Here is a 115,343-nt window from a genome sequence, read left to right as displayed (position 1 = left end):
AATATATGAAGAATATACCGCTAACCTTGAAGGGCAGCAAAACGTAGAAATTCGCCCAAAAGTAGATGGATTTATCCAAAAAATTTATGTTACTGAGGGGCAACAAGTAAAAAAAGGGCAACTGCTATTTAAAATAGAAACCCAAAGCCTTGGGCAAGAAGCTGCCGCTGCAAAAGCTAATGTAAATGCTGCACAAGTAGAAGTAGATAGACTACAACCACTAGTAAAACGAAACATAATAAGTAATGTACAGCTAGAAACTGCCAAGGCAAAACTAGCACAAGCAAAAGCAGCATACAGCAGTGTAGCTACTAATGCGGGCTATGGTACCATAACATCGCCTGTAAATGGGGTTGTAGGAAGCCTACCTTATAGAGAAGGAAGTCTTGTAAGTGCTACTAACACAATGCCACTTACAACAGTGTCTGACAGTAAAGTAATGCACGCTTATTTTTCTATGAACGAAAAACAAATGCTAAACTTTACACGCAACTTTAGCGGTAGTACGCTAGAGGCTAAACTAAAAAATACTCCTGAAGTATCATTAGTACTAGTAGACGGTAGCGAGTATGCCGAGAAAGGTAAACTAATAACGGTAAGCGGATTAGTAAACTCATCTACAGGTACATCAGAGTTTAAAGCAGCATTCCCTAACCCCGATGCCGTACTAAGAAGTGGCGGTAGCGGTATAGTGCGCATCCCTGTACAAAAAGGTGGAGCTCTACTAGTACCACAAAATGCTGTAATAGATATGCAAGGCAAAAAAATGCTGTATGTAGTAGATAAAGAAAACAAAGTTGCACCCCGCATTATAGAAACAAGCACTACCGCTGGTAAAGACTATATAGTGAGTGGCGGACTTGAAGCTGGCGAAGTAATAGTAACCGCAGGAGCTACAAAACTAAAAGAAGGACAACAAATAGTACCACAAGATAGCAGTAAGCAAAGTACACCTGCTAAAGAAGAAGTAGCTACCGAAGAAACAACCAATTCATCACAAAAAAAATAAACCAGAAAGATGTTAAAAACTTTTATAGAAAGACCGGTACTCTCTACCGTTATTTCGATACTAATAACCATACTAGGGATATTAGGGCTTATGTCTCTGCCTATAGAGCAGTATCCTGAAATTGCACCGCCAACGGTACAGGTTACCTCTACCTATACTGGTGCTAATGCTGGTACAGTACTAAACAGTGTAATAGTTCCGCTAGAAGAAGAAATAAACGGGGTAGAAGGAATGACCTACATGACCTCTACCGCATCTAATGATGGTGTAGGTACTATAAACGTATTTTTCGAGCTAGGTGTAGACCCAGATATCGCTGCCGTAAACGTACAAAACAGGGTAGCACGTGCTACAAGCAAGCTACCAGAAGCTGTAGTACAAACGGGGGTAACAACTGCAAAAACCCAAACAAGTGCCTTAATGTTCCTTTCGCTATACTCTACTAATAAAGAGTTTGACGGAACATTTGTACAAAACTTTGCCAATATAAACCTTGTACCAAAACTAAAACGTGTAAAAGGTGTAGGGCAGGTAACCGTATTTGGTGGTAAAGACTACTCAATGCGTATATGGATAGACCCAGAGAAAATGGCAGCATACAACCTAACTCCTGCCGATATACAGAATGCGCTACGAGAACAAAACGTAGAAGCAGCACCAGGTAAATTTGGAGAAAATGCCGATGGTATTTACGAATATGTAATAAAATATAAAGGACGTCTTAACCAAGTAGAAGAATATGAAAACATTGTAATAAAAGCTACAGGAAACGGTAACTTTTTACACCTAAAAGATGTTGCTAATATAGAACTTGGTGCTTTTAACTACGGGCAAAAAAACTATGGTATGGGCAACGAAGGGGTTGCAATGGGTATATTCCAAACCTCTGGCTCTAACGCTAATGATATTATTGACGAAGTATTAAGCATACTAGAAGAAGAAAAAGCATCATTCCCAAAAGGTATAGAATATGTAATACCATTTAACACTAAAACCTTCTTAGATGCCTCTATAGAAAAAGTAATACACACACTTATAGAAGCCTTTATCTTGGTGTTTATTGTAGTATATCTTTTCCTTCAAGACTTCCGTTCTACATTAATACCTGCTATTGCAGTACCCGTAGCCATTATAGGTACATTCTTTTTCCTTAACCTGTTTGGCTTCTCTATCAACCTGCTAACGCTGTTTGCGGTAGTACTAGCCATTGGTATTGTGGTCGATGATGCTATTGTCGTCGTCGAGGCAGTACATGCCAAACTAGACGAGGGCGAAAAATCGGCTAAGAAAGCAACCCTTTCGGCAATGAACGAGATAACAGGTGCTATTGTATCTATTACCTTAGTAATGTCGGCAGTATTTATACCAGTATCGTTCCTACAAGGACCATCGGGAGTATTCTATCAGCAGTTTGCCATAACCCTTGCTATAGCAATTCTTATCTCGGCACTTAATGCACTTACATTAAGTCCTGCGCTATGTGCATTGCTATTAAAACCACACGATGACGATCATAGTAAAAAGAAAAATATAAAAGACCGTTTCTTTGATGCCTTTAATGTTGGCTTTAATGCCATGAACCAAAAATATACAGGTTCACTTAGAGTATTAGCAAAAAGAAAATGGATAACTGTTGTTGCTCTTGTAGTATTCTCTGGTATTACATACTACCTGTTTACTACTACCCCATCTGGGTTTATACCTAATGAAGATAGAGGTATTATAATGGCAGATATAACATTGCCACCAGGAACTACTTTAGAGAAAACAGAAGAATCGGTTAAACAACTTGACTCGATACTACAATCGATGCCAATGGTAGAAGCCCGTATGAACATTGTTGGTTTCAGTTTACTAAACCGTATTAACGGAGGCTCGTATGCCTTTACCGTTATTAGATTAAAAGACTGGTCAGAGCGTACAGAGCCAAACCAAACAGTAGATGCAATAGTAGGCGAACTTTTTGCCAAAACTGCAGGCTTTAAAGATGCCCGAATGCTATTCTTTACTCCGCCAAGTGTACAAGGTTTTGGTAACGCCGATGGTTTTGAGTTTAAAATTGAAGATAAAGGTGACGATGATTGGGCTACAGTAAGTAAAGTGTCAAACGAGTTTCTTGCTGCACTATCACAACGTCCAGAGGTACAATATGCTATTACCAACTTTAACCCTAACTTCCCACAATATCAAATGGATATTAATGTAGAAAGGGCAAAAGATGCAAGCGTATCAGTAAGCGATATCTTTAACACCATGCAAGGTTACTATGGTGGTTTATATACTACAGATTTTAACCGCTTTGGTAAACAGTTCCGTGTAATGATACAGGCTAAACCTGAAAACAGAGCCGACGAACGCTCTATAAACGATGTTTATGTGCGTAACGCTAGCGGAGAAATGGTAGCAATAAGCCAGTTTGTAGATTTCAAAAAAATATATGGTCCAGAGGCAGTATCGCGTTTTAACCTGCTAAAAGCAGTTAACGTAAACGGTAAAGCAAACCCAGGCTATAGTAGTGGCGATGCTATTAAAGCCATACAAGAAGTGGCAGCCGAACATTTACCTAGCAGTTATACCTACGAGTTTAGTGGTATGACACGAGAGGAGATACTTGCAGGTAACCAAGCAGCAGGCGTATTCCTGTTGAGTTTAATATTTGTATACTTCCTGCTTAGTGCGCAATACGAAAGTTACGTATTACCACTATCTGTACTACTATCATTACCTGTAGGTATAGCAGGAGCCATTGGCTTTGTAAAACTTGCTGGGCTAGAAAACAACATCTACTTCCAAGTAGCATTAATAATGCTTATCGGGCTACTCGCCAAGAATGCCATACTTATAGTAGAGTTTGCCGTACAGCGAAGGCGACACGGCATGAGCCTTACACAGTCGGCTATAGAGGGTGCCAAGGCACGTTTACGACCTATTCTTATGACATCGTTTGCCTTTATACTCGGTCTATTGCCACTAGCACTAGCAACAGGTGTAGGTGCTGTAGGTAACCGCTCTATTGGTATGGGTGCTGTAGGTGGTATGCTTGTGGGTACTGTATTCGGGGTATTTGTAATACCTATCCTGTTTGTTATATTCCAAGGACTACAGGAAAGAATATCAGGAAAACCCGAAGAAAAAGAAGAAACTGAAAACACGGTAGCATAAAAAATATAGATATGAAATTTATAAAAACATATAGAATAATAGCGGTTACCGGTATCGCACTGCTAATGCAATCGTGCTTTAGCGCAAAAACTTACGAAAGACCGGATGTACAGGCAGAAAACCTGTACCGCACCGAAGTAGTGGCAAAAGACAGTACCTCGATGGCAAACATATCGTGGGAAAAAATGTTTACCGACCCTGTGTTGCAAAAACACATAAACAAAGGGTTACAAAACAACTTTGATATTCGCATAGCAATGCAAAATATTACCGCTGCTAATGCTTACCTAAAGCAAGCCAAAACGGGTTACTTCCCTACCCTTTCTGGAACAGGGCAATGGACACACCAAGAGTTTGCCAAAAATAGCCAGTTTGGTAGTCTATTTAGTAACTTAGACCAATATGAGCTAAGTGGTAGCCTGTCATGGGAAGCCGATATTTGGGGCAAAATCCGTAGCAACAAGCGTGCTGCGGGTGCCTCTTACCTGCAAACCATTGCTGCAAATCAAGCAGTAAAAACACAGGTAATAACAAATATAGCTGCTACCTATTATCAATTGCTTTCGCTTGATGCACAGCTTGAAGTAGCCCAAAAAACACTTGATAATAGAAATGAAAGTGTCGAAACAATACTGGCATTAAAAGAAGCTGGTAGTGTTAACGAAGTAGGTGTAAAACAAACCGAGGCACAAAAATACAGCACAGAGCTTATTATAGAAGACCTAAAAAACAACATTGTTTTAATGGAAAACTATATGAGTTTATTGCTAGGAGAAGCCCCTACCAAAGTTGAGCGCACTACCCTTGTAGAACAAGAGCTTAATCCCGAAATAAAACTAGGTTACTCAGCATCATTATTACGTAACCGTCCTGATGTGGTAGCTGCCGAATATGGATTAGTAAACGCTTTTGAGCTTACTAATGTAGCACGTAGCAATTTTTATCCATCGCTTACTGTTACCGCTAGCGGAGGTTTACAAAGTATAGATCTTAAAGAATGGTTTAGTGCCAACTCTATTTTTGCCAACGTTATTACAGGACTTACACAACCCATATTCAATGGCAGAAAAATACGCACGCAATATGAGGTGAGCAAAACACAACAAGAGCAGGCTTACATTCAGTTTGAGCAAACACTCGTAACAGCAGGTAAAGAAGTTAGTGATGCATTAGCTAATTATACTAACGAAACCAAAAAACTAACCATTCGCGAAAAACAAGTAGATGCACTAGTTAAAGCTGCCGACTATTCTGATGAGTTACTAGATTATGGTTTAGTAAACTACCTAGAGGTACTTACTGCAAAAGACAACGCATTAAATAGCGAGCTAAGTCTTATAGATAATAAATACCAACAATATCAAGCCATCATCAATTTATATAAAGCCCTTGGTGGCGGATGGCAATAACAATAATTAATAAGGTTAATTGTTTTGTTTTATGTTTGAAACCCCGATGCAGGAAACTGTATCGGGGTTTTTGTTATTACTAGCCTTACAACCAAAACAATACTATTTAGATTAGTTTTACTTAATATTCCTGATTTTTAAAATACTCAACACGTTTTTTGTAACTTTCGCTTTCTTATTAATATCTATTTCTACCATGAATAACAAGGATGTTGATGTAAACGCTGTACAACTGCCACAACATGACAAACCATTGGTTATCGAACCCTTGGATTACAGTAACCCTTATGATTATCATAAACCGCATCGGCATGATTATTTTGAAATAATATTAGTAAAAAATGGCAAAGGCAGGCAGTTTATAGACTTCCAAGAGTACAACATGCTAGGAGAGCAATTATATGCCATATACCCAGGGCAAATACACCTAATGTACCGCAATACAGCAACAGGTTTACTAATACAGTTTAGGAAAGATATCTTTAAATTTTTACAACCCCTAAAGCATTACCAACTGTACTTTCCAGAGCAGGTATTTAACCTCGATACAGAAAATTTTAACCACCTGTATGATGTAACCGAACGAATGATGCGCCTATTAGAAAACAAAGAGCTTACACCCTTTGCACATCATAAAATATATAGCTACCTACAAATTATACTCATATCGTTACCAGAACTTCATGACGCCAAATCGGCTATGCTTAAAACCAATATTGTAACCGAGTTCTTATCGTTATTGCCACAACATATTAAAACACAAAGAAAAGTTTCTGATTACTGTAACCTCATGGAGTGTAGTACCGAAAAACTAAATGATGCTTGCAAGGCAAGCCTTGGCAAAACCCCACTTAAACTCATTCATGAAGAGCTTATACTCGAAATACGCAGGCTTATGCTGCTAAATAAGCTTTCGCTAAAAGAAATAGCCTTCGAACTTAACTTTGACAGCCAAGCAAACTTTAGCAACTTTATAAAATCTCAAAGTAAACTCACACCATCAGAGTTACAGGCAACTACACTTGAAATTTACAAGTAATTCCAGTTTTTTCATAAAAAATTAAACCTAAACAGGATGTACTTTTACATTAGTATTAATTTAAAAAATTGTTTTATGAAAAATCTTACTTTACTATTTAGCGCATTCTTAGCATTTAGCTATAGTGCGTTTTCACAATGCGAAGGAGTTGCTCTCCCGTATTTCGAAAATGCTGAGTCGGCAACCGCACCTCAGCTTCCTGACTGTATGGTTAGTGGCTATTTTACTTTTGCCTCTACCGAAATTTTTGAAACAACAGCAACCCCCATCGAAGGGTTCTCTGGTAACGCATTACTATACAACACAGAAATTGTAGCCGAGGGAATACCCGAAGATGCGGGTACAGGCGTTACACTTGGCATTCCATCAATTGCTTTTAGTGCAGGAACATCTTACACGGTGTCATATAAATACGGAATGAGCAACCCCGATGGTGTAATGGGGCTGGTTCGCATTATGTTGGTTCGCGGAGGCGAATACACCTATTTACCCGAACAAAACAACGTTGCAGCAGGTAACCCTTCAACTTTTATCTCAGCGCCTTTTACTGTAGCAGAAAGCGACTCTTACTACTTCGCTATAGAAATACATCTAGCAGGAGGGCAAGGCTACCTTTATTTAGATGATATAACTATAGAAGAAACTGCCACCGCAGCAGTAAAAGAAAACACTTTTAGCCGCTTAACGGTGTATCCTAACCCAGTAAAAAATGAAATTAATCTAGCTAATGCTAATGATGTAGATAACCTTGAACTCTATACCGTAACTGGGCAAAAAGTACTTTCGCAACAAGTTACAAGCAGCGATGTAAAAATAAATACCGAAGCATTTAGCGCAGGCATTTACTTTTTAAAAGTTACCGCAGGTGCAGCCCAAAAAACAATAAAAATTATTAAAGAATAAATACTAACTCACTTTAAAAGAAGCTCCACATTGTTTGTGGAGTTTTTTTATATTATCCTACAAGAAACTGTAATAAAAGCACTAAAATAAGAGTACCTACTAACAATGCGAGCATACTTTGCCCTTCAGTTTTCTCTTCTATAAGTTTTCCGTTTTTACGCAGCTGTACCTTAACGCCAATAGTTTGCCAGCACTGCATGGCAGTAATAACTTCATAAGTATCATCTTCAAAAGTAAACTCGTGACGTGTACCAAAAAAAGAATGTTTCTCTGAAACAGTTTTACCGTTTACTGTAATTGTCTCTTTGCCCGCTATGCTATTATAAAGAGTTACATGAGTATCATCTACAGCAAAATCTATCGTTGTCATAGGTTGTAATTTTTAGTGTCTCAAATATAAACAAAACTTAATGGTAATATTTTCTAAACAATGCTAAGAAAATAATCATATAGTTATTATCTTGCGCCTGTAAAGGAGCAGGATTATGAAAAAGGAAACCATAAAAGGACAGGGAGCTGTTAGCAATGTACACAACCATTTCGAGAAAAACCGTTATGAACAAAGCATTTATCAGGACGACTATGAAGAAGATATAGCCAAAACACAGGTAATACCTATATTCCCAAAAACGATTGTAAACAAGGTAAAAAGCCCCGACTTACACATGGCATATTCCATGAACCCCTACCAAGGGTGCGAACACGGTTGTGCCTACTGCTATGCGCGTCCCACACACGAATACTGGGGCTACAGCGCAGGAGTCGATTTTGAACGGGTAATACTCGCCAAGAAAAATGCCCCCGAATTACTAGAACAATTCTTTAAAAAAAGAGGCTACGTTCCCGAATCTATTTTACTATCTGGTAATACCGATTGTTACCAACCCGTAGAGCGCAAAATGCAAATAACCCGTAGGCTGTTGCAGGTATTTCTAGACTACCGTCACCCTGTAAACATACTCACCAAAAATGCACTCGTAACCCGCGACATAGATATACTAAGCCAACTTGCCGAAAAAAACTTAGTAACTGTATCACTCAGCATACCCACTATAAACGAAGACCTAAGACGAAAACTCGAACCGCGAACCTCATCAGTAAACACAAAACTAAAGGCAATAGAAACCCTAACGCAAAACGGCATACCCGTACACATTATGGTAGCCCCCATGATACCGGGGCTAAACACTATGGAGATACTACCCATAGTAAAAACCATTGCCGAAAAAGGAGCATTAGCCTGCGGTTATACCTTAGTGCGACTTAACGATACGGTAGAACCTGTTTTTAAAGAATGGCTTGCCGAGCATTATCCCGACAGGCAAGATAAAGTATTACACCAAATAAGCACGTTACACGGCGGTAAACTGGGCGAAAAAAGTGTTGCAAAACGCCGAAAAGGCGAAGGTAATATTGCCGATATGATACATACCAGCTTTAAAGTAGCGAAACAAAAATATTTTGCCAATAAAGAAATGCCTAAACTTACCACCGATTTATTTGATGGTACAAAAGGAGAGCAATTGCGGTTGTTTTAGTTTTATTAGTCTCAGTTTACAGTGGGTGGATGGACTCTAAAACTGAGTACTGCGACTGCGACTGTAAACTAACTATTTTCCGATAATACTGTTCACAATCATATCGGCATGAACACGTGAGTTCTCTATAAACCATTTGTGTGTTTCTAGTCCGCCACATACTACACCGGCAAGGTAAAGCCCCTTTACGTTGGTTTCCATAGTATCAGGGTTATATTGCGGAGTACAGTTAATACCCGACGAAATATTTACCCCTGCTTTTCGCAGAAAATCTAAATCAGGACGATAACCCGTTAAGGCAAGTACAAAGTCATTCTCAACAGTAATATCCCCATCAGGTGTTGTAATAGCAACCGAATTTTCGTGTATTGCCGTCACTTCCGAGTAGAAATAAGCCTTAATACTCCCCTCTTTTATACGGTTTTCAATATCAGGTTTAATCCAATATTTCACGCGGTCGTTAATCTCTCCTTTTCTTATAACCATGGTTACCTCGGCACCTTTATGCCAGCACTCCAGCGCAGCATCTACCGATGAATTATTTGCCCCGATAACCAGCACCTTCCTAAAAGCATATTCATGGGCTTCGCGGTAGTAATGGCGTACTTTTGGCAGGTTTTCACCTGGTACATCTATATACATAGGTATATCATAAAAACCTGTGGCAATAACCACATTTTTAGCGGTATAATTTTGCTTATCGGATTTTATAGCAAACTCTCCCTTTTCTTGCTTTTGCACACCGTTTACCTTTTCATAAAAATGAATATTCAGTGCAAAATGCTTTTGTATGTTACGGTAGTACTCCAATGCCTCCTGCCTACCCGGTTTGGGCGCAATACAGCTAAACGGTACATTGCCAATCTCCAACTTTTTGGCAGTAGAGAAAAACGTCATATACAACGGATAATTATAAAGGCTGTTTACCAATGCCCCTTTTTCGAGCACCAAATAGTTAAGTCCTTTTTGCTGTACCGCTATAGCGCATGCCATACCTATAGGGCCACTCCCTATTATAATCAAGTCATACGGTTCATTCATCATTTCCATGTAGTGTAGGGTTTATGGCTTAGGTAGGCATTATAGTAGCGTTCGTCGCCCGTTACCTCCTGCCCTAGCCATACGGGTTTCACGAAAGTTTCATTTTCATCATCAAGCTCTACTTCAGCTATAACCAAACCTTCGTTATCGCCATAAAATTCATCTACTTCAAAAGTGTGCTTGCCTGCCTTTACTTCATAGCGTGTTTTGTCTATCACGCCTGTTTCGCAAATAGCCAGTAACTGCTCGGCTTCAGCAAGGGTGATTTCGGTCTCCCATTCCATGCGGGTAGTACCGCTTTCGTTGCTTTTGCCTTTTACAGTAAGATAGCCTTTATCGCCTTTGGTACGCACCCGAACGGTACGCTCTGGCACACTGCTCAAGTAACCTTGTGTAATACGCTTTTGCGAAAAAGCCTCGGTTTTATAATCGTTATTTAGTACTAAAAACTTGCGCTCTATTTCGTTCATTTTGTCTTGTAGAATTGTATAGGCAAGGTACAATTTTATAAGGAGAGGTTTATATTAGATTAAATGAATATTAACACAAACAAAGAGTGTAATAACCAATAAAATTTATTGTCAATATTATTTTGTATTTTTATAATTAAAAATTAGTTTATGTCTGAACAAGAACAATTCCTAAACACAATAGCAGAGGTTTTAAAACCTATTGAATCTACAATAGGCCCTCAAAGCGGGATAAGTATGCAAGCAATGCGTAATAAGTTATCTAATTTCACAGAGGTTTTAGAGGCAAAAAGAACAAAAGTTAATGAAATGGCAAATGGTTATATAAATACACGAAATCCATCAGCCGAACAAGTAGAGGATATTAAAGAGCAAGTTAATATTCTTTTCAATAACTATATGAAGTCATTTAACAACTAAAATCTAACAGTTTAAACTTGTACATACTTATCTTAAAAAACCCTAGTTTTGAGTGAGATGCAAAAATACTCTCATCGTCACTCCGCTCGCAATGACCTGTGGAGCTGAACTTCACTCGCAAAGACAAAAAAACACCTGCAAAGTTTTAAAAACCTTACAGGTGCTATACTAATGCCTATTCACTATTGGCTAATGCCTTATTTAAGGCTATTTTTTCGCTAAAAAAGCTTTCAGCAATGCCGTAGTACTACTATCGTGCTGTTTTACATCGCCCGAGTTGATTTCTCCTAAAATAGAGTTGGCAAGCTGTTTACCAAGCTCTACACCCCACTGGTCATAACTGAATATATTCCAGATAACACCCTGCACAAATATTTTGTGTTCGTATAGTGCTACTAATGAACCCAACGTTTCTGGCGTTAATTTATCTATTAATAACGTATTGGTAGGTTTGTTCCCTCTAAACACTTTAAACGGAAGCAGGAAATCGGCTTCTTCGCCTGTTACCCCTTTTACATCAAACTCTGCTTTTACCTGTGCTTCGGTTTTACCATTTAGCAATGCTTCGGTTTGTGCAAAAAAGTTCGACATCAGTTTATCGTGGTGGTCATGATTGCCATGTAGTGGCTTAATGAAACCTATAAAATCAGTAGGGATTAACTTTGTCCCTTGGTGTATCAACTGGAAAAACGCGTGCTGCGAGTTAGTACCTGGCTCTCCCCAAATAATAGTACCCGTTTGGTAATTTACAGGGTTACCATCGCGCCCTACACTCTTACCGTTACTCTCCATAATACCCTGTTGCAGGTAAGGTGCTAGTTTTTGCAGGTATTGTGTATAAGGTATTAACGCTTCGCTCTCGGCACCAAAAAAGTTGTTGTACCAAATACTTAGTAAAGCCAGTACAACGGGTATATTTTCTTCATGCGGAGCAGTACGGAAATGCTCGTCCATTTCGTGTGCACCTTGCAGTAATTTGTCGAAATTATCATAACCTACCGCTAATGCTACAGATAATCCAACGGCGCTCCACAGTGAGAAACGACCACCAACCCAGTCCCACATCGGGAAAACATTATCGGGGTTAATACCAAACTCAGTTACATTTTTCAGGTTGGTGCTTACCGCTACAAAGTGTTTCGCTACATCATCTTGCGTGGCCTGCTCCAAAAACCATGCTCTTGCTGTATTAGCATTGCTAAGTGTTTCTTGAGTAGTAAATGTTTTAGACACAATTACAAAAAGCGTTGTTTCGGGGTTTAGTCCTTTTAGCTTTTCCATAACATGGTCGCCATCCACATTAGATATAAATCGTACTTCAAGCTGGTTTTGGTAGTATGCCAAAGCTTCTACTACCATAGCAGGACCCAAGTCGCTACCACCTATACCTATGTTTACTACATGCGTAAAAGCTCTACCTGTATAACCTTTTCGGCTACCACTTATTACCTCATCAGTAAATTGTTTTATTTTATTTTTTGCTGCATACACTTCGGGCATTACATTTTGCCCATCAACCTTAATATCTGCCGATTGTGGTGCGCGTAGTGCTGTATGCAATACTGCCCTGCCTTCGGTGCGGTTTATTGCTTCACCTGCAAAATAGCTTTCCATAGCGCCTGCAAGGTTTACCTCTTTGGCAAGGTCTTGCAACAAGTCTAGCGTTTTTTGGTTTACAATATTTTTAGAATAGTCTACTAAAAAATCATTCCACTTAATGTGGAATTTTTCGCTTCTGCTGCCATCAGCAGTAAACATATCTTGCATAGATGCTTGTTGCATATCGGCAAAATGTGCTCTTAATTCCTGCCATGCAGCAGTACCAGAAGGGTTGGTGTTTTCGAGTGCCATAATTACTTGTTAAATGTGATGTTATAGATGCTGTCTAATTCTTTTTTTAATGGCTTCATTTGTTTCATAAAGTCTGGCTTATACTTCGCATCCATAGGTTGCGAGGCGGGTAGTTTTTGCCTTAAAGCATCTACCTGTACGCCATTTTTCCAAAAACGATAACACACGTGCGGTCCTGTGGCAAGCCCTGTACTTCCTACCAGCCCTATAATATCGCCTTGGTTTACATGCTGTCCTTTACGCACTTTTATTTTACTCATGTGCAAGTACTGGGTAGTATAAGTATTATTGTGTTTTACTTTTACATAATTACCATTACCTGCGGTGTAGCCTGCTGCTATAACAGTACCTGTTGCGGTTGACATAATAGGTGTGCCTGTAGGCGCAGCATAATCAGTACCCTTGTGGGCTTTCCAACGTTTTTGTACGGGGTGAAAACGCCTTGGTGAGAAACGCGAACTAATACGACTAAACTTTAAAGGTGCTTTTAAAAACATACTCTTTAGCACCTTACCCTCTTCATCATAATAATTACTAAACCTTGCCGAAGGATCTTGCTTGTACGGGAATGCATAGCGCTTGTCGTCTTTTGTTTCAAAAACGGCAGCTTCTATACTTTCAAGTCCTGCATATATAGTATCGCTTATATAGCGCTCATTTATAATAACTGAAAATTTATCGCCTTTTTGTAATCTAAAAAAGTCGATAGACCAAGCATATATCTCTGATAGCTCTTGGGTTAATGCAGCGCTTGCTCCTAGTTTTTGTACCGTTGCCGATAGCGAACCTTCTATCTCGGCAGCAATTACCCTACGCTTTATAGTAAGCGGACGGGTTTTTTTATAGGCTTTTGCAATAGAGTCGCGCAAGTCTACCACATAATAACTCAAGCGATTAGCTTGGTATATAAAAACCTCTAAACTGTCGGGGTTCTTTTTATTTTTAAGTAGTGTATAAGGCTTACCTACACGAATATCTCTTAGGTTAAAAGTATCGCGTATGGCTTCGGTTATATTATATACATCAGTAACCGAATAGCCTTGTTTTTGCAATAATCCGCCAAAGGTATCGCCGTTTTGTATGGTATCATGTTCTACTTCATAATTATCCAAAACAAAACCAAACTGTTTTTTTACAGCTTCTTTTTTTGCTACAGCTTGTTGTTCTTTATCTTTCTTTTCCTCGTCATTACAGGCTATTAAAGTAAATAGCAGTAGTATGATGGTAAAATATCTCAATTTCGGCATTTTAAAAAATCAATTATACATTTTCGCCCCACGTGCGCAACTCCTCCTCTGTCCATAATTCGGGGAAAAATATTCTTCGCTGATATTTTGGGTGCATATATTTTTTCCAGTCGCTACCACCTGTAGCCTCTTGTGGTCCTGATGCGCTTTCTATGTACTTAGCAGCAGCATTATAATGCCCCATTACCCAAGTAACATTTACGGTATAATCATAATGACGCATAGCTTTTACAAGCATTGTATTTTTTTGGTCAGCCTCTGGTAGTTGCTGGAATTTCTTCCAAATATTTATGGTGTTATACTCTTCCATATAACGCAAGAACTCGGCTTTATATTTCTTTTCGAATGCTTTTATCAAATAGCTTTTTTCGCCTGTTTTATGGTCTTTACCTGCCGCTTGCCAATACAGGTGCTCAAAAGCGTGTTCGTAGGGCGTGTCGCGATCTATAGTAGCCCTAAAGCGATAATCTATAAGGTTTATCAAATCGGTACTAGCAAACTCTATAAGCCTGTACTGCGCACTCTGAAAACCACTTGCAGGAGTTAACGTATTTCTAAACTTCATGTACTGCTCTACTTGCATACCATCGCCCATAATATCAAATGATGTGGTAAGCATATCAAAGTAGCGACTTATGCGCATTAACTTCTCCGTAAATATTTCGGTAGTAGGCGCATCATCATGACACAATTGTTCTGTCTCCCAAAGTATCATTTTAAACAATAGCTCATTTACCTGATGATACATAATAAATATCATCTCATCGGGCAGTGTAGTGCGTTGCGTTTGTAGGTTAAGTAATGCGTCAGTTTGTATATAATCCCAATAAGTAATTGGTTTAGACCAAAGTAAACCCTCTAAGTGAGTTTCGGTTTTTTGGTTTATCGCTTTAAATTTTTCTTCAAGAGCACTTAGCTTATCTTGCATAGAAGGTGTTAACTCCATTTGTGTGTGTTTTATTTAGCTTTAAAAGGGTATTTTAATCCCTTATATTCTATAAGATCTGCCTTTAACGAACCCACAGCAAGGCTTGCCTTTATTCGCAAAGGTATCTTATTATCATCATCTGATATCCAGACTGTTAAACTTTCTTCTTCCTTAAATACACGTCCTGCTTGTACATAGGGTCTAAATATCATTGCAGGAACATCGCCAAATTTAGTTGATATATTCTCTCTGCCAATAAATTTGAGCTTAAATTTTGTGGTTTCGTCGTCAAAAAACATATTTACAGCTATGTACTCACCCACCTTCATAGTGCTCACATCGGGGTGATTTCTTAAGTAGTAAAATGTAGATACCATATCCTGCACACCTGCTGGAACCGAAATGGTTTTCTCAGTATCGTGCTTATAGTCTTTTACCACTACAGTATTGTTCTTCTGATTAAAGAAACCTTCTTGGTCTTTAGTATAACCGCCTTCGTTTATTTTTCGCACATATTGGTACGGAAACACTGTATTTTTATCAAAGTAGCTTTCATAGTTATCTTCTACTTTAAAGAAAAATCGTGTCATACCCGTAGTATGCCCTTTACCTACAACATGATATACTTTTTTACCGTTCTTCACGGCATCTTTTACCTCAAGGGTGGCATAGCCCGCATTTACTATCCCGTAGTGAATTCTGAATTTAAAAAATTCGCCTGTAGTAAAAGCACCTTGCGAAAAAGCGTTACCCAGTGTGAAAAGCAAAAGTATTGCTAACATTTTTTTCATAATACTATTTTTTTTGATTGATGTTACTAGGGGTGAACGCAATTTCTGTTCCAAAAGTAAGAAAACAAAAAAACCCAGTCAAACGAATGACCGGGTTTTTATGCTATTAACCAACCAAAAAACTATAAATTATGAAAAATTTACAACAAAAATTGAATTATGTTACTACCTCTCTTTTTGCGAGTGCAAATGTACTCACACTATTGAAGATTTTTTTATGAAAAATCAACTTTAACACATTATCCTCAAAAAAATAGCTTTTTGATATGTCAAAATTACACATAATGTAATTTTGAGGTTATTTTATAACGTTCCTCGCAACTGTTGTTCGCGTTCTATACTCTCAAACAGCGCTTTAAAGTTACCCGCACCAAAACCACGAGCACCCATACGCTGTATTATTTCATAAAAAAGTGTTGGTCTATCTTCAACAGGCTTAGTAAATATTTGTAATAAATACCCTTCTTCATCAGCATCTATCATAATAGCCAAATCTTCTAACACCGAGATATCTTCTTTCATCATATCCATGTGCGCACCCAGTCTTTCAGGTATTGCTTCATAATAAGCATGTGGCGGAGCCGAAAGGAATTCTACACCTCTTGCTCTAAGCTCACCTACTGTTTTAATAATATCATCAGTAGCAATAGCGATGTGCTGTACACCAGGACCGCCATAAAAATCTAAATACTCTTCTATCTGCGATCTTTTCTTTCCTTCGGCAGGCTCGTTAATTGGGAATTTTATACGACCGTTACCGTTACTCATTACCTTACTCATTAATGCAGAGTACTCTGTAGTAATTTGTTTATCGTCAAACGAAAGGAAGTTAACAAAGCCCATAACTTCTTCATACCACTTTACCCAAGTGTTCATTTCGTTCCAACCTACGTTACCTACCATGTGGTCTACATACTTAAGTCCTGTTGGTGCTGGGTTATAGTCACTTTTCCACTCTCTAAAACCTGGTAAGAAAACACCATTGTAGTTTTTACGCTCTACAAACATGTGTACTGTTTCGCCATAGGTATAAATACCTGCACGCACTACTTCGCCATGCTCATCAGTTTCAACAGTTGGCTCCATATATACTCTAGCACCACGCTTAGTAGTCTCTTCAAACGATTTACGAGCATCTTCTACCCATAGCGCTACCACCTTAACACCATCACCATGTTTAACGATATGATCGTTTAGCGGAGACTCAGCAGTTAATGGCGTAGTTAATACAATTCTAATTTTATCTTGCTTTAACACATAACTAGTACGGTCTTTCATTCCTGTTTCTAGTCCTGCATAGGCTAACGACTGGTAACCAAAAGCTGTTTTATAGTAGTGTGCAGCTTGCTTAGCATTACCTACAATAAACTCTATATAATCTGTTCCCATAAGGGGAAGAAAATCTTGTGCGCCCTCAAATATTTTTTCGAGTCCGTATTCTACATTTTTTACTTCTTTACTCATAATCTTATATTTTTTACTGCGTTTTTATCCGCAGTTTTTACTTTTAAACTTGTTTATGTACTTTTCGTACTCTATTGCCTGAATTTTTGGTTCTTTTGTTTTAAGACAAAAGAACAATTACTCTTTACTCTACCCAGCTTTTATAATACTTACCATCGTCTATACCCATCGCAGCTTTTGTTACCATAAGCGGACGGAAGGTATCTACCATTACAGCAAGCTCCTCAGTAACCGTTTGCCCTATGCTACGCTCTGTAGCACCAGGTGCTGGTCCGTGTGGTATTCCTTTTGGGTGTAGCGTTATGTGTCCTTGTTCTATATTGTTACGGCTCATAAAATCGCCATCTACATAGTACAACACCTCATCACTATCTATATTACTATGATTGTATGGTGCAGGTATCGATTTTGGGTGATAGTCATACAACCTCGGGCAGAAAGAGCATACTACAAACGTAGACGTTTCAAACGTTTGGTGTATTGGTGGTGGTAAATGTACCCTACCTGTTATAGGCTCAAAATTATGAATACTAAAAGCATACGGATAGTTGTAACCATCCCACCCAACAACGTCAAACGGGTGCGTGGCATATACTATCTCGTGCATCATGCCTTGTTTTTTCACCTTGATTAAAAAATCGCCTTTCTCATCATAGGTTTCAAGCTCTTGCGGTAGTTTAAAATCGCGCTCACAAAATGGCGAATGCTCTAGTAACTGACCACTCTCGTTTTTATAACGCTTTGGTGTATATATCGGTGCAACCGACTCTGTATAAAACAAGCGGTTCTCTTCGGTATCAAAATCTATTTGGTAAATCATTCCGCGCGGAATGATAAGGTAATCTCCATACTCAAACGGAATGTTACCCATAAAGGTACGCAGTGTTCCTGTCCCTTTATGTATAAATATCATCTCGTCGGCATCGGCATTTTTATAAAAGTAATCGCGAAGCGATTTTCTTGGCGCAGCAAGCCCTATAGTACAATCGCTATTTACTAGCATATCTACACGGCTCTCTAAAAAGTCGTCGGCAGGCTGTACCTCAAACCCTTTTAGTAATAATGATTTTATATTACTCTCAATAGCAATTTCTGGCTTAACAGAGTAGGACCTCAAAATTTCTTTTACTTGCGTAGGGCGATGTACCTGATACAGTAACGACGAGTGACCATTAAACCCCTCTGTACCAAAAAGCTGCTCATAATAGATGCCACCCTCTGGTTTCTCGAACTGTGTGTGCCTTTTTTGCGGAAACTTCCCTAATTTGTGGTATATAGGCATAATTAAAATGTATTTAGTTATTAAACAGTAAAATTGAAAAACAGTTATAACAACAACTGCCTCACTCAGGATTTCTCTTGATGAGGAATTTTAAATAGCTTAATAAACCGAGCCATTGCGAATTCATGTAACAAATATCGGAAAAATTTAATTTTAGGCTGTGGTTTTTGAGAAAAAATGAGGAAGATTTAATTTTTATTAAAAAAACTGTTTTAGGGTTATAAGCTACGAGCTGTCATTCTGAATGCAGCGAAGCGTAATAAAGAATCTCATTCATATCAAAAAGATGCTTCGTACCTCAGCATGACAAAACTAATATTTCGCTACTCATAACCTGCGATCATCTGCACAATCCGCTTCATCTGCGTTAAAAGAACACAAAATCACAGTAAAACAAGACCCAAAACCCACAACAAGCAACCACTATCGTTATCAACTTTATCGCAAATCTGTTAAAACCTTTTACGGATATTTATTTTTAAGCACCAAAGTTTCCGCTTTTTGTTGTTTTTTGGTTTGTTTTCCTATCTTTGAAGCCTATAATTAACCAAAAAACATTCTTTTATGTCAGGAAAAGCAGAATCGTGGGGTTCCAGGGTAGGCTTAATTCTCGCTATGGCTGGTAATGCTGTTGGGCTTGGTAACTTTTTAAGGTTTCCCGTACAAGCAGTAGAAAACGGCGGAGGCGCATTTATCATTCCTTATCTTGTTTGCTTTGTAGTAATGGGAATACCATTACTATTTATAGAGTGGTCTACAGGGCGTTATGGCGGTCGCTATGGCAACCACAGTACACCATATATATTAGACACTATGGCAAAAGGACGTATCTGGAAATACATAGGTGTTTTCGGGATATTCACTAATATTGCCGTAGCCTCTTACTACTGTTATATCGAATCGTGGACAATGAGCTACGTGTACCACTCCGTTAGAGGTACATTTAGCACCATGAACCAAGCCGAAATAGCAGGTTTCTTTAACGACTACACCACCATAGGAAAATCGACAACAGGCATCCCTTATGAGGCCATTGTCTTTTATATATTATGTTTATTACTAAACACCTTTATACTCTCTAAAGGACTAAAAGGAATAGAGCGCGTAGCCAAAATAGGTATTCCGCTACTATTAGTATTCGGAGCTATACTAGCCATAAGAGGTTTAACATTGGGTACTGATGGAGCTTCAGACCTTTTCCCTGATGCTAACGCATGGGATGGTCTTAACTTCTTGTGGACACCACAATATGACTCACTTGCCAACCCTAAAGTGTGGCTTGCCGCAGCAGGACAAATATTCTTTACCCTATCTGTAGGTATGGGTACAATTCACTGCTATGCAGCCTACCTAAAATCTAAAGACGATGTAGCACTAAATGCTGTATCGGCAGGTTTTATGAACGAGTTTGTAGAAGTAGTACTAGGTAGCCTTATCGTAATCCCTATTGCTGCTGGTTACCTTGGTCTTGACTGGGTATTGCAAAATGCAGGCTTTGGTATGGCGTTCCAAACTATGCCATATCTCTTCCAGCAATGGGGCGAAACACTCGCAATATTTGCAGGTATCTTTTGGTTCGGGCTATTGTTCTTTGCCGGTATTACCTCATCGCTCGCAATGGGTACACCTTGGATGGGCTTTATGCGCGACGAGTTTAACTGGAGTGGCAAAAAAGGCGCATGGTCTTTCGGGCTTATTGCACTTATTATGGGTTTACCTACAGTGTTTTTCTTCCAGCAAGGCGTTTTCGACGAGTATGACTACTGGGCAGGAACCGTTAGCCTTGTAGTATTTGCATTCTTAGAAACAGTACTATTCTCTTGGATATTTGGTATCAAGAAAGGATGGGCAGAGATAAATATGGGTGCCGACATTAAAGTACCTATATTCTTTAAATATTTAATTCTTGTGGTTACCCCACTACTATTAGGATGGGTATTAGTAGCCAGTTTACCAGATATGGCTGCAAAAATAGCTAACGATGACACTAATAATAAAGAGTGGTTTGCCGATGCTTATTATGCCGAAAAATTTGATTCAGAAGGTTTAAAAACTGGCGTAGTAGACTCGGTTACAACCGATTTTATTAAACTATCGTTCCAAAACGAGAAAAAAGTATACAACAAGAAACTTGATAAACTAGAAGCACTAACTTTTACTGATTATAAAACATACAGCTTTAAAAAAGGACAAAATCCTGTGGTAACAGTAGGGCAAACAATAGCGCCTAATGATACAATTGCCGAAGGTAAATTTACCAACAACGTGTTCTATAAAACCATAGGCAGGCTGTTACTGGTAGCATTATTATTATTTATTAGCCTAGTAGTATATAGAGCATTTATTAAACGTAGAAAAGAAGGAAGGGTACACTCATGAAAACAGAAGCACTAATTACAATGGTAACGGCGCAAGGCATAGTAATTGCCGCAGCAGTATATTTTTTCTATAAAGTATTAACTACTAAGCCAAAACAAGAACCAGACTCTTACTCTGAAAACGACGACGAAACCGACAGGCAAGAAGCATAGCCTTTAGTTTTCAGTTTATAATATAAATAAAACATCCTGCAAGGTTTACAAACCCTGCAGGATGTTTATGTTTTTAAGAAGCATCCAGCTTATAGCCAATCATACTGCAAACTGACACTGGTTATTTATTGTTCTGTCAATTTCATGGTAATATGAAAAATAGCATCGCCCTGATATACAATAGGCGCATCATTACTATTAATAATATATCCCCTATGTGGTGCTTTTACCACATGTTCAAAATCGCCAAAAGGATCTGTAATAAGTGCTATAGCCTCGCCTTTTTCTACTAGTTTACCTGTAGGCGTACGATTTTGAAATAACCCCGAATAGGTAGCCCGCACCCATGCCGAGCGTTCTATATATACCGATGGCGTAGGAGCTGGTTTAAATTTTTTCTTCGGGTTAAGCATATCCAAATGATTTAAAAAACGCTTAGTACCACGCACCGCAGCTTGAGTAACATCTCGGTTCAAGTCGAGGGACTTACCACCTTCATACAACAATATTTTTACACCCAGCCTGCCACACGCATTACGAAAAGACCCCGAAATATTTTTAGAATATAACGTAAACGGCGCATTAAACACATCGGCAAGTGCTTTAAGGTCTGGATTATTCGGCACAATACGAATTTGTGGCGCATTAAAACGGCTCGCACCCCCTGCATGATAGTCAATACAATAATCTACATTCGGGATAATCTCCCTAAACAAATGCCATGCAAAACGCCCGGCAAGCGAACCCCGCTGACTACCCGGAAAAACCCGATTAAGGTCGCGCCCATCAGGAAACTCCCTACTCTTGTTTACAAAACCAAAAATATTAACCACAGGAATACAAATAATAGTACCGCGCTTCGGCTTGTTTATTTTCCTTACAATCAGTTGGCGCACTATCTCTGTGCCATTTATCTCATCACCGTGAATAGATGCCGTAAACAGCACCACAGGACCATCTTCTTCGGCACGTTCTATAATTATAGGCACTTTTAGTTTAGTCATAGTGTGCAAGCGTGCAATTTCCATATTAATGGTTTTGCTTTCGCCAGGCAAAATAGTTTCGCCAAGTATCGTTATATTTTTGTACGACATAAATTTACAGTTGCGTTAACTGTGTAAAGGTAGTGTATTTCGGGTTTTGTGTTGCGGGTTGGCTGTCCTTTTGTCTTGACACAAAAGAACGAAAAAGTCAAGGCTGGAACGCCTTAAGCTAAAAATTACTGCAAGTGGCTAAACCATTCGAACTCGCTGTGCTCAAACACCGAATGCTTCTTAACACCGCTTTTGTAATTTTCTATACACCACAGCGTTCTATGCCGTTGGGTTTTGGTTGTGGCTGGCGAGTTACAAGTTATGAGTTATGCGTCATTGCGAGGAGGTACGACGTGGCAATCTTTTTGTTTTCTCTTTTATTATTTCTTTCGTTACTTCTTTTTGTTCCTCTTTTATTGTTTCTTTCGTTACTTCTTTTTGTTTTCTCTTTTATTGTTTCTTTCGTTACTTCTTTTTGTTCCTCTTTTATTGTTTCTTTCGTTACTTCTTTTTATATTTGTACTATAAATAAAAAACCACCTGCGTCAACAGGTGGCTGTTAGAAACTAAATTAACACTTATAGTAAAGTGGTCAACTCTTTTAATAAGAGTGTTAAGCTTCTGATTAATAAAGTTAAATTTTTAATAAAGGACGTTAAGCCCTTAGTTTTAATTTTATTCATTTTTTTAAAATTAAGTTATCCTTTCATAGGAACTCACCTCTATGATGGGCAATAAGAGTACGGTTAAACCGTAACAGAAATATTACAGCAAATGCTGTTTAAAAATTAGCCATGAGTTGCAGCTCTTGGCTTTTTTGTTTACTACAAATATAATTAAAATATAGACACCCTTATTTTTTAGTTCTTGACATCTATACGTCGTTAATTGATGATAAAATTATTTGGGCTTAAAAAGCCTTTTTGTAAGGAAGTTTCTTATTTTACTGCAAATTTATAACTCGCCATTTGTTTTTCCAAAAGTGTAAATTTATATATAACCTTTTTAAAGATTGCCACGTCGTACCTCCTCGCACCCGAGGGCAAAGCCCGAACAGACGAAGTAATGACGCGTAACCCGCAACTGTAAACTAATGCCTTTTTCCTGACAACTAATAAAACTTTATAAACTTTCAACTTTAGGACTTTACAAACTTTAGGACTTTAATACTAACTTTGTAGTATGCAAACGCCGTTGGAACTCCAAATACAAACCCTACCCGATAGCCCGGGCGTATATCAATATTTTGATAAAGACGACAAGCTGCTTTATGTAGGCAAGGCAAAAAACCTAAAAAAGCGCGTAATGTCTTACTTCAACAAGACAAACGACTCGGGTCGCATACGCGTTATGGTGCGCAAAATAGTCAGAGTAAAGCACATCGTAGTCCCTACAGAGAGCGAGGCACTACTACTAGAAAACAACCTGATAAAAAACCTGCAACCACGCTATAACGTACTCTTAAAAGACGACAAAAGCTACCCGTGGATATGCATCAAGAAAGAACCTTTTTCGCGCGTGTTTGCTACCCGCAACGTTATAAAAGACGGCTCAGAATATTTTGGCCCTTATACCTCCTTTAAAACCGTGCAAACCCTACTGGGGCTTATTAAAGAACTATACCCCTTGCGCACTTGCAATTACGACCTTAGTAAAAGCAATATACAATCAGGCAAATACAAAGTGTGTTTAGAATACCACATAGGCAACTGTAAAGGTCCTTGCGAGGGCTACGAACCACTCGAAGAATACCAACGTCATGTAGCCGCCATTCGCGAAATACTAAAAGGTAATTTTAAAGAAAGCCTAAAAGCATTTCACAGCCATATGCACAATTTGGCTGCCGATATGAAGTTTGAAGAAGCACAAGAGATAAAAGAGAAGATAGAAGCCCTCGAAAACTACCAAGCCCGCAGCACCGTGTTTAATCCGCGGATTAATAACCTCGATGTATTTAGCATTATAAGTGATGAGGCTATGGCATACATCAACTTTATACAGGTATCGCATGGGGCTATCATCCGCTCGCACACCATGGAAATAAAAAAGAAACTAGAAGAATCTGACGAAGAGCTGTTGCAAATTGCAGCCGTAGAGCTTCGCGAGCGTTTCCAGTTACTTTCCAGAGAAGTATTAGCCACCCACCCTATCAACTTAGGCGAAAATGTAAAAGTAACCGTACCCAAACTAGGCGATAAAAAGCAGATTTTAGATTTAAGCGAGCGCAATGCCCGTTTTTACCGTATGGATCAGCTAAAACAAATAAAAATAGTAGACCCCGAACGGCACACCAACCGCATTATGGCACAAATGAAAAAAGACCTGCGCCTACCTGCAGAGCCTCGCCATATAGAATGTTTTGATAATAGTAATATTCAGGGTACAAACCCCGTTGCGGCTTGCGTGGTGTTTAAAGACGGTAAACCTAGCAAAAAAGACTACCGCCATTTTAATATAAAAACCGTAGAAGGGCCTAACGATTTTGCGAGTATGGAAGAGGTCGTTTTCCGTAGATATCGCCGCCTGCTCGAAGAAGACCAACCCCTACCCCAACTCATTATTATAGACGGAGGTAAGGGACAATTATCTTCGGCATTAAAAAGCTTAGATATCTTGGGGCTACGTGGTAAAATCACTATCTTAGGCATCGCAAAAAGGCTTGAAGAAATATTCTATCCAGGCGACTCGATACCGATGTATTTAGACAAAAAATCGGAAACCTTAAAGGTTATCCAACACCTGCGCAACGAGGCACACCGATTTGGCATTACACACCATCGCGATAAGCGAAGTAAGAATGCGCTACAAACATCAGTAGAAAGCATCCCTGGTATTGGCGAAAAAACAATGGTGGCATTGCTAAAACAGTTTAAATCGGTAAAACGATTAAAAGAAGCACCCGAAGCAGACATTGCCAAAGTAATAGGTCCTGCCAAAGCAAAAAAAATTACTGAATTCTATCATTCAAAACCGAACTGATGAAAAAAATACTTCCCCTGTTACTATGCTTACTACTTATAGGCACGGTTACTGCACAGGAGGAAAACAGCGCTAACACCAATACTAAAAGACCCAAAATAGGCGTAGTACTAAGCGGTGGCGGAGCTAAAGGGTTAGCCCACATTGGCGTACTAAAAGTACTAGAAGAAGCAGGCATAAAGGTAGACTATATAGGCGGTACCAGCATGGGCGCTATTGTAGGCGGGCTGTATGCTGCAGGCTATTCGGCACAAGAGCTAGACTCTATTTTTAACTCGCTCGATGCCGATGCACTAATACAAGACTACACCCCTCGTGGCTCTAAAAACTTTTTCGAAAGGCGTAATGACGAGCTCTACGCACTATCATTACCCTTTAAAGGCTTTAAAATCAGTTTCCCTACTGCCCTATCAAAGGGGTTATACAACTACACCACCGTTAACCGCCTTACAGATAATGTGCGACACCAGCGCGATTTTAATAAACTACCCATACCCTTTGTTTGTGTAGCTACCGATATAGAAACAGGCGAAGAAATAATATTACATAAAGGAGTATTGCCCGATGCTATACTTGCCAGTGGGGCTTTCCCATCGTTATACTACCCTGTAGAGATAGACGGACGACTATTAATAGATGGCGGAGTTACTAACAACTACCCTGTAGAGGAGGTTAAAAAAATGGGTGCCGATATTATTATTGGGGTAGATGTACAAGACGGGCTTAAAGACAGAACACAAATAAAAGGAGCTACAGGCGTACTGGTACAAATAAACAACTACCAGATGATCAGGAAAATGGATGCTAAGCGCGAAGCTACAGACATTTATATAAAACCAGACATCTCGGGTTACACCGTTATCTCGTTTGACGATGGCAGACAAATAATTGATAAAGGAGAAGAGGCAGCACACGCCATAATAGATAAGCTAAAAGCACTAGGGAGCAACACCCCTATTGTAAAAAAAGCCATGCAGGTAAACGACTCTATAGCTGTAGCAGAAATAGAAATATCGGGACTTAAAAATTACAGTAGAGCCTATGTTATTGGTAAACTTAACTTTAAACCAGGTACAAAAATTTCGTACGAAAAGTTCAATCGTGGCATTAGCAACCTCAACGCTACACAAAACTTCAATGCCATATCTTACAATTTCGAAAAGACTGGTAAAGGCGACAGACTAAACCTTACTATTATAGAAAACCCTATAAACCGTTACCTAAAATTTGGGTTGCATTATGACGGACTTTATAAAAGTGGGGTACTAGTAAACTTTACTCAAAAAAACCTCTTTAGGCGTGGCGACGTAGCTGCGCTAGACGTTGTGCTAGGCGACAACTTTAGATACATGTTTAACTACTACATGGATAACGGCTTTTATACCAGCTATGGGGTACGTTCTACTCTAAATAGTTTTAACCGTAATGTGCCAGGCAATATTATATCTGACATCGATGTAAACTCTGCTAATGTAGATTATACTGATATTAACAACCAAATATATATACAAACTATATTTGCACAAAAATTCTTGTTAGGCGGTGGCGCAGAACTTAAACATTTAAAAATAAAATCGGAAACCTTAAGCACAGATAGAAAAAAAGTGTTTGACGATAGCGATTATTTCTCAGTATATGGCTACTTAAATTACGACTCCTATAACAAGCGCTATTTTCCTAGTAAAGGTTGGTATTTTCAGGGCGAAGCAAAATCGTTTTTATACTCTAGCGACTATAACAAAGACTTCGAACGTTTTACCATTTTAAAAGCCGAGATAGCTACAGCCAAAAAAATATACCGCAACTTTACTATAGAAATGCAAACAGAAGCAGGAATTACTGTAGGCGAAGACACAGCAAACTTTTTCGATTTTATATTAGGTGGCTATGGCTATAACACGATTAATAACTTCCGCCATTTTTATGGATACGATTTTATAAGCCTATCGGGCAACAGCTATATAAAAAGCACCTTTACACTAGACTGGGAGTTCATCAGGAAACACCACCTTAACGCTACAGCAAACTATGCCAATGTGGGGCATAATTTATTAAACGAAGGTAATATCATCTCACTACCAGAGTATACAGGATATGCCATGGGCTATGGCATGGAAAGCATTATAGGTCCTCTGGAAATAAAACACAGTTGGTCGCCAGACACTAATAAGCACTACACATGGATAAGCGTAGGGTTTTGGTTTTAAACCATTAGCATAAAAAATCTCAACATCTAAAAACTTTTATCTTTGCTATTATGACAAAGCAAGAAATAAGAGCCAAATATCGCGCCTTGCGCAAAGGCTTAACTACAGCCGAAGTAGAAACACAAAGCCTTGCCATAGCTAACAAGCTGTTGCAATTGCCCGTTTGGGATAAAACCTACTACCACCTATTCTTGAGTATTGAAGAACAAAAAGAAGTACAAACCGAATTTGTGCTGCACATACTATCGGGGAAAGATAAAGAGATTGTAGTCGCAAAATCTGACTTTGAAAACTTTGGCATGACACACTACCTACTTACTGATAACACAAAACTGGCAAAAAACCAGTACGGAATACCCGAACCTATAGACGGGTTAGAAGTACCCTCCATAAAACTAGACGTGGTGTTTATACCCCTACTCGCTTTTGATAATAATGGTAACAGGCTTGGGTATGGCAAAGGTTTTTATGATAGATTCTTAGCCGAATGTCGCTCCGATGTGGTAAAAATAGGGCTTAGTTTTTTTGAGTCTGAAACAGAAACACTACCCAATAGTGACACAGATATAGCCCTAGACTATTGTGTAACACCACAAAAGGTGTATCAGTTTAATAAACAACATTAATACCAACAGTTAGTATATATTTGTGCTATGGAAAAGCACCTACTACTTAGTGACGAAGAATTTATAAAAGAGTTTGAAAACTGCTCGCTAAACCCCGAGGTTTTTAGCCATGAGGCTCACCTAAGGCTAGCATGGATATACCTGTGCAAGTATAACGAAGCTATGGCATATCGTAAAACAGTAGTAAATCTAAAGGCTTATATAAAACATTTGGGTGCCGAAGGCAAGTTTAACCATACCCTTACCATTGCTTCGGTAAAAGCAGTATATCATTTTATGCAACGCTCTCAATATGCAAACTTTACCGATTTTATAAATGAGTTTCCTGAACTGAAATACAACTTAAAAGAATTGCTGGCAACACATTACTCCATTGATATCTTTAATCTCCCTGAAGCCAAAACCCATTGGCTCGAGCCTGATTTATCAGCATTCTAAAAACCCCACCACCCAATATTACTACACATATAGCGTTATAACATTATATAGCACCACAAAAAAACATACAGTTTTACAAGGTAAAAGCATCGAAACATGCTTTTCATCGAAAAAAATAACTTAACATCGAATTATAGTTTTTATGTTAATTTTAACATTAAATTTGTAATTATATGCATATAAAATAACATTTGACACAAATAAAGTATTAATTTTGCCGCTGCAAAAAGAATAAAAACTATTTAATACAATATAGCTGTTTGCCTATGTACCCCCTTACAAGGCAAATCCTATTGCTAGTAACTAAAGGCTATTATGAGATAAATTATCTTACAATAGCCTTAGTTTATTCATACCGCCATCTACAGCAAGCACCTGCCCTGTTACCCAAGCAGCATTTGCGCCCAGCAAAAAAGTTATAGCTTGAGCCAAATCATTAGGAGTACCTATCTTCTTTAACGGATTACGGTTTTTAGCAGCCTCCATTTTATCTTCAGAGGCTAGCAGTCGCCCAGCAAGTGGTGTATCGGTTAGCGAGGGCGCTACACAGTTTACACGCACTTTAGGCGCATACTCAGCAGCAAGCGATCGGGTTAAACCCTCTACCGCACCCTTTGCCATTGCTACCGATGCATGAAACGGCATACCCGTACCCACAGCCACTGTACTAATAAATACTATTGATGCAATAGCGCTCTTTTTAAGCTGAGGCAAATATGCCTGCACAAAAGCTGCTGCACCCAGTGCGCTAATCGTAAAATCGGTAGTAAAATCGTTTTCATTAATTCTATGAAAAGGTTTCAGGTTTATAGTCCCTGGGAAATAAACTAGCCCGTCTATTTCGGCATCAATAGCAGGAAATGCACCAAAGCCATACTCTTGTACCTTGTACCACTGATTATAATTACCCGTATCCTCTTTAGTAGAGACACCTATAACCTTGTGTCCTTGTTCCTGTAGTAGTGTTGCAGCCTGCATTGCCATTCCCGACGATGCTCCTGCAAATATATAAGTAGCCATAACATTGTTGTTTACACAAAGTTAAATACTATATATAGTTTTGCTCGTTCAACAACTCTTAAACTATTCCAAAAGTTAGTCTACTAGCAGTAAGCTGTTTACCGTTTAGCAATTTTATTGCTAGATATAGCACGTTGTCGGCTACATTTAAAACGGTCTATAGCATCGCTACGTTTTTTAGCATGCTTAGTTTTACAACTTTCTACACGCTTGCGCCACAAGCGGTAACTGCTAAACTTTAGCTCGCGTTTCATGAGTTCCTTTACCTTATCTTCGGTAAGGCTAAACTGATATTCTATGGCGTCAAATGGGGTACGGTCTTCCCATGCCATTTCTATAATACGGTCTATATCTCTTTCCGTTAAGTCAGATGTTTCTTTAATTGCTATGCTTCTTGTAGCCATAAGTCACGATATGTTTTTTTAGCATCATAATCGTCGGCTTGCTTTTGTGGGTCAAAGTGTCGTTCTACCCGTGGGTCGTTACCCACACCAGCTATATAAGCCCAGTTGCCCCAATTGCTCGACGGGTCATAATCTATTAATATTTCTTCAAAATAAGCAGCACCATACCGCCAGTCTGTATCCAGTTCGTGGCACAAGTAGCTTGCCACATTTTGCCTGCCTCTATTGCTCATAAAACCCGTAAGTTTTAGCTCGCGCATATTGGCATCTATAAAATCTTGTCCCGTTTCGCCATTTATCCAGCGTTGTAGTACTTCGGCGTTAGGCTTTGATAATTTAGGCGCTATATTTTTTATACCTCCAGAAAGGAAAAGCTTATTGCGGTGTTTTTTCATCATAAACCTAAAGTAGTCGCGCCACAATAACTCAAATATCATCCAGTAGGTACTCTTGTTTGCACCATTTTTGGCTTCATACTTTTTCACTTCGTGATACACCTCGCGAGGCGAAAGGCACCCCATAGCCAGCCACGGTGAAAATTTAGACGAATAATTTTTACCTAACAAACCATTACGGGTTTCCTTATAAGTCGCAATAGCTTCGGTTTTAAAAATATAATCGTTAAGGCGTTTTAGCCCTTCCGTTTCACCACCTTTAAATGTTATTGCTGCCCTACTGTCAAGAGCTATCTCCTCCAGTCCAAGCTCTTCAAGCGAAGGCAATTCCATTAGCGGAATAATAGGCGAAGGAATACTATCAGGTTTATGAAAAACAGGACGTATGCCTGCTTCTTTTTCTATCTTTTTTCGAAAAGTGGTAAACACATCAGGAATACCACGCAACGGGAACGGCAAATCCTCTGCATGGTACAAAGTACTGGTACTAAAGGTTTCTACCATACAGCCTTGCTTCCATAGGGCTGCCACTACACGTTCTTCCTGTTTTTTCTCGTCGGTAGTTACCTCTTTTTTGGCATATACCTTTTTGGCATTATACAGCCGTGCTACACGAGGCAATTCTTCTTCGGGAATACCGCGTACTATTACCAGCCCCGATTTTAATTTGCGTAACTGTGTGTCGAGGTCGGCAAGCGATTCCAGCAGGAATTGCGCCCTAAAGCTGCCTGTTTTCTCGAAACCAAATTTTGTTTTCCCAAACTGGTCATCGTCTATACAAAACACAGGTACTACGCTGTTGTTTTGCTGTATAGCTTTTACCAAAGCTTCGTTATCATGCAGCCTTAAATCTGTTTTAAACCAAACTATAGATGTAGGCATTCTTGTATGTAGTTGTTGTTATTTAAAAGTAATCTAAATAAATTCGCCTTACAAATATAATATAATCAAACCGTAAATAATAAAACATTTTAAGATTTAATACCTGTTTAAGAATTGTTTGATATACCAAAAATTTCTCGTAATAACAGATAAAGTTACCCATGGGTAACTTTATCTGTTATTACATTAAATGATGTAGTATTATTTTTTAGTGTTCTCGTATATGCAAGTAAAAATACGCTGAATCTTTTCAGGATCTTTAAGCTTATGTACCATTACATAAAGCTCTGTACTCACTATCTTATTCTCTACAAGCATTTTGGCTTCTTCTTAAGTAAGGGGAACAAAAGCTTTATATTCAAATTCTGCTTTATCATTAACATCAACCTTTATCTCAACATCGGGCTTACTAATGATATTACCATTTTGAAGATTAATTTTAGTTCCTTTTTTTCTTACTACAGGCTTATCACCACCTACATATGTTAGAGAAGCATAGTAGCTTATTTCATCAGTACCAATAGTTCCTGCTATAAAAGAAATATTGTCATCAGTAACAGCAATGTAGCGTATTTCTCCATTTTTTTTTACCGCATAACTAACATTACCGTCACAAATCATTTCTTCTGATGCTTGGGCATAAATAAGCGTTGTAAATAGCGTAGCAAGAATAATCGTAATTTTTTTCATTTTTTAGTTTGTTAAAATTTTATAGGATAATTATAACAAAAAAGAATAAATCTAAAATCAAACCATAATGACATCAACTATTTATTAACAAGAAAAAACACTTATTGAAAAGTTGTAACTAACCTTTTTACTCACACTACGGCTTACATCTATAACATAAAATTAGTGTTTATACATCGTTAAGCAAATGACGGGCAACCTAACTGTTTTATCAGCTATCATATCAGTAATAAATGAACATACAAAAAAAATTATTTCCCAATCCTTTAAACCTTTAACAAATTAAAAAGTCCTATAATTTAAAACAATTATAATTTTGTCAGCAATACTATTCTTTAAACAAAAAATAAGACATCTATTATGTCTCGGCTTACTGTTTTCTTTTTGTATAAGTTGCAAAAACAAAGAAGCAAAAGTAATTACAGAGGTCAAAAATGTTTCTGAAATCAATAACAACATTCCTGTTTACGATTTTAACACCCTAGAACCTCTTTTTTATACTAAAACAGACAAGACCTATATTATTAATTTTTGGGCTATGTGGTGCGGACCATGTGTTGAAGAGCTACCCTATATAGAAGAATATGCAGCCAAAAACCCCGATGTAGAAGTATTACTTATAAGTCTTGATTTCCCAAAGGATATCGAGACGAAGCTTAAACCCTTTTTAAAGAAAAAAAACATAACATCTAAAGTCATCCTATTAGATGATCCAGACGCTAATGCTTGGATAGATAAAATAGACCCACACTGGTCTGGATCTATCCCTTTTACTATAATTTTTAATAGTAAAAAAAGAGCCTTTTTTGAGCATGCCTTCACTAGTACAAAAGAGCTAGAAAACACCGTAACAGAAACCTTAAAACAATAAAGAAGTTAATTATGAAAAAGTTAATTTTATGCATCGCCGCAGTCGGTTTATTATCAACCGTAGCCATCTCATGTAAAGATAAGGCAGAACAAAAAACAGATGTTACTGCCGAGAATAACAACAATCCCGAAAGAGAAGAACACCCAGAAGGCGACCATAAAAGACCTCCGCATGACGGAGATAGAAAAGGACCTCCAGGTGGTCATGGACCAGAACAAACAAAAACCTTAGAAGAAATTGGAGGTTATAAAATAGGAGAAGTAGCTACCGATTTCAGTCTTAAAAATATAGATGGTTCTATGTTTTCTTTAGCAGATATAGACAATGCAAAAGGATACATTGTAACCTTTACTTGCAACGAATGTCCTTTTGCAAAAATGTATGAAGACCGTCTAATAGAACTACACAACACCTATGCTCCTAAAGGATACTCTGTAATTGCTATTAACCCTAACAGCCCAGAAAACGAAAAAGAAGGTTACAAAGCAATGCAAAAAAGAGCCAAAGAAAAAGGATTCCCATTCCCTTACTTAGTTGACCAAGGACAAAAAATTTACCCTCAATATGGAGCCGTTAGAACTCCACACGTATTTTTATTAGACAAAGATCGTAAAGTACAATACATAGGTACAATAGATGATAATGCTAAATCTACCGAAGACGTGAAGGTTAAATATCTTGAAAATGCAATAAAAGCATTAGAAAACGGAGAAAAACCTAGCCCAAACCTAACAAAAGCAATCGGATGCCCAGTTAAAGCTAGTAAAGCCTAATTTCGCTTAACACTAAGATTAAAAGCTATAGCTTTAAAAGAATAAAGAACAAAAAAGAGGTCTGTTTATACTATAAACAGACCTCTTTTTATTACAAACACATCATCTATAAACTAAAAAAAAATTAGTTATTGTATCTTTAACTGCCGCTATTTTAGCTTACATTATTGCTAATATAAGTACATTAATAACTAATCTTTTTACTCACACTACGGCTTACATCAATAACATAAAACAGTGCCTGTATATCATTAAGATGCAGTTTAAAATCAGTAAATTCTGGGCTATCATTTAACGAATGGCAGGTAATATATCCCTCTTCGGTATTATGCTCCACAATCTCTTTTAATAGCGGCATCTTGCTCTGCGTAGTATAAATAACCCAATACGGGAAATCGCGAAATCGTAACTTATCTACCCAATGGTGACGTTGCAGCTCGCGAGTACTCACTATACTGTCGCGAATAATAGCATTATTACTACCATCGTCCATACTATCGCCATTTACACGAAACGCCACATAACGCCCCTGCAAAGGCTTATCTACTAAAATACCATGTTGTGCTAAATCCATCAAAAAATCAGTATCCTGATAACTACTAAGAAATCCTGCCTGTATTTTAAACTCTGCCAAAGGCATAAGCATATAATACTGACCATTTGGTAACTCGATAAACTTATTACCATTTTTATTTTCAAAATCTTCACTAAGCGGTTTCATACCATTATGAACCACCGAAAGATAATCTACAGCTTTGGGCTCTAACACCTTGTGCAATATTTCGCTTTTAGATTTTGGTATAGGTCGTCCTTTCTCATAATTAATGATAGTCTCCCTACTTGAACCAATAAGTTCTGCAAGCTCCTTTTGAGTAAGACCTAATCGCTCACGACCCTGTCTTATTTCTAAACCATTAATAACCATAACTTTATATAACTTTAACCATTAAACCTCAACAAAAGTTTAAAATTTAACTTGATTTAATTTTGAAATGTGCAATATTACACTTAATTTTGTCCTGTATTTGAACAAAGATACTTATAAATGTGCAAAAAACAACATGTAAGAGAAAAAATAAATGAGTTAGAAAAAATAAAATGGGCATATACGCGTTGTTTAACTAAATATAGTGCAGCAAACGATGTGGAAAACACCACAAAAGCGCAGTATAAAAAAGAGAAAACAAAACAATTATTACGCATATTATACGCCGAACTATATCAATTAGATGAAAATGTGGAAAATAAACCACCAAAAACAATCGTTAGTGTAAAAATAAATTACACTAACGAAGAACTAAGCGCAATATTACACTTTAACAATGATAAAAAATTTACTATAACAGAATAACCACCCCTTACCCCAACTAAAAAAGAACTATCATGAAAAAAATTTACAGTAAGCTGCAAGCAATTAACAGCCGCATTACCGACTGTGAAAAAGAAATAAAGGCAGTAAAACAACTTCCGTTTTACAGCATCTTTAACCGCGAAGCAAAACGCGAAAAAGACCTTGAAGCACTACAAGAATTACTAAATAGCCTTTTACACCAAAAAGTAGAAACGCTCCATGCGTTAACGTTACAAATTTCTCAAGAAAAGTTAGCTGTCACATCATTACTACAGCACCATTAGGCACTCTGCCCACATAGTTATCAATAATCCAATACTTCAACATTTTTTTTAATTATTAAACTTTTCATCATGAAAATTTCAGGAAACATTGAGAGCATTGAGTACCGTAACACAGCCGGACACGAAAAAAAAGTAGTAACCATAGCACCAGGATTTAGGCAAAAAGCCTTTGTAGAATTTCGCGGTAGGCGCATGGCAGATCTTGACGCCTTTAAAGAAAACGACGAGATAGAAGTAACCGTAACACTAGAAGGAAAAACCTCTAAAAATAGCGGTATACAGTATAACAACCTTGTAGCACAAGAGGTAACCCAAACAGGGAGTGCCCTTATGCAATAACCATGAGGTAAAACCCCTCAAAACCAAACAAACATTAACATTTAAAACAGCCCACCCAAAAAACATGGGGCAGAGCACTGAAAAACAATGGAATCAAAACAACAAGAATATACCGTAAAAATACTCGAACAGTTACAACAACTTTTCGAAACAGAATGTGAAAACCACATCGATATAAAAGAACTGGAAGACAACAGCAATGCTGCCGATTTTTTTCATGCACTTGGCAATCTTGCACCAGCAGTAGTATATAACAAACTAACTAAAAACAGTGCTGGTACACTCGATTTTAACCAAATAGCCAATAGGCTCTGTTTTCAAAATGTAAAAATAAAAGAAACAGATAGTCAAAAGTCATAAAGACGAAAGTTGTAAAGACGCAGGTTGCAGTCACAGAAAAACAGCTAACGTCATTGCGAGCGAAGAGCCACGGAGCGTGGCAATCTAAATCATATAGTCAAAAATAACATCCTCTTTTGGCTATTGGCTTATGCCTAATTACTAATATCTATTAAAAAACCCAACGTTAACCCAAATAATAGCCTCCATACTATTACAGCAAAAACCAACCTAATATTTAAACCAACAAATTATTAACACTATGCAATTTAAAGCAAAAGGAATCATTACCGCAGTAGGAGAAGTAAAAACTACAAAACTAGGCACAGCCGTACAACAAGTTCACTTTGAGCAAGAAACAGGCAGGATAATATACCCCAGCGCACTCGGCACAAAAATAGAATTGTTAAACGACCTTTTTCCTGGCGATGTAGCCGAGATAGAATTTCATATCTCAGGCTCAAAAGGCACCTATAACAATGTAATAATAGACAACTTGGCACGCGTATAATGAAAGATCCCGCATTTCCATTCTATGCCCAAGACTTCTTGGTAGGCACACTCCACATGACGTGCGAAGAAACAGGAGCTTACATAAAGCTCCTAGCTTACCAGTGGGTAAACCTTGGCATACCCAAAAAAAGAATTAGCATAATTATAGGCGCAGGTTGGGAAAACGTGTGGCTATCCATTCGCGAAAAGTTTGTCGAGAAAAACGATGTGTATTATAACGAAAGGTTAGAGTTTGAACGCGAAAAAAGAGCACGGTTTAAACAAAAACAATCAGAAAATGGTAAAAAAGGTGGTCGTCCCAAAAAAGACAATGCCCCCCAAGGTCAAGACGGGGCGACTACCAATACCATTACTAACAACAATACAAATCAGGACGAAACCAATAACCCAACCCTAACCCAAAAAAAGCCTTTAGAAAATGAAAGTGAATATGAAATAGAAAATAATAATGAAAATAGAAAAGAGGGTACGGGAGAAAAACAAAACATAACCTACCCCTACCCTACCGAAGCATTTGCACAACAATGGCAAGCATGGAAAAACTACCGCGCTACAGAACATAATTTTCATTACCGCAGCCCGCAAAGCGAGCAAGCAGCCCTTGCCGAACTCGGCACCCTGTCTCTTGATAGCGAAGCCGATGCCATAGCCATAATGCACCAAAGCATGAGCAAAGGTTGGAAAGGATTTTTTGAACTGAAAAGCAATGAGCAAACAAGAGCACCTTCCCGAAAAGGCAAAACACAGTATAGCAACGATTTCAAACGAAAAATTGCTGAAGGTTTACAGTCCCGTTAACTGTATGCGACATTCAGGAAAGTTGAGCACCGTAGCACAGGCAATAAACGCCCCCGCCCCCACACTAGGCAGCATTCAGCGCGAAAAAAACACTGCCTTTGCCAATGCACTCGTAATGGGCTGGCTAGTATACTTAAACGATATACTCAACCTAAACAAACCCATGACAGAAGAACAGATAGAGCTATGCGCCCAAGAGGTAAACAACAACTATTACAGCCTAAAAATGAGCGACCTAACCTATTTGTTCAAGAAAATCATCTCGGGGCAATATGGCGAGTTTTACGAAAGCCTTACCATAGCCAAAGTACTATCATTCTTTCGTGATTATTTTGAAGAGCGTTGCCAAGTAGCCGAAGAAGAAAGCCACCGCACCCATGCCGATTTTAGCAGTATCGACGAGTTTAACTACTCGCAAAACCTAAAACGGATATGGCATGGCAAAAGCAGCAAGAGTTAACACCTCATCATTACCAATAGTTCTTTGATATACTGATTTTTAACCAAAAATAAATACCATTTGCACACGCGTGCAAATGGTACAATTATTGTAATTTTATTAACACAACAATTAAAATAAAATTTGTTACTTTTGTAATACCAACTAAAAACCATCCGTTTAAATGCAAAAACCTATGTATAACCCAGTTACTATTGTAAACTACTTTATAAAAAAGTATGCTAACGACGATCAGTTAACGCCAATGAAGTTAATAAAACTAACTTACATTGCCTACGGGTGGTACTTAGCATTGAGCGATGGCGACAAGCTAGTAACCGAAGAACCACAAGCTTGGGATCTAGGTCCTGTACTGCCCACACTATACCATACCCTAAAAAAGTATGGCGGCAATAAAGTTAACGAGCCTATTTTCTTAAAAGAAGCCAACAAAGACGCTATTTCTGATGAAGACGCTGAGTTTTTAGACTTTATATGGGATAAATACGGGCAATATTCTGGCAAAGAGCTAAGTGCCATAACACACACCAAAGGCACGCCTTGGTCAGAAATATACCCAAAAGGGTACAATCTTACACTCCCAAAAGAGTTAGTACAAAAATACTACGAGACCAAAATGCACGAAGTATTAGACCACGCATCATAAGTCATAGAAATCAAGTAGTATCCATCAACTATGAGCGACAAAGGCAACTTCAACGTTAAAGAACTAAAAAAACTACGACAAATATCGTTTAGGGATACCAAAATAGAGGTAAACCCCGAAGACGAAATTAAAGCCGAAGAACAAGAAATAAGTTTTGAAGAGCGCGAACGTCAAGCCGAACTAGAACGCTATGAAGCCGACTCCATACACCGCAAGAAACTTATACTCTGGGCAACCACATTAGTAAGCATTTGGCTTGGTGCTGTTATCATTATCCTACTCTCCGTAGGTTTCAATATAATTAAACTTTCAGATACCGTTATGGCTACCCTACTGGGCACAACCACACTTAATGTACTGGGTTTAATGGCTATTGTACTAAAAGACTTGTTTAAAGGGAGGGATAAATAGCTATGAAAGATTTACTTAAAGACTTTTTAGAAACATCTCGCGACAGGATTAAAACCCCTATCACAGGTTCGTTTGCATTAGCCTTTCTACTTTGGAACTGGCGCCCTATCCTCGTCTTGCTTTTATCTGACAGCTCCATTGAAAATAAAATTAAACACATCGATAAAAACTATTGTGGCTATTGGGCATTATTAGCACCTTTATTGATTGCCATATTTTATACTTTGCTTGTACCTTATCTTACAATGATTATTGAGCGAATGACCTTAGGAGCTATAAAGGGGCAGAGGTATAACAAAAAGGTATTAGATAAGCTAGAGGAGGAACAAAATAGAATTTCTCAAGAGTATGAGTTGATGAAAGCTTCTCGTGAGTTTGAAATCGAGCAAATAAAAAGTGGACAAAGATCCATTAATGAATTAAGTGAAAGAATAGCTTCTTTAGAAGCTAAATTACAAGCCTCTAAAAATTAAAAATAATCCTTCCTTATTATTAAAAATACCCAATATTTCACAAACCCCAACTAAATGAAAGAAGCACAATCTACTGTAGCTTCCACCAAAATACGCAAACCCCGTTATAAAAAAGAATATCCGCATCAGGCATACAAGCTATGCTTACTAGGCGCAACCGATAAAGAACTCGAAACCTTTTTCGGCGTGTCCTCTAGTACGTTAACACGTTGGAAAAAAACCCACGACGAGTTTAACATCCAAATCATAAAAGGAAAAAAAGCCGCCGATATGGAGGTAGCACTATCGTTATACAATGCCGCTATAGATAGGGTTATAACCACCAAGCAGGCAATAAAGTGCAAAGAAATTTATTATGACGATAACGGCAAGCGCGTAGAAAAAGAGCGTATAGAAGTGGTTGAAGTAGAAAAACACATCCCTGCCGACTTCCGTAGTCAGCAATTTTGGCTCAAAAATCGCAACCCCCAGCAGTGGAGCGATAAGCACGACGAAGCCGACGAACCGCAAAAAGACATACTGCTTAATTTGGGCTCTGGTCAAAACCCCGAAGCAGATGAAGCTGTTGGTTAAACAAGAACACGCCATTTACTACCTAAAAGACAACCTAACTGAAGAGGTACTCTACGGCGGAGCAGCAGGCGGCGGCAAGAGCGCACTCGGGTGTCTTTGGCTCATGGAAATGTGCCAAAAATACCCAGGTACACGGTGGCTCATGGGGCGTAGCAAGCTCAAGAACCTGAAAGAAACCACCCTCAACACCTTTTTTGAACTCGCTACTATATTACAAATCAGTAAGCAATTTCATTACCGCGCTCAGGAGAATATAATCAGGTGGAACAACGGTAGCGAAATACTGCTAAAAGACTTGTTTCATTATCCCAGCGACCCGAATTTTGACAGTTTAGGTTCGCTCGAAGTTACAGGCGCATTTATAGACGAATGCAACCAAGTAGTCTATCATGCTTGGCAAATCGTAAAAAGTAGAATCCGCTACAAACTATCAGAACACGGGCTTATCCCGAAAATGTTAGGCAGTTGCAACCCCTCTAAAAACTGGGCATATAAAGAATTTTTCAAGCCCTACCGAGAGAACACATTGCCACAATACCGCAAGTTTATACAAAGCCTACCCACAGATAACCCATACCTGCATCCAAGTTACCTGCAATCGTTATTACGATTAGATAAAAACAGTCGCGAACGCCTCTATTTTGGCAACTGGGAGTACGACAACGACCCTGCCACATTAATAGACTACGATGCTATTGCCGACTATTTTAACCCCATACATATAACCCCCGAAGGGCTCAAATACCTAACTATAGATGTAGCCCGAAAAGGGCGCGACAATACCATTTTCAGGGTGTGGCACGGTTGGCTGTGCATCCATCGGGAGGCTATAGCCAAATCAGGACTTGACGAGGTAGTAGCACGAGCGCGCCAGTTACAAGCAAAGTTTGGCATTGCACTCAGCAACACCATAGCCGATGAAGATGGTGTGGGTGGCGGTGTAGTCGATTTCCTGAAATGCAAAGGATTCATTAATAATGCTTCGCCACTCGAAATGAAAGAGAACGGCACCTATGTAAAGCCAAATTATGACAACCTCAAGAGTCAATGCAGTATTAAAATGGCAGAAATGATAACCGCTCGCATGGCAGGTGAAATCTGCGATAACGACACCGTGCAGCAAACCACCATTGAGGAGATGGAACAAGTAAAACTAAAAGATATAGACAAAGATGGCAAACAGGGCATTATACCCAAAGACCGCGTAAAAGCCCTCATAGGGCGCAGCCCCGACGAATGGGACAGCATCATGATGCGTTACTGGTTTGCTTTACGCAAAAGTTATAACGCGCGCGTTCGGGTGGGGTAGTCATTGCGAGCAAAGCGCGGCAATCCACAACCCATAACACTAAACTAAAAAACAAAAAATGAGAAACATCACACTAAAAAAATATTCCCAGTTAGGCGACACCCTCCTGTATGATGCCGTTCTAGAACACCTTAACCCAAAAAACAGCTTTGCCAAAAAGCAAATGAGCATCAACAGTATGCCGTATGCTAACGTAAAATATGCTATTAGGCTATTGCCAAAAATAAAAGACTGGGCAGGTATATATCAGCTGTTTAATATCTGTTATGATGTAACCGAAAAAGAATTTTGGAGAGCAAGCATTACCGAATATTTCAGTGCCAGAAAATTTATCTTAAAAGAACTGGAACGTGTAGTATTTACAGAGAACAAAGTAATGTCGTCACAAAGCACCGATAGTCACCTCTGGAAGTTGGCTGGTGCCGAAAAACTAAACACCTATAACGACACCCTGCCCCTTGTGCAACTCGGTAAGCTGCTGGGGCAATACCCTTTCGACTTGGGGCGCAAACCCTATGGTGAAATTTTTAGCCTACTAGCACAAACCAAGCTACAAAATGAAGTAGAAGCCGATTATAGAAAACTAAGTGTACAGTAGTAATTAATAAACAATCGCAGTTGATAGTTTAAAGTCGCAGTCATTGCGAGGAGGGACGACGTGGCAATCTTTAAAGAGTTTTATTCGAGCATTATATATTCTTCGCCATTGTATACGCCTATACCGTTAGCGGCTGTAAGAAACAATAAGCGATTATCGTTAGTAAAAGCAACTTGCTTTACAGGCATTTGCATACCTATAGCAAGATTTTCACGCTTGGCAGTCAATACAGGCGAAAATAATTTCTCAACATCAATAAGTTTATTTTTTGTTGATATAGCAGCTCTATAAAAGCCATCTGAGCTTGCAAAATAAAGTTTTTTCTCTGCTTTATTCCATGCACCGGCACCTATAAATAAACCGTTTTCAAGCACTATTTTTTCGCCTTCAAAATCAAAGTCAGAATCATAAGAATCATAAAGCTTTATAGCTTTAAGACTAGGACTAACTTTGTATATTTCGCCATGCCTGCCACGGTGCTCTATACCCTCGGTAACATAAACGTTCCCTAAGGTATCTTCTGTGAAAGACTGTATATAATTCAGTTCTGTCACCTCATCTAATATCTTATTATTATTAGCATCAAAAGTATTTCTGGTACAGCCAAACTCGCCCATACAATCACTCATCCATATACGGTCATTACTATCAATAAAGGCTACTGTTGGAACATCAAAATATATATCTGGATCTGAATTTGCACCATTGAAGGAAACTCTTTGCATAGCGCTAAAACCTGTATTTTTAAATTGATTATATAACTTATCTTCTTTTACACAATATAACCCGTCATTTAAAACAAAATACATTTCATTTTTAGAATTAAAAAAAATAAAATAGATTTCAGTCGCTGTTTTCTTAGGTCTATAAATCAACTCAGCACTATAGTAATGCTTTAACCGATAAACAAAACCCTTACTGCTTCCCAAATAAACAACATCGTTTTTATTTTTTGCAAGAGCAGTATATTTTGGTAAAGTATCGTTTTGCTTATATATTTTTTTAAGCGTTTTTAAATCCCATACAGTCAATTGTCCTTTATCGTTCAACGCATAAAGGTTACTATCATCATTAAGCATTGTTGTATAGATTTTTTCCGATGGTTCTGTACTCTCGCTTTGAGAATAGGAAACAAAACTGCACAATAATGAAAAAGCTATATATAAATATTTCATCCTTATCTGAATATGTTTTCGCATCATATATTTATCAGTTGAATTATGTAAACCTACAAAATTTTTGACTATTTAAGATTGCCACGTCGTTCCTCCTCGCAATGACAGAACGCAACAGTATTGTCATCTCTTTATGAGTGCAACTGAAAACCGCGACTGCGACTGAAAACTAAAGCTAAGAACTTCAAACAAACAAAACTATTACCTATTGGCTAATGCCCAACATCTAAAATAAAAAGCTTTCCTCAAACACTTTTAATGAAAGACATTGTACGCATACTAGAAGACCTTGCTATAGAAAAAGGGCTAGAATACCACTATGGCAAAAAAGCAGCCCTCAACCTGCTCGATGGCTCGGCAGCGGTAGGTACAACCTACCTATTACATGAATTTACCAATCGAAAAAGCGAATACAACAGCAGCGGTACTAAAATAACCACTACTGAATATGAAGGGAAGTTTTTCCTTGTAAAACACTCCGATTACGACCAGCAGTATTTTGCCGAAAGAGGCACACAAGCCACCTCAAAATATGTAGTAAATATAGAGCCACTACTACAAGTATTTACCCAAATGGGCGACCGCCTTGCCTGCCTTGGTACAGTAGTTACCCAATGGGACAATATAGACGTTACCGATGCCCTCGATGCTAATATGGATGGGCTACTATGCAGTTACAAGATTCGCATTCCGCATAATTATGAGTAGTATAAAAACACTCCTAGCTGCCGAGTTCGAAGCTCTAAAAGCCGACATTATTGCAAAGTATGAGGCTTCGGGATTAAAAGCTTCTGGCAACTGGGCTACTACGCTAGCGGTACAAACAACAGATAGTAGTGCTACACTAATGGGTGCTGCCTATGCCGATGGTCGCCCACCAGGCAAACAACCACCTAGCGAAGCCATATTACAATGGATAAAAGTAAAAGGCATAGCAGCACAGGCAGAAAATAATATAAGCCTTAGTAGTCTTGCTTACCTCATAGCCCGAAAAATAGCCCGCGAAGGCTGGACACCCCAGCAAAGCGGTAGCGATATAGCAGCAAGTGTAGCCACCCCCCAGCGAATGCAACAAATTATAGACCGCATAAGCGATGTATATATAACACAATTTAGCAACGATATCATCAACTTCTTAAAACAAAACAAAGCATGATAAATTTCTTACAGCCTATTGAAGCGAACAAACTTCGTATGGCGTATAATAATGATATTATTCGGTTTCAAACCAGTAGTAACGCTAACCCTATTTCGTGTAATATACACGACAGTTTTAACACCATAAACGCTACACTATACCCCAACCCAGAAGGGGAGTTTTATTTTAATTTTCGCCCCTATGTATCAGCACTAATCAATACCCAAAATTTTGATGATACTATGGAGCCCAACATACAAGGTGGTGATGCAAACAGCTATGTCTATAACTTTACTAATGGTACTTATACACAGCGCAATATTACCTTTACAGTAACCTATGATGATACTACTACAGAGAGTATTAGTTATTTACTATCATGGCTTGCGGGTGTACAGCAACCAACAAATATAAATAAGTTCTATACAGACGATTTACTATTGCTTTCACCTTATAAAAACGATTCGGCAAATAGTCATTACCTTAAGTACTGGCAAGGGTATCCGTTCGATATTCCTTTTTATAACACCTCTTCTCATGTTAATCCATTAACAGGAACAAGATCATTACTTATAACTAACGAAACCAACTTATTATCCTATAACTTCAGTACTATTGGCTCTTGTTATCGATTAGTAATTTCAGATGGACGAACCAATGTAACCCTCGAAGATTTATTACCTCTTGCAGAAGGCTATAACGAGCTGGTGTGTTTAACATCAACACTTACTTTTGTAACCAAAACAAAATATCTAACCCTAGAAAAAGCCCCATATACTTGCGGTGTTTACTTAAAATGGCTCAATGCCATGGGAGGTTACAGTTATTGGCTGTTCGAGAACACCTATAGCATAGATAGAAAAACAAAACATATGGGCGAAATAGACCGAGACAACAGCAACCTCGAAGATACCTTTGCCCGTGTGGCAACACTGGGTAAAGAAAGCCAAGACACTATAAGAGTTATTGCCGAATTGCTCAATGAAGATGAAAGAGGCATTGTAGAAGGTATTCTAGACAGCCCAAAAATATACCTATTTACAGGCAAACCTTATGCACAAAATAGTCATCGCGACTGGATAGAGGTTAGCCTAAAAACAAGTAGCGCACGCCTTAAAAACCCACGACAACCCCTTACCAATTTTACGTTTGATTTAGAACTACCAGAAAGGTACACACAAACGCTTTAATACAGTCATAAGGTTGAAAGTCGTAAAGAGGAAAGAATACTTTACGAACTTTAAGACTTTAAGACATTCTACTTTAGGCTTTATGACTAAATACCTTTAAGATTTTTACAAACCCTCTAAAATTGTCTCTACTCCTATACATAAACGGGCAGCTAGTCGACTTAGACCCGAAGCAGATTATTGCCCAAACAAAACAGATAAATGACCTGAGCAACCTGCAAAACCGACAAACAAATTATACTAACAAGTTTAAGCTGCCAAAAACAGCAACAAATCTTAAAATACTGGATTTTCTTACCGTTCCTGGTAACAACTCTAATGTCCCCTATCAAAAAAACGAGTGCAGTCTGTATAGCGATACCGGCGAATGTTTTGTATATAAAGGCTGGGCAGTAGTAACCGATGGCGGCAAGTACTTTAATGTAGTTGTTTATGATGGTATTATCGATTTATATAAGGCTATAGAGGGTAAATCTCTTGCCGATTTAGACCTTAGCGATTTACAGCACCAAAAAAATGTTGATACAATAGAGCTTAGCTGGACAGATACCCTGCCTTATAAATACATCCTTACAGATTATAATGGCGGTACACGACTACGTTCAGGAATTCTCAATATAGGTCCTCCAACTATAAATGCAGATTATCTAGTACCTTCTATTAGTGTTGCTTGGTTATGGCACAAAATTTTTAGCGAACATAACATTGCCTATAGTGGTTCTATATTTGACATGCAAGAATTTAAAAACCTATGGATAACCTATCCTAAGGGTTTAAGTACAGGCGATAATCCAGAAGAGCTATTTGAGAGTTCTGACTGTGGTTACGAAAGCTCAGGCGGAAATGTAAAAACAATCTATATAGGTTATAACAGTAGTACTACTAACGAAATTGTTGCAGCCATAGATAACAGGCATTTAAAAGTAGCCGAAGCAGGCTACTATCGTATAGAAGTATCAGGAAATATTGACACTAGGGCTTTCCTTGGATACCCTAAACCGTTTAAACTATTTTTAGGAAAAAACGCCCCATATGTAGCAGCACATGAGGTGCAAGAAATAGCCCTAGTAGGCGATAACATGACCTCTAATGAAGGTTTTGAAAAAAGTAAACTCATTTATCTTAACGATTACGACTCTGTATGCTTACTCATTGGTAAAGCCTCAAATGCGAGCAGCACTAATGGTTTTCATCTAAACTCAGCAACAGATGTTAATGTAAAGTTGACAAAGGTAAACGTAAATGAATATGATTTTATTGAAGATTTTTCTGGTTTTTCTATGCGCGATTTCCTTACAGAAGTAATACAACGTTTTGGGCTCACGCTATATAAAGACAAGTATAGTAATAGTTATGAATTTCTTACGCTTCAAGAACAATTACAAACTGCCGAAACACAAGACTGGAGCAGTAAATTTATTTCAAAAACATCAGAGAAATATGCTTACGGTAACTATTCTCGGCGTAACTGGTTTAAATACAATTACAACGATAAAGATGCTGGGTATAACGATAGTTATATTGATATAGACAATGAGCTGCTCGCAGAAAGTAAAGATCTATTTAAATCTAAAATATACAGCCCAGAGAAAATAAAAACAACCTATTTGGGAAGGCAACATCATGTATATAAATTATGGGAAAAAGAAACCGAAGATGTTACTGATGAAGATACAGATATAGTAACTACAACCACAAGCTATAAACCTCTAGACAAAAGGTTTTATCTACTAAGAGCCGAGAATGAGAATAGAAGTATTAAACTAAAATCGCCACAACTAGGGCAAAGTACATATGTAAGCAATATATGGGTAGAAAACTACTGGAAATTACCCTTTCATGACACCATACAAAGCTACTATACCCCATTAAGGTTATTGCTGCAAAATGCAATGATAACAACTGCCGAACTCTACCTAACAGATATTGATATTGCTAATTTCGACTTTAAAAAACTCTATTATATAGAGCAACTCGCAGGATACTTTATTATCAATAAAATAACCAATTATATACAAGGCAAAACTGTAAAATGCGAACTTATTAAAATAAACTTCGGGCTACAAGAAACAGCATTACCACCTGCCATTAAAATAAACAAAGTACTAGTAGACTCACATAATGTACTTATCTATTTTGACCTTAATATTGATGTTAATAGCGTTACCCTACAAATATCAGATGATAACCAACAAACATGGGACAACTCACCAATGGGAGCTTCATCAAATCCACGATATTATAACTCTACACCTACAGGTAATTTTCATATTCGTCTCGAAGCAGGCGGCGAGTTTTCCGAAATCGTACAAATCACTATTCCGTCTAACAATGTCACCATTATATTATGATAACACCTCTAAGCAACATAAAACCTTTTATAAATTTCGGCTTTGGCACAACTTCAAAACAAGCAGCAACAGGCGAAACAGTAACCATATGGCTAGATACTATTTACAATCAAAAAGCATATACTTTTAACACAAATGCACAAGATGCCACAATAACAAAAATATCAAATTATGAGTATCATCTCACCTATACTCAACCAGGCAATTATCAAGTGAGCCTTACAGCAAACACTATAGATAAAACTACAAGTCTTGAAAGCAATATTTTAACCCTAACCGTAGTATAAAATGAGAAATGAGAAAATAATATTGGCAGAGATTGACGTAGATATTAAACCATATATTGAAAGTCAAAAAACACTCGAAAATCAACTAAAGATACTCCTTGACAAACAAATGGAAATGTTTGCAAGTGGCAAAAAAAACACACAAGAGTACAAAGAACTTACTCAAACTATAAACACCCTAAATGAAAAATACAATGTTCAAGCAAAATTAATTAGCGAAAAATTAAAAGCAAATGAAAAATTAATTGCCAAACAAAAAGCACTAGAAGCCTCAATAGCTAAAACAAATAAAACCGAAAATGAATATGTCAAAAACAATAAAAAGCTCATAAAACTAAGATCAGAGCTAAATGTAAACAGTGACAACTATCAAAAAAACCTCGACTTAATAAACACAAAATTACAAGAAAACAACAAATGGATAAGTGAAAATGCAAGTGCCCAAACAAGGCTAAACACTACATTTGATGGCTATAAAAGTCAAGTAAAAGATTCTTTTAACCAAATCAACCTGCTAAACGGCGGTTTAGGTGGCTTTATATCAAGAGCCCAAGAGGCAGGCGGTGTAATGCCGTTATTATCATCAGGGTTAAAAGGAATTACCTCTGGTATAGGAGGGATGACAAAAGCATCACTAAGCTTTATAGCCACACCCATAGGAGCAATAATTGCAGCACTAGGGCTAGCATTTAAAGCAGTTTCTAGCTATTTAACAGGCACACAAGAAGGCATGGACAAACTTACTGCTGTAACACGTCCATTACAATCTGTATTTAGTGCCCTAATGACTGTTTTTCAAAATGTTGGAAAATTTTTAGTAGATGCCTTTAGCAACCCTGTAGAGTCAATAGAAAAATTTGCAACATTAATAAAAGATAATATTGTAAATAGATTTACTGGTTTACTAGAATTAATCCCCAATTTGGGTAAAGCAATAGGACTACTGTTTAAAGGCGAATTTAGCGAAGCTGCAAAAGTAGCAGCCGATGCAGCGGGGAAAGTAGCACTAGGCACCGAGAATATTACCGATAAAATATCAGAGGCAGCTGCAGAAACAAACTCCTATTTAACCGAAGCCTATAATAGAGGTAAAAAAATAGACGAGCTACAAAAAGCACTAGATAAAAGCCTTGCCGAATACACTAAAAACACAAGTAAGCTTAGTATAGAGCTTGACAAGCAAAATACAATAGCCGACGATACTAATAGAACTTTTGAAGAAAGAGAAACAGCAGCAAAAAAAGCAATCGATACAGCAACAGCCCATAACAAGCTGATAGCCGATCGTATGCAACAAGAAATAGAGTTGCTACGAATAAAGTACCAAGAAAATGGATTTACAGATGCAGAAAAGGCAGAACTTGCAGATCTAGTAGCGAAAAGAAATGAAGCTATTGCTCAACACCAAGCAGGAGAAAAGGCACTATACGATAAAGTCGATAGTATACATTCAGAACATGAAACCAAAGAAAAAGAAAGACGACAAAAACAACGTGATGCAAACAGTGAAGAGGCTAAAAGACTACAATTAAATCTTGACCTTTATATGCAGGCACAGAGTCAAAAAGAAATGTCTGCCGAAGAGGAAATAGCCTATCTAAAAAACATACAAGAACAAAAAACAGCTATTGCAAAAGCCGAATTTGCTGCAACAGCAAGAACAAAAAACGATGAGCTTGCCCTCAAGCTAAAATTAAATCAAATAGAAATTGACAGCTCTAAAGAACAAGCAGAAGTAGCTATTGCCAATGCTAATTTAAAACTTGCTAATTATCTAGAAAACCATAAAAGTAAGATAACTGCCGAAACCGAACTAACAGCAGAAATAATTGCCGAAGAAAACAAAAGGTTAGAGGGCATTAAAGAGCAAAAACTCAAAACACTAGCTGTAGAGCTAGGTACTAACGATGAAATCATCAAAGCAAAAAGAGCAAAAAATCAATTGCTTAGCGAAGAAGATTTAGCATACCTCGCACAAAAAGAAGAGATAGAAAACGAGCACAAGGCAACCGTAAAAGAAAATAATGAAGCTCTTGAAGAGCAGGAAAAAGCCGAAAAAGTTGCAAAGCATGAGGAAGAATTTCAGCAAAAACTCGCTTTGGCAGCTAATGAGTATGACCAACAAAGAATTATTGAAAATGAACGTTATGCACAAGAACTCGCAGAAATAGAACAAAGAAAAATTGACGAAAACCTTTCTGACCAAGCATCTAATGCTTTAAAAGAACAAGCCCAAAAAAATCATTCAGCAAATTTAGAAGAGATAAAAAAGGCTGAATTTAATAATAAAGTAGAGCTTGCCAAAGGTGCATATAACAACATTGCCACTATATTAGGCAAAGAAAGCGAAGCAGGTAAAGCAATGGCTATTGCCCAAGCCACTATCGACACCTTTAAAAGTGCTGTTTCCGCCTATGGTGCTATGTCGGGAATTCCAATAGTAGGTCCTGCTCTAGGAGCTCTCGCAGCTGGGGCAGCTGTAGTAGCAGGGGTTAAAAATGTAAAAAAAATAGCCAGTACTAAACCCGCAAAAGCACCCAAAGCTGAAAAAGGAGCACTCTTCAATATTGGTGGCAACAGGCACAGCAACGGCGGAACCATGTTTACCGGAGCCGACGGTACACAGTTTGAAGCCGAGCAAGGCGAACTCATTGGGGTAATGAACCGCAACGCAGCCAGTCACTTCATGGCATTCAATAACGCTTTCCCAGCAGGCGGAAGCAGTCCATCTACAAGTAACTACTTTGCCAATGGTGGTATAGTATCGCGTGACATAGCCACACCAGGAGTAAATACAGATGAGCTTGCCACAAAAATAGCCCAAGCCAATAGTAACATCCCCGCGCCAGTAGTATCCGTACAAGATATAGTTACCGAAGGCGACAGCTATGTACAAGTAAGGCAGGGAGCCGATTTTTAACTTAAAGTCCAACCATTCCCCTCCTTAGTCGGGGTGGCTGAAAGTCGGGGTGGTAAAAAAACCATCTCAAGTTTTCTTATTACCATACAATCTCCATGATAAAAAGCATACTCTCAGGCTGGAAAAACTACCTCGCCAAAAGCGAAGTAACCGAAGCCGTGGCAAAAAAGCGGGCTGCACTATGTGCAGCCTGCCCACACGCCCAGCAAGGCAAGCTACTCGCCTTTGTAAAAGACACCCTAAAAGAAGTAGAAGGCGCCTACTGCAACCAATGCGGTTGCCCCCTTAGTGCCAAAGTGCGCAGTAACGATATTTGCCCAATAAACAAATGGTAAATGAACCGCTACCAAACCATAACAAGCCTTGGCGATAACTTTATGAAACTAATGGGGAAAAACCTCATACCCATACACATACTCGACTGGAAAGTGTACTATGAAGCCTATCTAAAAGAAATGGAATACCAGCAAAAACACTTTAAAAAACCCCGAAAAACCCATGCAGCAGGCTGTGTAGCCGAACAGTATAAAATAACCGAACGCACCATGTTTAACATCATCTCCTTTATGGAAGGGAGTTGAAATAATCATTCAAAATTTTCTCCCTAACATCATATTTTATATACTATATTTTTCCAAATTAAAAACTTTAGGGTATTCTAATATTCTGTGATTATTCGTTTCTTCAATTAACTCAAATCTTCTATAACATCTAAGTCTGAACTTTGCAAAACCTAGATTTAAGCCTAGTTCATTACATATTTCTATACAGTACTTTTTTAATTGCTTTTCTATATGATAAATCCACCTTAAAATCTCATTAGTTTGTTTTACAATTAACACATTATGACCGCTTGTAACCTGTCCTAATCCTGGATTTCTATAAATATCACCATCTATCCTCGTTAACGCGATAGCACATCTTTCATACCATAATTGATTAGAATTGAAAGGTGTTAAAACCTTAGTGTCTTCAGTTTCTGGTATTCTAAACTGTTTAATGATATGAGGAAAATGATTATGTAATATTCTTAACCATTTCTCATCATAAAATGTTCTTTCTTTATGATTTTCGGCACCTAAAAATATAATATTGTTATCATCAATATAGGTGAATAAGAGAGAATTAACCTGCTTTACAAAAAGCGGATTTTTATTATCTCTCTCAATAGATAAGTGAAAATGAAAAATATTCCATTCATTTCTCAAATGATCATGAAAATTAGTTTGTAAAAGTCTCTTACTTTGAAAAGAATTCAAATTACCTCCATTTCTTGCCACATTATATATAAATTCTATTTCCTTCCTTTTAGGATGAAAAAATATATCTTTTACAAAATCAGGATTCATTTGAACATACCTTGACACTTCAGGTATTATTTTTGAAAAAACATTTAAATAATCTAATAATATCTTATCTATTCCATTTTTATTAGACATCCTTAGCCCCACTCTATTATAAAGTTTTTTCAACTCAATTCTTAAGTCACTTTCAAAATCTACATCTATTTCCATAATAAAACCACTATCATTCAAATATAGTAAAATCCCCCAACTGAAAACCCCACTTCAGTAAAACCCTCAATACATGCCCTATCTTTGTAATATCAAAACAGCGCTGCAATACTTCTTTTAAATGTTGACAACCGTTCAATAGTTAAAAACCAAAAATTCTTCAATACCCCAATATTTCACTCATTCCATATCGAATGACAGGAAACATTTATATCTCCGGTCAGATAGGCACATTTGATGGCGTTACAGGTACAGAGCTTATCGATGTAGTAGCTCAGGTAAAAAAACAACCCAAAGCAACCGCCTACAACGTGCACATCAACTCCGAAGGAGGCTTGGTAGATGTAGGTTTCGACATTTACCATTACCTAAAATCACTAGGCAAACCCGTTACCACCATAGGCAGCGGTATAGTGGCAAGCATAGCCACCGTAGTATTTATGGCAGGCAATAAAAGAGTAGTGCGCGAAAACACCCCTTTTATGATACACCTCCCGTGGGGTGGCTCTATGGGCACTGCCGATGACCTAGCCAAGTTTGCCAAACAACTACGCGCCATAGAAACCAAAATGGTAGGCTTTTACAAAAAAGCACTCAACGTGCAAGAGCAAGCCATACTACCATTACTAAAAAACGAAACATGGCTATCGGGCACACAGCTCACCGCCCTTGGCTTTACTACTTCGCAGCACGTAAAAATAGCTGCAAAAGCATTCATTAATCCAAAAACTATTATGAGAGGAACACTTACCGAGAGGGACAGGCACTGGATGGAAGGTCTGTTCAACCGTGTGCTGGCAAAATTTAAGCACAGCAACGTTTACAACAAAATCGTACAAGATGCCACAGGTGCAGAACTCGATTTTACCGAACTAGCAGATGACGAAATCATCGAACTAGGCTCTATTGCCACAATAGATGCCACACCAGCCGAAGGCGAATACATGATGCCCGATGGTGCTACCTATATATTTGAAGCAGGAGAACTTGTAGAAATTATAGAAGCCGAAGAAGGCACCGATACTGGCGCAGCAGCTGCTATACGTGCCGAAAACAAAGCACTAAAAAGACAACTCAACACCATAAAAGGCGAAGTACTAGCACTAAAAAGACAAGTAGGCAGCCGTTACAGCCTAGACGGCAAAAAAGTAGCAGCTCGCAAACCAGGGCAAAATGATAAGCTATCTGGTATGAAGCAATATTTGCAAAATAAAAACAGAAAGTAATGGGACTAATTAACGCAGATGCTTTAACACTACATGCCCGCGAGGCCGAAACGGTAAGCGAGGTCATTTTTGAAAGAGTTTTTAACGACAGCGACCTTGCCGAGTATCACGAAATAGAAACAGGTATTAATGTAAAAACCCAAATTGCTTTTGCCGAAAGACTAGGACTATTAGGTAAATTAAGTGAAGGGTGTACACCAAATGAAGCTGATGGTTTTGCCCTTACCGAAAAATTCTGGACACCAGTATTAGAGGATTTTAGGTTAAAACACTGTCAAAATGATATGCCTGCATTACTAAAACTTTTTAGAAAATCGCAACGCATAAACCCTGATTTTTTTGATGCCGTAGGCTCAGAAGAATTCGGGATCATCATCTCAGCAGTAGAGTCAGCCCTAATAGAAAATATCCACCGTAAAGTATGGTTTAACGATACTGCTGCTAAAACAGTAGATGATGCAGAGACCCCTGGTGTATTTACTAGTAATACAGATGTAGATTACTTTAACTCTTTCGATGGCTTGTTCAAACAAATCATGACAGAGGTAAGCGATGAAGAAATTGATCTTAAACACATCAACATTACAGATAACGAAGGAGACTCTTATGCCAACCAAGCCCTTGCCGAAGATGCTGCCATAGCAATATTCGAACAAATGGTAACAATTGCCGATGAAAGACTTGTCTCTAACGAAGACAGTTTTATACTTGCCACTCGTACCCTAGCCGACAACTACCGCGCTACACTAAGAAACAAAAACTTAGGATCAGGATTCCTTGAGGTAGTCGAAGAAGGCAGACCAAAATTATACTTTGACGGTATCGAGGTAAAGGTTCGTTATGACTGGGATAGGTACATTAAAACCTACCAAAACAACGGTACAAAATGGAACTTACCACACCGTGCAGTATTTACTACCAAGTCAAACATACCCGTAGGTACACTTAGCGAAGAAGACCTAACAACCCTAGATGTTTTTTATGATAAAACAGAAAAAATGAACATCATGGATGCTGCCTATACTATAGATGCTAAACATCTTGAAGCCTACATGACAGTAGCAGCTTACTAAATCATTTTCAGAAACAACAAGCAGTTGCTACCACAGGCGTCATTGCGAGCGCAGTGCAACGGAGCGTGGCAATCTGATCGATACAAAACCATAGATCATAAAGAGATTACCACGTCGTTCCTCCTCGTAATGACAAAACAAACAAAAATCAAAAATCTTTCAACTTTAAAAACAAAACAAAATGCCAGATTGTACAGGAAACTTAACAGCAGATATATTATTTGACTGCGCCAATGCGCCAATAGGCGGAATAGAACAAAACATCGTACTTATTAATAAAGACGACATCGATTTATCAACTACAACTGTAGATTTAACCAATCGTGTTTTAGTCACTAATCTTCAACTAAAACCAGGTAAAACGGGTTATAGGTTAGAAGGTATAAAACAGTCAAACGGAAAAGCGTGGGAATTAGTAAAAAAAGAAAACGCCCCTGACAAGTTTAAACACACATTTAGCGGTGTAATTTTTAACCCAAGTACAGACAACAAACAACAAGCCGATGAATTATCTAAAGGTGCTAAATATGTAGTTGTTGTAGAACAAGTATGGAAAGGTGCTGACAGCGCAGATGCCTTCGAAATACTAGGGCTTAAATCAGGCTTAGAGCTTATTACCATGACAAATAGCTCCAAAGAAAACGACAACATGATTATGTTCGAACTTTCATCTGCCGATGGGTTTGAAGAAGTAACAATGCCAAAAACATTGCTTGAAACTGATTATGTAGCAACTAAAACTGCTTTCGACAGCAAGTTTGTTGAGGCTGAAGCATAATTCATGGACTTTACCACTATGGATATCCGTACCGTCACCCAAGGAAAAAGGGGTGACGGCATACGGTATCTCCAGCTATTTATGCAGGAGTATACCTCACTATTTAATGAGAAGGTTAACCCCGGTTGCCCTAAATGTTTAACCCGATACTTAACAAAGTATAAAAACCATTTTAAAGCCATGGAAAATACATCAAAATATAGGCTTCATGCCAAATACGAAAATATTCCGTTAGCATTCGGTTCATCAATACTGGTTAACAACACCAATATTACACCCGAATATGCCAAACAATTACTAGCACGCCCTAATGGCGAACGTCTTTTTGCATACATCCCTACCGAAGAGGAATTAGCAGCAGCAGAAACACCAAAACCAAGAAAAAAACGACAAGTAAAGAAACAACCTTTACAGCACAACATAAAAAAACAATCCGATCTTGAAACCGATGATACCGATGCTTTACCTAACCCCGAAGCACAATGAGAACATTACTCATAGACGTATGGAAACGGTTAACCCCGTGGAGTAAAAGCGCCGATGTATATGCCAATGATACTGATAATGGCTACCCCGAAAGGATGGACAGACTCATTAACAACAGCGTTACCGCAAAATCGGCAGCAGCCATAATGGTACAGTACCTCATCGGTAAAGGATATGGCGAAGAGAACAACAACCTAATTATCAATAAGAATAAAAACCTAAAACTTATTGACTTTGCAGATGATGTAGCAGATGATTTGGTAAAACAACGTGGTGTTTTTATTCACATTAACTGGAATGCACTCTACCAAATAGCCGATTTTAGTGTAATCCCTTACGAGTGGTGTCGCATTGGCAAAACCGATAGTAATGACTATGCAGGTAAAGTAGCCGTAAGTAAAGAGTGGCTACGCCCTAAAAAAGTCGACATTCAGCTGATAGATACTTTTAACCCACGCAAAAAAGTAATAGATGCACAGGTAGAAAAAGCAGGCGGTTGGGAACATTACAAAGGGCAAGTACTATATGTAAATATGGACACTAAGCTCATCTACCCCCTATCCCGCATCGACTCGGTAGCCGATGATTGCGATAGCGAATCGCAAGCAGCCATCTATAAAAACAGACTGCTTCGCAAAGGCTTTTTTGGTAACACACTAGTTGTAACCCGCCCGTTAGTTGGCGAAGGACTAGAACCTGGTAGCCACGCCCTACTAGATGCCGAAAGCGAACGCGAGAAGTTTCAGGAAGCTATTAAAGATAGTCTTGGCGCACAAAACACAGGCGGTGTACTCTGCCTAGAAATGGATTTTGCAGGCGAAAAACTGGAAGATGCCATACTAATAAAGCAAATAGAAAGTAAAATAGACGACAAGTTGTTTGATTATACCGAAACCAGCGTTCGCGAAAACATCTTAGTAGCATTTAACAACCTTCCCGCAGGGCTTATTAAAACCAACGAAGCCTCATTATTTGGTAACTCAGGCGAGGCAATTCGCGAAATGAAACGCACCTATTGGGAGAACACTACTAAAGAGCGCAACTTGCTTACATCGGTTATCAATCAGCTATTACAACAATCGCAAGATTATGCCAGCCTTACCGTAGAACCCTTAAAACTTATAGATGATGATGCAGCCCTTAATAACACGGAATGATATTGCACAGTACAAGCAACTATCTAAAACACCAAATGATGCTAAGTTGAACGAAATGATACTCGACGCACAACTACTAGACATTCAGCCATTACTGGGCGAAAAGTTGTTTAATGCTATTATGGCAGCACCCGAAAGTTTTGCAGCTCTGCTAGAAGGTAGTATTTATGAAAAAGACGGAATTAGCTATACCAACTATGGTTTAAAAATGGTACTGTCCTATTTTACGTATGCCCGTTACATGATGTTTGCATCGGTAACGGACACGCCGTTTTCGGTAGTAGAAAAACTGAATAATGACAGTCGCCCTGTAGAAACTGCAACCAAAAAAACAATATACCAGCTAAACCGCGATGCTGCCTATAAAGTATGGGAAAGCGTGCACAACTGGCTGATAAGAACAAGCAATGAAGACTATAAGAAAAACTGCGGTGTAGCAAGTACTAACCAAGGTATGCGATTTACCAAAATAGGATAAAAATGATTATAATAAACAGTTTAAACGAGAGCCGATTTACCTTTAATGGTGTTCAATATTTTAAAAATTATGTTACCAAAATAGCAGGCGATAAACTTACTATTTATAACACCTATAACAATAAAGATGTACTTGTACCATTAACCCCATTCGACCAGTTTCGAGTAAATGGAAGCGTGTATGACACTATAGAAGAATTGCAAATCGCCATTATAGGTATTTGCTACACCAGAACCACGTTAGATGAAGGCTCTCCAAATGGTCAAAATAATATTGGTAGATACCTATCATTTGGTGAAATAGCTGGCGGAAATGACTATATAACCCCCACCGATGTAGCTACATTTATTAACAACCTTGACTACAGCATAGTAATTACTGCTATAGATGCCCCTGTTACATTTGATTTTACCCGAAATGGAGTTCGATATCTATTTGATTTCACACCTGGAAAAGGCATGTGGGGTAGTGCAAGTGGTGCAAATTTTGGAGGAACTGTACAGTCATTTCACTTCAAATTAAAAAGTGTCTTTAAAATTACGCCAACTGATATCGAAGATAATCAAGGTGCTACAATTATATCGTTAGGTGATATACCAACAGGCGACTATCTAACAAAAGCCAATAGTGTACAACGTGATTTTAATGACGCAGGAGAGCTTGATGAAAATGGCAGTGTTATAAGTTACTATTTTAGCTACACTACTGATACTATATTGTATTTTATACAGTTTGTAGGCGCAGCAGGCGTATATAACGGCACACTGGTAGCTGATGATCTTGTATCGACTACAAATAATAATGTAACCATCGAGGTTGATTATGAAAATGTTTTACAAACAGGAAACTTTGCCAGTATTGGTGCCATACATAAAGATACAGATACAGGTATGATTACCGAATTTCACGGTAGTGGTTTCGGTAGTACATTAGGCGATTATACCCAAAAATTTTTAGTCGATACCCCTGTGGGAGATTACACTATAACTTTCCCTGCAGCAACACAAAATGATAATGTCGTATATGAATCTGCATTACATGAGGGGTTGAATGGTTTAGACTTGCAGGCTATTACTGATAACGGAAGTAGTACTACAAACAGTATAACAACAGGAGGTATAACCAGTAATGGAAATATAAACCTTATAAGTTACAATGGTTCGTATATATATACTGATGAGGAAATTGGGTTAGTCATAGGTGGAGGAAGTAATGGTTTGTCTTTCTCATCATTAGATGGATTTAGTGCAGGGAGTAATGGAGATATTACGGTAAATGCTGGAAATGGAGGTTTTAAATATGATGCTGATTATTCAGCTTACTATACAGACCGCTCTTTAGTAGATAAAGAATATGTAAACAATCAAGTTGGCAATCCAATACCTTTAACAGGAACAGAAGAAGGAAACCCTGTTACTGGAAATCTAGAGTTTGATGCGAGTAGTACAGTAGGATTAAATGCTAATGCTGGAGGACAGATAACATTTAACAATACAGAGGGAGTTTATATCAGTGGAAACGCATCAAATGTTAGTATCTCTTCTACTGGAGGGTCTATATTAGTAGGTTATGGGAGTGTAATTATAGGTCCTAATCTTAAAAGTACTGGAAATACTTATGTTGATTATATAAGAGATATTAACGATACAACTAACGATGGTAATGTAATAGAGCTTAATAATAACGGAGACTTATACATTACAGGACGTGAAGATGTAAATCTTACAGCAGGAAATACTGGTAAATTTTTGTTCTTAGGAGATGATTACCAGATAAATACTAATACCTTGAAGGTATCTTCTGAAACATCTTTTTCTTCTACACCTACTACTATTATAGATACTCCTACATTAGATACTCACCTTACCAACAAAAAATATGTAGATGATAGTCTTCCATCAGGTGTAGGCTTTGGATATTGGAATGGTACAGATGTTTCTTTTTTAAATGGTAACAGTCAGCAAATGGTATTAGGTAATGGTACTATTTCAGATATTGACACCAAGATGCGCTCTCAGTGGATAGGTATAAACACAGGCTCAAACACTCCTGTAACATCTTCTACTAATTTTCAAGAAGCTATTTGGTCATTACAAGCTCAAGTAGAAAATGCAATACCTTTATCAGGTACAGAGGAAGGAAATCCTGTTACTGGGGATATTGAGTTTGATGGCTTTTTAGGTATTAAATGGTTACAACCTGATGGCTTAGATTATAATATGAGTATAAATAATACTGATGAATACCTTAAAATGCAAATAGACGATTTAACAAGTAGTGAATACACTTCATTCTTTTTGAGTGGTTTAGATGGAAATCTATCAATAGAAACAAATATTTCAGGCGCAAAAGGTATAACAAGTACTACTGATTTCACGTCAAACATTACAGCCCTCGACTATGTTCAAAAAAAATATGTAGATGATGTCGCCATTCAAGACCTGCAAAACGTTACTGATACAGGAGCGACTACCACAAACACCATTACAACAGGAGGCTTATCAATACCTACGGGTACGTTAAATATAACAGATGGAAACAGTTCCCACTATATTAAAGGAGATGGTACGGCATCAAGTTTTAGTTATGCTGTAAAAACTAACCTTGTAGGCTCTCATACAGTTGCTGATGGAAGTACAGATCAAATAACTGAACTCTCTCAAGTCAGAAATGCTTTTTACCAGTTACAAAATCAGATTAATACTAATGCTGACAATGCAATCCCTTTAACAGGCACAGAAGTTGGAAGTCCTATTACTGGAAATATTGAATTGTCGGACACTAACAAAATTGAACTAAATGGTTCTATAGTTAACTCATATATACAATTTAGTGATGAGGACGGTTGGTTACAATTTTCAACAACTGATATTTCAAGTGGGGCATTTTCAGGGTTTACAGTAGAAGGTGGGAGCACACAAATAGTTGTAAATGATGGTGTAGGAATTACTAAAAGCTTTAATATAGATTACGAAAGGGGTATCAGGAGCAATTCCGATTTTACACCAAACATAACAGACCTCGACTATGTACAAAAAAAATACGTAGATACTAAAGAAAGTAAAGGAAAGCTAACTCAAGGTATAAGTAGCTCATCTACTATAGATTTTGTTAGTTATAAGCAATTCGGGACAAGAACCACCCCTGTAACAGTAGATGTTACTCTTAATACAACCGATGCAGTACAGGGTATTATACAAGTTATCTACCACAATGCTGCCAGTTTTACCCCTCCGGCAGGAACTACCATAGTAGGAAACACACCCTATGTGCCTAATGTTCTAAACATGATTTGTATGAGGTACATAAGCGAAACAGTAGAGATTTGGTACACTCAAGATCAATAAAAAATGCAAAACAACTTACTAAGGTTACAGAGTAACACCCCTGCTCCATTTGATGTAATGGATAGCGGACAACTTGCTTATTCATTAATAAAGTTCACCAAAAATTCATCGAAGTGCGTAAGAATAAGAAGGAGTAACGACGATTCGGAAACAGATATTGGTTATAAATCAGATATGATTGATGAGCAAAGCATTATAGGTTTTTGCGGTACTGGTACGGGCTATGTAACTACATTTTATGAGCAAAGCGGTTCAGGGTATGACCTTTTGCAAGACAATTATGATTATCAACCCATTATATATGACAATGGTATAATTACAAGTTACGGACTACCTGCCATTGATTTTTCAGGTAACAAATTTTTTAATGAAACGGTAACTACTTTGAAAATAGGGATGTTTAATATAATATGTGAAGTTCCGCCCGATACTGGTGGTTACACCGTTATAGGTAGCCTACATGGATTAGTTGGGAATCCGTCTTTTATCGCATTTAATAATGTTGCTGGCGCATTGCCTGATGAAAAGTTTTCCTATTACGATGGTATTACTGCGCCAGATATTAATGGCGCATTGTACACCAATGGAGCTTTAATAGACAATGAACGAAAATCTATTTCTGTTGGAGCTAAAAACGGAGGGGCTTATATAAGATACAACGGTGTCACTCAAAACATATTATCAGGAACAGGAACAACTGAAAACCCCGATCTTAAAATAACAATAGGCAAACGTGCAGGACTATCACAGTATTATAACAAAAAGCTCCAACAGATTGTTTTCTTTAGCGTTAATGCTCCTGTAAATAGAACTTGGTTTGAAGCTCAAATGATAAAAAAATGGAGCTTATCTTAATATAAACCTTTCAGTTTTTGATGATATATCATCAAAAACATCAAAAAGAAAACAAAAGATTTAGAAACACAAAAGCATCATGATTATAATTAATACCGTAAGCGATACCCGGTTTTCTTTTAATGGCATTGAATATCTTAAAAATTATACATCAACAGTACACAATAATAGCCTAAGTATTTTTAATTGTTATGAACGAAAAGACGTACTCTTAGAACCAACCCCTTATAATCAGGTTACGCTCGACGGACAAATTTACAGTAGCGCTTCTGGGCTACACGCAGCATTATTGTCAGTCATTTACACAAGGAGTACACTAGCAGGCGGCACTGATTATAATCAGGATAACCGAGGCAAAAAAATATATCTCGGTTCAATTACAGAAGAAATATATCCGTTAGAAGTTATCGATAAAATAAATGCTATAACTACAACTATAACTGCTACTGACAGCCCTGTATTGTTTTGGGGAAACAGAGTAGTAAATGGTCAGGCGGTAGAAAAACTTAACTATTTATGGATGGGAGGCAAAGGTGTGTTTGGGGCAGGCGGACAATCCGTAAATCTATATGATTTATATGCATTACCCATCTCAAATCTTTCGACCGAAGATATCCTAGGGCTTGATGATACTGTTATTAATCCGCTTGGAGAAATTCCCGATGGTGATTTTCTTACTGTTATAAATCAAGGATATTGGGAGCTAAACTTATACAATAAAACTTACTTTTTTAGTTATACAACTGATGATGTATTATATTTTGTAACCTTTGTTGGCGAACCCGATATTTATGAAGGAAACTTTACCGAAGATGATTTTATAAGTACTGCAAACAGTGCACAAATACCCGAACCTATTATTCCTACACAACAGCAGGTAACGGCAGCTGGAAGTGACATCTATAACCTATCTCATTTATTTTACATGAACAATGAAGCTATAAAGGTTAGCGGAATAGGGCTAGATTATAAAAGAGACACTAAGCAAAAAGACATACGGTTTGAACAGCCTAATAACAATGACGCAGAAATAGTTACCTACACTATTCCTGCTAAAGCAGATGATGATACATTTGCTATGAAAAGTGATAGTAAAAAACAGGAATTAAAAATCATTGACAGCTTTATAATTGATGGTTTATATACCATTGTTAATGATGATTTTGGAAAAACACTAGTATATAACGGGGCAGAAAATATTAATATGCTTTTAAGCACAAATGTTAGTTATGAAACAGGCTATTTCCTGAATTTTCTACAAGCAAGCACAGGAAACATTGAGCTTGTAACCGATGGTTTTGTATTACATCACGCTCCTGATGAACTCCCTATAACCTACGGTTTCTATTCGCTTGCAGGAGTTACTATACTAGAAGAATTTTCTGCAATGGTATTTGGAAAATTAAAATTAGCCGATTAATATGTATGCAGCAATATCTAAACCTAATAGACCTATACAAAGCACCCGTTGGGATGGTTCTCAATGGGATAATGGTATACCAACAACCTATACAAATGCTTACATTGATGGTAATTACACTACTGAAGAAGCAGGTAGCTTTACATCCAGAAACTTGTTTGTAACAGGCACAGCAACAATTACCATTACGGCTGATACTCATATTAAAGTACTGAACAACTTAGAGCAAGAAGATACATCTCAAATAACCGTAAAACATAAGGGTAATCTTATGTTATTAAGTAAAAGTAATGCTGCTCCTACAGCAAGAATAAGTATAGAAAGAGTATTTGAAAATATGCAACGTTTAGATTATAACCACATTGCTTCAGCTATATCAGGAATTCCATTAAAGTCAATATCTCCTGAAACATTAGACAACAGATTTTATTCCTATGATGAGGGAACCGACTTATATGTATCTATAAATCCAAATACCGAAATAACCCTTGCCGGTAAAGGATATATGGTAAGAACACCTAATAACTTCCCCTCGACACCTACGAACTGGAATGTCAATATTGATAATTTTTCTATTGGTACTTTAAATTCTGGAGTCATCAATTTCCCCATAGTTTATGAAAGGTCTGGATTTAATTTTATAGGAAACCCTTACCCCGCAAAATTATCTTTGAGAAAGTTTTATGAAATAAATAAAAATGTAATTTATCCCCGCTTCTATATTTGGGAATATAGGTCAAATAATTCACAAGGTAATGTTTACAATTTACACAATTTAACAACAAGCAGTTACAGCGAGAATAATATTGAAATCTATCCTTTTCAAGCATTCTTTATAAAAAAACTTGATTCGTCTTTTGATGACGTTATTTTCACACCTGAAATGATTATAACAAATACTGGTTATTCAATACCCGACCGATTTCATATAAACCTGTTTCAGCAAAATATTAATTTCCCTATTGGAGCAATTTGTTATGACAGAAAACAATACAATAATAATTTTATTAATCAAGGAGACTTTGAAGGAGATCGTAACAGTTTATCAATTACAAAAAACAATGAAAACTGGCTTATCTACCAAGATGAAAACTATTCTAACAGTAATACTTTTGGTTTAAAATTATATCTTACCATAGCTGATACATATACTCTAACCCTCAAAGACATTTCAGGATTATTCGAAGAGCTACCCACAATTTTTATTGTAGATAATCTTGAAAATATTACTCATAACCTCAAATCTTCTGATTATACATTTTTCTCTGAGGCAGGGACGTTTACCGATAGATTTACTATCCAGTTTGAATAAAAATTTTCAGCAAAATATTTCTTAAATAACACATAATGAATTTTTTACTGTTATTTACATTCAAGCATTTACTATTATTGCATAACGGAAGTATCGTTATAAAGCTTAAATCAGTTTTTTTACTGTCACTACCATTTAGTGCAATAACATGGTTAATCTCAGAGATTACAAAATGGAGTATCTCTAATAGTAGCTATATTGCTGGAGTTTTAACGTGTATAGCAATAGACCACGTTGTAGGTAGTATATACCATGCACTAAAAGCTAAAGATTTTACGTTTAAAAAAAATGCTGTCGGTTTAATTACCAAACTAGCAATGTGTGCCGGAGCTGCTATTCTTTTCGAGATAATACATAATGTAGTTAAAGAAGCAACACTGGTTTACGATTATTTAAAAATAGTAACAAGACTAATTGTAATATTATACCCTGCGGGCTCTGCTTTTATGAATATGAGTGCGCTAACCAATGGGGTTTTTCCGCCGTTGGGATGGATATCAAAAATTAAGGCATTTAATAAAGATCTCGATTTAGAACGATTTAGTAATAAAAATAGTAATGGACCAACTAACAATTGAAAGAATTAAAATGCTGCATCCTAGTATGCGCAACGAAGTACTCGAAGCTTACAAATATGTAAACAATAAGTTACTAGGTAAAGGCGTAAGACTCCGCTTTAGTAGTACTCTACGCACTGCCGAAGAACAAGCAGAGCTTTATGCACAAGGGAGAACTAAACCTGGTAACAAAGTAACAAATGCAAAAGCTTGGCAATCTATACACAACTATGGGCTAGCAATAGACATCTTAATCCTTTTAGATAAAGATGGTAACGGAACATTTGAATCGGCATCATGGAATAGAAAATCCGATAATGATAATGACGGTACAGCCGACTGGATGGAAGCTATTAACCATTTTAAAGCCATTGGGTGGAGTTGGGGTGGCGATTGGAAATCGTTTAAAGATTATCCTCATCTCGAAAAAACTTTTGGTAATACATGGAGAACATTAAAAGCAAAAATTGATAACGAAGACTTTTTTACCGAGACCATAGATGGCAAGATTTATCAGTGGGTAAATCTATGAAACAATACATCTCGTATGTTGTAATTACAGCACTCGTCCTTATACTTTTTTTTCAATGTGAGCGTAGTGCAAACTTTAGAAAAAGAACCTATAACAACCAAGAAGCATTAACCGATACAATAAAGCAGTATAAAAATAAACTAGGTACTACAACAGCAAGTATAAAAACACTGCAAATGACAAAGGAGCAGCTACAAAATGAGCTTATTGAAAAGGATAGTAAACTAGCTGCTCTTGCTAGTGAATTTAAAACTATAAAACACATAACTCGCTTTAAAAGTGATGTACAGCTACAGCCTATTTCCTTTGCTTTTGATACGCCCATATACCCTACCCTTACAAAGGACTCAACAGTAACAAGCGGTTTTGAACGGAAAGGCTTTACAACTACCAAATGGTATAATATGGGGTATAAAGTGACTAATGACAGCTTTACCATACACCCATTCTCTACATGGACAGAAACTACAGTAATAACTGGCTTTAAACGTAAGTGGTTTTTAGGTAAACAAACGCTAGTAACCGATGTTACCAACACCAACCCTTATATAAAGATTAATACCATAAAAACTGCCGATGTAATAGTACCCGAACCTTGGTATAAAAAGTGGTATGTATGGCTTGCAGCAGGTTTTGTAACTGGTGTGGCAGTAACCGCTAATTAAAAACTTCTCTAAGTACTTCGATAGATTTAGGGTATGCAAAACCATCTAAATGGAGTGCATAATAGTCCATCAATATTTTTAATAGTGACTGCCGTTCCGAAACATGAAATACTTTAGTAGCATTATCGGGTTTTAATACCATTAGTTTTCGCAACAATAATGTTTCTTTTTCCGAGAGGCAGCTTATGGTTTCATAGGGTATAAAAACCCCATCAGACATTTCGAAAAAAGAGTTGTCATTTGTAGTACTTTCAGGATAAAAACCAAGAAACTTTGTTATTTCTAGCAACATTATTAAATGAAAGTTAGCCACCTCATCGTGTGTATCAAGCCAAAGCAAAGCCGTTTCTAAGTATTCATATAAGTTTTCGTTTTGCTCCTCTTCTTTAATACAGTTGTGCAATATTTCTGATATAAATATTGCTATAGCTGTTTTGGCAATATCGGTATTTATGGCATAATATGGGTGTGCTAATCGTACTTCTTTAAAATACTCTAACCTACCGTTATTTTTGTGGGTAGCCTCTATTTCTAGAATATTTAATGGGCGAAAATAAACGGTTTTTTGCGTGCTTTTCCGCGATGAAAAAGCATCACGAACATAATAGGATTTCAGCCCATCAGAGGCTGTAAAACACTTTACAATTAAGCCTTTTTCTTGATAGCGCAGCGCACTGATAACGATTGCTTTTGTTTTTACAAGCACACTTTTATGAGTTTTTTATCGTATTATCATTACTTTTTTAACCTTGGTTTCAGTAGCATCTTCAGAAGCTATAAAAATCATATATACTCCTGAGGCTACTTTATACCTACCAAATGCACGGGTATCCCAAAGAACTGTTCCCCCTTCGGATGTGGTTTCGTAAACTAAATTACCCTCTATATCGGTTATCTTTATATTGGCATTATCTATAAGTCCGCTTATTTTTACTTCCCCTTCAAAACCAGGGCGCACAGGGTTAGGGTACACATATACATTGCTCAAATCGCCAGATGCATCTGTAGCAGTACCTTTGTAAGCAACCATCCCTTTATCTGTAGCAAAATATACATCGCCTGTTTGAGAATCTATGGCAATATCGTTTATAGTATTGCTTGGTAAAGGCGAATTGAGTTTCGTGAAATGAAATAGTGTTCTTTGTCCATCGGGCGATATTAAAAATGCTCCTGCACTACCCGTTGCTACCCATTTATTGTTAGACCCATCTACCTCAATATCATTTATATCTTGTTCATATAATAGCTCTTGAGCTAGTCCATCTTCTTCAATAATAATTGCATTGGTGCTCAATACATCTTCTGTTAAAAAACGATCTATTCCAGATAACACTCTTAATCCTGCTGATGTTCCTATCCAGAGCCTATTACTATTATCTATAGCTACACACTTAGCATACTCAGTAGGTAAATTACCAAAATCGTCATTGCTAATTACAATAAACTTATTACCTAAACTTTCATTAAAACCAATAAGTCCGCTGTTAATAGATGGTATCCATTTTGTACCATTCCTATCAATAATCATTTTTTGATACTTATTATCTTTAGGAGCACTTATTACATCTACAAAACTATAGGATGTCCAGTTTCCATTTCTAAAAACCTTTAATGGTTTCTCTGTCATATCGTTAGTCATCCATAATGCGCCTGTATCATCAAAGTATAAACTATTAACCCTAAGGTTATCAAACCCTGGTATAAATTGCTGATTTTCTAATGGGCTATTATTGTCATCATACAATTGTATGGGCACATCTTCTTCTAGTCGCAAAAGACCATTATGGTATGATGCCACATATACTTCATTATTATTAGTAGGGTTAACAGCTACATCAGTAAGCGATTTAGCGTTTAAAACATCTTCATAAGGTATATTGTTCCACCCCTCAGCGGTTAGCTCACTAATGCCTCGTTGCGAATAATCGGGGATAAACTGGTAATCGTAACCCCCAAATACCGCCCATAACGAATTGGATGTTCTTTCGAGTGAAAAAATACTACTCCGCAAAGGACCATTAGGCGTAATGTTTTCTTGTATCGAAATATTGTTAAGGTAACTTTCTATTACACCTTTAGTCTTAGTGCCTATAAATATTTGTCCTGACACTACCGTTGCACAGGTAAATGTTACATTTTCTCCTGATAAACCATTAAGCTGTAAAACTTGTATCAAATTTTCATCATAAACACTTATGCGGTTAGGGCTTGTTATTACAAGATAGCCATTGGCAGCTCTAATATCTACAGCAGCGCTACCTATAGTGGTAAACACCAATGCCCCAGCTGATAACCTAAAAACGTTTCCCACATTATCTACACCAAAATAATTATCGCCAAAAGAAGTAATACCACTCCATGAACCGCCATATACCTCTATCCATTGGGTATAGTCATTAAGGTTAGGGTTGCTAAGTTCTCCTCTACGTATACCATTGGTCGTTGTGGCTGCATATATATATCCGCCAAATACTGTTGATTGTATTACGGGTATCTCTGCACCGTTAGGACCAAGATAATAAGTATCATCAAACTCTAGTGAAGCTAGGTCGAAAACAGCAATACCAAAATCGCATGAAATGTATGCTTTGCCACCATATTCGGCTATATGGTTTATCTTCTTTTTAGCCGATTGTACTGTAGCTTCTTGTACAATATCTATTTTATTTAAAAATGTATTATCGCCGTTTACAACAATAAGTAACCCGTTGTCGCTACCTACAAGGGTGCGGTTATATTCTGGGCTGTAATGTATAGCTGTAATGGTTTCGGGTTTAAGCCCATCTACAGATGATATGGTTTTTAGCTCGTTTGTAATAAGGCTTTTAGAGAACATTGCACTCTCTGAAGCGGCATATACCCTACCGTTAGACTGTGTCATATCTTGCACATTAGTATATGAAAAATGCCCAACCCACTGCTGACCATTTTGTGCAAAAAGAGTGTATGTAAAAAGAAGTATATATATCCCGAAAAAACGTTTCATTAAAATATGGTATTTGTAAGCAAATATAAGCTAAAACGTATTTATTACCGCTTTTGTATATATCGCATAAAAAAAGGCTACCAGTAGGTAGCCCTTTTAGTATATTATAAAGTATAGCTTATACTACACCTTGTGCAAGCATTGCATCAGCAACTTTTACAAATCCGGCAATGTTAGCTCCTTTTACATAGTCTACATAACCATCTTCTTCTGTACCGTGAGTAATACATGATTGGTGAATGTCTGCCATAATAGCTTTCAGTTTCTCGTCAACCTCTTCTCTAGTCCAGTTATAACGCAATGAGTTTTGCGACATCTCTAAACCAGAAGTAGCAACACCACCAGCATTAGACGCTTTACCTGGAGCAAAAAGAATTTTGGCATTATGAAAAGCAGTAATAGCATCTGGCATACATGGCATGTTTGCCCCTTCGGCAATACATATACAACCTTTATCTATAAGCATTTTTGCTTCATCGCCATTCACTTCATTTTGTGTAGCACATGGTAAGGCAACATCACATTTTACTTCCCATGGTTGTCCGCCATCTACATACTTAGCCGTTGGGTATTTATCAAGATATTCTTTTACTCTACCTCTTCGCTCATTTTTAATTTCCATAATGTAAGCAAGCTTCTCTTCGTTAAGCCCGTCTTCGTCATGAATATAACCTGATGAGTCGCTCATAGTAACTACTTTACCACCCAGTTGCATCACCTTTTCGGCAGCATACTGCGCTACGTTACCTGAACCTGATATTACTACTGTTTTACCAATAAAGCTATCATTTTTTGTAGCAAGCATACTTTGTGCAAAATATACACAACCATATCCTGTAGCTTCTGGACGAATAAGTGAACCACCAAAGCTAATGCCTTTACCAGTTAGTACACCTGTAAACTCGTTGCGAAGTCTTTTATATTGCCCAAACATATAGCCTACTTCACGACCACCTACGCCTATATCTCCAGCGGGTACATCTGTATTAGCGCCTATGTGCTTGCTAAGCTCTGTCATAAAGCTTTGGCAATACTTCATTATTTCGTTATCTGATTTTCCTTTAGGGTCAAAGTCAGATCCTCCTTTACCACCACCCATAGGCAATGTAGTAAGACTGTTTTTAAACGTTTGCTCGAAAGCAAGGAATTTTAAAATACTAAGGTTTACTGATGGGTGAAAACGCAATCCGCCTTTGTAAGGACCTATCGCCGAATTCATTTGTATTCTATATCCTCTGTTTACCTGTATTTCGCCTTTATCGTCTAGCCAGTTAACACGGAACATAATAACTCTTTCTGGCTCTGCCATGCGCTCTAAAAGCATTTTACCCGCATATTTTGGGTTTTTTTCTATAAACGGGATTACCGTTTCGGCAACCTCATGCACTGCCTGTAAAAATTCCGGCTCGTTAGGATTTCTTTTAGAAACTGCGTCCATAAAAGACTGTACACTTACACTCATATTGTATAAATTTTGTGTTTAAGAAAACGTTTTCGTAATAGTGGCAAATATACAGTTTTCTTAAATACAGCTATATATAATTGCCAATACTTTATTTTTAAGCGCTTATTTTGTTAACTCTTTGTTTATAATGGTTTTTATGAGTTAAGTGCCTGTTCTAAATCGTTTAATAAATCTTCGGCATCTTCTACCCCTACGCTAAGGCGCACCATATCATCTGTAATACCCAGTTCTTTACGTTTATCTTCGGGTACAGAGGCATGTGTCATTAATGCAGGATGATTAGCAAGCGATTCTACTCCGCCTAGTGATTCGGCAAGGGTAAATACTTTTACATTTTCGAGGAATTTTATAGAGTCTTCTTTCTTTTCTGATGCAAAAGTGAACGATACCATACCGCCAAAACCGCCATGCATTTGCTTTTTGGCTATCTCATGGTTAGGGTGGCTTTCTAGCCCTGGGTAGTATACTCTTTTTACTTTAGGGTGCTTTTCAAGATATTCGGCTACTTTTTGCCCGTTTTCGCTATGGCGTTGTATGCGCAGGTGTAGTGTTTTTATACCTCTTAATACTAAATAGGCATCGTTTGGCCCTAGTGTAGCTCCTGTTGCAAACTGTGCAAAGTGTAGTTTTTCGCCAATCTCTTCAGTTTTAGCTACTAATGCTCCAGCAATAACATCAGAGTGTCCGCCTAAATATTTTGTAGCAGAGTGCATCACGATATCTGCACCCAAATCTAGAGGATTTTGCAGGTATGGTGTTGCAAAAGTGTTATCTACTGCAAAAAGTACGTTTTTCTTTTTAGTAAGCTCGGCTATTTTAGCAATATCAGCTAGTTTCATCAACGGGTTTGTTGGTGTTTCTACCCAAACTAGTTTTGTGTTTTCGTTAAAAAGCGATTCTAGTTTTTCAAAATCGTTCATATCCACAAAGTGGAATTTTATTCCAAACTCGCTATATACTTTACTAAACATACGGTAGGTACCGCCATAAAGGTCGTCCATTGCAATAACCTCATCGTTAGGCTTTAGCAATTTCAGTACACAGTCTGTCGCTGCAAGTCCGCTAGAAAAAGCAAGCCCACGCGCGCCGTTTTCTATACTAGCAAGTGCATCTTCTAGGGCTGTACGCGTTGGGTTAGCCGCGCGGCTATACTCATAACCCTTGTGTACACCTGGGCTACTTTGTGCAAATGTTGATGTTTGAAAAACAGGTGGCATTACTGCTCCTGTGCTTGGCTCTGGGTGTTGCCCTCCGTGTATGGTTTTTGTGTTAAATTTCATATAATTTAAATTCGCTATTGTTTATATTTAGACAAATTTACTTAATTTGTTTATCCTTGCATAAGCATTACAGCCCTTTTACAAAACTATAACATATATTATGAAACACTACCTTACTATAGCACTTACTGCGCTACTACTTACAGGATGCGGAAAAGACAAGAAAGAAAACAATGAGATTGAGACTGAACCTGTTGTTGCGCTGGCTTTTGAAACAAAAGAATACAAGGCAACCTCATCGTTACCTTGTAAAGAACACTGCCCTAAAGTTGCAATAGAAGTGACCGAAGCTACAGGACCACAACCTACTGCCGATAGTATTAACAAAAAAATATTTAACACGGTTAGAGAAATAATTTATTATGGCGAAAAGCCTTATGATGCTACTAATTATGATGAGCTGACGGCTTCGTTTATACAGTCGTATGAGGAACTGAAAAAGGAATTTCCTAAAGAAATGCTAGGCTGGGAGGGTACTATAGCTGCTACAGTAACACACCGTACAGATAGCTTATTAAACATTACACTAAACCACTTTACTTATACTGGTGGAGCGCATGGTTATGCCGGTACACGCTCGTTACTTTTTGACCCTAAAACAGGACACGCTCTTGCTTACAGAGATATTTTTAATGATGTAAAGAGTTTTACTGATTATGCTGAGAAAAGCTTTAGAAAGAAATTTAAGATAGAAGCAATGCAATCTATCAATAGTACAGGGTTTATGTTCGAGAATGAAACTTTTGTACTCCCTAATGCTATTTTCTTTCAAGAAGATGGGTTGTTGCTTTACTACAATACTTATGAGGTTTCATCTTATGCCGAAGGTGCTAAAGAGTTACTATTGCCTTATAAAGAGATAGAGCAGTATTTGAAAGTGAAGTAGTCATAAAGTTTTCTTTTGAGTTTGTCATGCTGAGGCACGAAGCATCTTGCTCATAGATTCTTCCTTCGTCAGAATGACAAACAAAGCCTGAACCGACAAAGCAATAACAAAATTATCTCAAATATTATATATCTATTCTTCCTTAGCTTCCTTATGTTCAGCAGGGAACATAAATGATATGATTACAGACACAAGCAGTATGCCTCCTACTACCGCAAGCGAGATAGGTGAAGATATATGATAAAACGGACTAATAAGCATTTTAACGCCTATGAAAGCCAATATTACTGCCAAACCATAATGCAACTTGCTAAACATGTGCATAAAGTTAGCCAACAAGAAATATAAAGCTCTAAGTCCTAATATTGCAAAAATATTAGACGTATAAAGTATAAAAGGGTCATCTGGTGCTATGGCGAATATTGCAGGAATAGAGTCTACTGCAAAGATAAGATCGGTAAACTCGATTACGGCAACTACAACAAATAATGGTGTTGCAATGCGCTTGCCTTGCTCATAAATAAAGAAACGGTCGCCTTCAAAGTTTTTGGTTACTTTAAAAAACTTGTATACTAGCCTAGCTCCAGGGCTTTTAGTAAAGTCTTTGTTCTCATCGTCATCTTCTTGTGTAGACCATGACTTGATACCCGCAAAAAGTAAAAAGACACCAAATAATGTGAGTACTGCATTAATGCGTACATTCATACCAAAAATTTCCATTTCTGGCAAGTAGGTCATATTTATAAGCTCTACACCTGTAAAAATAAATATTGCCCTAAATACTAATGCCCCAATAATACCCCAAAATAACACCTTGTGGTGCAAGTATTTAGGTACATTAAAAAAGCCAAACACTAATATAAACACAAAAAGGTTATCTACAGATAGGGCTTTTTCTATCCAATAGGCGCTTTGAAACTGTGTGAATGACTCCCAGCCTACTACCCAATAAATAACACCACTAAAAAGCATAGATAACGATATCCATACTACAGACCATAGTAGTGCCTCTTTATTAGAAACCTCATGACTCTTTTTGTTAAAAACACCAAGGTCGAGCAAGAGCATAATAATTATAATTATGGAAAATCCGGCTATTAAGCCTGGGTGGTTTATCAAGTGATCCATTATAGTAGGTGCGTGTTAGTCTAGTTTCTCTGTTAGTTTTTTAAATACATTCTTGGCATCTTTACCCTCATAGAGTATGCTATATACAGCATCTATAATAGGCGTTTTTGCACCATATTCTTGGTTAAGGTTATAGGCACTCTTGGTCGCATAATAACCTTCGGCAACCATACTCATCTCCATCATTGCCGATTTTACGGTATAACCTTTCCCTATCATATTACCAAACATACGGTTACGTGAAAATACCGAATAACCTGTTACTAAAAGGTCGCCTAAGTAAGCAGAGTTATTAATATTACGTTTCATGCGGTGCACTTTACGGATAAATTTCTTCATCTCGCGTATGGCGTTACTCATCAATAATGCCTGAAAGTTATCGCCATAGCCCAGCCCATGTGCTATACCAGCAGCAATAGCATAGATATTTTTTAGCATTGCAGCATACTCTGTACCCACAATGTCATCAGATATTTTGGTATTAATGTAATAACTGTCTAGGTGCTTGCCCATTATCTTGGCTTTCTTTTGGTCGCCACAGGCAATAGTAAGGTAAGAAAGCTTTTCTAGTGCTACTTCCTCGGCATGGCAAGGTCCTGTTAGTACCCCAATATTATCGTAAGGCACATTATATTTTTGATGAAAATGTTCGCCTACTATTAGGCTCGTCTCTGGCACTATACCTTTTATTGCTGAAAAAATCACCTTACCATCAAGGCTTTCGGTTAGTTTTTCGAGCTCACCGCTTAAAAAAGCAGAGGGTATGGCAAATATTATATAATCGGCATAAGCTACTGCTTCGTTAATATCATCGGTAAGTTGTAACTTACTTGTATCAAACTCTACAGAACTCAGGTAGTTAGGGTTGTGCTTTTGTAGTTTTATATGCTCTATAGCATAGGTGTTGCGCATGTACCAAGTAATTTCTGGCACGTTTACACACAGCATCTTAGCAATAGCAGTAGCCCAGCTTCCGCCACCTATAACAGCGAACTTTGGAGTATCATTCATCTTCAATTATGTTAGGATTGCCAAAAGTACTTAAAATTTATACTATGTACCAATAACAATTAATTTCTTAAAAAAAATGGAAGGTACTATGAATACAATATTCAATAAAAAAAGATTAACATTTTATTATGAATATACACGCAATTTAGTAGAACAACGTGCCGTTATCATTATATAATTTTGTCTAGACAAAAGGATTACAAGGTTAGTTAAATTTTTTGTTTTTGGTGTTTAAAAGGCACTCGCTGCTATTGTAGCGAATGCCTTTTTTCATTTTTTATTTATAGCTATTTCACTATAAACTAGTAACTAAGCTCTACAATTGCTCTAACCTTCTCTGGGGTAATATTTTGGCGTTCGCCAAGTGCCTCCCAACCTCTTTCTTGAAAACGATTTACAATAAAATCGGCTGTTTTTTGGTACTCTTCTGTATAGTTAGACAGCTTAGTATCCATACCCATAGTGTGGAAAAATTGTACTGTTTTCTCTATAGCTAATGTTGCAGCTTCTTCTACCGTATTGGCAGTAATGCCCCAAACACGCTGCCCGTATTGTGCTAGTTTTTCTTTCTTGGTTTCAAACATCACTCTATATAAGTTAGGTGCTATAATTGCGAGTGTGCGTGCGTGGTCTATTTCGTAAAGTGCAGTAAGCTCATGCCCTATCATGTGGGTAGCCCAGTCACTAGGTACACCTTGCTGTATTAGTCCGTTTAATGCCATAGTACAACTCCACATAAAGTTGGCTGCCAGTTTATAGTCGGCAGGGTTTTCGGCTACGCTAGGCCCTATTTCTATAAGGGTTTGCAGTATGCCTTCGGCTATTCTGTCTTGTAATAATGCATCGTGCGGGTAGGTAAGGTACTGTTCTAATACATGGGTATAGGCATCTATAACCCCATTTTGTACTTGACGCGTAGGTAACGAAGCTACTACAGATGGGTCGCATATTGAAAACTGCGGAAATAATGCAGGGCCTCCGAAAGGTAATTTTTCATGGGTTGCCTCGATAGTTACTACAGAGCCCGAGTTCATTTCGCTACCTGTAGCCGGTAATGTTAGTACTGTACCAAATGGTAGTGCATTCTCTTCTATTCTTATTCTTTTACGCAATATCTCGGCTGCATCGCCTTCGTAGTTGGCTGCTGCCGATATGAATTTTACACCATCTATTACCGATCCTCCACCTACAGCAAGTACAAAGTCGATATTGTTATCTTTAACTACCTGTACGGCTTTCATTAGGGTTTCAAAACGCGGATTGGGTTCTACCCCACCAAACTCGGTAACGTTATGGTCTTTTAACGCATCGGCTACCTGCTGGTGCACTCCGTTTTTAAAAATACTTCCTCCGCCATATACCATAAGTACTTTAGCATTTTGAGGAATAAGTGTAGCGAGTTTTTCGGTTTGTCCCTTACCAAACACAAGATTTACAGGGTTATAATATTGAAAATTTTGCATAATTTATATTTTTATGCAAAGCTACAAATAATGAAAAACGAGATGTAATAAAGGAATGTTAAGAATGATTACATACTTCATGCCTAAGTTATTACAGTAGCAGCATTCAGTCACAGTATGCAGTAAGCAACTTTATGATTTTAGGCTTTATAACTTTCGACTTAGCACCGTTTTACTTCTTATAAAATATATTATGGTCTATATACTCCCATACTTTTTGGGGTAATAGGGGTTGTACGTTTTTACCCTCTTTTATGTTATTCCGAATAAATGTAGATGATATCTCGATAACAGGGGCATCTATGCGGTGTATTCTTGGGTTGGCAATTAGCTCTTGATTAGCAACTGCACCGTTAATGCGCGGATATACATAAATATCGTGGTTTTGCAACAGCACCTCATAATTTTTCCACTTGTGTAGGGAGTTGAGGTTGTCTTCGCCCATTATAAGCGAAAAATCGTGCATAGGGTACTTTTCTAGTAAATGCACCAGTGTATTTACGGTATAATTGGGTTGTGGTAATTTAAACTCGATATCGCTTGGGCGAATGTTGTCATACCCCTCTGTAGCAAGGTGTACCATTTCTAGACGGTGGTGATCGTCTAGCAGGGTGCTTTTCTTTTTATGCGGGTTGTGGGGTGTTACTACCATCCAGACTTGTTCAAGGTCAGAATGTTCTGCCATGTGGTTGGCAATAATAAGGTGTCCTATATGCATGGGGTTAAATGTCCCGAAGTAAAGCCCTATTTTCATTTTTATTTTTATTATTCGGCAAAAGCAGTTCCGTGTTTTTCTGCCATTCGTTTCATTAGCATTTTATTTTCCATACTAACATCGTTAGCTTCCGAAAATTCTCGACCAAAACAGTTTTCACCGTTCATTTTCTGTCTTTCTTTCTCGATATATTCGCTTGTGGTAGTAATAAACTTTGCTGGATTGCCTGCAAAAATAGAATTATCAGGAATATCTTTAGCCACTACCGATCCTGCTCCTATAATAACATCGTTACCTATTGTTACGCCTGGCAATATTATACTAGAAGCTCCTATAAAAACGCGATTGCCTATTTTGGTGTTTTTTACTTTTGTATACCCTAAAAACGTCCATGTGCTGGCATCGTGTGCCAAGATATGAACTCTTGGTGCTAAAGTAACATCGTCGCCAAGGGTTATATGCCAAGAATGCGAATAGTCTATAATACACTCTGGCTGAATATTGCAGCGTTCGCCTATGGTAAACCCCTTCTTTTTAAGCTCATCTACCATACTAACTTCGCGAATACCTAATAGCCGCTTTAGTATCGTTTTTATTTTATTGATGAGCTTTCTTTTCATAGTATTATTTAACAAACTCTTTTACCAGCTCATATGCTTCTTGCTGAGCGACTTCGAGATCGTAATTTTTTATAATAGTATCAAACTGCGGTGCTGTAGCAAGCTCTACCGATGCTTTTGCAATTCGCATATTTATTTTATCGTCACTCTCTGTACTACGTTTTTTAAGGCGAATTTTTAGCTCATCAACACTTGGTGGTTTTACAAATACGGCAAGGGTTTCTTCGGGAAATTTTTTCTTGATGCGCAGTCCGCCTGCTACATCAATGTCAAAAATTACGTTTTTACCGTGCGACCATATACGTTCTACTTCGCTTTTTAGTGTACCATAAAAATTATCGCGATACACCTCTTCCCACTCTACAAAGTCTTCTGCTTTAATGTGTTTTTTAAACTCATCGGTACTCATAAAGTAATAATCTTTACCGTGTTGCTCTTCGCCACGTGGGGGGCGAGTAGCTGCCGATATAGAAAATTCAAGGTCTAGTTCAGGGTTTTGTAGCAAGTGCCTTACTATGGTGGTTTTGCCCGAGCCCGAAGGAGCCGAGAATACTATTAGTTTGCCTTTGTTCATTGTGTTGTTGTTGTAGCTCCATCTAAACCTCTCTTTTTATAGAAGTGTTACGGATGGTTTATTAGTTATGCTTAAGCTATTGCCTAACGGCTTTTAACTATAATATATTTAATACTTGTTCTTTTATTTTTTCGAGCTCGTCTTTCATTTGCACTACTAGCTTTTGCATTTGTGCATGGTTTGCTTTAGAGCCCATAGTGTTTATTTCGCGTCCCATTTCTTGTGTAATAAAGCCTAGCTTACGCCCGTTAGCCTCGTTACCCGAAAGGGTTTCTACAAAATAGTTAAGGTGGTTTTCTAGACGTACTTTTTCTTCCGTAATGTCCATTTTTTCTAGGTAATAGATAAGTTCCTGCTCAAAACGGTTTTCGTCTACATTTACCTTTAGCTCGTCTATTGCGGTTTGCAGTCTCTTTTTTACGTTTTCTATACGCTCAGTATCATACCCCACCGTTTCTTTCATAAGACTCATAATGTTGTTGATACGGGCTTTAAAATCTTTCTCTAATGCCTCGCCTTCGCTAACACGGAAACTTCTTATGTTCTCTAACGCCTGACCGATAATATCTTGTATTTGGTTCCAGTCTTCTTCGTCTATCTCTTCGCGCTCGGTTTTTAGCGCATCGGGCATACGTACCGCCATTTTCATTAATTCGGTTTCGTCGCCGTTTACCACCTCACGAAGTTGGTTAATATACGCCTTTACAATAGGTGCATTTACTTTAGTTGTTGTTTCTTCGCCAGTAACCTCTATATACATAGAGAAGTCTACCTTGCCACGCTCTAGTGCTTGGGCAACGCGATTGCGGAGCGTTAACTCCATTTCGCGAAAAGCAGAAGGCATGCGTACGTTAAGGTCGAGTCCTTTGCTATTAAGCGATTTTATTTCGATAGTAACTTTTTTGTTGGGTAATTGCAAAGAAGCTTTGCCAAACCCAGTCATGGATTGTATCATGTAAAATTTTTAGAGGCACAAAGTTAAGAAAAAAATGGTGGCTATAGTTGCCCGATTTTAGTTGTTAACTACTCGGTGCTTTAAAGCATTTTATGATACGGAGATGTGAAGTGTCTTTTATGAGATCCTTCCTTCGTCAGGATGACAGTAGGAAGCAGAAACACTAACCTTCCAAAACAAACTACACAACCTTCTTAACAGGTCGTGTTACCAAATAGACCCCTACGAATATCAATAAAGCAGATAGCACTTTTACTACATCTAACTCGTCTTTGCCTACACCAATGGCAAAAAGGGTTGCAAAAAAGGGTTGCAGGTATATAAACACGGCTACTGTTGTGGGTTTTAGCTGTTTCATAGCCAAAAGGTTAAGTAAATAAGCGAAAAATGTAGTACAAACTACCACAAAACCAACTGCCCAGTAAATATCTTGTGGCATTACTGCCCAGTTTACCTCGCTGAGTTGTTGCCAGCCAAACGGCAGTACCATGATGAACCCAAAGAGGTATATCCATTTTACAAGGCTAAAGGCGTTGTACTTATCCATGAGTTTTTTTACTGTGATGAGGTACAAACCATAAGACACGGCATTGATAAATACTAAAAAATTACCCCACAAGGCATTGCCTTCGCTAGTTACCGATTTGCCATACAATATTAGTAGCACTGTACCCACCAGCCCCAGCACTATACCAATGGCTTTTTTACGTAGTATTCTCTCTTTCATGATAATAGCCGAGAGTACTAGCACGATTATAGGTGTGGTTACCATAAGTACCGACGCCATTATGGGCGAGGTTTGACTTAATCCCTCAAAAAAGGTAAGCATATTGAATGCTACCCCAAAAAATGCCGCAGCTATAATACGTGGGAAATCGGAACGGGCTATTTTTTCTCGGGAAACAAACAAACCTACTAGCCAAAATAAAACAGTGGCTATGCCCACCCGTACGGCTATAAACCCAAAGGGTTTTATATAGGTAGGCATTACATCTTTGGCAACGGTAAATGTTATACCAAATATTATAGCTACTACTGTGGCTGCAATAATAGCAAGGTTGCGTTTACTCATTACTTAAATGCGCTATAGCTGCTTCGGTTACTTTTTTACTATTGCCTATAAATATACGTTCGTGGTCTACTACTACAGGGCGACTTAAAAAAGTGTAATGTTCTAATATTAAATCTTTATAATCAGTTTGTTTAAGCTCTACGTCTTTTAGCCCGCGTTCTTTATATAAAGTAGCCCTACGACTAAAGAGTGCTTCATAATTGCCTGCAAGGCGGTGCATTTCTTCTAGCTCTTTTACCGTTATAGGTTCTGATTTTATGTCTTGTAGTACAAAATCTTCTATGTTGGGTAATTCGCTTAGTATGCGCTTACAGGTATCGCAGGTTTTTAAATAAAAAATGGTTTTCATAATTGTTAGTTGCTATTTATGTTGCAAAGGTATTTATTAGGGTGCAATAAGACTAATTTTTGCAAATAGGTTTTAAGATATAAAAATTATAGTAGCGATTTTAAAATATGTATTTTTATAAAAAATTAATTAGCATGAAAACCGCATTCAAAGTTACTCGCGATAGCAGACAACTATTATTGTTATTTTTAGAAAAATATTCTTTAGCGCAGCTTAATAAAATACCCGAAGGTTTTAATAATAATATTATTTGGAACATTGGTCATATTATAGTGATACAACAGCGCATAGCCTACACACTATCTGGATTACCTATAATGATTAGCGACGAAATGGCAAACATGTACATGAAGGACACTAAACCCGAACGTGATGTAACTGCCGAAGAGGTTGAAGAAATGAAAACACTACTGTTTACTACCTTAGATAAAACTGAAGAAGATTTTAAAAATGGTCTTTTTGTAAATTATAAAGAGCATACCACCTCTATGGGTTTTACTCTTACTAATATTACTAATGCTGTGCAGTTTAACAATTACCACGAAGGTTTGCACTTAGGTGTTATAATGAGCTTGAGAAAACTAGTATAAATAATATTGATTACCAAAGTGTAAGTAATTGCAAGGAGGCACAACAATGCAATCTACTTAGAATAGTAAAGATTACTTCGTTGTGCCTCCTCGTAATGACGTAATAGCGTTTTATTCTGCTAGTATTCCGTCTTTAAAAATAACAGGAATCTCCTGCACGTTTTCTTTGGCTATAGTATTGGCTTTAACCACAAAGTTTTTATCATAAAGTACCCCGTCTTTAAAATAGGTAACCATAAAACTGTTGTTTAGCACTAAAACGCCATTTTCTACTAGTTCTATGCGTATAGCAGTATTGGGTGCTACCGTTGGAAAAACGTGGCGTAGCATCGAGGTTTTTCGTTCTTCGCCATTTAGCATTCCCGAAGCATTAGAAACTACAATAACCGACTCTAGCTTTTTACCTGTACCATTTACTAAGTAAGCATACCAAGTGTTATCCATAAATTCTTCGCTCCACTCTTGTAGTATGGCTACATATACGCTTTCTACCTTAGGGATATGAATGTCTTTTTTCATCTGTCCTGATTAAACTGTGTATTATATACTCGATTTAAATTGCTCTAAGAAACGTACATCGTTTTCATAAAACATCCTGATGTCGCCTATTTGGTATTGTAGCATTGCTATACGCTCTACACCCATACCAAAGGCAAAACCATTGTATTTAGTTTCGTCTATACCACAATTTTTAAGCACGTTAGGGTCTACCATACCACAACCGCCTATTTCTAGCCAGCCTGTACCTTTGGTTATACGGTAATCGGTTTCGGTTTTAAGCCCCCAGTAAATATCTATCTCGGCACTTGGCTCTGTAAATGGGAAGTATGACGGACGCAAACGGATTTTACTTTTACCAAACATCTCTTTTGTAAAGTATAAAAGTGTTTGTTTTAAGTCGGCAAATGATACATTTTCATCTACATACAATCCTTCTATTTGATGAAAAATACAGTGCGAACGTGCTGATATTGCCTCGTTACGGAATACTCTCCCTGGCGATATAGTACGTATAGGTGGTTTATTATCTTCCATATAACGCACCTGTACTGATGAGGTGTGCGTGCGCAACAACACATCGGGGTTGGTTTGTATAAAGAAGGTATCTTGCATATCGCGCGCTGGGTGGTACTCTGGCAGGTTTAGCGCCGTAAAGTTGTGCCAGTCATCTTCAATTTCTGGTCCTTCGGACACGTTGAAACCAATATTAGCAAAAATATCTATAATTTGGTTTTTAATAACCGATATAGGATGGCGCGAACCTACAGTAAAAGGCTCTCCTGGGCGAGTTAAATCGCCATAAATACCTTTTGTTTCTTCTTTGCTTTCCATAGCTTCCTGTAAGGTTGCTACTTTTTCTTCGGCTGTTTTTTTAAGGTTGTTTACTACCTGCCCAAACTCTTTTTTCTGCTCTTTAGCCACATTTTTAAACTCAGCAAAAAAGTCGTTTAATATACCTTTTTTACCTAAGTATTTAATTCTAAATGCTTCGAGTTCTTCTTTGTTTTGCGTAGTGAACGCTTCGGCTTCGGCTATATAACCTTTAATCTTGTCTATCATTGTTAATCAGTAAGAGTGTACAAATTTAGGTATTTTAAAAATGCTATGCCACCAATTTGTATTGTATAATTGTTTACTTGATTTTACTCAATTAATCCTTTTTCTAAAAAATAATCTACTATAGCTCCTTTCATCAGTATGCTTTGCTCGCCTGCTTTTAAGGGTGGTAGTTGTTCTTTTACGGTATAGTGTGGCCAGCCTTCTTCGTCAAAAAGCTCAAATTCGTAATAACCATAGGGTTCTAATAACCTGCAAATGGCTATGTGCATCAGGTTTAGCTTATCGTCTTTTTTAAATTTACGGTTAAACTTCCCCAGCTCCTGCACACCTATTAAGTATATAATAGCATCAAGGTCAAGCGTATCGCCATCGGCAAAACGATTGGATAATATAGTTACAAGCTGTTCCCAGCGTTCTTTCAGTTGTTCGTCTCTAGACATATATTGTATTTATTGCGCAAATATAGTGAGTTGAAAGTTAACTAACGAAAGGGTTTTATTTTTGGATTATGGCACAGGAAGGTTATATTTGCCTTTATGGCAATAGTAGATATAATTATAGGCTGTATACTTGTTTACGGTTTTATTCGTGGGGTATCAAAAGGCTTTTTTGCTGAGCTTGCTTCGCTGCTCTCTATACTTATAGGGGTTTATGCTGCTATAATGTTCTCTGGCTATACTACACAGGCTATTAACCGTTACCTGCACTGGGACGGAAAATACATCACTATAATTTCTTTTATACTCACCTTTGCGCTTGCGGTAGTAGCTGTAACTTTACTGGGCAAACTTTTTACCAAGCTAGCAAACTTTGCCATGATGGGTTGGCTAAATAAACTATTAGGGGGTATTTTTGGTTTTTTAAAATGGTTAGTACTGCTATGCTTACTAGTACATATTTTCTCGAAAATAAACCGCAAACAAACACTTGCTGATCAAAAAACATTAAACGAATCGTATTGCTATAACCCAATGCTAAATGTTTATGGTACTATTTCGCCATTGCTCTCTAAATGGTCAGACAGTTTTTGGAAAGAGAATACTGAAACGGAAGAAGGGCAAGCACCTAATGAAGAAAGTGAAGATAATGACTCTTGGATTGACGGGCTTAATAAAAGCGTTTAGTTTCAGATTAAATCCTGCGAGGTCTTTGAGACCTTGTAGTTATTAAAGCTATTATTATAAACAGTACCTACATGGTTTTGGAAGCCTTGCAGGACATAACTACTTTATGACCTTTGACTTTTGACTTTCGACTTTACTACTATTTCAACTCTTTAATGGCATCTTTTTCTACCCAGCCTTCGCTATCATCGGCAAGTTCAATTTTTTTCCAGTTGCCTAGTGTTTCTTTTACAAGTACTTTTGTACCCTCGTGTAGTATAAAAGCATCTTGGGCTGCATCTCTGGGTTCGCTTTTTACCGATACTACTTCGTTAAACACTATAGCAGGACGTTGTTTTGCTTCTTCTGATTTTACGAATGTTGCTGAAAGTATTGTAACTACAATGCCCAATAATGCAACAAACATTCCTACAAAAAAGATACGCTTTACTACTGTAGTTCCTGCAAAATAGTACCCTAAAAAGAATAGCAAAAATAAAAATGCTGCTACTACTGCTCCCCATGCCCATGCATCATAATGATAGGCTCCTGTAAAGTTATAGACCATTTTGCTAAAGCCAACCTGTGGTACGGCTTGTATATCGTCTATAACCATTTTTTGGGCATAGTCTAGGTTTATCTTGGCATCTTTATAGTTGGGTTTTAGTAATAGTGCTTTTTCATAATTGTATATAGCAGGTGCTACGGCATCCATTTTATAATAGGCATTCGCTAAGTTAAAATATACCTCTGCGGACTGATTGCCGTTATCTAAAATAGTCTGATACTTCTTAGCTGCTTCGTTATACTTACCATCTTTATACAGGGCGTTGCCTTCATCTAAAGCGGACTGTGCCCAACCTTGTGCAAAAAATAAAACTGTTAGTATATATAATAATTTTTTCATGACTCTTAACTACTAAATTTCCTTCTCTAGTTTTGTTATTACACTTACCGCATTGTCATAGTCTTGTTGCATAGCTTCACCTGATGATGGCGCATAGCGTGCAAACTCGCAACTGTCCATTATCTTAATAAAATCGGTTATAGTTTCAGGTTTTGCACCACGCGACTCTAACAATTCCTGAATATTTGGTTTTGCCATTTCGGACGTTTCTATGTTTAATTTCGCTTTCAGGAAGTTGTGCAATGCTTTTTCTAATGCTACATAAAATGGCTCTTTACTACCTAAATGCTTTTTGGCTTCGGATAGGTATTTCTTAGCCAATTTGTTGTTCTTTCTTATTTTGTTTCCTGTAACATCGTTATCGCGTGCTTGTTTTTGTTTTTTGAGTAGCATAACAATTGGTATAAACAAAAACGGTATAAAAAGCAGTATATAAAACAACATGGAACCAAAAAATGGTTTTTTATTTATGGGTTGTAATTTAGTGTCAAGCGCTACAAAGCGGAATTGCGCCGTGCTTTGTACAGGCTGCTTGTTTACACCCGATGCTGTGTCTTGATTATCTGCCGAAGTTCCTGGTACATTAAGCACATCTACCATTATTTCATCGGTAGTTATAGTTTTGTATTTACCCGAAGTAAGATCGAAATACGAGAAAGACATTGCTTTGATAGGGTATTTGCCTTTGTTTTGTGGAATAATAGCATAATTATCTGAAATGCTACCTTGCATACCCGATAGGGGTATCGTTATTTTTTCTTTATGCTCTGGGTCATACATTTCTAATGACGATGGTACTACAGGCTTTGGCAAGTTGAACAACTTTAAGTTACCCTTACCCGAAACGGCAACATTTAGCTGTAACGATTCTCCATTACTAATTGTAGTTTTAGAGGGTGTAACTTTAAAGTCAAAGTTACCTACTGCTCCACTAAAGTCATCAGGTCTGCCATTTTCTGGTAACGGTTTCACGTTGATATACTTGGTGCCTGACGACATTACTTTAGTCGTTTGTGTCATTAAAGGACGATTAAAGAAATCGCGCCTGCCCGTAGGTACATCAATAGTAAGCTCCATGCTAAGTGGCTCTACCTCTAGCCTACCGCTTTTTTGCGGATAGAGTACCACTTTTTTCAATATGATATAGCGGTAGCTTTCGCCATTATAAGTACCCTCGTGTACCGAGCGGCTGTCGGTTTCTATATCCTGACTCCAAAAATCATTGAACTGCGGAATGTCCATTTGACGTGTACCGCGCACACTGGCATCTTGGCTAACATATAATTTATATACTACATTGATAGGCTCATTTACATATGGGTTGGTTTTGCTTACCTCTGCCACCACATGAATGCCTTTACCTGCATTTTCGGCTAAGGCTGCACTAGGGTCATTTGGTCTTGCTACGGCTGCCGTAACGGTAACCTGAAACGGTATGGTTTTATAGGTTTCGCCATCTATAACTATACTTGCTTGCCCTACCGTAAATGTACCTCGCGCAGTAGGTGTAAGTACATAAGTATAGGTTTTACTATAGCTACGTTTACCATTCATCCACGAATTGCTTATCATTTGGCTAGGTCCTGCTGCATTGAAACCATCGAAAGAGGGTGGCTCAAAGTTATCGCCATCTTTAGTCATGGTAAACTCTACACGCAATTTTTCGTTAACACCTAGTTTAGTTTTACTAGGTGTCGCAGTAAACTGTACCTCTTGAGCATAAAGCCCTTGCATGCAAAATAGTAGTAATAATAGTATATAGTTTCTCATTGTTTTATCAAATCCTTAATCTGAATAATCCTTAATTTTTCAAATTAGTCGCAATCGCAGTACAACTGTTACCAGTCTTTTCCCTGTTGTTTCGGTTGTACTTTTACCTTTTTGGCGTTTATTTTATCCTGAATTTTCTTCTCTTCATTATTCATGGCATCTAGCAGGTTTCTCATACGCTGCTTGTCGGGGTTTGGTGCATCTTGCTCCTGCTCATCGCCTTCGCCACCTTTTTCTTCCTTGTCTTTGCCCTCTCCCTTATCTTTTTGGTCGCCTTTATCTTTATTATTTTTATCCTTTTTATCGTCGCCCTTGTCGCCTTTATCCTTCTTGTCGTCTTTATCGCCCTTGTCTTTATTATCTTTATCGTTAGGCTTTTGGTTCTTGTCGTCCTTATCTTTATCCTTGTCTTTGTCGTCTTTTTTATCCTTATCGTCTTTAGGTGGCTCTGGCGGTGGGTTATTTTTTAGCATTTCTTTTGCTAAAGCAAAGTTATATCGTGTTTCATCATCTTGCGGATTATTGCGCAATGCATTTTTATAGGCTTGTACCGCATTTTGATAATCTTTCTCTTTCATTAAAGCATTACCAAGATTATGGTATGCTTTATGTTTTTGCGTTTTATCTTGTGCGTTTTCTATCGCTTTTAAATAAGCATACATCGACTCGCCCGACTGCCCTTGCCTGTAAATAGCATTACCCAAATTGTAGGCTGCATTGGCATTTGCAGGAGTTTTTGACTGTGATATCCTGTAATCAGCTTCCGCAGAGGTGTAATCTTTCTCTGCAAAGGCTTCATTGCCTTTTGGCAAATACTTGTCTTTGCTTTGTTCTTTTTCCTGCGAAAAAACGAATACTGTACAAAACAGCAGTATATAGGTAAGTCTTACTTTCATTATTCTTTTTCGTTAAACAGGTTTAATTTTCTAATCCAAGCTGTTTTGCGCTCTAGCAAAAATAGCTCTATAAACAACAATACAAAAGCCGCGCCTAAAAACCACTGGAATTGTGATTCGTATAGCGAAACTTCTTTCGATTCAAATTCGGTTTTCTCGATGTTCTCTAGTGCTTTCTTCACGTAGTCAGACACTTCTCTGGTACTGCTACCATATATATACCCTCCTTTGGTTACATCAGCTATGGCTTTAAGTTGGTCAGAATACATTTTTGTAACCACTACTTCGCCAGCGTTATCGCGCTTAAAGCTCTGGGTTATACCATTTCGTTTTAATGGTATAGGTCCTCCTTTCTCTGTTCCTACACCTACGGTTATTATTTTAATTCCTGCTTCTTCAGCAGCTTTGGCGGCTTCGGCACTGCCTTCGCCATGGTCTTCACCGTCTGAAATTAGTATTACCAACTTGCTGGTTTGTGGATCGTCAAAAAAAGTACCTGCCAATTTTAATGCATCGCTTATTGCTGTTCCTTGTGACGATACCATATCAGTATTCATGCTTTGCAAGAACATTTTTGCCACACTATAATCTGACGTTATGGGCAGCACGGGGTAAGCACTACCAGCATAGCCTATAATACCTATCCTGTCGTTACCTAGCTGGTTTATAGTTTGCGATACTATTTGCTTCGCTTTTTCTAGTCGGTTTGGAGCAACATCTTCGGCAAGCATACTTTTAGAAACGTCTATAGCAAAAACAATGTCGATTCCTTCGCGTTTTACCGTTTCGGTTTTTGTGCCTATTTTTGGGTTTACCAGCGCAATAATTATGCCCGATAATCCTAAAAGTAAGACTATCAGCTTTAATGTAGGTTTAAATACCGAACGCTCTGGCGCTAGTTTTTTTACCAACTCGGGGTTACCAAACTCGCGCTGTTTTTTGCGTTGCCAGTACAGGTTTACCAAAAACAGCAGTACCAACACCGGAATGACAGCAAATAAATACAGGTATTTTGATTCGTCTAATTCGTACATAATTAAATAAAGCTTCTGTAAATGGTTTTCCTCAATAACACCTCAACGAGTAATAGACCTAGGGCTAATAGCACCCAAGGGCGATACTTCTCGTCATAATTATAAAATTTCATCTCGTTTACTTCGGTAGTTTCGAGCTTGTTTATTTCGTCATAAATAGCCTTTAGCTTGCTGTTGCTCGTAGCACGGAAATACTGCCCGTCGGTCTTCTTGGCAATTTCTTTCATCAAGCCTTCGTCTATTTCTACTTTCATCATTCTGTATAAAAAACGACCATCGGCAGTCTTAGCATACGGGAACTGCGCGTTACCGTTAGTACCTATACCTATGGTGTATACTTTTATACCATATTCTTTGGCAATATCGGCAGCCATGCGTGGGTCTATAAATCCTGCATTGTTAACTCCATCGGTAAGTAGTATAATAATACGGCTTTTTGCCTTGCTTTCTTTTAGTCTATTTATGGCGGTGGCAAGCCCTACACCTATACCTGTACCATCTTGCAGTACAGTATCGTCATACTCTACCGATTGTATTGCTTGTTTTACCAATTGTTTATCGCTGGTAACAGGCGTTTTAGTATAGCTTTCGCCAGCATACACTACAAGCCCTATCCTATCGTTAGGGCGGTTATCTACAAAGGTTTCGGCAACTTCTTTAAGGGCATCTAGTCGGTTTGGTTTTAAATCTTTTGCCAGCATACTTCCAGATACGTCCATTGCCATAACAATGTCTATACCGCGTGTGGTTTTGGTTTTGCTGCTTACATCTACACTGCGTGGTCTTGCTAATGCTACTATCATGGCACTTAATGCCAATAATCGCAATGCAAAAAGCATCGGTTTTAGCTTTGCTAATAGTGATGGTGTGGCTTTAAAGCCTTGCAATGTACTTATGGTAAGTGTTGCCGATTGTTGTTTCCGTTTCCAGATGTACCAGCCTATTGCCAATGGCAACAGTAGGAATAGCCAAAAGAAACTTGGATGTAAAAAAGTAACGTCTCCCATTTTAATTTAGCTTAGTTAGTTCAATAGAATTTTTAACTCTGTCTAATAATTGCGGAGCATACTCGTCGCCTTCGCGATACATTATTGTTACTTGTTGCAAGCCGTTATTTTGTTTAAAGAATATCATTTCATAATACATTCTTGCTGTTTGTTTAGTAACAGGATTTGGGAACGACATATTACCATAGGCACGCAAACCTTGCATACCGCCCTCTGTACTAAACTCTTCTGTTTTTACTAGTATGTCTTTTGCTCCTTGTGTTTCTAGCATTTTCATAGTACCATCTACTGTAGTATTAAGGTCTATTTCTGTCTGTTGTTTATAGCGCAACGTATTTATGGTTACATAAAAATCGTCTGCCATAGCACCGTAGGTAAATATTTGCATTTCCTTAAACATTGCCATAGCGCCTTTAGGCAGTATTTCTTCTGGGTCTTGCCTTTTTAGCACTTTAGGTGTTTCTATAATTATGGGCGGGTTACCATAGGCGCTTTTTACCCATTCGCCATCTAGCAATTCTTTAGTAGGGGTACCCGTTACATATTCGCGCATAATGTTCCTGCCCAAAAAGAAGAATGTAGCACCTAGCACTACTACTCCCGAAACAATACCAATAACTATATTACGGTTTTTGCGTTTTTGCTTTTCTTTTTTGCGCTGTGTCTCTAGCCATGCTAGTGTATGCTCTTCGTCCTCTTCCTTTTCTATAGGAATACTGCGGTCTATAACTACTATGGTTTTCTCTATTCGGCTACGATCTTCGGCAATTTCGTGTTCTACAGGGCGCACTTTGGCAAACTTTACTAAATCGGCATTGCGCAATACTTTTTCGAGTTGCTCAAAGGTTTCCTGACTTAGCTTCATGTTCTTACGACGTACGGCATTACGCATGGCTTCTATCAGTTCGCCTGTAGTGCTTTCCATAGCAGGTATGTGTATTGCCTCTTCTATATAAGTACGGGCAATATCGGTAAGTTCGCTATAATAGCCTTTTACTTCGCCTTTAGAGAGTAATGATTTATCTTCTAACACCTTTAGCTGTATAGTAGCTTTTTCTATAGGCGATGTGTATATTACCTCTTCTTCTTTTGGCTTTTTGTTTGCATTTTTACGTTTCTTGATAAACCACCAAGCGCCAAAAGCAATACCCGCTGCAACGATAATGCCTATCAATATCCAAAGCCAAAGCAAGCTTTTATTTTCGGCTGTAGCCACATCTTTAATGTCGTACATTTTTTGCTTTAGGGTATCGACCACTACTGGGTTGACTTCTATAAGTAACGAATCGGTATTTATTGTCTTGTCGTTGATAACAACAGGTAGTCGCGGAATTACATAGCGACCAGAGTCGAACTGTGTAAGTCCGTATTTTTTCACCAACTCATACATCGCATCTTTTCGAAGCGTATCTATGGGGTAAGATTCTAGTACCTCAAGCTGCCCAAAGTTTTTACCTTCGGGAAAGCTTACGCGCGCTGTAGTATCTACCGTAGTTTTTAGGGTAAGGTTAAACTGCGAGCCTATCTTTATTTTAGTAGAGTCTATACTCGTTGTTACCTTGGGTTGCTGTGCAAACGCTGTGGTAACAACCAGTAGTAAAAGAAAGGTATACAGTTTTATGTTCATTTGTTTCATAGTTATTCAGTACCTCAATTTTATCTTGCTTTAAAATAGCCTAGCAACTTGGTTACATACGACTCATCTACCCGCGTGCTTACTGTACCTGCACCACAACGGCTAAAGGTTTCTTTAAAATACTGTACTTTTTCGCGGTAGTATTTTGCATACTGCATTCGCACCGCCTTTGAGCCTGTATTTACAAGTATAGTTTCGCCTGTTTCGGCATCTGCCATATTTACAACGCCCAAATTTGGCATTTCTTCTTCACGACTATCATATACACGCACGCCTGTAATGTCATGACGCTTGGCTGTTATTTTTAGTGTATGTTCATAATCTCCTGCTATAAAATCGGAAATCAAGAAAACAATAGCTTTCTTTTTTTGCACACTCGAAAGAAATTTCAATGCTTGTGCTACATCCGTTTTTTTGCTTTTAGGCGTAAACTCTATAAGCTCGCGAATGATGCGCAACACGTGCGATTTTCCTTTTTTTGGTGGTATGTACAGCTCTATTTGGTCAGAGAAAAGTATCAGCCCTATTTTATCATTATTTTGCGTTGCCGAAAAAGCCATTGTGGCAGCTATCTCGGTAACGATATCTTCTTTAAAGCTGTTTTGTGTACCAAAACTCTCAGAGCCACTCACATCTACCATGAGCATCATAGTAAGCTCGCGCTCTTCTTCAAAAACTTTTATATGAGGTTCGTTATAACGTGCCGTAACATTCCAGTCGATAGCCCGAACGTCGTCGCCAAACTGGTACTGGCGTACCTCGCTAAAGGTCATACCACGCCCCTTAAAGGATGTGTGGTATTCGCCCGAGAAGATGTGATCGCTCAGCCTTCGGGTTTTAATCTCTATTTTACGAACTTTTTTTAGTATCTCTTTTGTATCCATAATTTTAGTCTTAAAGTCTAAAGTATTTAAAGTCGTAAAGTCGGTTTGCTAGTAGCTTTTGACTTTATGACATTCGACTTTTCGGACAAATTAAGGCACTTCTACCTCGTTCACTATTTTGTTTATGATATCTATAGATGTTATGTTTTCGGCTTCAGCTTCATAGGTAATACCTATTCTGTGGCGCAATACATCGTGTACTACGGCTCTTACATCTTCTGGTATTACATAGCCTCTACGCTTGATAAATGCATAACATTTTGCTGCAATGGCAAGATTAATACTACCACGTGGTGATGCCCCAAAACTTATAAGCGGTTTTAGGCTTTCTAGCTTATATTTTTCTGGATAACGGGTTGCAAAGATGAGGTCGAGGATATATTTTTCGATTTTCTCATCCATATATACCTCGCGCACTGCTTCTTGTGCTCTTAGTATCTGATCTATAGACACTACTGGATTTACTTTATCGAAAGCTCCTTTTAGGTTACTACGCATTACAAGGCGTTCGTCTTCGATTTTTGGATAATCAATAACAGCTTTTAGCATAAAACGGTCAACCTGTGCTTCTGGCAGTGGGTAGGTTCCCTCCTGCTCTACAGGGTTCATGGTTGCCATTACCAAGAAAGGTTTTTGGAGCTTAAAGGTTTCTTCGCCTATGGTTACCTGCTTTTCTTGCATTGCCTCTAACAGGGCGCTCTGCACTTTTGCAGGGGCACGGTTTATCTCATCGGCAAGCACGAAGTTGGCAAATATGGGTCCCTTTTTTATGGTGAACTCATTTTGCTTCATGTTATATATCATTGTTCCTACTACATCGGCAGGAAGCAAATCGGGTGTAAATTGAATACGGCTGAAACTACCGTGTACGGCTTGCGAAAGCGTGTTAATAGCAAGGGTTTTTGCCAGTCCTGGCACACCTTCTAGTAGTATATGTCCTTGCCCAAGTAAACCTATAAGCAGGCGTTCTATCATGTACTTTTGACCTACAATTACCTTGTTCATTTCCATAACAAGGAGGTCTATAAAAGCACTCTCCCGCTCTATTTTTTCATTAATTGCCCTAATGTCTAAAGCAGCAGTATTTTCTTCCATAAGTATATCTATTTTGGTGCTGTGAAGTTAATAATGTAAAAGTAACGCTGCAAATGAAAATTTAATATAAAAATCTTGTTAACGACTTGTTAAATGTTAAAGAATGATAACCCACCCCACCCCCATACATCAGTTATTTTTTGCTAATTTTAGCATCGCAATACAATATTGCGCTCTAAAAACCCTAAAAAACAACATTTTAATGGATATTACATTATCGCCTATTATTGCCGGCGCTATGAACTGGGGTGTTTGGAGTAAGAAAATGAGTACTACCGAGATGACCGCCCTTATGTTCTCTTGTCTAGAATATGGCATTACTACCTTTGACCATGCCGATATTTATGGTGGTTATACTACCGAAGCCGAGTTTGGTAAAGCTTTTGCCGAAAGTGGTATTAACCGCGACCAAATACAACTGATATCTAAGTGCGGTATACAACACGTTACAGGTAACCGCGACAACAAGGTAAAGCATTATGATTACTCGAAAGAGTATATTATAAAATCGGTAGAGGGGTCACTAAAAAACCTGCAAACAGATTATCTTGATTTGCTTCTACTGCACCGACCAAGCCCGTTGATGCATCCCGATGAAATTGCAGAAGCTATAGAAAAACTGAAAGCTGATGGTAAGATAAATAGTTTCGGGGTATCGAACTTTACTAATAGCCAGACTGACCTCATCAGTAGCCGTACTGAGGTATCGTATAACCAAATAGAATTTTCGGCTACTCACTTTGAGCCAATGCTCGATGGTTCGCTAGATTATATGATGGTTAACAACATTAAACCACTTGCGTGGAGCCCTCTAGGGCATATTTTTAAAGAGGAAACTAAGCAAACGCAACGCTTAAGGGAGTTGCTTATGGCACTTGTGGTAAAATATGAAGTAACTGTAGATGTACTACTACTCGCTTGGATAATGCAACATCCTTCGGGCATAGTACCCGTTACAGGATCGACCAACCCAAGCCGATTGAAAAACCAAATGAAGGCTACACGACTAACTCTAGAACTCGAAGACTGGTTTGCTATATGGACAGAGAGTATGGGGGATAAAGTGCCTTAATAGCCATAAAGTTTTTAAAGTCTTAAAGTTAAAAGTCGATTGATTTCTAAAAACTAAAAAATCTAAAACAATGAAAACAGCATTAATAACAGGAGCAACGAGTGGTATTGGTAGAGCAACGGCTCGTTATTTTGCAAAAAATAATATCCGATTAATATTGTGTGGTCGTCGTGATGATAGGCTTACAGCACTGCAAGGGGAGTTAAGCAGTTTAACCGCTGTACACACTCTTCTTTTTGATGTAAGAGACAAAAAAGCAGTTGATAATGCTATAGCTTCTATTCCTAAAGAATTTAAAAATATAGATATACTAGTAAACAATGCGGGTAACGCGCATGGGCTAGACCCAATACAAAACGGCGATACTGACGACTGGGATGCTATGATAGACATCAACGTAAAAGGATTGCTCTATGTGTCGAAAGCTATTATACCTAATATGATAGAACGCAAAAGCGGACACATTATTAATATAGGCTCTATAGCAGGAAAAGAGGTGTACCCAAATGGTAATGTATATTGTGCAAGCAAGCACGCCGTAGATGCCATTAATCAAGGGATGCGTATGGACTTGAACCAATATGGTATTCGTGTTGGGGCTATCAACCCAGGCTTGGTTGCCACCGAGTTTAGCGAAGTACGTTTTAAAGGAGATACCGAACGTGCCGATACCGTATATAAAGGCTATGAACCTTTACAACCCGAAGATATTGCCGATGTGATAACCTTTGTTGTAACACGCCCTTATCATGTAAATATAGCCGACCTGATGATACTGCCCACAGCACAAGCAAGTGCTACTATGGTAAAGAAAGACAATTAAGCAAATGATAAACAAACGCTTGCTCATAAAAAACTTACTGGCTCACAATGATGAGAGCAGCTTTTATGACAAAAAGCGTCAGTTGAATTTGCATACTAAAGAGGGTAAGGGAAAGTTTGTAAAACACATTTGTGCACTCTCTAACTCTAACCCTTCTAACAACTCTTATATCGTGGTGGGGGTTGAAGATAAGGATAACGAGATCCGCGGAACTGATTTTTATGATGATAGTCGCATACAAAATTTGGTGAATGCCTACTTAAATAATCCACCCAAAATACAGTATGAAAACGTACCCTTCCCTAACCTACCTAAACACAAGGTAGTAGGACTGGTAACTATTCGCCCTAACAATAAAATATCTTCTTTCAAGAAGTTTATACACAACATTCCTCATGGTGCTGTTTTTATGCGCAGGGGGAGCAACTCTGTACCTGTAGACAGGGATGAGGAAATGAATTATGAAAACACGGCTACAGTTATTGATATCGAGAATAACTCGCGCAATAGTATAGCTTATACACTAGAAGGCGTTATCGATTTTATTAACAACCGCCATAAGGATATGGCATCAGGCTACAAGGTATTTAAAGAATTGTTTGTAGTGTGCTGGGCAGGAAACAAAAAAGTAGTACGAGGAAAAACCTACTATTCGCGTGTAGACATAGAGCTTATTAATGAGCAAGTAAAGCTATTTTATTCTACACTAGATGAGGTACAAATTGAGTATAACGACAGTACATTTTCTATTACCGAGTATGTTTCGCTGGGACTGAATGACAAAACAAGCTATTATCCTTTAGAGAAAGTGAGCATTAATTTTCAGGAGAACGGTTATTATAAAATGGATTCTACACTGCTGTTTGACCCACCACAGTATAACCGCAAAATGATGCATCATATTTATAATGCGAACTTAGCATTAATAAATAAGCTAAATAAAGGCACTTCGCTATCAGAACGAGAAGAGAAAGACCTGCGCAATATGCCACATACGCTCATGATATGCTACCTCAACGGTTTTGATGATGCGCACGAAAGGCTTATTGCTGCCAAACATTTACTAAAAGCTCATCCTGATAAAAGTGCCTATGTTTCTTTTAAAGAGGCAATGCGTGTATTGCGTAAAATGAAGTATAATAAAACAGATTAAGCCAGAACAAATAAATGTTCTGGCTTAATTTTACATCAACTTATCAGTTGATACAACAATATAAATTTACTTAATGTAATAGATTAATTTTCAAGATTATTCCAATAGTTAGAAGAACTTCTTGCTACTGAGAAAGCTGAAAATATAGATCTTTTGTCTGACTGTGTTAACTCATCAGATTGTAAAACCGTTTGAGAGTAGTAATTTAAAATCTGAGAGATTTCATCATCTGACGCTGCTTGAAAGAAAGCTTGTGTAAAAAGAGACATTACCATCTCTGTATTCTCAGAAATCAAACCATTATCCTTATATGTACTGAACAAAAATGAATAATCGTAGTTCATTTCTACATAATTAACTGTAGACCCAATTACTAAATCATTCATGCTTTGAACGTCACTAGAATAATACTGCTGAACTGTTTGATCTCCGTAGTTTTGAACTAAATAATCCTCTATAGGTGTATCTCCCATAAAAACATTTGCTAAGATATCGTTATGCTGTTCACCTATATCAGAATCATCAAAACCTTCGGGAACATTGTACTCAACATTAAAATTAGTATTTATAGGGTCGTTTCCACCACCTGGAGCAGCAGAAGCGGCAGCTCCTGAAGCAGCTCCTGCAATAACAACACCAATAGCAGGACTAAGAAGAGATCCCGCGGCACCACCTGCAAAATCAGCAGCAATTACTCCTAGCACTTTCCAGAACTTACCTTTTTTAGGCATTCCAGAACTTGAGTAGCCTTCAAGACCTTCATTGTAAAATTTAAGGTCATTTTCAATTTTTAAACTTTGACTGGACGTCTCTACATCATTGTTACTTGTTGAACAAGAGAACAAGAAAAACAGGCACAGTGTTGTGCAAATAACTTTTTTCATAATAATAATATTTAGTTGGATTATAATTTCAAATATATAAATAATTACGAAACAAAATATTTATATTTTGTTTTATTTGTTAAAATAAAACATTATTTATAATAGGAATAAATGTTAGTAACAGATAAAACAAATTAAACTCAACAAAAACGGGAACCTCTAGAGGTTCCCGTTTTTTATTATTTAAATAATAAATTACTGCTTTATTAGCTTATAAACGTTTTTACCTACACTCGTTATTATTTCGGTAAAATATAGACCTGAATTTAGACTTTTAACATCTATAGTTGTTGTTTCTGATGTCAGGCACAAACGTCCGTTAATATCATATATCAATACTTTTTGTATAATGCTTTCTGTTTGAATATAAATTTTATCTGTTGCAGGGTTAGGGTATATAAGTATATTGTTTGCTCGATGATTATCAGTATTCATTAGTACATCGTAAAACTCTGAAGTAGCTGTATTAGTAATAATTGCACTATTAAAATCAAAATAAATATCGGCGGTATTGTTTACAATATCTCCTTCTTGAATGGTTGTTATTGGTTTAACTTTATAAATTACATAACCATGACTATTAGGCTCATCAGCTAGACTACTAGGCAAGTTGATATTAGGAAATTGAAATTCTAAGTGTTCGCCCGTGCGTGCTACAGTAAAATTGTGGCTCGAAGCAATCATTTCGAATGTATCACTATCAAAATTAGCATCAAGATCATTTTCTATTTTTATATTTACCGCAGGTGCAGTCCCTAAATTCTGAAAGTTTATGGTGTAATGTACATCCTTAATTTCATCTTCTAATGGTATTAAATCACCTTCGGCAACTACCACACTATTAGGGTCATAAGAGTTTACAAGTGTTTGATTAAGTGTATAATAATTATTTGTCATATCATCATCTGTAGCATTCATACTAGCATAAGCTGTATAAGGTAACTGGTCCCCTACCTCATTTACAGGTGGTTCGAATGCATAAAACTTAACTTCACTAATATTACTCCCAAAAGGAGGTATATCTCCAAGACTAATTAATATTGTATTTTCATCTGTAACGGTGTATGGATTATCTACTTCATTTACTTCTACTCTTTCTTCATCAAAATCGAGTGTTACTGTTACGTTTTCAGCAAGTAGTATACCCATGTTTCTCACCTTTAAAGAATACCTCGGGTAAAAACCTGGTTGTGCACCATTAGTTGGTAAAAAAGTTACTCTTATATCATTTATAGCTTCATCATACTGAGGTACACAAACATCTAGCACATGTTCTATATCAGTCCCTTCAAAAGTTAATATTTCACTCACAACAGGAACATCATCAAAACCTTGTGGTAATAAAGGCTGTAATGTTATACTATTTTGACCTTCGGGAATATTGTATAGTGTATATTCGCCTTCTGCATTAGTATAGGTATAAAATATAAAATCGCCATTAATGTTTACAAGAATCGGAATTGAAGGGATATAATTAGCTTCATCACAGTTATTATCACCATCACTATCATACATTATTGTACCTGTTATTGTATTATCATTAAATATCGTTTCGGTATAAGTAGGTCCCATCCACCAACCAATACTATCATCTGAGCAAATAGCACGCACATATACCTTATATAATTCGTCTTCTACAAGACCAATAAACGTATAAGAAGGTTCTCCCGAAACAACGATACCTTCTTCATCGCCCACAAAAGTTTGATATCCTGGCATAATATAAACCTCCCATTCATCAACTCCTTCTTCTGCTTCCCAACTTGCTGTTGCTATAGAGCCTTCAAAATCAACTGCAATGTTAGTAGGAGGTGCACAATCAACCTCAAAGCTAACATTGTCTATTAGCCATCTATCACCATTATCTGCTATCATTACAAATGCGAAGCGTACCTGTTGCCCTAAATATTCGCTTGGTACATCAACCACTTTCTCGGTGTATGTGGTTTGGTCAGGGTTAATTTCTAACTCTGTCCATTCTTGTAATACAGTATACCCCCCTAAATCAGTAGGGTCTCCAGTAGTAATCATTACTCTATAAATAGAACCTTGATCGCCTCCTAGCGTTAATCTTGAAAAAAAACGAATTTTCTCTGATGCCATCATTTGTGGTGTTACTAACCAATCTTCTGGTATACCTACACCCACGTTTTCTCTACTTAGATAAGCTGCATAACTTCCTTGATAGGGAATTTGAGTAGGTCCTCCTGAAGCTTGATTCCACTGTACTGCAGGACCAATGCTATTATCTAGCACCATCCATCCTGGAGGGGGAAATATACCTGCATCTTCAAAACCCTCAACAGGAGGCTGAGCATTTATTGTAAATGATAATAACAATAATGTTAAATAAAGTAATTTTGTTTTCATAGTTAGATAGTTATTAAGGCACTAAATTTAATATAATTTTAAAACTAAATTCCTTTTATATATGTTAACTTATAGAAAAAAACTATAAGTTTATACTTTTTGATTTTAAACTCAAAAGAACACTTATGAGCAGAACACTCGTTATTGGCGATATACACGGAGCCTATATAGCACTACAACAAATACTAGAACGCGCTACTGTAACCACCAGCGATACTCTTATTTTTCTGGGTGATTATGTAGATGGTTGGAGCCAATCGGCTGAGGTAATTGATTTCCTGATGGAAATAAAACAACAGTATAATAGTATTTTTATGCGAGGTAATCATGACGACTTGCTACTGGACTGGATGAAAACAGGCGAATATAATGAGCAATGGTTTAACCACGGCGGAAAACTAACTACTGAGAAATATAGCTCGGTAATAGGTGATCGAAGAGAGGCTCACGTAGCTTTTTTAGAAAACTTGCAAGATTATCATCATGATAATGATAATAAGCTTTTTTTACATGCAGGTTTTACCAACCAAAACGGTATTAAAGGTGAATATTTCACTCGTATGTTTTACTGGGATAGAACCTTGTGGGAAACAGCGCTCGCACTGGATGAAAGCCTTGAAAAAAATCATCCGCAATACCCAAAACGTTTTACGCACTATAGTGAAATTTTTATAGGGCATACGCCTGTAACTCGCATAGGCGAAACTAAGCCTGTAAATAAAGCAAGTATTTGGAATGTAGATACCGGTGCCGCTTTTAAAGGACCTTTAACTGTTATAGATGCCGATACTAAAGAATATTGGCAAAGCGACCCTGTTTATAAATTATACCCTAACGAAGACGGGAGGAATTAAGTCTTTTTAGATGTCATGCTGAGGAACGAAGCATTTGTAATGAGATTCTTCCTTCGTCAGAATGACAAAATAGTTACTGTAAAAACAGATTGCCACGTCGTTCCTCCTCGCAATGACACATAACAGAGAAATAAAAAAATCCGCCCAATGGGCGGATTTTATCATGATGATTTTTTCTCTTTTTTCTTCTTCTTTTTATTCTTATCATCTTTTTTATTGGATTTTTTAAAGAGTTTCATTTTCTTTTTCACTCTCTTAATATGTTCGTCCATACCATCCATAAACGAGTTATTAAAACATCTCTTTTTTGCATCAATAAAATACTCTATGGCTGTAGTGTACATTTCGAACCTCTCATATAAAATTCCTTTTAAATAAATCATTTGTGCCACATCTATACCTGATACTTTTAAACCTATATCAATAATATTGAGTGCTTCTTCGAGTCTGTTATGGTTTATAAGCAAATTGGCATATTGGTAATATACAGGTGCATAGTTTTTATCAAGGTATAATGTCATCCTGTAGTAATACTCTGCTTGCTCATAATTTTGTAACTGCTCGTTATATATTTGCCCCATAAGGCAGTGTGCACCCGCGTGTTCATCGTCGGCTGCAATTACATATTGTAATTTCTCTATACATTCATGTACATCATAAGGGTAATTATCCTTTGCCTGAATGTACATTACTTCGTAGCTATTAATTCCCATCATTGTTTCTTATTATGCCCTGTACTCTAAAGGTACAGGGCTATTATATTTACTCTTTATCCATCCTAACAATTTTAGGCATAAAAGTACCTACCACGTCTACTAGCTCTGTTTGTTGTGCCATTACCTGTTCGATGTTTTTATATGCCATAGGAGCTTCGTCTAACCCTGCTCCTAAAAGCGTTACACCATGATCGTTAAGCACTGTTTTAAGCTCACTTTTAGTAAACGATTGTTTGGCTTTTGTTCGCGAAAATGCCCTCCCTGCACCATGCGATGCTGAGTTTAACGACAAGTCATTACCTTTACCTTTCACGATATAGCCTGGTGCCGTCATGCTACCAGGTATAATACCTAACACATTTTTTTGTGCTGGTGTTGCTCCTTTACGGTGTACTATTAGCTCTTTACCTTCTACAACTTCTTTCCACGCAAAATTATGATGGTTCTCTACTGTAGTGAGTGGTCGTGTACCTAGTGCTTTGGCTATTCTTTTATGAATATCATGATGGCATGCCGAAGCATAATCGCCCGCAAGATTCATTGCTAACCAGTACTCTTGCCCGTCGTGTGTGTTGAGGTCTAACCATGCTAAATGGCGTGCCTCTTGTGGTAATGGTGTTTGCTTCATGGCTAGGTTGGTATAGTGCTTTGCTATATTAGCTCCCAATCCGCGCGAACCACTATGAGAAAGCACTCCTACGTAACGTCCTTCGGGTAGGTTAAAAACCTCATCGTTTGCTGGTACATCTACAACACCAAACTCTACAAAGTGATTACCGCCACCCGAGCTACCTAATTGTTTGTAAGCTTTATCTTTTAACTTTTTTACAAACGGAATTGTGTTAAACTCGTCACGGTCTAATACCTCATGGTCGTTAAGGTTGTCATGTATTTCTCTACCACCAAATTTGGTATGGTTCCTTAAGATATTTACATACTTGTCTTTACTCCCTTCTAGGTAAGACGGGCTAATATCATAAACACTCAAGCACATTCTGCACCCTATATCTACCCCTACACCATAGGGTATTACAGCATTTTCTGTAGCAAGCACACCGCCTATGGGTAGCCCGTAGCCCGAATGTCCGTCGGGCATTAATGCACCACTATGTGCAATGGGTAATTTTAGAGCAGTATATAATTGCTCTTTTGCCACATCGGCAATACCATTTTCTCCAAAAATGGTATGGGGTGCACGTGTTGCATTCAGCTTTTGTGCTTCTTTCTTTTTATCGCTTAATAATGCTTCGACTGTTTTACCAAACACGCCATCGCCCATAAATTTTTCGGGATTAGCAAGTACTTCTTTTAATAGTACTAACACCCGTTCTTTAGTTTCCCTTTTATAGTGTGCAAGCATGCTTTCCATAGCGATGCTTATTGCTTTGTTTTGCGGGAATCCTATTGCTATGAGGTCTTTACCTCTTAATTTTAATTTTGCCATTATTTTAATTTTTGTTTTGTAAAAACAGGGCAGGCAAGCTGCCCTGTTTTCTCTTTATACTACATATTATGTAAGCATCCATCTAAAGACTAACATCATAAAGATCACGCTCAATATTATGTATAGTATTATTTTACCTATAAGTAACAACGCTTCAGTACCATCATTATCTTCTTGGCGATACCTTGGTGGTACATAATACCTCTCATCAATAGCCACACGTGGCATTTGCCTAGGAAGCTGAATTGCAGGTTGCGGTGCTGGGTTTACTGGTGGCTCATAAAAACCATCATAATACTCATATTCAGGTTTAAGTTTTTCTTTTGCAGCCCACTCCATTATCAGCTTATCCTGAGTTTGGGTAGGCATTTCGTTATACTTACCTTTTGCCTCTACAATTTCCCTACTAGCGGGGCTAACTTCTATAGTTACCATCCTTTCGAATTCGGCTGCGCCTATCGCATATTTTCTCAAAGAGAATATAGCGGTAGAACCATTGGCACAATCATAGGTATAATCTGCTACGCAGTGGCTCATTTCATAACCTTCTTCATACAATTGTACAGAGTTAATAAGCTGTATTATATAGTACGTTACCTCATCTTCTTCTTTGTAAAAATCGGCTATAGCAACTCGCTTCCATTGTTCATAACCTTCGGCATCGCGCTTTTTCGCCATTTCAGTATGCCACTCTTCGGCTTGCCTTAGCAATGCTTCCCACGTTCTACCTTTCATATCCATATTGGGCTGTTGGGCTCTAAACATTTCAAGGTATTCAAGTACTACTTGTAATTTATCAATCGTTACATCTTCGTTTACTTTTACTACAAAGTGTACTACTGTTGACCAGAAATACTCAGCCTCGAAGCTGTCTGCCAATGCCGACCATGCTATAACATCGGCTCTTTTGGCTGTTGCGCCATAACCTAATGCCTGTGCCCTGCGTATGGCTTGTGCTACAGTATAGGTGGCTGGTGTAAGCCTAAAGGCGTGTGCCATCTTGTTCGTAAACGCTACAGGAAAACCGCTAAGCGTTAAAACGCTATCGCCCCTACCCAACTGTACATACCAGTACATATGAATTTTATTATCGGAAGCAAACACGTTCTCCAAAAACTCTGGTGTAGGGTATTTGGCAAAACAGTGTTTTATAAGCGATGCCAACTGCTCTTCGGGCACAAAGCTTTCTTTTTCCCAGCCTTGTATATCCTTTACCGTTTTATCGCCAAAGCTGCTTATGTTTGCCAATACCGCTATATAATCGGGGCTTCTTAGAATTGTAAAACAGCTTTCGTTATACAGATGCAATAACAACATACGGAAGGTATCGCGTTTCCATAAGTGATTTTTGGCACTCATTTGTGCAAAATGTGTAGTGATAACACTTTCTAACGTACCTCTATTACCTTGCAATTCTTGCTCTTTGCCATAAGCCCTATCCACCATAGCGGTGAAAGAGGATGTATTCATTGTTGTTATTTGCGGTTCCATAACGTTGCTGTTTTGTGGTTACACTTGCTCTAAGTGAAGCCTGATGTTTGTTTTATCATTTAATTATTTATCGTTCTTTTGTTCGCTTTTTTCCATAAAAAAAGCCCAGCTCTATAATAGAACCGGGCTTTGCTAAATGCAAAGGCATTATCCCTCCTTTCAACAGGGAATGTACGGTTCATGGCATATACGTTCTAGTCCAAATTGTGGACTGTCGCATAACTGAATATGTGTGTTACGATATACTATTATCATATATTTTGGGTATAAAAAAACCCAGAGCTTTCTCAAGTCTGGGTTTATATATTTTTAAAATAGATAGCTATCTAAAACTCCTATTATCTATAAAACCCAACTTGAATGCAGGAATACGATCGTCTGCAATATTAAGTTGATATGTGGTTTTTATAAATAACATGATTTCTATCTTTTTGTTTTTCTGTAATTATTTCGCTGCAAATGTAAAGTAAAATATTAATAATGCAAATGATTACCACTATTTGTAATAAATCTAATTATTTATACAGCAGGCTATTATCTAGACCATTTTAAAAATGTTATTTTTTGGTTAAAAAAAGCCTGAAAAAGGCAAGCAGTAAGCATTATTTGTAAATTAGTAATTATTACATTAATAAAAAAATGACTACTCTTTTAGAAAAATACCATGCCGTAAGGCACCATACCGAAAAAATATGCAGCCTGCTACATACCGAAGATTATGTACCACAGCCTGCTGCTTTTGTGAGTCCGCCCAAATGGCACTTGGCACACAGTTCATGGTTTTTTGAGCAGTTTATATTAAAGCAATATCTTGATGACTATAAGGTATATAACGAGGACTTCTGCTTTCTGTTTAACAGCTATTACAACAACATAGGTAACAGAACTTTTAGAGCCGATAGAGGCGCTATAACCCGCCCAGGTGTGGCAGATGTATATGCTTACCGCAAGTATGTAGATATGCATATGGAACTGGTACTACAACTAAAGGACAACGAAGTACACACCCTTGCCGAACTGGGGCTTAACCACGAACAGCAACACCAAGAGTTACTGCTTACCGATATAAAATATATACTGGGCTGCAACCCTACTTTCCCCGTTTATAATGAAGACATTGAGTGGGAAAACCAGAAAAATGAAAATAATGGTTTTATAACCATACCCGAAGGAATATATGAAATAGGCTTTAACGGCGAAGGTTTTAGTTATGATAACGAGCATGGAAGGCACAAAGTTTACTTGAATGAATATGAAATTGCTAATGCGCTTGTAACTAATGCCGAGTATATGGAGTTTATAGAGGCAGGTGGTTATAATGATTTTAACTACTGGCTAGACGAAGGCTGGGCATGGGTAACGCAAAACGATATAAAAGCTCCCCTATATTGGCACAAAATTGATGGTAAGTGGCAACACTTTACCATGAATGGGCTACAGAAAGTAAACCCCAATGCTATAGTAACCCACATTAGTTTTTTTGAAGCATCGGCATATGCCGAGTGGAAAAGTATGCGCCTACCTACCGAACAGGAATGGGAAACAGCATCTAACAAAATAGACTGGGGTAAACGCTGGGAGTGGACAAATAGTGCCTACCTGCCTTACCCATACTACAATAAGCCCGATGGTGCCGTGGGCGAGTATAACGGCAAATTTATGATTAACCAAATGGTGCTTCGTGGTGCTTCGTGTGCTACAAGCCACGAGCATAGCAGACACACCTACCGCAACTTTTTTCATGCAGAAGAAAGATGGCAGTTTAACGGCATTCGCCTTGTAAAAAAATAATGGATACAACTGATAACACAACATCAAACATAACCTCGTTTGCAGCAGATGTAAAAGAGGGTTTAACAGCAAAAGAAAAACACTTATCGTCTAAATATTTTTATGACGATAACGGGAGTCGTATTTTTATGGAAATCATGAAGATGCCCGAATATTACCCTACTAATTGCGAGTTCGAAATACTATCGCAACAATCAGGAGATATACTAGACAAGCTACCTTTTAAAGGGAAATTCAACATTGTAGAGTTTGGCAGCGGCGATGGCATGAAAACCAAGCAATTATTAAGCGCCTTTATGGATAAAGGGGCTGACTTTACCTACATTCCTATAGATATTTCGCAAGAGGCTATAGATGCCCTCGAAAAGAATATTACCGATGCATTACCAAATATTACTATGAAGCCTAAAACGGGTGATTACTTTGAGGTATTGGGCGAGCTTACCAAAAGCAGTACGCCTAACCTTTTCTTGTTTTTAGGAGGCAATATTGGTAACTACCCTCGTGAGGATGCACTAGACTTGCTCAAAAAGTTTAATGCAGGTATGAAAACGGGAGATATGCTGCTTATGGGCATGGACTTGAAAAAGAATCCGCGTATTATACAAAAAGCGTATGACGACCCACATGGCATTACCAAGGCATTTAACATGAACTTACTTAGCAGAATTAACAGCGAACTAGATGCCGATATTAAACTTGATCAGTTTGACTTTTATAGTAATTACAGTCCTAAAAACGGGCAGGTAAACAGCTTTTTGGTAAGCCTAAAACAGCAACAGTTTTATAGCAAGGTATTAGATACTACATTCTATTTTGAAAGGGATGAACTGATATGGACAGAGCTTTCTAAAAAATACAGCTTTGATGAGATTAATGAACTGGCAGAAAGTGCAGGCTTTAGTGTAGCCCATAACTTTTTGGACTGTAAGCATTATTTTACTGATAGTTTGTGGAGGAAATAGTACTTATATAGAATCACCTTACAGGGTAATTAAAATATTACCCCTGTAACCTTTTATTAAAAACGTCGTCATATAGGCAGTTAAAAACAATTATATGCCTATTGAACAAAAAGGAGATGCTAATGGTTTAACAAAACCAGCTAATCGTCTAGGAATTCTATTCGACCTAACTATCTACATATCAATAATGTTTCTGATAAGGGAACTCTATTTTCCAAAGGTTGGTTTTATTATAAATGGGCTTTTTTGGTCGCTTTCAACTTTAATTATTGCTACTTGGAGAATGAAAGCTCGCAATGTATCGTGGAAAGATTTAGGGTTACGAAAGCCAGAGAGCATAAAAAAAACGTTATTAACTTCTGCCGGAATTTTAGCAGCTACTATTGTATCAATATTATTTTTTCAGATTGTAAAGGATCACTTACCTTTTTCTTTCGAGTCAAATAATTATTCTGAAAATTCAACTTCTAAGTTTGGGGAGTTAAAAGGGAATTGGTTGCTTTTCTTCGCAATTATGCCAGCAGTTTTACTTGAATCGATGCTAGAAGAATTATTAGACCGAGGATTTTTAATAAATTGGTTTGAAAAGTTATTTTCGCAAACCTCTATAGCTACAATTCTTGCTGTGGTTTTACAAGCTGCAATTTTTGGATTCAGACATTCATATGATTTATCAGAAAGATCTATTACAGTAGGACTTATTGGTTTAGTTATGGGAATAGCCTATGTAAAATTTGGGCGAAATTTATGGGCATTAATTATTGCCCACTGTATACTAAACACAATGTCTATGATAGACAGGGTACAGTAATATATAAAAACAAAAACCGCTTCAGTTTCCTGAAGCGGTTTTTTTATAAACACTTTATAAAGTAAGATTGAATTCTTAACGATTATATATCAAAACTAATACCTTGTGCTAATGGTAGCTCAGTACCATAGTTAATTGTATTGGTTTGTCTTCTCATGTACGCTTTCCAAGCATCAGAGCCACTTTCGCGACCGCCGCCTGTTTCTTTTTCTCCACCAAAAGCACCACCAATTTCTGCACCCGATGTACCGATGTTTACATTAGCAATACCACAGTCTGAACCTGCTTGAGAAAGGAATAATTCCATTTCTCTCATGCTGTTTGTAAATAATGCAGATGAAAGTCCTTGTGGTACATCATTTTGCATTGCGATAGCATCTTCTAGGTTGCTGTACTTCATGATATAAAGTACTGGTGCAAATGTTTCGTGCTGTACTATCTCGAAGTTATTTTTTGCCTCTATGATACATGGTTTAACGTAACAACCACTTTCGTAGCCTTCGCCTTCCATAACACCACCTTCTACAATTACTTTACCACCTTCAGCTTTTGCTTTCTCGATAGCGTTTAGGTAATTGTTTACAGAGTCTTTATCAATAAGTGGTCCTACGTGATTGTTACTATCTAATGGGTTACCAATTTTTAGTTGAGCATAAGCACTTTTAAGCACCTCTACTGTTTTATCATACATACTTTCGTGAATGATAAGTCTTCTTGTAGATGTACAACGTTGTCCTGCTGTACCCACTGCACCAAATACAGCACCTACTAGTACCATACTCAAATCAGCATGTTCTGATACTATAATAGCGTTGTTACCACCAAGCTCAAGGATAGTGTTACCAAAACGCTCGGCAACAGTTTTAGATACGTGGCGTCCTACTCGTGTAGAACCTGTAAACGATACTAATGGTAAACGCTTATCGTTGTTCATAAGGTCGCCATTTTCTCTACCGTTTATCAAGCAACTAACACCTTCTGGTATATCGTTTCTTTCTAATACACTTTGTATAATGTTTTGGCAAGCTATACCACATAATGGTGCTTTTTCACTTGGTTTCCAGATACAAACATCGCCACATACCCAAGCCAACATTGCATTCCAGCTCCATACTGCAACTGGGAAGTTGAATGCAGATATGATACCTACAATACCTACTGGGTGGTACTGCTCGTACATACGGTGCATTGGACGTTCACTGTGCATAGTAAGCCCGTAAAGCTGACGTGATAAACCTACTGCAAAATCACAGATGTCTATCATTTCTTGTACTTCTCCAAGACCTTCTTGTAGGCTTTTACCCATTTCATAAGAAACAAGTTGTCCTAGTGGTTCTTTATATTTGCGTAGCTCATCACCCATTTGGCGTACTATTTCACCCCTTTTTGGTGCGGGTACAAGTCTCCAGCTTTTAAAAGCTTCGCTTGCTTTTTCCATAGCTGCTTCATAATCTTCTTTGGTAGAAGCCTGTACTTTGGCTATAAGTGTACCGTCTACTGGTGAGTATGATTCTATAATTTCACCGTTAGCAAAACTGTTGCTTCCTGTAGATGTACCTTTGTTTACTTCCTGTATGCCTAGTTTAGACAAGGCTTCTTGAATACCAAACTGATCGGTTAATGTTGCCATATTTTAACTTTTTTGCTGTTTATTGTTATATCATACAAATATAATTCTTTTTTGCTGTTTTGATAATTTTGAGCTGCTTATCATATTAATAAATGTTTATTATGCAATAATAGCTAGGGTAAGCCTAACGATTCTCAGCAAAAACAACACTATTATTATTTCACAAACTTGGGGTCGGCTTCCATAACAGTACCGCAACTTTCGCAAGTTCGTAATGCTTCAGAGTTATAAAAATGTTCAAAGTGGGGCAGGAAGTCTTTTTCTATATCGTGCAACTCAAAATATACTTCGTGCAGCTTGTGGTTGCAGTTTTCGCAATGCCACAGCAACCCGTCGGTAAATCCTTTGCCTGCTCTTACGCGCTCTACTACGAGCCCTATAGAGTTTTCACCTCTAACGGGTGAGTGGGGTACTTTTGCCGGATGCAGGTACATATCGCCTGCTGTAAGTTCCATTTCCTTTCGTTCGCCTTCGTCCTGTACAATAACTTTTATTGTACCTTCCAGTTGGTAAAAAAGTTCTTCGGTTTCGTTATAATGATAGTCTTTTCGGGCATTAGGACCTGCTACTACCATTACTATATAATCGTCAGACAGCGGATATATGTTTTTGTTGCCTACGGGTGGTTTTAATAAATGGCGGTTATCTTCTATCCATTTATTAAGGTTAAAAGGTTGTGCTATTGCCATGCTAATATGCTTTAAAAATTTGTACTAAAGGTACTAAATAAAAAAGGTTAGCCGAAGCTAACCTTTATATAAAAACCTACATGATTTTACATTTCTTTTATCAAGTAAATATATGACGGAAAGTGGTCACTATAGCCTGGTACTCCGTTCCAGTTACGTTTTGGATACCCCTTATAACGTCCTGAATCTTGCATTAGGTATGACTTGTTGAAAACACCTGCTTTCCAGAAAGAAAAACTTGAATAATCTTTACGAATAAATGGTTCTGATATTATAATTTGATCAAAAAGATCCCATGCATCGCGGTAAGCTAGTGTACCTATACCTCTATCTGCCATTTCTTCCATTGGGTTATAAAGCCCTTGCTTGCTTACATCTTCTTTTTTTGCTTTTGCACCCAATACTTTTTTTACACTCTTATTATAAGGACCATCATTAAGGTCGCCCATAGTAATAATTTTGGCATTAGGGTTAATACTATATAACGAATCTATTATTTTTTTGTTTAGCGCTGCTGCAGCTTCTCTAAACGGGCTACTTCTCTTTTCGCCTCCAGATCGTGATGGCCAGTGATTAACTATAATATTGATTTCTTCACCTTCAAGTAAGCCTGTTACTAATAACTGGTCACGAGTAAATACTCTACCAGAATCGTCAGCTTCCATTTTATCATCGGTTTTCTCTTCATCTTTCTTAACTTTACCTTTAGCACTATCTTTATATATTATAAGCGGTATATTTTTGTAACTTGTAGGTACAAAATATTGTTTTTGGTAAAGCAGCCCTACATCTATTCCTCTTTTATCTGGAGAGTCAAAATGTATAATGCCATAGTTTTTACCCGCTAGCGCAGGTTCTTTAACAAGATCTTCGAGTACGCCTCTGTTCTCTACTTCGGCAACACCTAGGATTGTAGGCGTGTTAGGATTGTTGGCAGTACCTATATCTGAAATTACCTTAGAAAGATTTTGTAACTTTTTATGATATTTCTCAAGTGTCCAGTTGGTAGTACTGGTTGGTAGCCACTCCTCATCATTTATCTCGGGGTCATTAGTTGTATCAAAAAGATTCTCGCAATTATAGAAAGCAATAGTGTGCACTTTATATTTTTTGTCTTGCGCTACGGCAGCAAAAATTGAGAATAGTACAACGAAAAGAGTAACTGATTTTTTAATCATTTTATAACAAATATTAATTTAACGTCAAATTTTATAACAAAACAGATGCCAAAAGTAGTTATTATTTTTAAATGCTGTACATTTGCGCCCGTTAAGAAATATTTAACTTAGCAGAATAGAAACAATTTAATTTTATCTATGAAAAAACTAGTATTCAGCCTTTTAGTAGTTATGCAGGTTATGGTCGCATGGTCACAGCAAGTTGCATCTGTAAAAGGTACAGTAGTCGATTCTAAATCGCAAGACCCTATGCAAAACGTTACAGCAACGTTGCAGGGCATAAACCAAACAGTATTAACAAATGCAGAAGGTGTGTTTGTTTTTGAAAGTGTTATTGAAGGAAACCTAACAGTAACTATTGCTACTACAGGCTTTTCGTCTAAAACACTTAACATTCAAGTAAAGCAAGGTGAAACACTTGACCTTGGAGTAATTATGTTGGAAGACGATATTACTACAGAACAGCAATTAAGCCTAATTACACTTACTGAAAATGACTTGGGCGATGACAACGGAGGATCTGAAAGTACAGCCGGTTTGCTGCAAGCATCTAGAGATGCATTTATGCAAGCTGCTGCTTACAACTTTGGTCAGGCTCGTTTTAGAGTGAGAGGTCTTGACAATGAGTATGGAAAGACAATGATAAACGGTGTACCAATGGACAAAATGTATGATGGTAGACCACAATGGAGTAACTGGGGTGGTCTTAATGATGCTACCCGTAATCAGGAATTTACAATAGGTTCTGATGCTTCTGATTATACTTTTGGTAGCATACTAGGTACTCAGGAGATAAACACAAGAGCATCTAATTACAGACCTGGTACTAGAATTTCACTTTCGGGTACTAATACTAACTATAGCTGGAGAACTATGGCTACTCATGCATCTGGTATGAGTTCTGAAGGTTGGGCTTATGTTATTTCGGGGTCTAGAAGATGGGCTACAGAAGGTTACTTTGAAGGTACTGACTATGATGCTAACTCTTTATTTGTGAGTCTTGAAAAGAAAATAAACGACAAACATAGCCTTAACTTTACCAGTATTTATGCGCAAAACAAGCGTGGTAAATCGGCTCCTAACACACAAGAGGTTGTAGACCTTGCTGGTGAAAAATATAACTCTTACTGGGGATGGCAAGATGGTAAAAAAAGAAATTCTCGTGATAAGGACGTAGAAGAGCCTATATTTATGCTTAGCCATTACTGGCAAATAACCGATGCTACATCGCTTAACACTAACATTGCTTACCAGTTTGGTAAAATAGGTAACAGTAGACTAGATTTTAACTATACTAGAAATCCAGACCCTACTTATTACAGAAATCTACCTAGCTACTATACTACGCAACACGATTTTGATACAGGTGAGTACCTTGGCGATAGCCCTGATAACATAAGAGATGCAGGTCTTGCTAAAACAAGTTTCCTTGCTAACAGACAAATAGACTGGGATAAACTTTATGAAAATAACCTAGAGAATGGCGAGAGTCTTGCTGTATTGTATGAAGACAGAAGAGATGATAATATGTTTACGGCTAACTCTATACTAAACTCACGCCTTACAGATAACATTATACTTAATGCAGGTGTAACGTATAGAAAATTAGAGTCGCACAACTTCCAAAATCTATTAGACCTTCTTGGTGGTACTGGTTACCTTGATATTGATCCATTCCTTTTTGGAGATGCAAGACAAACAGACCTTAACAACCCAAACAGAGTTGTAGGTGTAAATGATAAATTTGGCTATAACTATAAGCTACATGCCGATGTTATTGATGCTTTTACACAATTTAAGTTTACTTATGGTAAAGCAGATTTTTATCTTTCTCAAAACTTCTCGAGATCACAATATCAAAGAGAAGGGCTTTACAAAAATGGTAACTATGCAGATAACTCATTTGGTAAAAGTGACAAGAAAGAGTTTAACAACTTTGGCTTTAAAGGAGGCTTTACATACAAAATTACAGGTCGCCATATATTAGACTTCAACGGTTTGTATATGACAAAAGCTCCTACATTAAGAAACTCTTTCCCTAATGCTAGGTTAAATAACAACTTTGTAGATGGACTTGAGAATGAGAAAATAATGGGTGGTGATTTGAGTTATATAATAAGGGCTCCAAATCTTAAAGCACGTTTTACAGCATATTATTCTAAAATTACCGATGCTACAGATATAGGTTTCTACTTTACAGAAGGTCTTGGAGTACTTACTTCAGATGGAACTCAAATATCTGAAAACGGAAATGCATTTGTATCTGAAACAGTAACTGGTCTTGACAGAGTAAATATGGGTACTGAACTTAGTTTAGAATACAAAGTTACAGCTACCATTACAGCTACTGCTGTTGCTGCTTATGGGCAATATACTTATGATAGCAACCCGAATGTAAAACTAAATGTAGATAATATTCGTTCTACTGTAGACTTTGGTCGTGCTACCTTAAAAGATTATAAGCAACCAGGTATGCCACAACAAGCTTACTCTTTCCAACTTGAGTACAGAGACCCGCACTACTGGTGGGTTGGGGCTAGTGTAAACTACCTTGCTGATAGTTATGTAGATATTTCTCCGTTATTAAGAACAGATAACTTCTTTATTAATAATGAAGATGCTAACGGTTTCCCTTTCCCAGAAGCTACAGAAGAAGGAGCAAGAGAATTGCTAAAGCAAGAAAAACTTGACCCTGCAACGCTTATTAACCTAAAAGGTGGTAAGTCTTGGAGAATAAGTTATGGTAAAACAATTGGTGTTTTTGTGAGTGTTAACAATGTTTTTGATTTTTCATACAAAACAGGTGGATTTGAGCAAGCAAGAAATGCTAACTACAGACAACTTAGCCAAGATTTGGCAGGACCTACACGTTCTTTTGGTACTAAATATTTTTACGGTTACGGAAGAAACTATTTCGTAAACCTATACTTAAACTTCTAAATTAAAATAAAATTAATATGAAAACAAATTTTGTAAAATCGATTTTAATCATGGCAATGGCAGCAGGTTCTCTTACCAGCTGTGTTAATGACGATGACTACTCTGTTCCTACACTAGAGTGTAACGAACCTAGTATGACAGCTACTAAAACTGTACAAGATATATATAACCAAGCTACTGATGCAGCAGTATTATATACAAGTGCAGATGAGAACAACCCTGATGTTATAGAGGCTGTAGTAGTATCTAGCGACAAAGGTGGTAACTTCTACAAAACAATATACCTTAACAACATTGTTACTGGCGAAAATGGCGAACAGTATGCAGGAGAAATAGGTTTCTCTTTACAAATAAACCAATCTGACTTGTTTACTGATTATGGTTTAGGAAGAAAAGTTTACATTAGCCTTGATGGTCTTTATACACAAATAAGAAGCAACACTTTACAAATAGGTGCGCTTTATAATGGTAACATTGGGCAAATACCTGCTGAGCTTTATGAAAGCTACATTACAAGGTCTTGTACTATAATTCCTGAAGAAAACCTTATTAACACTATCTCTGATCTTAGTGAAGTTAACGATAGCTACTTAGGAAGACTTATTAAATTTCAAGGAGTACAGTTTACAGATGCTTCGCTTAACCAAACTTACTTTAACGCAAGTAACGTAGATGGTGGCGGACAAACACTTACTTACATTACAGACTCTGAAGAAGAAACATTAACCGTTCCTTTTAGAACTAGTGAATATGCTGATTATGCAGGTATAATGATACCTTCTAACAGTGGTACAATAACAGGTATACTTACTAAATTTAGTACTACTTACCAGTTTGTATCTCGTTATGAAGCAGACCTTAACCTTACAGAAGAAAGAATAGGTGGCGAGCCTGTAGATCCAGGAACACCGTTCTTTACAGAAGATTTCCAGTCTGCAGAAAACAACACTACTTTTAACTTTGATGGATGGTATAACATTATAGAAGAAGGTAACTGGGGATGGAGCGAAAAAGTATATGAAGAAAATGGATATGCTGAATTTAGTTCTTTCGGATCTGGTAGCGATATTAACGCAGCGTGGTTAATAACTCCTGTAATAGATCTTGATGCTAATACTAATGTAACAATGCAGTTTGAAACAGCACAACACCACCTTGACGTTGATGCTGATGGTAACAAACTTGAAGTATTTGTTATTACAAACTTTGATGGTACTGATATAGCTGGTGCTACTGTGGTTAATATCACAAGCCAAGTAGATTTACCTACATCAACAACTAGCTGGTATGAGTTTGTTAACTCTGGAGTGGTTAACCTTTCAGGTTATACAGGTCAAATACACATCGGTTTCAAATACACTGGTTCTGGTGTAGATGAAGATCTTGATGGTGCATTCCAAATAGACAACGTAGTGTTTAGCGGAAACTAATCTGTTAAATATACATCATATAAAAAGCGGGACATTTTACAATGTCCCGCTTTTGTTTATATTACTTTTTCAAGTATTTAATATAATCTTACTATTCCTCTTCACTATCCTCTTTCTCAACAGCCATATTGTCTTTATATTCTGGATATAAAAAGTT

111 protein-coding genes (2 of these 111 running past the window's edge) are annotated in these 115,343 nt (G+C 37.7%); 61 read left to right on the top strand and 50 right to left on the bottom strand.

Annotation, left to right across the window (positions count from 1 at the left end):
• The 5 genes from DVK85_RS06920 to DVK85_RS06900 form a co-directional block, all read left to right on the top strand.
• On the top strand, nt 1–1,009 hold the 3' portion of the coding sequence (locus tag DVK85_RS06920) for an efflux RND transporter periplasmic adaptor subunit (protein ID WP_114677748.1). The gene continues 137 nt to the left of window position 1, outside the view; only the last 1,009 of its 1,146 coding nucleotides appear in the window; the start codon falls outside the window, past its left edge; its stop codon occupies nt 1,007–1,009.
• Between the two features lie 9 nt (nt 1,010–1,018).
• Nucleotides 1,019–4,171, top strand: a complete 3,153-nt coding sequence (locus DVK85_RS06915; RefSeq protein ID WP_114677747.1) for an efflux RND transporter permease subunit — start codon at nt 1,019–1,021, stop codon at nt 4,169–4,171.
• An 11-nt stretch (nt 4,172–4,182) separates the two neighbouring features.
• Entirely contained in the window at nt 4,183–5,580 is a 1,398-nt protein-coding gene (locus tag DVK85_RS06910) for an efflux transporter outer membrane subunit (RefSeq protein ID WP_114677746.1), read from the top strand.
• Between the two features lie 196 nt (nt 5,581–5,776).
• Complete coding sequence (locus DVK85_RS06905; protein ID WP_114677745.1) at nt 5,777–6,619, top strand: helix-turn-helix domain-containing protein; 843 nt, start codon at nt 5,777–5,779, stop codon at nt 6,617–6,619.
• A 75-nt stretch (nt 6,620–6,694) separates the two neighbouring features.
• On the top strand, nt 6,695–7,522 hold the full coding sequence (locus tag DVK85_RS06900) for a T9SS type A sorting domain-containing protein (protein ID WP_162845333.1): 828 nt from the start codon (nt 6,695–6,697) through the stop codon (nt 7,520–7,522).
• A gap of 52 nt (nt 7,523–7,574) precedes the next feature.
• On the opposite strand, the gene DVK85_RS06895 is transcribed toward DVK85_RS06900, so the two are convergent.
• Nucleotides 7,575–7,892, bottom strand: a complete 318-nt coding sequence (locus DVK85_RS06895) for a hypothetical protein (protein ID WP_114677743.1) — start codon at nt 7,890–7,892, stop codon at nt 7,575–7,577.
• 115 nt (nt 7,893–8,007) lie between these two features.
• Here DVK85_RS06895 and DVK85_RS06890 point away from each other — a divergent pair, with 115 nt between their 5' ends.
• The gene (locus tag DVK85_RS06890) at nt 8,008–9,060 is read left to right on the top strand and encodes a PA0069 family radical SAM protein (RefSeq protein WP_114677742.1); all 1,053 of its coding nucleotides are present in this window, start codon (nt 8,008–8,010) and stop codon (nt 9,058–9,060) included.
• A gap of 72 nt (nt 9,061–9,132) precedes the next feature.
• Here the strand turns inward: DVK85_RS06890 and DVK85_RS06885 are convergent, their stop codons facing one another.
• Nucleotides 9,133–10,101: a YpdA family putative bacillithiol disulfide reductase gene (locus tag DVK85_RS06885; RefSeq protein ID WP_114678997.1), complete on the bottom strand. Its 969-nt coding sequence runs from the start codon at nt 10,099–10,101 to the stop codon at nt 9,133–9,135.
• Nucleotides 10,101–10,571: a CYTH domain-containing protein gene (locus tag DVK85_RS06880; RefSeq protein WP_114677741.1), complete on the bottom strand. Its 471-nt coding sequence runs from the start codon at nt 10,569–10,571 to the stop codon at nt 10,101–10,103. The genes DVK85_RS06885 and DVK85_RS06880 overlap by 1 nt, the downstream gene beginning before the upstream one ends.
• 150 nt (nt 10,572–10,721) lie before the next feature.
• Between DVK85_RS06880 and DVK85_RS06875 the strand changes: the two genes are divergently transcribed.
• Nucleotides 10,722–10,991, top strand: a complete 270-nt coding sequence (locus tag DVK85_RS06875; RefSeq protein WP_114677740.1) for a hypothetical protein — start codon at nt 10,722–10,724, stop codon at nt 10,989–10,991.
• 207 nt (nt 10,992–11,198) lie between these two features.
• Here the strand turns inward: DVK85_RS06875 and pgi are convergent, their stop codons facing one another.
• The 6 genes from pgi to DVK85_RS06845 form a co-directional block, all read right to left on the bottom strand.
• A complete protein-coding gene (pgi, locus tag DVK85_RS06870) occupies nt 11,199–12,842 on the bottom strand; it encodes a glucose-6-phosphate isomerase (protein ID WP_114677739.1) in 1,644 nt (547 codons plus the stop codon).
• A gap of 2 nt (nt 12,843–12,844) precedes the next feature.
• A complete protein-coding gene (locus DVK85_RS06865; RefSeq protein ID WP_114677738.1) occupies nt 12,845–14,089 on the bottom strand; it encodes a peptidoglycan DD-metalloendopeptidase family protein in 1,245 nt (414 codons plus the stop codon).
• A 13-nt stretch (nt 14,090–14,102) separates the two neighbouring features.
• Entirely contained in the window at nt 14,103–15,035 is a 933-nt protein-coding gene (locus DVK85_RS06860) for a tryptophan 2,3-dioxygenase family protein (protein ID WP_162845332.1), read from the bottom strand.
• An 11-nt stretch (nt 15,036–15,046) separates the two neighbouring features.
• Nucleotides 15,047–15,808 (bottom strand): DUF3108 domain-containing protein, encoded by a 762-nt coding sequence (locus DVK85_RS06855; protein WP_114678995.1) that lies wholly within the window; start codon nt 15,806–15,808, stop codon nt 15,047–15,049.
• A gap of 303 nt (nt 15,809–16,111) precedes the next feature.
• Nucleotides 16,112–17,272, bottom strand: coding sequence for a 4-hydroxyphenylpyruvate dioxygenase (gene hppD / locus DVK85_RS06850; protein ID WP_114677737.1), 1,161 nt, complete (start codon nt 17,270–17,272; stop codon nt 16,112–16,114).
• Nucleotides 17,273–17,396: 124 nt separating this feature from the next.
• Complete coding sequence (locus tag DVK85_RS06845; protein ID WP_114677736.1) at nt 17,397–18,554, bottom strand: homogentisate 1,2-dioxygenase; 1,158 nt, start codon at nt 18,552–18,554, stop codon at nt 17,397–17,399.
• A gap of 564 nt (nt 18,555–19,118) precedes the next feature.
• Between DVK85_RS06845 and DVK85_RS06840 the strand changes: the two genes are divergently transcribed.
• Entirely contained in the window at nt 19,119–20,933 is a 1,815-nt protein-coding gene (locus tag DVK85_RS06840) for a sodium-dependent transporter (RefSeq protein WP_114677735.1), read from the top strand.
• Complete coding sequence (locus DVK85_RS13550) at nt 20,930–21,085, top strand: hypothetical protein (protein WP_162845331.1); 156 nt, start codon at nt 20,930–20,932, stop codon at nt 21,083–21,085. Before DVK85_RS06840 ends, DVK85_RS13550 begins: the two co-directional genes overlap by 4 nt.
• 125 nt (nt 21,086–21,210) lie before the next feature.
• Here the strand turns inward: DVK85_RS13550 and DVK85_RS06835 are convergent, their stop codons facing one another.
• On the bottom strand, nt 21,211–22,179 hold the full coding sequence (locus tag DVK85_RS06835) for a succinylglutamate desuccinylase/aspartoacylase family protein (protein ID WP_114677734.1): 969 nt from the start codon (nt 22,177–22,179) through the stop codon (nt 21,211–21,213).
• 1,122 nt (nt 22,180–23,301) lie between these two features.
• On the opposite strand from DVK85_RS06835, the gene uvrC reads away from it, so the two are divergent.
• From uvrC to DVK85_RS06815, 4 genes are read left to right on the top strand one after another with little or no spacing between them, the layout of a single operon-like run.
• Nucleotides 23,302–25,098 carry an excinuclease ABC subunit UvrC gene (gene uvrC, locus DVK85_RS06830; RefSeq protein ID WP_114677733.1) on the top strand — a complete coding sequence of 599 codons (1,797 nt, stop codon included), beginning with the start codon at nt 23,302–23,304 and terminating at the stop codon, nt 25,096–25,098.
• Nucleotides 25,098–27,305, top strand: coding sequence for a patatin-like phospholipase family protein (locus DVK85_RS06825; RefSeq protein ID WP_114677732.1), 2,208 nt, complete (start codon nt 25,098–25,100; stop codon nt 27,303–27,305). The genes uvrC and DVK85_RS06825 overlap by 1 nt, the downstream gene beginning before the upstream one ends.
• Before the next feature lie 50 nt (nt 27,306–27,355).
• On the top strand, nt 27,356–27,931 hold the full coding sequence (locus DVK85_RS06820; RefSeq protein ID WP_114677731.1) for a 5-formyltetrahydrofolate cyclo-ligase: 576 nt from the start codon (nt 27,356–27,358) through the stop codon (nt 27,929–27,931).
• A 27-nt stretch (nt 27,932–27,958) separates the two neighbouring features.
• Complete coding sequence (locus DVK85_RS06815) at nt 27,959–28,369, top strand: hypothetical protein (RefSeq protein ID WP_114677730.1); 411 nt, start codon at nt 27,959–27,961, stop codon at nt 28,367–28,369.
• 330 nt (nt 28,370–28,699) lie between these two features.
• Here DVK85_RS06815 and DVK85_RS06810 read toward each other — a convergent pair whose 3' ends face one another.
• The 4 genes from DVK85_RS06810 to DVK85_RS06795 all read right to left on the bottom strand — a co-directional run bounded on the left by DVK85_RS06810 (nt 28,700) and on the right by DVK85_RS06795 (nt 31,760).
• The gene (locus tag DVK85_RS06810; protein WP_114677729.1) at nt 28,700–29,389 is read right to left on the bottom strand and encodes an SDR family NAD(P)-dependent oxidoreductase; all 690 of its coding nucleotides are present in this window, start codon (nt 29,387–29,389) and stop codon (nt 28,700–28,702) included.
• Between the two features lie 98 nt (nt 29,390–29,487).
• Nucleotides 29,488–29,793: a TIGR03643 family protein gene (locus DVK85_RS06805; protein WP_114677728.1), complete on the bottom strand. Its 306-nt coding sequence runs from the start codon at nt 29,791–29,793 to the stop codon at nt 29,488–29,490.
• Complete coding sequence (locus DVK85_RS06800; protein ID WP_114677727.1) at nt 29,775–31,070, bottom strand: DASH family cryptochrome; 1,296 nt, start codon at nt 31,068–31,070, stop codon at nt 29,775–29,777. Before DVK85_RS06800 ends, DVK85_RS06805 begins: the two co-directional genes overlap by 19 nt.
• 330 nt (nt 31,071–31,400) lie before the next feature.
• On the bottom strand, nt 31,401–31,760 hold the full coding sequence (locus tag DVK85_RS06795; protein WP_114677726.1) for a hypothetical protein: 360 nt from the start codon (nt 31,758–31,760) through the stop codon (nt 31,401–31,403).
• Nucleotides 31,761–32,076: 316 nt separating this feature from the next.
• Between DVK85_RS06795 and DVK85_RS06790 the strand changes: the two genes are divergently transcribed.
• Both DVK85_RS06790 and DVK85_RS06785 read left to right on the top strand, forming a co-directional pair.
• Nucleotides 32,077–32,631 carry a TlpA family protein disulfide reductase gene (locus DVK85_RS06790; RefSeq protein ID WP_240339600.1) on the top strand — a complete coding sequence of 185 codons (555 nt, stop codon included), beginning with the start codon at nt 32,077–32,079 and terminating at the stop codon, nt 32,629–32,631.
• Between the two features lie 11 nt (nt 32,632–32,642).
• A complete protein-coding gene (locus tag DVK85_RS06785; RefSeq protein WP_114677725.1) occupies nt 32,643–33,404 on the top strand; it encodes a thioredoxin family protein in 762 nt (253 codons plus the stop codon).
• Nucleotides 33,405–33,588: 184 nt separating this feature from the next.
• On the opposite strand, the gene DVK85_RS06780 is transcribed toward DVK85_RS06785, so the two are convergent.
• Complete coding sequence (locus tag DVK85_RS06780; RefSeq protein ID WP_114677724.1) at nt 33,589–34,329, bottom strand: helix-turn-helix domain-containing protein; 741 nt, start codon at nt 34,327–34,329, stop codon at nt 33,589–33,591.
• Nucleotides 34,330–34,449: 120 nt separating this feature from the next.
• Here DVK85_RS06780 and DVK85_RS06775 point away from each other — a divergent pair, with 120 nt between their 5' ends.
• From DVK85_RS06775 to DVK85_RS06715, 13 genes are all read left to right on the top strand, one after another.
• Entirely contained in the window at nt 34,450–34,755 is a 306-nt protein-coding gene (locus DVK85_RS06775) for a hypothetical protein (protein WP_114677723.1), read from the top strand.
• Nucleotides 34,756–34,787: 32 nt separating this feature from the next.
• Entirely contained in the window at nt 34,788–35,039 is a 252-nt protein-coding gene (locus DVK85_RS06770; RefSeq protein ID WP_114677722.1) for a hypothetical protein, read from the top strand.
• A gap of 69 nt (nt 35,040–35,108) precedes the next feature.
• Nucleotides 35,109–35,378, top strand: a complete 270-nt coding sequence (locus DVK85_RS06765) for a DUF3127 domain-containing protein (protein ID WP_114677721.1) — start codon at nt 35,109–35,111, stop codon at nt 35,376–35,378.
• Between the two features lie 87 nt (nt 35,379–35,465).
• Complete coding sequence (locus tag DVK85_RS06760) at nt 35,466–35,738, top strand: hypothetical protein (protein ID WP_114677720.1); 273 nt, start codon at nt 35,466–35,468, stop codon at nt 35,736–35,738.
• A gap of 241 nt (nt 35,739–35,979) precedes the next feature.
• Entirely contained in the window at nt 35,980–36,228 is a 249-nt protein-coding gene (locus tag DVK85_RS06755; RefSeq protein WP_114677719.1) for a hypothetical protein, read from the top strand.
• Entirely contained in the window at nt 36,228–37,028 is an 801-nt protein-coding gene (locus tag DVK85_RS06750) for a DUF1376 domain-containing protein (RefSeq protein WP_114677718.1), read from the top strand. The genes DVK85_RS06755 and DVK85_RS06750 overlap by 1 nt, the downstream gene beginning before the upstream one ends.
• 4 nt (nt 37,029–37,032) lie before the next feature.
• Nucleotides 37,033–37,488, top strand: coding sequence for a hypothetical protein (locus tag DVK85_RS06745; RefSeq protein ID WP_114677717.1), 456 nt, complete (start codon nt 37,033–37,035; stop codon nt 37,486–37,488).
• Nucleotides 37,489–37,651: 163 nt separating this feature from the next.
• The gene (locus DVK85_RS06740; RefSeq protein ID WP_114677716.1) at nt 37,652–38,134 is read left to right on the top strand and encodes a Panacea domain-containing protein; all 483 of its coding nucleotides are present in this window, start codon (nt 37,652–37,654) and stop codon (nt 38,132–38,134) included.
• 30 nt (nt 38,135–38,164) lie between these two features.
• Nucleotides 38,165–38,545 carry a hypothetical protein gene (locus DVK85_RS06735; protein WP_114677715.1) on the top strand — a complete coding sequence of 127 codons (381 nt, stop codon included), beginning with the start codon at nt 38,165–38,167 and terminating at the stop codon, nt 38,543–38,545.
• Nucleotides 38,546–38,547: 2 nt separating this feature from the next.
• The gene (locus DVK85_RS06730; RefSeq protein WP_114677714.1) at nt 38,548–39,018 is read left to right on the top strand and encodes a hypothetical protein; all 471 of its coding nucleotides are present in this window, start codon (nt 38,548–38,550) and stop codon (nt 39,016–39,018) included.
• Between the two features lie 54 nt (nt 39,019–39,072).
• Nucleotides 39,073–39,591, top strand: coding sequence for a hypothetical protein (locus DVK85_RS06725; protein ID WP_114677713.1), 519 nt, complete (start codon nt 39,073–39,075; stop codon nt 39,589–39,591).
• Entirely contained in the window at nt 39,575–40,900 is a 1,326-nt protein-coding gene (locus tag DVK85_RS06720; RefSeq protein WP_114677712.1) for a phage terminase large subunit, read from the top strand. The genes DVK85_RS06725 and DVK85_RS06720 overlap by 17 nt, the downstream gene beginning before the upstream one ends.
• Before the next feature lie 58 nt (nt 40,901–40,958).
• The gene (locus DVK85_RS06715; protein WP_127960566.1) at nt 40,959–41,498 is read left to right on the top strand and encodes a hypothetical protein; all 540 of its coding nucleotides are present in this window, start codon (nt 40,959–40,961) and stop codon (nt 41,496–41,498) included.
• Between the two features lie 80 nt (nt 41,499–41,578).
• Here DVK85_RS06715 and DVK85_RS06710 read toward each other — a convergent pair whose 3' ends face one another.
• Nucleotides 41,579–42,700, bottom strand: coding sequence for a ligand-binding sensor domain-containing protein (locus tag DVK85_RS06710; protein ID WP_114677710.1), 1,122 nt, complete (start codon nt 42,698–42,700; stop codon nt 41,579–41,581).
• A 231-nt stretch (nt 42,701–42,931) separates the two neighbouring features.
• Here DVK85_RS06710 and DVK85_RS06705 point away from each other — a divergent pair, with 231 nt between their 5' ends.
• The 8 genes from DVK85_RS06705 (at nt 42,932) to DVK85_RS06670 (ending at nt 51,140) form a co-directional block, all read left to right on the top strand.
• Nucleotides 42,932–43,381, top strand: coding sequence for a hypothetical protein (locus DVK85_RS06705; RefSeq protein WP_114677709.1), 450 nt, complete (start codon nt 42,932–42,934; stop codon nt 43,379–43,381).
• Nucleotides 43,374–43,829: a hypothetical protein gene (locus tag DVK85_RS06700; protein WP_114677708.1), complete on the top strand. Its 456-nt coding sequence runs from the start codon at nt 43,374–43,376 to the stop codon at nt 43,827–43,829. Before DVK85_RS06705 ends, DVK85_RS06700 begins: the two co-directional genes overlap by 8 nt.
• Nucleotides 43,826–45,001, top strand: coding sequence for a hypothetical protein (locus tag DVK85_RS06695; protein ID WP_114677707.1), 1,176 nt, complete (start codon nt 43,826–43,828; stop codon nt 44,999–45,001). The genes DVK85_RS06700 and DVK85_RS06695 overlap by 4 nt, the downstream gene beginning before the upstream one ends.
• 122 nt (nt 45,002–45,123) lie before the next feature.
• Entirely contained in the window at nt 45,124–47,352 is a 2,229-nt protein-coding gene (locus tag DVK85_RS06690) for a hypothetical protein (protein WP_114677706.1), read from the top strand.
• Nucleotides 47,349–47,639: a PKD domain-containing protein gene (locus tag DVK85_RS06685; protein ID WP_114677705.1), complete on the top strand. Its 291-nt coding sequence runs from the start codon at nt 47,349–47,351 to the stop codon at nt 47,637–47,639. Before DVK85_RS06690 ends, DVK85_RS06685 begins: the two co-directional genes overlap by 4 nt.
• A 1-nt stretch (nt 47,640) precedes the next feature.
• Complete coding sequence (locus tag DVK85_RS06680; RefSeq protein WP_114677704.1) at nt 47,641–50,559, top strand: hypothetical protein; 2,919 nt, start codon at nt 47,641–47,643, stop codon at nt 50,557–50,559.
• Between the two features lie 95 nt (nt 50,560–50,654).
• On the top strand, nt 50,655–50,894 hold the full coding sequence (locus DVK85_RS06675) for a hypothetical protein (RefSeq protein ID WP_114677703.1): 240 nt from the start codon (nt 50,655–50,657) through the stop codon (nt 50,892–50,894).
• The gene (locus DVK85_RS06670) at nt 50,895–51,140 is read left to right on the top strand and encodes a hypothetical protein (protein ID WP_114677702.1); all 246 of its coding nucleotides are present in this window, start codon (nt 50,895–50,897) and stop codon (nt 51,138–51,140) included.
• A gap of 36 nt (nt 51,141–51,176) precedes the next feature.
• On the opposite strand, the gene DVK85_RS06665 is transcribed toward DVK85_RS06670, so the two are convergent.
• On the bottom strand, nt 51,177–52,073 hold the full coding sequence (locus DVK85_RS06665; RefSeq protein ID WP_114677701.1) for a hypothetical protein: 897 nt from the start codon (nt 52,071–52,073) through the stop codon (nt 51,177–51,179).
• Nucleotides 52,074–52,267: 194 nt separating this feature from the next.
• Between DVK85_RS06665 and DVK85_RS06660 the strand changes: the two genes are divergently transcribed.
• The 13 genes from DVK85_RS06660 (at nt 52,268) to DVK85_RS06600 (ending at nt 65,959) form a co-directional block, all read left to right on the top strand.
• A complete protein-coding gene (locus tag DVK85_RS06660) occupies nt 52,268–53,299 on the top strand; it encodes a Clp protease ClpP (RefSeq protein WP_114677700.1) in 1,032 nt (343 codons plus the stop codon).
• A complete protein-coding gene (locus DVK85_RS06655; RefSeq protein ID WP_114677699.1) occupies nt 53,299–54,372 on the top strand; it encodes a hypothetical protein in 1,074 nt (357 codons plus the stop codon). Before DVK85_RS06660 ends, DVK85_RS06655 begins: the two co-directional genes overlap by 1 nt.
• Before the next feature lie 181 nt (nt 54,373–54,553).
• Nucleotides 54,554–55,150 carry a hypothetical protein gene (locus DVK85_RS06650; protein ID WP_114677698.1) on the top strand — a complete coding sequence of 199 codons (597 nt, stop codon included), beginning with the start codon at nt 54,554–54,556 and terminating at the stop codon, nt 55,148–55,150.
• A 180-nt stretch (nt 55,151–55,330) separates the two neighbouring features.
• Entirely contained in the window at nt 55,331–55,636 is a 306-nt protein-coding gene (locus tag DVK85_RS13500; protein WP_127960564.1) for a hypothetical protein, read from the top strand.
• The gene (locus DVK85_RS06640) at nt 55,633–56,793 is read left to right on the top strand and encodes a hypothetical protein (RefSeq protein WP_114677696.1); all 1,161 of its coding nucleotides are present in this window, start codon (nt 55,633–55,635) and stop codon (nt 56,791–56,793) included. The genes DVK85_RS13500 and DVK85_RS06640 overlap by 4 nt, the downstream gene beginning before the upstream one ends.
• Nucleotides 56,762–57,271, top strand: a complete 510-nt coding sequence (locus DVK85_RS06635; protein ID WP_127960563.1) for a DUF6712 family protein — start codon at nt 56,762–56,764, stop codon at nt 57,269–57,271. Before DVK85_RS06640 ends, DVK85_RS06635 begins: the two co-directional genes overlap by 32 nt.
• A 2-nt stretch (nt 57,272–57,273) precedes the next feature.
• Nucleotides 57,274–60,618, top strand: a complete 3,345-nt coding sequence (locus DVK85_RS06630; RefSeq protein ID WP_114677694.1) for a hypothetical protein — start codon at nt 57,274–57,276, stop codon at nt 60,616–60,618.
• Nucleotides 60,619–60,621: 3 nt separating this feature from the next.
• On the top strand, nt 60,622–61,473 hold the full coding sequence (locus DVK85_RS06625) for a hypothetical protein (protein WP_114677693.1): 852 nt from the start codon (nt 60,622–60,624) through the stop codon (nt 61,471–61,473).
• Nucleotides 61,474–61,552: 79 nt separating this feature from the next.
• Complete coding sequence (locus DVK85_RS06620; RefSeq protein WP_114677692.1) at nt 61,553–62,893, top strand: hypothetical protein; 1,341 nt, start codon at nt 61,553–61,555, stop codon at nt 62,891–62,893.
• Nucleotide 62,894: 1 nt separating this feature from the next.
• Nucleotides 62,895–64,205, top strand: coding sequence for a hypothetical protein (locus DVK85_RS06615; protein WP_114677691.1), 1,311 nt, complete (start codon nt 62,895–62,897; stop codon nt 64,203–64,205).
• Between the two features lie 35 nt (nt 64,206–64,240).
• Nucleotides 64,241–64,783 (top strand): hypothetical protein, encoded by a 543-nt coding sequence (locus tag DVK85_RS06610; protein ID WP_114677690.1) that lies wholly within the window; start codon nt 64,241–64,243, stop codon nt 64,781–64,783.
• Nucleotides 64,764–65,294 carry a M15 family metallopeptidase gene (locus DVK85_RS06605; RefSeq protein WP_114677689.1) on the top strand — a complete coding sequence of 177 codons (531 nt, stop codon included), beginning with the start codon at nt 64,764–64,766 and terminating at the stop codon, nt 65,292–65,294. Before DVK85_RS06610 ends, DVK85_RS06605 begins: the two co-directional genes overlap by 20 nt.
• On the top strand, nt 65,291–65,959 hold the full coding sequence (locus DVK85_RS06600) for a DUF6549 family protein (protein WP_114677688.1): 669 nt from the start codon (nt 65,291–65,293) through the stop codon (nt 65,957–65,959). Before DVK85_RS06605 ends, DVK85_RS06600 begins: the two co-directional genes overlap by 4 nt.
• Here the strand turns inward: DVK85_RS06600 and recO are convergent.
• From recO to DVK85_RS06580, 4 genes are all read right to left on the bottom strand, one after another.
• On the bottom strand, nt 65,952–66,665 hold the full coding sequence (gene recO / locus DVK85_RS06595) for a DNA repair protein RecO (protein ID WP_114677687.1): 714 nt from the start codon (nt 66,663–66,665) through the stop codon (nt 65,952–65,954). The genes DVK85_RS06600 and recO overlap by 8 nt on opposite strands.
• A 15-nt stretch (nt 66,666–66,680) precedes the next feature.
• The gene (porZ, locus tag DVK85_RS06590) at nt 66,681–68,945 is read right to left on the bottom strand and encodes a type IX secretion system anionic LPS delivery protein PorZ (protein WP_114677686.1); all 2,265 of its coding nucleotides are present in this window, start codon (nt 68,943–68,945) and stop codon (nt 66,681–66,683) included.
• Between the two features lie 118 nt (nt 68,946–69,063).
• Nucleotides 69,064–70,407 carry an NADP-specific glutamate dehydrogenase gene (gdhA, locus tag DVK85_RS06585; RefSeq protein ID WP_114677685.1) on the bottom strand — a complete coding sequence of 448 codons (1,344 nt, stop codon included), beginning with the start codon at nt 70,405–70,407 and terminating at the stop codon, nt 69,064–69,066.
• A gap of 137 nt (nt 70,408–70,544) precedes the next feature.
• Nucleotides 70,545–71,690, bottom strand: a complete 1,146-nt coding sequence (locus DVK85_RS06580; RefSeq protein WP_114677684.1) for a cystathionine gamma-synthase — start codon at nt 71,688–71,690, stop codon at nt 70,545–70,547.
• 100 nt (nt 71,691–71,790) lie between these two features.
• On the opposite strand from DVK85_RS06580, the gene DVK85_RS06575 reads away from it, so the two are divergent.
• Nucleotides 71,791–72,576, top strand: a complete 786-nt coding sequence (locus DVK85_RS06575) for a DUF3298 and DUF4163 domain-containing protein (RefSeq protein WP_114677683.1) — start codon at nt 71,791–71,793, stop codon at nt 72,574–72,576.
• 132 nt (nt 72,577–72,708) lie between these two features.
• On the opposite strand, the gene DVK85_RS06570 is transcribed toward DVK85_RS06575, so the two are convergent.
• The 9 genes from DVK85_RS06570 to DVK85_RS06530 all read right to left on the bottom strand — a co-directional run bounded on the left by DVK85_RS06570 (nt 72,709) and on the right by DVK85_RS06530 (nt 80,463).
• Nucleotides 72,709–73,704: a TerC/Alx family metal homeostasis membrane protein gene (locus tag DVK85_RS06570; RefSeq protein WP_114677682.1), complete on the bottom strand. Its 996-nt coding sequence runs from the start codon at nt 73,702–73,704 to the stop codon at nt 72,709–72,711.
• Nucleotides 73,705–73,719: 15 nt separating this feature from the next.
• Complete coding sequence (locus tag DVK85_RS06565; RefSeq protein WP_114677681.1) at nt 73,720–74,715, bottom strand: NAD(P)H-dependent glycerol-3-phosphate dehydrogenase; 996 nt, start codon at nt 74,713–74,715, stop codon at nt 73,720–73,722.
• 302 nt (nt 74,716–75,017) lie between these two features.
• A complete protein-coding gene (locus DVK85_RS06560; RefSeq protein WP_114677680.1) occupies nt 75,018–76,178 on the bottom strand; it encodes an iron-containing alcohol dehydrogenase in 1,161 nt (386 codons plus the stop codon).
• Nucleotides 76,179–76,350: 172 nt separating this feature from the next.
• A complete protein-coding gene (gene nadD / locus DVK85_RS06555) occupies nt 76,351–76,932 on the bottom strand; it encodes a nicotinate (nicotinamide) nucleotide adenylyltransferase (protein WP_114677679.1) in 582 nt (193 codons plus the stop codon).
• 11 nt (nt 76,933–76,943) lie between these two features.
• Nucleotides 76,944–77,513 (bottom strand): acyltransferase, encoded by a 570-nt coding sequence (locus DVK85_RS06550; protein WP_114677678.1) that lies wholly within the window; start codon nt 77,511–77,513, stop codon nt 76,944–76,946.
• Between the two features lie 4 nt (nt 77,514–77,517).
• On the bottom strand, nt 77,518–78,087 hold the full coding sequence (gene gmk, locus DVK85_RS06545; RefSeq protein ID WP_114677677.1) for a guanylate kinase: 570 nt from the start codon (nt 78,085–78,087) through the stop codon (nt 77,518–77,520).
• Nucleotides 78,088–78,184: 97 nt separating this feature from the next.
• On the bottom strand, nt 78,185–79,042 hold the full coding sequence (locus DVK85_RS06540) for a YicC/YloC family endoribonuclease (RefSeq protein WP_114677676.1): 858 nt from the start codon (nt 79,040–79,042) through the stop codon (nt 78,185–78,187).
• Between the two features lie 181 nt (nt 79,043–79,223).
• Nucleotides 79,224–80,114: a DMT family transporter gene (locus tag DVK85_RS06535; RefSeq protein ID WP_114677675.1), complete on the bottom strand. Its 891-nt coding sequence runs from the start codon at nt 80,112–80,114 to the stop codon at nt 79,224–79,226.
• On the bottom strand, nt 80,107–80,463 hold the full coding sequence (locus tag DVK85_RS06530; protein ID WP_114677674.1) for an arsenate reductase family protein: 357 nt from the start codon (nt 80,461–80,463) through the stop codon (nt 80,107–80,109). Before DVK85_RS06530 ends, DVK85_RS06535 begins: the two co-directional genes overlap by 8 nt.
• A 134-nt stretch (nt 80,464–80,597) precedes the next feature.
• On the opposite strand from DVK85_RS06530, the gene DVK85_RS06525 reads away from it, so the two are divergent.
• Nucleotides 80,598–81,053 (top strand): DinB family protein, encoded by a 456-nt coding sequence (locus DVK85_RS06525; protein WP_114677673.1) that lies wholly within the window; start codon nt 80,598–80,600, stop codon nt 81,051–81,053.
• A 111-nt stretch (nt 81,054–81,164) separates the two neighbouring features.
• Here the strand turns inward: DVK85_RS06525 and DVK85_RS06520 are convergent, their stop codons facing one another.
• From DVK85_RS06520 to DVK85_RS06510, 3 genes are all read right to left on the bottom strand, one after another.
• Nucleotides 81,165–81,572 (bottom strand): hypothetical protein, encoded by a 408-nt coding sequence (locus DVK85_RS06520; protein WP_114677672.1) that lies wholly within the window; start codon nt 81,570–81,572, stop codon nt 81,165–81,167.
• 21 nt (nt 81,573–81,593) lie between these two features.
• Nucleotides 81,594–82,613 (bottom strand): phenylalanine--tRNA ligase subunit alpha, encoded by a 1,020-nt coding sequence (pheS, locus tag DVK85_RS06515; RefSeq protein WP_114677671.1) that lies wholly within the window; start codon nt 82,611–82,613, stop codon nt 81,594–81,596.
• Between the two features lie 83 nt (nt 82,614–82,696).
• Entirely contained in the window at nt 82,697–83,053 is a 357-nt protein-coding gene (locus DVK85_RS06510; RefSeq protein ID WP_114677670.1) for a hypothetical protein, read from the bottom strand.
• 96 nt (nt 83,054–83,149) lie between these two features.
• Here DVK85_RS06510 and DVK85_RS06505 point away from each other — a divergent pair, with 96 nt between their 5' ends.
• The gene (locus DVK85_RS06505; RefSeq protein WP_114677669.1) at nt 83,150–83,737 is read left to right on the top strand and encodes a CvpA family protein; all 588 of its coding nucleotides are present in this window, start codon (nt 83,150–83,152) and stop codon (nt 83,735–83,737) included.
• 139 nt (nt 83,738–83,876) lie between these two features.
• On the opposite strand, the gene DVK85_RS06500 is transcribed toward DVK85_RS06505, so the two are convergent.
• The 8 genes from DVK85_RS06500 to DVK85_RS06465 all read right to left on the bottom strand — a co-directional run bounded on the left by DVK85_RS06500 (nt 83,877) and on the right by DVK85_RS06465 (nt 92,945).
• Nucleotides 83,877–84,623 (bottom strand): tetratricopeptide repeat protein, encoded by a 747-nt coding sequence (locus tag DVK85_RS06500; RefSeq protein WP_114677668.1) that lies wholly within the window; start codon nt 84,621–84,623, stop codon nt 83,877–83,879.
• A gap of 12 nt (nt 84,624–84,635) precedes the next feature.
• Entirely contained in the window at nt 84,636–86,393 is a 1,758-nt protein-coding gene (locus tag DVK85_RS06495) for a BatD family protein (RefSeq protein WP_114677667.1), read from the bottom strand.
• A 68-nt stretch (nt 86,394–86,461) separates the two neighbouring features.
• On the bottom strand, nt 86,462–87,289 hold the full coding sequence (locus DVK85_RS06490) for a tetratricopeptide repeat protein (protein WP_114677666.1): 828 nt from the start codon (nt 87,287–87,289) through the stop codon (nt 86,462–86,464).
• Complete coding sequence (locus DVK85_RS06485) at nt 87,289–88,323, bottom strand: VWA domain-containing protein (protein ID WP_114677665.1); 1,035 nt, start codon at nt 88,321–88,323, stop codon at nt 87,289–87,291. The genes DVK85_RS06490 and DVK85_RS06485 overlap by 1 nt, the downstream gene beginning before the upstream one ends.
• 2 nt (nt 88,324–88,325) lie before the next feature.
• Complete coding sequence (locus DVK85_RS06480; protein ID WP_114677664.1) at nt 88,326–89,330, bottom strand: vWA domain-containing protein; 1,005 nt, start codon at nt 89,328–89,330, stop codon at nt 88,326–88,328.
• Nucleotide 89,331: 1 nt separating this feature from the next.
• The gene (locus DVK85_RS06475; protein WP_114678993.1) at nt 89,332–90,957 is read right to left on the bottom strand and encodes a hypothetical protein; all 1,626 of its coding nucleotides are present in this window, start codon (nt 90,955–90,957) and stop codon (nt 89,332–89,334) included.
• Nucleotides 90,958–90,986: 29 nt separating this feature from the next.
• Nucleotides 90,987–91,850 (bottom strand): DUF58 domain-containing protein, encoded by an 864-nt coding sequence (locus tag DVK85_RS06470; protein WP_114677663.1) that lies wholly within the window; start codon nt 91,848–91,850, stop codon nt 90,987–90,989.
• Nucleotides 91,851–91,940: 90 nt separating this feature from the next.
• Nucleotides 91,941–92,945, bottom strand: a complete 1,005-nt coding sequence (locus tag DVK85_RS06465; RefSeq protein ID WP_114677662.1) for an AAA family ATPase — start codon at nt 92,943–92,945, stop codon at nt 91,941–91,943.
• Between the two features lie 202 nt (nt 92,946–93,147).
• On the opposite strand from DVK85_RS06465, the gene DVK85_RS06460 reads away from it, so the two are divergent.
• From DVK85_RS06460 to DVK85_RS06450, 3 genes are all read left to right on the top strand, one after another.
• Nucleotides 93,148–94,017 carry an aldo/keto reductase gene (locus DVK85_RS06460; RefSeq protein WP_114677661.1) on the top strand — a complete coding sequence of 290 codons (870 nt, stop codon included), beginning with the start codon at nt 93,148–93,150 and terminating at the stop codon, nt 94,015–94,017.
• Between the two features lie 70 nt (nt 94,018–94,087).
• Complete coding sequence (locus tag DVK85_RS06455; RefSeq protein ID WP_114677660.1) at nt 94,088–94,840, top strand: SDR family NAD(P)-dependent oxidoreductase; 753 nt, start codon at nt 94,088–94,090, stop codon at nt 94,838–94,840.
• A 4-nt stretch (nt 94,841–94,844) separates the two neighbouring features.
• Nucleotides 94,845–95,993 carry an ATP-binding protein gene (locus tag DVK85_RS06450; protein WP_114677659.1) on the top strand — a complete coding sequence of 383 codons (1,149 nt, stop codon included), beginning with the start codon at nt 94,845–94,847 and terminating at the stop codon, nt 95,991–95,993.
• An 83-nt stretch (nt 95,994–96,076) separates the two neighbouring features.
• On the opposite strand, the gene DVK85_RS06445 is transcribed toward DVK85_RS06450, so the two are convergent.
• Together DVK85_RS06445 and DVK85_RS06440 are read right to left on the bottom strand one after the other, a co-directional pair.
• Entirely contained in the window at nt 96,077–96,838 is a 762-nt protein-coding gene (locus DVK85_RS06445) for a hypothetical protein (RefSeq protein WP_114677658.1), read from the bottom strand.
• A 234-nt stretch (nt 96,839–97,072) separates the two neighbouring features.
• Nucleotides 97,073–99,247 carry a T9SS-dependent choice-of-anchor J family protein gene (locus tag DVK85_RS06440; protein WP_114677657.1) on the bottom strand — a complete coding sequence of 725 codons (2,175 nt, stop codon included), beginning with the start codon at nt 99,245–99,247 and terminating at the stop codon, nt 97,073–97,075.
• Between the two features lie 125 nt (nt 99,248–99,372).
• Between DVK85_RS06440 and DVK85_RS06435 the strand changes: the two genes are divergently transcribed.
• Entirely contained in the window at nt 99,373–100,101 is a 729-nt protein-coding gene (locus DVK85_RS06435; protein WP_114677656.1) for a metallophosphoesterase family protein, read from the top strand.
• Between the two features lie 161 nt (nt 100,102–100,262).
• Here the strand turns inward: DVK85_RS06435 and DVK85_RS06430 are convergent, their stop codons facing one another.
• The 3 genes from DVK85_RS06430 to DVK85_RS13745 all read right to left on the bottom strand — a co-directional run bounded on the left by DVK85_RS06430 (nt 100,263) and on the right by DVK85_RS13745 (nt 103,752).
• Complete coding sequence (locus DVK85_RS06430) at nt 100,263–100,817, bottom strand: hypothetical protein (RefSeq protein ID WP_127960562.1); 555 nt, start codon at nt 100,815–100,817, stop codon at nt 100,263–100,265.
• Between the two features lie 46 nt (nt 100,818–100,863).
• A complete protein-coding gene (locus tag DVK85_RS06425) occupies nt 100,864–102,261 on the bottom strand; it encodes an RtcB family protein (protein WP_114677654.1) in 1,398 nt (465 codons plus the stop codon).
• Nucleotides 102,262–102,327: 66 nt separating this feature from the next.
• Nucleotides 102,328–103,752 carry a PcfJ domain-containing protein gene (locus DVK85_RS13745; protein WP_114677653.1) on the bottom strand — a complete coding sequence of 475 codons (1,425 nt, stop codon included), beginning with the start codon at nt 103,750–103,752 and terminating at the stop codon, nt 102,328–102,330.
• A 639-nt stretch (nt 103,753–104,391) separates the two neighbouring features.
• Here DVK85_RS13745 and egtB point away from each other — a divergent pair.
• From egtB to DVK85_RS06405, 3 genes are all read left to right on the top strand, one after another.
• On the top strand, nt 104,392–105,543 hold the full coding sequence (gene egtB / locus DVK85_RS06415; RefSeq protein WP_114677652.1) for an ergothioneine biosynthesis protein EgtB: 1,152 nt from the start codon (nt 104,392–104,394) through the stop codon (nt 105,541–105,543).
• Nucleotides 105,543–106,508 (top strand): L-histidine N(alpha)-methyltransferase, encoded by a 966-nt coding sequence (locus tag DVK85_RS06410; protein ID WP_114677651.1) that lies wholly within the window; start codon nt 105,543–105,545, stop codon nt 106,506–106,508. The genes egtB and DVK85_RS06410 overlap by 1 nt, the downstream gene beginning before the upstream one ends.
• Nucleotides 106,509–106,602: 94 nt before the next feature.
• A complete protein-coding gene (locus tag DVK85_RS06405; protein WP_114677650.1) occupies nt 106,603–107,319 on the top strand; it encodes a CPBP family intramembrane glutamic endopeptidase in 717 nt (238 codons plus the stop codon).
• A gap of 82 nt (nt 107,320–107,401) precedes the next feature.
• On the opposite strand, the gene amaB is transcribed toward DVK85_RS06405, so the two are convergent.
• The 3 genes from amaB to DVK85_RS06390 all read right to left on the bottom strand — a co-directional run bounded on the left by amaB (nt 107,402) and on the right by DVK85_RS06390 (nt 110,816).
• Nucleotides 107,402–108,949: an L-piperidine-6-carboxylate dehydrogenase gene (amaB, locus tag DVK85_RS06400; protein WP_114677649.1), complete on the bottom strand. Its 1,548-nt coding sequence runs from the start codon at nt 108,947–108,949 to the stop codon at nt 107,402–107,404.
• A gap of 155 nt (nt 108,950–109,104) precedes the next feature.
• Entirely contained in the window at nt 109,105–109,638 is a 534-nt protein-coding gene (locus DVK85_RS06395; protein WP_114677648.1) for a 3-hydroxyanthranilate 3,4-dioxygenase, read from the bottom strand.
• An 86-nt stretch (nt 109,639–109,724) separates the two neighbouring features.
• Nucleotides 109,725–110,816, bottom strand: coding sequence for an endonuclease/exonuclease/phosphatase family protein (locus DVK85_RS06390; RefSeq protein ID WP_114677647.1), 1,092 nt, complete (start codon nt 110,814–110,816; stop codon nt 109,725–109,727).
• Nucleotides 110,817–110,954: 138 nt separating this feature from the next.
• Between DVK85_RS06390 and DVK85_RS06385 the strand changes: the two genes are divergently transcribed.
• Entirely contained in the window at nt 110,955–113,756 is a 2,802-nt protein-coding gene (locus tag DVK85_RS06385; protein ID WP_114677646.1) for a carboxypeptidase regulatory-like domain-containing protein, read from the top strand.
• 17 nt (nt 113,757–113,773) lie between these two features.
• On the top strand, nt 113,774–115,186 hold the full coding sequence (locus DVK85_RS06380; RefSeq protein ID WP_114677645.1) for a DUF5689 domain-containing protein: 1,413 nt from the start codon (nt 113,774–113,776) through the stop codon (nt 115,184–115,186).
• Between the two features lie 91 nt (nt 115,187–115,277).
• On the opposite strand, the gene hflX is transcribed toward DVK85_RS06380, so the two are convergent.
• A protein-coding gene (hflX, locus tag DVK85_RS06375) for a GTPase HflX (protein WP_114677644.1) crosses the window boundary here: on the bottom strand, nt 115,278–115,343 show its final stretch. 1,179 nt of this gene lie beyond the right edge of the window; the window shows 66 of its 1,245 coding nt (coding positions 1,180–1,245); its start codon lies off the right edge, out of view — the gene reads right to left on this strand; it ends in the stop codon at nt 115,278–115,280.

Origin of the sequence: Flavobacterium arcticum (genome assembly GCF_003344925.1) — a bacterium.
In the GTDB taxonomy this organism is placed as follows: domain Bacteria; phylum Bacteroidota; class Bacteroidia; order Flavobacteriales; family Flavobacteriaceae; genus Flavobacterium; species Flavobacterium arcticum.
This window is presented reverse-complemented; position numbering and strand designations above follow the sequence as displayed.

Coding starts and splice junctions, on each gene's coding strand:
- DVK85_RS06475 (WP_114678993.1), bottom strand. CDS start 90,957: ATGAACATAAAACTGTATACCTTTCTTTTACTACTGGTTGTTACCACA.
- DVK85_RS06495 (WP_114677667.1), bottom strand. CDS start 86,393: ATGAGAAACTATATACTATTATTACTACTATTTTGCATGCAAGGGCTT.
- DVK85_RS06660 (WP_114677700.1), top strand. CDS start 52,268: ATGACAGGAAACATTTATATCTCCGGTCAGATAGGCACATTTGATGGC.
- DVK85_RS06580 (WP_114677684.1), bottom strand. CDS start 71,690: ATGAAATTTAACACAAAAACCATACACGGAGGGCAACACCCAGAGCCA.
- gmk (WP_114677677.1), bottom strand. CDS start 78,087: ATGAACAAAGGCAAACTAATAGTATTCTCGGCTCCTTCGGGCTCGGGC.
- nadD (WP_114677679.1), bottom strand. CDS start 76,932: ATGAAAATAGGGCTTTACTTCGGGACATTTAACCCCATGCATATAGGA.
- DVK85_RS06550 (WP_114677678.1), bottom strand. CDS start 77,513: ATGAAAAGAAAGCTCATCAATAAAATAAAAACGATACTAAAGCGGCTA.
- DVK85_RS06505 (WP_114677669.1), top strand. CDS start 83,150: ATGGCAATAGTAGATATAATTATAGGCTGTATACTTGTTTACGGTTTT.
- DVK85_RS06810 (WP_114677729.1), bottom strand. CDS start 29,389: ATGGCTACTTATATATTTGCAGGAGCATCGTCGGGAATGGCAATGCAG.
- DVK85_RS06440 (WP_114677657.1), bottom strand. CDS start 99,247: ATGAAAACAAAATTACTTTATTTAACATTATTGTTATTATCATTTACA.
- DVK85_RS06610 (WP_114677690.1), top strand. CDS start 64,241: ATGAATTTTTTACTGTTATTTACATTCAAGCATTTACTATTATTGCAT.
- DVK85_RS06465 (WP_114677662.1), bottom strand. CDS start 92,945: ATGGAAGAAAATACTGCTGCTTTAGACATTAGGGCAATTAATGAAAAA.
- pgi (WP_114677739.1), bottom strand. CDS start 12,842: ATGGCACTCGAAAACACCAACCCTTCTGGTACTGCTGCATGGCAGGAA.
- DVK85_RS06855 (WP_114678995.1), bottom strand. CDS start 15,808: ATGAAAAAAATGTTAGCAATACTTTTGCTTTTCACACTGGGTAACGCT.
- DVK85_RS06385 (WP_114677646.1), top strand. CDS start 110,955: ATGAAAAAACTAGTATTCAGCCTTTTAGTAGTTATGCAGGTTATGGTC.
- DVK85_RS06910 (WP_114677746.1), top strand. CDS start 4,183: ATGAAATTTATAAAAACATATAGAATAATAGCGGTTACCGGTATCGCA.
- DVK85_RS06635 (WP_127960563.1), top strand. CDS start 56,762: ATGATGATGCAGCCCTTAATAACACGGAATGATATTGCACAGTACAAG.
- DVK85_RS06500 (WP_114677668.1), bottom strand. CDS start 84,623: ATGAAAAAATTATTATATATACTAACAGTTTTATTTTTTGCACAAGGT.
- egtB (WP_114677652.1), top strand. CDS start 104,392: ATGACTACTCTTTTAGAAAAATACCATGCCGTAAGGCACCATACCGAA.
- DVK85_RS06715 (WP_127960566.1), top strand. CDS start 40,959: ATGAGAAACATCACACTAAAAAAATATTCCCAGTTAGGCGACACCCTC.
- DVK85_RS06860 (WP_162845332.1), bottom strand. CDS start 15,035: ATGGAGTTAACACCTTCTATGCAAGATAAGCTAAGTGCTCTTGAAGAA.
- DVK85_RS13550 (WP_162845331.1), top strand. CDS start 20,930: ATGAAAACAGAAGCACTAATTACAATGGTAACGGCGCAAGGCATAGTA.
- DVK85_RS06460 (WP_114677661.1), top strand. CDS start 93,148: ATGGATATTACATTATCGCCTATTATTGCCGGCGCTATGAACTGGGGT.
- DVK85_RS06895 (WP_114677743.1), bottom strand. CDS start 7,892: ATGACAACGATAGATTTTGCTGTAGATGATACTCATGTAACTCTTTAT.
- DVK85_RS06780 (WP_114677724.1), bottom strand. CDS start 34,329: ATGGTTATTAATGGTTTAGAAATAAGACAGGGTCGTGAGCGATTAGGT.
- DVK85_RS13500 (WP_127960564.1), top strand. CDS start 55,331: ATGGAAAATACATCAAAATATAGGCTTCATGCCAAATACGAAAATATT.
- DVK85_RS06510 (WP_114677670.1), bottom strand. CDS start 83,053: ATGTCTAGAGACGAACAACTGAAAGAACGCTGGGAACAGCTTGTAACT.
- DVK85_RS06655 (WP_114677699.1), top strand. CDS start 53,299: ATGGGACTAATTAACGCAGATGCTTTAACACTACATGCCCGCGAGGCC.
- DVK85_RS06575 (WP_114677683.1), top strand. CDS start 71,791: ATGAAACACTACCTTACTATAGCACTTACTGCGCTACTACTTACAGGA.
- DVK85_RS06720 (WP_114677712.1), top strand. CDS start 39,575: ATGAAGCTGTTGGTTAAACAAGAACACGCCATTTACTACCTAAAAGAC.
- DVK85_RS06380 (WP_114677645.1), top strand. CDS start 113,774: ATGAAAACAAATTTTGTAAAATCGATTTTAATCATGGCAATGGCAGCA.
- DVK85_RS06725 (WP_114677713.1), top strand. CDS start 39,073: ATGAAAGAAGCACAATCTACTGTAGCTTCCACCAAAATACGCAAACCC.
- DVK85_RS06600 (WP_114677688.1), top strand. CDS start 65,291: ATGAAACAATACATCTCGTATGTTGTAATTACAGCACTCGTCCTTATA.
- DVK85_RS06885 (WP_114678997.1), bottom strand. CDS start 10,101: ATGAATGAACCGTATGACTTGATTATAATAGGGAGTGGCCCTATAGGT.
- DVK85_RS06620 (WP_114677692.1), top strand. CDS start 61,553: ATGATTATAATTAATACCGTAAGCGATACCCGGTTTTCTTTTAATGGC.
- gdhA (WP_114677685.1), bottom strand. CDS start 70,407: ATGAGTGTAAGTGTACAGTCTTTTATGGACGCAGTTTCTAAAAGAAAT.
- DVK85_RS06520 (WP_114677672.1), bottom strand. CDS start 81,572: ATGAAAAAAGACATTCATATCCCTAAGGTAGAAAGCGTATATGTAGCC.
- DVK85_RS06540 (WP_114677676.1), bottom strand. CDS start 79,042: ATGATACAATCCATGACTGGGTTTGGCAAAGCTTCTTTGCAATTACCC.
- DVK85_RS06840 (WP_114677735.1), top strand. CDS start 19,119: ATGTCAGGAAAAGCAGAATCGTGGGGTTCCAGGGTAGGCTTAATTCTC.
- DVK85_RS06535 (WP_114677675.1), bottom strand. CDS start 80,114: ATGAGTAAACGCAACCTTGCTATTATTGCAGCCACAGTAGTAGCTATA.
- DVK85_RS06565 (WP_114677681.1), bottom strand. CDS start 74,715: ATGAATGATACTCCAAAGTTCGCTGTTATAGGTGGCGGAAGCTGGGCT.
- DVK85_RS06815 (WP_114677730.1), top strand. CDS start 27,959: ATGGAAAAGCACCTACTACTTAGTGACGAAGAATTTATAAAAGAGTTT.
- DVK85_RS06900 (WP_162845333.1), top strand. CDS start 6,695: ATGAAAAATCTTACTTTACTATTTAGCGCATTCTTAGCATTTAGCTAT.
- DVK85_RS06700 (WP_114677708.1), top strand. CDS start 43,374: ATGAGTAGTATAAAAACACTCCTAGCTGCCGAGTTCGAAGCTCTAAAA.
- DVK85_RS06875 (WP_114677740.1), top strand. CDS start 10,722: ATGTCTGAACAAGAACAATTCCTAAACACAATAGCAGAGGTTTTAAAA.
- DVK85_RS06805 (WP_114677728.1), bottom strand. CDS start 29,793: ATGGCTACAAGAAGCATAGCAATTAAAGAAACATCTGACTTAACGGAA.
- DVK85_RS06615 (WP_114677691.1), top strand. CDS start 62,895: ATGTATGCAGCAATATCTAAACCTAATAGACCTATACAAAGCACCCGT.
- DVK85_RS06845 (WP_114677736.1), bottom strand. CDS start 18,554: ATGCCTATATACCACAAATTAGGGAAGTTTCCGCAAAAAAGGCACACA.
- DVK85_RS06695 (WP_114677707.1), top strand. CDS start 43,826: ATGATAAATTTCTTACAGCCTATTGAAGCGAACAAACTTCGTATGGCG.
- DVK85_RS06740 (WP_114677716.1), top strand. CDS start 37,652: ATGCAAAAACCTATGTATAACCCAGTTACTATTGTAAACTACTTTATA.
- DVK85_RS06750 (WP_114677718.1), top strand. CDS start 36,228: ATGAAAGATCCCGCATTTCCATTCTATGCCCAAGACTTCTTGGTAGGC.
- DVK85_RS06755 (WP_114677719.1), top strand. CDS start 35,980: ATGCAATTTAAAGCAAAAGGAATCATTACCGCAGTAGGAGAAGTAAAA.
- amaB (WP_114677649.1), bottom strand. CDS start 108,949: ATGGCAACATTAACCGATCAGTTTGGTATTCAAGAAGCCTTGTCTAAA.
- DVK85_RS06760 (WP_114677720.1), top strand. CDS start 35,466: ATGGAATCAAAACAACAAGAATATACCGTAAAAATACTCGAACAGTTA.
- DVK85_RS06710 (WP_114677710.1), bottom strand. CDS start 42,700: ATGATGCGAAAACATATTCAGATAAGGATGAAATATTTATATATAGCT.
- DVK85_RS06560 (WP_114677680.1), bottom strand. CDS start 76,178: ATGCAAAATTTTCAATATTATAACCCTGTAAATCTTGTGTTTGGTAAG.
- DVK85_RS06800 (WP_114677727.1), bottom strand. CDS start 31,070: ATGCCTACATCTATAGTTTGGTTTAAAACAGATTTAAGGCTGCATGAT.
- DVK85_RS06685 (WP_114677705.1), top strand. CDS start 47,349: ATGATAACACCTCTAAGCAACATAAAACCTTTTATAAATTTCGGCTTT.
- DVK85_RS06905 (WP_114677745.1), top strand. CDS start 5,777: ATGAATAACAAGGATGTTGATGTAAACGCTGTACAACTGCCACAACAT.
- DVK85_RS06675 (WP_114677703.1), top strand. CDS start 50,655: ATGATAAAAAGCATACTCTCAGGCTGGAAAAACTACCTCGCCAAAAGC.
- DVK85_RS06680 (WP_114677704.1), top strand. CDS start 47,641: ATGAGAAATGAGAAAATAATATTGGCAGAGATTGACGTAGATATTAAA.
- DVK85_RS06915 (WP_114677747.1), top strand. CDS start 1,019: ATGTTAAAAACTTTTATAGAAAGACCGGTACTCTCTACCGTTATTTCG.
- porZ (WP_114677686.1), bottom strand. CDS start 68,945: ATGAAACGTTTTTTCGGGATATATATACTTCTTTTTACATACACTCTT.
- DVK85_RS06455 (WP_114677660.1), top strand. CDS start 94,088: ATGAAAACAGCATTAATAACAGGAGCAACGAGTGGTATTGGTAGAGCA.
- uvrC (WP_114677733.1), top strand. CDS start 23,302: ATGCAAACGCCGTTGGAACTCCAAATACAAACCCTACCCGATAGCCCG.
- DVK85_RS06410 (WP_114677651.1), top strand. CDS start 105,543: ATGGATACAACTGATAACACAACATCAAACATAACCTCGTTTGCAGCA.
- DVK85_RS06570 (WP_114677682.1), bottom strand. CDS start 73,704: ATGGATCACTTGATAAACCACCCAGGCTTAATAGCCGGATTTTCCATA.
- DVK85_RS06835 (WP_114677734.1), bottom strand. CDS start 22,179: ATGTCGTACAAAAATATAACGATACTTGGCGAAACTATTTTGCCTGGC.
- DVK85_RS06785 (WP_114677725.1), top strand. CDS start 32,643: ATGAAAAAGTTAATTTTATGCATCGCCGCAGTCGGTTTATTATCAACC.
- DVK85_RS06630 (WP_114677694.1), top strand. CDS start 57,274: ATGATTATAATAAACAGTTTAAACGAGAGCCGATTTACCTTTAATGGT.
- DVK85_RS06435 (WP_114677656.1), top strand. CDS start 99,373: ATGAGCAGAACACTCGTTATTGGCGATATACACGGAGCCTATATAGCA.
- DVK85_RS13745 (WP_114677653.1), bottom strand. CDS start 103,752: ATGGAACCGCAAATAACAACAATGAATACATCCTCTTTCACCGCTATG.
- hppD (WP_114677737.1), bottom strand. CDS start 17,272: ATGAGTAAAGAAGTAAAAAATGTAGAATACGGACTCGAAAAAATATTT.
- DVK85_RS06450 (WP_114677659.1), top strand. CDS start 94,845: ATGATAAACAAACGCTTGCTCATAAAAAACTTACTGGCTCACAATGAT.
- DVK85_RS06825 (WP_114677732.1), top strand. CDS start 25,098: ATGAAAAAAATACTTCCCCTGTTACTATGCTTACTACTTATAGGCACG.
- DVK85_RS06405 (WP_114677650.1), top strand. CDS start 106,603: ATGCCTATTGAACAAAAAGGAGATGCTAATGGTTTAACAAAACCAGCT.
- DVK85_RS06395 (WP_114677648.1), bottom strand. CDS start 109,638: ATGGCAATAGCACAACCTTTTAACCTTAATAAATGGATAGAAGATAAC.
- DVK85_RS06525 (WP_114677673.1), top strand. CDS start 80,598: ATGAAAACCGCATTCAAAGTTACTCGCGATAGCAGACAACTATTATTG.
- DVK85_RS06625 (WP_114677693.1), top strand. CDS start 60,622: ATGCAAAACAACTTACTAAGGTTACAGAGTAACACCCCTGCTCCATTT.
- DVK85_RS06650 (WP_114677698.1), top strand. CDS start 54,554: ATGCCAGATTGTACAGGAAACTTAACAGCAGATATATTATTTGACTGC.
- DVK85_RS06765 (WP_114677721.1), top strand. CDS start 35,109: ATGAAAATTTCAGGAAACATTGAGAGCATTGAGTACCGTAACACAGCC.
- DVK85_RS06605 (WP_114677689.1), top strand. CDS start 64,764: ATGGACCAACTAACAATTGAAAGAATTAAAATGCTGCATCCTAGTATG.
- DVK85_RS06705 (WP_114677709.1), top strand. CDS start 42,932: ATGAAAGACATTGTACGCATACTAGAAGACCTTGCTATAGAAAAAGGG.
- pheS (WP_114677671.1), bottom strand. CDS start 82,613: ATGATAGACAAGATTAAAGGTTATATAGCCGAAGCCGAAGCGTTCACT.
- DVK85_RS06880 (WP_114677741.1), bottom strand. CDS start 10,571: ATGAACGAAATAGAGCGCAAGTTTTTAGTACTAAATAACGATTATAAA.
- DVK85_RS06865 (WP_114677738.1), bottom strand. CDS start 14,089: ATGCCGAAATTGAGATATTTTACCATCATACTACTGCTATTTACTTTA.
- DVK85_RS06530 (WP_114677674.1), bottom strand. CDS start 80,463: ATGAAAACCATTTTTTATTTAAAAACCTGCGATACCTGTAAGCGCATA.
- DVK85_RS06470 (WP_114677663.1), bottom strand. CDS start 91,850: ATGGATACAAAAGAGATACTAAAAAAAGTTCGTAAAATAGAGATTAAA.
- DVK85_RS06485 (WP_114677665.1), bottom strand. CDS start 88,323: ATGTACGAATTAGACGAATCAAAATACCTGTATTTATTTGCTGTCATT.
- DVK85_RS06490 (WP_114677666.1), bottom strand. CDS start 87,289: ATGAAAGTAAGACTTACCTATATACTGCTGTTTTGTACAGTATTCGTT.
- DVK85_RS06775 (WP_114677723.1), top strand. CDS start 34,450: ATGTGCAAAAAACAACATGTAAGAGAAAAAATAAATGAGTTAGAAAAA.
- DVK85_RS06430 (WP_127960562.1), bottom strand. CDS start 100,817: ATGATGGGAATTAATAGCTACGAAGTAATGTACATTCAGGCAAAGGAT.
- DVK85_RS06640 (WP_114677696.1), top strand. CDS start 55,633: ATGAGAACATTACTCATAGACGTATGGAAACGGTTAACCCCGTGGAGT.
- DVK85_RS06425 (WP_114677654.1), bottom strand. CDS start 102,261: ATGGCAAAATTAAAATTAAGAGGTAAAGACCTCATAGCAATAGGATTC.
- DVK85_RS06730 (WP_114677714.1), top strand. CDS start 38,548: ATGAAAGATTTACTTAAAGACTTTTTAGAAACATCTCGCGACAGGATT.
- DVK85_RS06665 (WP_114677701.1), bottom strand. CDS start 52,073: ATGGAAATAGATGTAGATTTTGAAAGTGACTTAAGAATTGAGTTGAAA.
- DVK85_RS06670 (WP_114677702.1), top strand. CDS start 50,895: ATGAACCGCTACCAAACCATAACAAGCCTTGGCGATAACTTTATGAAA.
- DVK85_RS06390 (WP_114677647.1), bottom strand. CDS start 110,816: ATGATTAAAAAATCAGTTACTCTTTTCGTTGTACTATTCTCAATTTTT.
- DVK85_RS06820 (WP_114677731.1), top strand. CDS start 27,356: ATGACAAAGCAAGAAATAAGAGCCAAATATCGCGCCTTGCGCAAAGGC.
- DVK85_RS06890 (WP_114677742.1), top strand. CDS start 8,008: ATGAAAAAGGAAACCATAAAAGGACAGGGAGCTGTTAGCAATGTACAC.
- DVK85_RS06795 (WP_114677726.1), bottom strand. CDS start 31,760: ATGAAAAAAATTACGATTATTCTTGCTACGCTATTTACAACGCTTATT.
- DVK85_RS06735 (WP_114677715.1), top strand. CDS start 38,165: ATGAGCGACAAAGGCAACTTCAACGTTAAAGAACTAAAAAAACTACGA.
- DVK85_RS06480 (WP_114677664.1), bottom strand. CDS start 89,330: ATGGGAGACGTTACTTTTTTACATCCAAGTTTCTTTTGGCTATTCCTA.
- DVK85_RS06770 (WP_114677722.1), top strand. CDS start 34,788: ATGAAAAAAATTTACAGTAAGCTGCAAGCAATTAACAGCCGCATTACC.
- DVK85_RS06745 (WP_114677717.1), top strand. CDS start 37,033: ATGCGACATTCAGGAAAGTTGAGCACCGTAGCACAGGCAATAAACGCC.